Genomic DNA, 103,507 nt, shown 5'->3' on the forward strand with positions numbered 1-103,507 from the left:
GGCTGCGGCTGCGGCTGCGGCTGCGGCTGCGGCTGCGGCTGCGGCTGCGGAGCGTAATGCCGCGATCGCACTATTGACACCGCACCTGCCGAGGGTGTGTGATCTGTCCCGATAAATAGGAAACTTTCCTAACGAAGACGTTCCTCCCGCCGCCGCCCCGATCCCCCTCAAGCAGGAGGCCCCCGTGGCACGACGCTCGACGTTGAGCGCGCTGTTCGCCGGCACCGCGCTCGGCTGCGCACTGCTGACCCCCGTGACCGCGACCGCGGCGACCGGGGATTACGAGTCCGAGGACGCGACGCTGTCGGCGGCCAAGATCGCCACGAACCACTCCGGCTACTCCGGCAAGGGATTCGTGGACTTCGGCAACCTCGTCGGCAGCTACGCCGACTACTCGGTCAACGCGGCCCAGGCCGGCACGCACACGCTGACTTTCCGCTATGCCAACGGAACCGCCGACGACCGGCCGATGAAGCTCGTGGTCGACGGCGGCGACAAGGGCACGGTTTCCTTCCCTGGCACCGGTTCCTGGACGACGTGGAAGACCGTCACTGCGACCGTGCAGCTCACCGCGGGCATCAACCACGTGCGCACCGTGTCGGCGTCCGCGAACGGCGGGCCCAACACCGACAAGCTCACCGACAGCTTCTCCGCCCCGTCCGACACCGAGCCGCCGACGCCGCCGAAGAACTTCCAGGCGTCGAACATCCGGCCCACCGCGGCCGATTTCCGCTGGGACGCGGCGACGGACAACGTCGGCGTCACGCGGTACGAGATCAACCGAGGCGGCAACACGCTGAAGGTCGTGGACGGCAAGACCACCTCGGCGACCGTCGACCAGCTGACGCCGAACACGTCGTACGACATCTCGGTGATCGCCTACGACGCAGCGGGCAACCCGTCCCAGCCGAGCAACGTCGTCGGTGTGAAGACCCCGCCCAGCGACGACAAAACCCCGCCGAGCGTGCCCGGTTCGCTCAAGGCGACCGGCAGCACCTCGGACAGTATTTCGCTGTCCTGGAAGCCTTCCACCGACGACAGCGGCTCGATCGCGGGCTACGACGTGTACCAGGGCGGCACCGTCGTCTCGACCACGTCGCAGACTTCGGCGACAGTCACCGACCTCAAGCCGAACACGTCCTACACGTTCACCGTGAAGGCGCGTGACCCCAACGGAAACGCCTCCGCGGCGAGCAACTCGGTCACCGCGAAGACCGCCAGCGACAGCGGTACCGGCGGCGGAATCCCGTCGTACGACAAGGACATCGCGAAGGTCGACCTCGGCTGGGCGGTCGGATTCCTGCCGAACGGCAACGCCCTGGCAACCGAGCGAGACCGGTTCGAACTGCTGCAGATCACCCCGGACGGCAAGAAGAAAACACTCGGCAAGATCCCCGGCGTAGTCACCACGAACGGCGAGGGCGGGCTGCTCGGGCTGGCGATTTCGCCGCGGTGGAACACCGACCACGCGGTGTACCTGTACCACACGTCGTCCAGCGACAACCGGATCGTGAAGGTCACCTACGACGGCACCACGCTGTCGAAGACCACCACGCCGGTGCTGACCGGCATGTCGAAGAACCAGTACCACAACGGCGGCCGGATCGCGTTCGGCCCGGACGGGAAGCTGTACGCCACCGTCGGCGACGCGAAGGTCAAGGCCAACGCGCAGAACAAGAGCTCGCTCAACGGCAAGATCCTGCGGCTCAACCCGGACGGTTCCGCGCCGAGCGACAACCCGTTCTACGCCACCGGCGGCAACGCGCGCTACGTCTGGAGCTACGGGCACCGCAACCCGCAGGGGCTCGCCTGGGATTCGCACGGGCGGCTGTGGTCGTCGGAGTTCGGCGAAAGCAGCCAGGACGAGCTGAACCTGATCCAGAAGGGCGGCAACTACGGCTGGTCGGCCTGCGAGGGCACGATCGGCGACTGCAAGGGGACGATCGCGCCGAAGAAGACGTGGCCGACCTCGCAGGCCGGGCCGTCGGGCATCGAAATCGTGAACGACTGGATCTACGTCGCGGCGGTGACCGGCAAGCAGCTGTTCGCGACGCAGATCAAGGGCGACAGCATCGGCACCGTGTCAGCGGTGTTCTCCGGCCGCTGGGGCCGGCTGCGCTCGGTGACCAAGACGCCGGACGGGCACCTCTGGGTGACCTCGACGAACAACGACAAGCTCGGCGGCACGCCGGACACCATCGACAACGTGGTGGTGCAGCTCAAGTTCCCCGGCGCGGCGCTCGCCGGATAAAGCCGCGGCGGGGGTGACCGGAGCGGCGCCGGTCACCCCTGCCCGGGCACCCCCTTTATTTTTGGGGGTCGCGAGCGCCTTGTCAGCTGGCTCCGGCTAGCTGACAAGGCGCTCGATCTCTTCCACCCGCCGGACGAGTCGAGCCGAATTCACGTCGGACACCGTTGTCCGCGCCTTCTCTATGACGCCGCGCGCAGCGTCCAGTTCGCCCGCCCGCACGTACGACTCGGCGAGCCACGTCCGGTAGAGGGCTACCTCGCGGGCGTGCTCCGCGTCGTAAGCGTCGATGGCGGTAGCGAGCAGCGGCGCGGCACTAGATGGGTCGCCTAGTTCGATGAGGCAGCGGCCTGCCATAACGTCGATCTCATCCCGGGACATCCAGTAGACCCAGTGCGGTTCTTCGGTGTTCGGTGAACGTTCCTCGAACGCATCGTCGACCGCGTCAAGCGCTCGTTGAGCCGCCTCGTGGTCGCGCGATCTCGCACTCGCCCACGCCACGCGCTCCAGCAGCAACGCCCGAACGACCGGCGGGGCACCGCGGGCACCGGCCACCGCGCTCTTCGCCAAGAGAGCCGCATCGGCCGGGTTTCCCACGTTCGCCATCTGGTACGACAGCGTCGACAGCAGCTGCCCGGCGAGCGCGCGATCTCCAGCGTCGTGCGCTGCGGAGACCCCGTCGAGCTAGATCCGCTGGGCTTCCAGGTAGTTGCCTGCGTCGCTCGCAACCCACCCGGCTAGCTGTGCCAGCTCGCCGACGACGACTCGAAGGCGTCGCCCGACCGGATCGGCATAGCTGCCGCACTTCACCGCCTCTGCTGTGTCGGCCAGCTCCCGGCGCACCACGGGGATGAGGTCCCCGCCGCCTACCGTGTCGTCGAGGTAACGGAGTTCGATCACCCGACGCTCCAGCTCCCCGACCAGGCTCTCCCCGACACGCCGCCCCGCCTTCTGGTGAAGCGCGGCAGGCGTGTCCGCCACCAGCCACTCGTGAGCGACGCGGAGCGGGTCCTGAGGAGCCCCGTACAGCGACTCGACCGCGACGTTGAGCGCGCGGGAATAGGCGATGACGTGCTCGGGCTTGACCGTGCGCGTCCCGCCTTCGAGCTGGGAGAGGTACGGCTTGCTGTAGTGGGTCTTCGAGGCCATCGCCGACAGGCTGAGACCCGCTGCCGTGCGCGCCGAACGCAGGCGCTCGCCCAGTTCGCTCATGCCGATCTCCGCAGCTTGCAAACTCTTGCAAACGGCTGACCCGTTCACATCACAGCCCGTAACGCCGAGGCTACCTGAGAACGGGGGCAACACGCCGAGCTGATCTGGGGAGAAGGTGACAGGCAGTGGAAGCGTGGACGGTGCAGCGACGCCACGGGCCGCACACGACGGAACTCACGTTGCGGGTCCACTCCGACCCGATCGCGGCGAACGGCCAGACGGCGCACCGTTATTGGAAGCGGGAGCTGGCCGACCCGTCGGTGCGGTGGCTGATTCCGTGGTGCTCGGCCGACGCCCCGTATCCGGAGCGGCACGAGCGCGGCGAGATCGACCTGACCGGGTTCGCCGATGCCGACTGGTGCCCCGGCTGCACCGGGCTGGACGCGCGGTGACCGCGGCCACTCCTCACGGCCAGAGCCACGTCTACCGGCGTCGCTATTACGCCGACGACGAGAACGAGGTCAACCCCCTGTACCTGTTCGCCGACTGGCCACGCCGGGAACCGGGCTTCGCCCGTCCCGCCCCGCCGACCGATCCGGATACGGCTCGTCTGCAAACCCCGCCGGGCACCAGCCGCACCGGAAGATCACCGGTGCCGCGAATGCGGCGAGTCCTTCTAGTCCTGCGGCACATAGCCCAGACGCCGCGACGTTCCCCCGACGACGACACGGCACCGGGTGCGCCCCGACAGGCGGGAGCGCGCGGCGGCGGCCTTCCCCCATCCTCCGGAGGCCGCCGCCCGTCCAGGAAGAGACCGGCACGGGTGGACGACGCTGACACCGGCAAGCGCAACGCCGACATGCTCGCCGCGTGGCGGGCAGGCACTTCACTCACCCAGATCGCCCGCGAGCAAGGTGAAAATCCGGCCGCACGGCGGACAGAACGCCATCGAGATCTCACCCCCGCTGACTCCCCGATCCCGCAAATAACCCCGACCCGATGCCGCCCGGCCGTCGCACTTCGCCCGACGGCCGGGCTATCGGGCTGCCCACGTTTTCCACGACGGAATGAGGACAGCCAGATGGCGAAAGACCAGCCCCGTAACACCGCGGGCAAAAGCCCAACCAGCCAAGTATCGGGGAAGGACAACCGAACGACTTCGCCCACGGAAAATAACCGCAGCCCGCAACCCCGGGCAGTCCAACCCGACCCTCCCAACCCGAAGCGGAAGCAGTAGACGTGCCGAATCGTCGCGAACATCGCGAGGCACGCAGCTGCATGGCCTCCGGTCGGGCAGGAAACCTGGTCTACGGCTCGCCAGCAAGCCGTCCGCCGCGCCAGCCGACCGGACCGACACACCCCGGCGGCAGCTACCGGTCGACTCAGTTCAAGTGGCTTCCCGACCCGCCGCCGGGAGACGACGAGCCGGAGTAGCCTCAGGCCATGCGGACAGCTCGTGAGATGGACAGGCTGGCGACGGTGTTCCTCATCGGCGGCACCGACGCCCGCTTCTCCGCTACGGACCTCCGGCGCGATACTGGCCTGAGCAACGCGCACATACTCCCGCTGCTGCAAACGATGAAGCAACGGGGCTGGATCGCACAAGAGTGGCCCGAATCGGATCCGACTCGGGCGCGGTGCGTCTACGTCCTCACCGAGCACGGCCGGGAAGAACTCTCGGACGACTAGTCAGAACGGGATTCCGCCCTGCCACGCGTCCACCTCCCTCGGGCGCGAGGCAGGGCGGTTCCATGTCTGCGGGCCAGTCGCGGTCGAGCTTGGCGAGCAGCACGACCCGACCGGGCGGAGGGCGCACGGGCGAGGCTCACCAGCTCGTCATACCGGCGATCGGAGCAAGGGCCACATGGGGTGTCATGCGATGGAGGCTGCCGGAAGGGGGTGCCCGACTCGGAGCGGCGCCGGTCACCCCTGCCGCACCTTATTCTTTCACCAGTTCGTAGCAGCGGATGCGCGCCTTCGCGTCGAAGACGGGGACCGTGATCATGATTTCGTCCGCGCCGGTTTGCTTCGCCAACTCCGCGAGCCGCGCTTGGACCTGCTCCCGCTCCCCGTATGCCTGCGCCGCGCGGAAGTGTTCGAGCTGCGGTGCCATCTCCGGCGCGAACTCGTACCCGGCTGCCTCTTCCGGCGTGAGCATCGGCTGGTCTCCCCCGCCGCCGGTGAGCAGGTGGGATTTGAGGACGTTCATCGGGCCGGAGAGATACTCGGCCTCAGCCTCGGTGTCCGCGCAGATCGTCTCGACGCACAACAGCACGTACGGCGTGGAACGCCACTTCGACGGCTGGAACTTCTCCCGGTAACGCTCCAGCGAGGGCGCGGTGTTATCCGGGCGGATGTGATGCGCGAACGCGATCGGCAACCCGCGCTCGGCCGCCACCTCCGCGCCCGCCGGGCTGGAACTGAGCAGCCACGGCTCCGGCACGGTCACTCCGCCCGGGAGCACCTTGTCACTGCCGAGATACTTCAGAAGCTCGTCGACGTCCGCGTGATAGTCGGCTTCCTGGGCCGGCTCGGCTCCGCGGCGCAACGCCCGGATGATGTCCGGATCGAGCGCGCCAGGCCCGCGGCCCACGCCGAGATCGACCCGGCCGCCGTTGAGCGCGGACAAGGTGCCGAACTGCTCAGCCAACGCGAACGGCGCGTGATTCGGCGCGAGAACCCCGCCGGACCCGACCCGGATCCGGGACGTCACCGCGCCCGCGTGCGCCGCGAGCACCTGCGGGGAGGCACTGGCGATGGCCGGGGAACCGTGATGCTCGGCAAACCAGAGCCTGCGGTAGCCGAGTTCGTCGACCCTGCGCGCGACCGCGGAGAGCGGTTCGAGCGCCGCGGTGGCCGACTGCCCGGCCTCGACCAGCGCGAGTTCAAGTGCGGAGAGCGGCAGATCGATCATGCCCCCTACGGTAGCGAACGCGGCGGTGTGGCGGGGGTGATTTGTCCACTGTGGACGAAGTCTTTGACGGCGAGGCCCGGAGCCGGGAGCGGGTCGGTTGGCGGGGTGCGGACACAGCGCAGCGCGGAAAACGCAGTGCGGGGCGGTGGGTGCTGCGGAAGACGCAGCGGAACGTTCGCGGAGCAAGGGATGGCACAGGGCTTGGCCAGTGCGACGGGGTTCTTCGGCAGGCGCACCCTCGTGAGACTCCCGCCACCGCTCGCTGAACGCGACTCCTCGCCCAGCCTCGCAGTTGGCGTCTCGGCGGGCGCTTCTCCCGCTCAGCCGCCGCAGCTGGTCCCGGCGGGCCGCTGAGCTGCAGCGCTCCGCCGGGCAACCTGAATCGTCGTGAGTGTGCATACCGGTTAGAACCGGCACGAACACTCACTAGACTCCCGCCGCCGCTCGGCCATGCCCCTGCGAGACCGCTGCTGGCCCAGCGGCCGACTGGCAATCCACCGCGAAGGCATGAGGCAGGCCGCCCCTTCCCCGCGCAGGCCGCCCTTCCCACGCAAGCCGCCCCTTCCCGCGCAAGCCGCCCTTCCCGCGCAGGTCGCCGCGACCGGGCGAAGCGGGCTGCCCGCTGAGGACGCCGCAGACCGGGACAGGCCGGCCGCCTCTCCCGCACATCACCGCGGCGGGGCTCAGCAATACCCTGGCCAGAACCCCGCCGACAGCCGCGTCAGGCTTCTTCTTCCAGCATTTCCGGGGTGACCGCCGATTCGGTGTCCGGGATGCTCAGCTCCTTCGCCCGCTTGTCCGCCATCGCGAGCAAACGCCGGATCCGCCCGGCCACTGCGTCTTTCGTCATCTGCGGGTCGGACAGCTGGCCCAGTTCCTCAAGCGACGCCTGGCGGTTCGACAGGCGCAGGCGGCCGGCGGCGAGCAGGTGGTCCGGGGCGGTGTCGCCCAGGATCTCCAAGGCGCGTTCCACCCGGGCGGCGGCGGCGACGGCGGCGCGGGCCGAGCGGCGCAGGTTCGCGTCGTCGAAGTTGGCGAGGCGGTTGGCGGTCGCCCGCACTTCGCGGCGCATCCGGCGTTCTTCCCACTGCAGCACGCTCGTGTGCGCGCCCAGACGGGTCAGCAGGGCACCGATGGCGTCACCGTCTCGGACTACGACCCGGTCCGCGCCCCGTACCTCCCGGGACTTCGCCTGGATGCCCATCCGCCGGGCCGCGCCGACCAGGGCCAAGGCCGCTTCCGGACCGGGGCAGGTCACTTCCAGGGAGGACGAGCGGCCCGGTTCGGTCAGCGAGCCGTGGGCCAGGAAGGCGCCGCGCCAGGCTGCTTCGGCGTCGGCCACTCCGCCGGACACCACGGCGGCGGGCAGGCCTCGCACGGGGCGGCCGCGCTGGTCGATCAAGCCAGTCTGGCGCGCCAGGCCTTCGCCGTCCTTCACCACGCGCACGACGTACCGCGTCCCCTTGCGCAGGCCGCCGCTCGCGGTGATCACGTGCACGTCCGAATGATGTCCGTACAGCTCGTGGATCTCCTTGCGCAGCCGCCGCGCGACCGATCCCNACCGATCCCGTGTCCAGCTCCGCTTCGACCACCACCCGGCCGGCCACGATGTGCAGCCCGCCCGCGAAGCGAAGCAGCGACGCGACCTCCGCCCGGCGCGGCCCGATCTTCGTGATCTCGAGCCGGCTCAGTTCGTCTTTCACCGCGGCGGTCATCGCCATGTACTGCCCCTCCTGCCTTTCGCTGCGCGCCCGCCGTCACCCACAGTGCTCCCCGCCGAGGCCGAGTGCCTCTCGCATGCACTGGGCGAGCGCACCAGGATCATGCCGTCCCGCCACGACCGGGTCGGCCACCGCCCCCAGGCAGGCCCTGGCTCCGAGGCGTTCGGCCGCGCGGCGCAGGCTTGCCGGGTCAGGGACGGAATCACGGTCCGCGACGACGGCGTCGACCCGCAGCGCGGGCGCGTGCTCGAAGAGTACGTCCAGATGCCGCTCCGGGGAGAATCCGCCGGTTTCCCCCGGTTGGGGGACAAGATTCAGCACGACGACCTTCGTCGCCGTCGTGCGCACGAGCGCGTCGTGCAGATCCGGGACCAGCACGTGCGGCAGCACGCTGGTGAACCACGAGCCGGGGCCGAGGAACACGACGTCCGCCTCCAGCACCGCCTCGATCGCCTCCGCGCAGCCGCGCGGCGGGCGTTCCTGGCGTCCGGCCGGGTGCAGCGTGATGCGGTGCACCTGGCCGGGCGTGCTGGCGACCGCGACCTGGCCGCGGATGCGCCGGATCGCGTCCGGGTCCTCGCTGTCCAGGCCGCTGACCTCGCCCTCGATCTCCAGCGGCTCCGGCGACATCGGCAGCACCCGGCCGGAGATGCCCATCAGCCCGCTCGCCTCGTCGAGCGCGGCCACCGGGTCGCCGAGCACCTCGAACAGCCCGGCGAGCAGCAGGTTGCCGACCGCGTGCCCGGCGAGCGCGCCGTCGCCGCCGAAACGGTGCTGGAACACCTCCGCCCACAGCCGCCCGCCGTCCTCGGCGGCGAAGGCGGCGAAGGCCTGGCGCAGGTCGCCCGGCGGCAGCAGCCCCAATTCGCGGCGCAGCCTGCCGGACGACCCGCCGTCGTCGGCCACCGTCACCACCGCCGTGACGGCGCGGGTGATCCGCCGGAGCGCGGTCAGCGTCGCATGAAGCCCGTGTCCTCCGCCCAGCGCCACCGCGCGCACGTCACTCCCGGCCAAGATCCCGGTGCACCACCTTTACTGCCATGCCGTCCTCATTGGACAGTCGCTGGGCGAGTTCCTCGGAGATCGCGACGCTGCGGTGCTTGCCGCCGGTGCAGCCGACCGCGAGCGTCAGGTACCGCTTGCCCTCGCGCTTGTAGCCCGCGCCGATGAGCCGCAGCAGCTGGTGGTAGCGGTCGAGGAATTCCTCGGCGCCTTCCTGCGACAGCACGTAATTGCGCACCTCGCCGTCGAGGCCGGTGTGCTCGCGCAGCTCCGGGATCCAGAACGGGTTCGGCAGGAACCGCACGTCCATCACCAGGTCGGCGTCCATCGGCAAACCGTACTTGTAGCCGAAGGACAGCACGGTGACACGGGTCTGCGTGCTGGCCTCGGAACCGAACGCGTCCTCGATCTTCGCGCGCAGGTCGTGCACCGACAGCGCGGACGTGTCGAGCACCAGGTCGGCCTCCTCGCGCAGCGGCGAAAGCAGCTTGCGCTCGGCGGTGATGCCGTCGGCGAGCCTGCCGTCGCCCTGCATCGGGTGGCCGCGGCGGACCGATTCGAAGCGGCGCACCAGCACCGCGTCGGTAGCCTCCAGGAACAGCACGCGCGGCTTGTACCCGCGCGCGTCCAGGTCCTTGATGACCGAGGCCAGGTCGTCGGTGAACGCGCGGGAGCGCACGTCCATCACCACCGCCACCTTCGTGATCGCCCCCCGCGCCTGCGCGCCGAGCTCGACCATGGTGGCGATCAGCTCCGGCGGCAGGTTGTCGACCACGAACCAGCCGAGGTCCTCCAGGCATTTGGCCGCCGTGGAGCGGCCCGCGCCGGACAGGCCGGACACGACCGCGACCTCCATCCCGCTGCCCCGTTTTTCCTCTTCCGCACTCACGTCTGCGCTTCCTTCCCGATCACGACCCCTGGTCCCCTCCCGGCACTGCCTGCGGCGCGGCGCCGGTCTCCCCGGCCAGCGCCGCCACCACGGCCTCGGCAGTGCGCCTGCCGAAACCGGGCACCGCTTCGATTTCCTCGACCCGGGCCTGTTTGAGCTTCTTCACCGAGCCGAAGTGCTTGATCAGCGCGGTGCGCCGAGCCTGCCCGAGTCCGGGCACACTGTCCAATTCGGACGTCTGCATGCGCTTGGCGCGCTTTTCGCGGTGGTAGCGAATGGCGAACCGGTGCGCCTCGTCGCGCAGCCGCTGCAGCAGATACAGCGCGTCGGACGTGCGCGGGAGGATCATCGGGTCCGGTTCCGCCGGCAGCCACACCTCTTCGAGCCGCTTCGCGAGCCCGACGACGGCGATGTCGGTGATGCCCAGTTCGGCGAGCACGTCCGCGGCCGCGGTGGCCTGCGGGCCCGCGCCGTCGACGACCAGCAGGTTCGGCGGGTACGCGAACTTGCGCGGGCGGCCGGTCTCCGGGTCGATCCCGGCGCGCACCGGCCGGACTGCCTCCTCCCCTGCTTCCTCGACGGTCTCGTCAGCGGTTTCCGTTGTCTCAGCCGCGTTTTCGGCCGTTTCCTTGAGATAGCGGTGGAATCGCCGCCGCACGACCTCGGCGATGGACGCGACGTCGCCCTCGGTCGCCGCCTCCCGCAGCGCGAACTTGCGGTACTCGGACTTGCGCGGCAGCCCGTCCTCGAACACCACCAGCGACGCCACGACGTCGCTGCCCTGGATGTGGCTGATGTCGATGCATTCGATGCGCAGCGGCGCGCTGTCGAGCGCGAGGTAGTCCTGAAGCTCCTGCAGCGCCGCCGACCGCGCGGTGAGATCGCCCGCGCGGCGCAGTTTGTGCTGGGTGAACGCTTCCTTGGCGTTGCGCTCCACCGTTTCCGCGAGCGCCTTCTTGTCGCCGCGCTGCGCCACCCGCAGCCGCACCCGCGACCCGCGCAGGCCGGACAGCCACTCGGCGACCGCGTCGGCGTCGGCGGGCAGCTCCGGCACCAGCACCTCGCGCGGGACGACCGGACCGGCCTCGACGTCGTCGCGGCCCACGCGGTCGGATTCCTCGCCGTAGAACTGGGTGAGGAAGTGGTCGACCAGCGCCGGGACGTCCATTTCCTCGGCCTTGTCGATCACCCAGCCGCGCTGCCCGCGCACGCGCCCGCCGCGCACGTGGAACACCTGGACGGCGGCCTCCAGTTCGTCGTGCGCGAAGGCGACGAGATCGGCGTCCGTGCCGTCGCCGAAGACCACGGCTTGCTTCTCCATCGCACGTCGCAACGCGCCCAGATCGTCCCGCAGCCGTGCGGCTCGCTCGAACTCCAGCTCCTCGGAAGCGGCGGCCATCTCGCGTTCGAGCCGCTTCATCATCGCGTCCGTGCGGCCGGCGAGGAAGTCGCAGAAGTCCTCGACGATCGCCCGGTGCTCGTCCGCCGACACCCGGCCGACGCACGGAGCCGAGCACTTGTCGATGTAGCCGAGCAGGCACGGCCGCCCGATCTGCCCGTGCCTGCGGAAGACTCCGGCGGAACAGGTGCGAGCGGGGAAAACGCGCAGGAGAAGATCGAGCGTCTCGCGGATCGCCCACGCGTGCGCGTACGGCCCGAAGTAGCGGACGCCCTTCTTGCGCGCGCCGCGGTAGACGTGCAGCCGGGGGTACTCCTCGTTCATCGTGACCGCGAGGACCGGATAGCTCTTGTCGTCCCGGTAGCGGACGTTGAACCGCGGGTCGAATTCCTTGATCCAGTTGTACTCCAGCTGGAGCGCCTCGACCTCGGTCCCGACGACGGTCCATTCGACGCTCGCCGCGGTGGTGACCATCTGCCGCGTGCGCGGATGAAGGCCGGACAGGTCGGCGAAGTACGAGTTCAGCCTGCTGCGCAGGCTCTTCGCTTTGCCGACGTAGATGACCCGCTTGGCGTCGTCGCGGAACTTGTACACGCCAGGCGAGTCCGGGATGCTCCCCGGCTGAGGTCGGTAGGTGGTCGGATCAGCCACGTGCCCCACTGTATGGCGAGGGCCCGACAGTTTCGGTGAGACCCCTGGGCAGAGCCGCCTGCCGCCGATCCGAATGTTCAGGACGTTTCCGACGTTCGTCGGTTCCTGGCCGGTGAGTGCGCGATTACGTTCGGTTTTCCCGAGATCCCCTCCCCGAAGGAAACCCGCCATGCGTACCCGTTTCGCCGCCGCAGCCCTCACCGCTGCCGCGGCGCTCTCGTTCGCCGTTCCCAGCGCCGCCGCCGCGGCCGAACCGAGCATCATCGGCGGCAGCACCGCGCCGTCGGTCAGCTGGGGCGCGCAGGTCTACGTCAACACGCCCGGCCGTGACTTCCAGGGCTTCAACTGCTCCGGCACGGTCATCGCCCCGGACTGGGTGATGACCGCGGTGCACTGCCTCGACCAGGACAGCTCCGGCATGTTCGTCCGAGTCGGCACGAACACCCTCTACGGCGGCACCAAGATCGCCGTCGACCGCGAAGAGCAGTCCCCCAACGGCGACATCGCGCTGCTGCACCTCGCGCAGTCCACGTCGGCGGGCCCGATCTCGCTCGGCAGCTCCGACCCGTCCAACGGCAGCACCAACCAGCTCTACGGCTGGGGCCGCACCACGCCGAGCGGACCGCCCGCGTCGGCGCTGAAGGTGGCGAACGTCAAGGTGACCGGCCGGTCGACGGATGCCTACGGCGGCCGCGCGATCCAGAGCGTCGGCATCGACGGCTCAGCGTGGAAGGGCGACTCCGGCGGACCGGAACTGTCCGGCGGCGCGCAGGTCGGCGTCGCGTCGACGGTGCAGAACCAGAGCGGTTCGAACACCCGCGGCACCAACAACTACGCGAGCGTCGCTTCGAGCCGCTCGTGGATCCGGAGCACCGCGGGCGTGTGACGTTCCCGGTCCGGGCGGGTCGTTCGCGGACCCGCCCGGACCGCCGCGGAACCGCGCTGCCGTACCGTGGTTTGGCCCGCCCGCCGACCGCTCAGGGAGCGCACCCGCCATGTCTGTCCGCGTCGCCACCTGGAACGTCAACTCGATCGTTCCCCGCCTGCCCCGCGTGCTCGACTGGCTCGACAGCACCGCGCCGGACGTGCTGTGCCTGCAGGAACTCAAGAACACCACCGAAGCCTTCCCCGCCGAGGAGATCGCCGCGCGCGGGTACGAGATCGCGGCCTACGGGCTCGGCCGGTGGAACGGGGTCGCGATCCTTTCGAAAATCGGACTGGACGACGTGGTGCGCGGCCTGCCCGGCGAGCCCGGCTTCGACGGGCGGGCCGAAGCCCGTGCGATCGGCGCGACGTGCGGCGGGATCCGGATCTGGTCGGTGTACGTGCCGAACGGGCGCGAGCCGGAAAACCCGCACTACGCCTACAAACTGACGTGGCTGGAGAAGCTGCGCGTCCTGGTCGCCGAGGAGCTGGCGCGGGACCGGCCGTTCGCGGTGCTCGGCGATTTCAACGTGGCGCCCGCCGACGAAGACGTCTGGGACATCTCGGTGTTCGCCGATTCCACGCACGTCACCGAACCGGAACGGGCCGCGCTGAAGAAACTGCGCGACGAGGGGCTTTCGGACGTCTTCCCCCGCCCGCTGAAGTACGAGCACCCGTTCACCTACTGGGACTACCGCGGCGGAAACTTCCCCAACAACAGGGGAATGCGGATCGACCTGGTGTACGCGAACGACGCGTTCGCCAAGGCGGTCACGGATTCCTATGTGGACCGCAATGCCCGCAAGGGCAAGGGTCCCTCGGACCACGCGCCGATCGTGGTGGATCTGGAGCGCTGAGCGCGGGTCACGCGGGCGCGACGACATCGTCGGCCAGCGGAGCGACCGCGCCGACGATCGCGTCCACGGCGGGCTGCGGCACGCCCGCCGCGAGCAGCGCTTCGATCAGGTATTTCGCGACCAGGTCGAAGTGCCGCCGCTCGATGCCGCGGCCGCGATGGACCTCTTTCATCGTGCAACCGCGGTGCTCGTGCGGGCCGCCGAGCGCGGCGGCGAAGAACTCCACCTGCCCTTGAGCCGCGGCAGGCTCGTGCCGAGGAAGAACGGCGCGAGGTCCGGGCCCGCGAGGGGAGAAGTCGTCCACTGACGAGACCGTCCTCGCCGCCGATCTGCTCGTAAATGCGCGTCATGGCGCACCAGCGAAGCGGCACCGCATTTCGGCGCGTGTCGCGGCCGTCACCAGCGAGCTGGCAAGAACTTCACGCTCCGGTGGCGGCCCGGTGCAGCTTCCGCAGCGCGCGCACCGCGGTCACCGCGCGTTCGCGGTCCACCGCCTGCACCGCCATCACCGAGAAGTACTCGTCGTCCGGCAGTTCCAGCCGCGCCCACGAGGCACCGTCCGGGAAGCTGATCGACAGCACCTGATCCCAGGTGAACACCCGCCGCGCCAGCACGTTGCGGACCTCGATGCCGGTGGCGTCCGCGCGGACGCGGGCGTTGCCGAACAGCATCGTGCCCGCCGACAGCGCGACGCCGATGCCGATCATCGCGATCTGGTCCGACGCCTCGAACACGACGCCGGTGTGCGAGCTGCGCAGCAGGACCGCCACCACGACGAACGCCGCGAGCAGCGCCACCGCCAGCACGCTGCACATGACCAGCGCCCGGCGCGGCCGGATCACGAGGGTGGTCTGCTGCTCGGTCATCACGCTCACACGAATCCCCGCTCGGTCCACGGCTTGCCAAGGCCGCGCAGCACGTGCGCGGTGTCGAGCGCCGCCACAGCCGCCTCGTAGCCCTTGTCCTCCACGGAGCCGGGCATGCCGGAGCGGTCCAGCGCCTGCTGTTCGGTGTCGCAGGTCAAAACGCCGTTGCCGACCGGGGTGCTCTCGTCGAGCGCGACCCGGGTGAGGCCGGCGGTGACCGCGTCGCACACGTACTCGAAGTGCGGGGTGCCGCCGCGGATCACGACGCCCAGCGCGACGACCGCGTCGTGGTTGCGCGCGAGCGCCTGCGCCGCGACCGGAAGCTCCACCGCGCCCGCGACGCGGACGACCGTGGGCTCTTCCTCCAGCTCAGCGTCCTTCGCCGCGGCGAGCGCGCGCTCCAGCAGCACGTCGGTGATCTTCGCGTTCCACCGCGTCGCGACGACCGCCAGCCGCAGGGACTTGCAGTCGCGCAGGTCGAGCGCGGCTTCCGGCCGCCCCTCGCCGCTCATCGCGTGGTGTCCTCCTCGGTGCCCTGATCGGTCGCGCCGACCTGGTCGTAATGCTCCAGCTGGCTGAGGTCGTGCCCCATCCGGTCGCGCTTGGTGCGCAGGTACCGCAGGTTTTCCGGGTTCGGCGAGATCGGCAGCGCGACCCGGCCGGTGACGCGCAGGCCGTAGCCCTCAAGACCGACCCGCTTCGCCGGGTTGTTCGTGAGCAGCCGCATCGACCGGACGCCCAGGTCGCAGAGGATCTGCGCGCCGGTGCCGTAGTCGCGCGCGTCCGCCGGGACGCCCAGCGCCAGGTTCGCGTCGACGGTGTCCGCGCCCGCGTCCTGCAGCTGGTAGGCCTGCAGCTTGTGCAGCAGGCCGATGCCGCGGCCCTCGTGCCCGCGGATGTACAGCACGACCCCGCGGCCCTCGTCGGCCACCTTCTGCAGCGCGGCGTCCAGCTGCGGGCCGCAATCGCAGCGCAGCGAGCCGAAAACGTCGCCGGTGAGGCATTCGGAGTGCACCCGGACCAGGATGTCCTCGCCGTCGCCGACCTCGCCGTACACGAAGGCGACGTGCTCGATCCCGTCGAGCAGACTGTCGTACCCGACCGCGCGGAACTCGCCCGCGGACAGCGGGATCCGCGCCTCGGCGACCCGCTCCACCTGCTTCTCGGTGCGCCGCCGGTAAGCGATCAGATCCGCGATGGAGATCATCTTGAGGTCGTGGTCGGCGGCGAACACTTCCAGCTCGTCGCGGCGGGCCATGTCGCCCTCGTCCTTCTGCGACACGATCTCGCAGAGCACGCCCGCCGGGTGCAGCCCGGCCAGCCGGGCCAGGTCGATCGCCGCCTCGGTGTGGCCGGGACGGCGCAGCACGCCGCCCTCCTTGGCGCGCAACGGCACCACGTGCCCGGGGCGGCGGAAGTCCTTCGCGGTGGCTGCGGGGTCGGCCAGCAGCCGGATGGTGTGCGCCCGGTCCACCGCCGAGATGCCGGTGCTGATGCCCTCGGCCGCGTCCACGGTCACGCTGTAGGCGGTGCCGCGGGCGTCCTGGTTCGTGTGGAACATCGGCGGCAGGTCCAGCCGGTCCGCCTCGGACTCGGTCAACGGCACGCAGATGTAGCCCGAGGTGTAGCGCACCATGAAGGCGAGCAGCTCCGGCGTCGCCTTCTCGGCGGCGAAGATGAGGTCGCCCTCGTTCTCGCGGTCCTCGTCGTCGACGACGACCACCGCGCGCCCGGCGGCGATGTCCGCGATCGCGGCTTCGATGGCGTCGACGTCTACCACCGCGCCTGCCCCGCACGGGGTCCAACCGGTCTGCGGCTCGGCCGCCTTCGTCTCGCTCACGGGTGCTCCTTCGCTGCCGCCGCCGGGTGGATGTCACACATTGTGCGCGTTCGCCGCCACGTGTGGCGCAGTGAGCTTCTCCACGTACTTCGCGACGACGTCCACTTCGAGGTTCACGTGGTCGCCTTCTTCCCGCCTGCCGAGCGTCGTCGCTTCGAGCGTGGTGGGGATCAAAGCGACCGAAAACCGGTCCTCGGCGATGCTCGCGACGGTGAGCGAAACGCCGTCGACGGCGATCGAACCCTTCTCCACCACGTACCGCGACAAGGCCGGGGGCAGGGAGAACGTCGTCACCCCGCGCTCGTCGCGGGAGACGAAGACGCCGGTGCCGTCCACGTGGCCCTGCATGATGTGCCCGCCGAGCCGCCCGCCGGCCGGGGTCGCGCGTTCGAGGTTCACCGCGTCGCCGACGGCCACCTTCGCGAGGCTCGAACGCTGAAGTGTTTCGTTCACCACATCGACGGTGAACTCGCCGCCGGAGACCGTGACCACGGTCAGGCAGACGCCGCTGACCGCGATCGAATCGCCGTGGCCGGCGTCCGAGGTGACCAGCGGGCCGCGCACGGTGAGCCGAGCCGCGTCGGTGAGCTGCTCGACCGCGGTGACCTCGCCGACCTCTTCGACAATTCCCGTGAACACTGCTGCCTCCCTCGCCCGGCCACCGTCTTCGGTGGCCCCTCCATCCAACACCCGCCCGGCCCCGGGAGCTTCCCGGGCCGGAGCGTCAGCTGACGCGGACGCGGGCGGCCTGTTCGCGCAGGGCGGCGACGGCGCGGCCCGGGTCTTCGGCCCCGTAGACGGCCGAGCCCGCGACGAAGCAGTCGACGCCCGCTTCGGCGGCCTGTTCGATGGTGTCGGAGTTGATCCCGCCGTCGATCTCGACGATCAGCTTGAGGTGCCCGGTGTCGGCCAGCCGGCGCGCGGTGCGCACCTTCTCCAGCACGTCGGCGATGAACGACTGCCCGCCGAAGCCCGGTTCGACCGACATGACCAGCAGCGTGTCGTAGTGCTTCAGCGTTTCCAGATGCGGTTCGAGCGGCGTGCCCGGCTTGACCGACAGACCGGCCTTCGCGCCCGCGGCACGCAGGTTCTTCGCCAGCATGACCGGGTCCGCGGCGGCTTCCACGTGCACCGTGACGTTGTAGGCGCCGGCCTCGGCGTACCCGATCGCCCAGCGGTCCGGGTCGTCGATCATCAGGTGGCAGTCGATCGGGACGTCGGTGGACTTCAGCAGCGACTGGACCACCGGCAGGCCGAGGGTCAGGTTGGGCACGAAGTGCGCGTCCATGACGTCCACGTGCACCCAGTCGGCCCGGGTCGGCCCGGGGTGCGCGACGGCCGCGATCTCCTCGCCGAGCTTGGCGAAGTCGGCGGACAGGATGCTGGGTGCGATGAGAGGTGAAGCCACGATCCGAGTGTAGGAGGACCCGGTTCCCGGCTGTTCACCGGCCGTGACCGCACGGGAGTTCGCGTTCCGGACACCGGGTGCTCATCCGGATTCTCCGCGTCGAACACATCGGCGAGCACTAATGGGTCACTACCGGAAGTTCCGGACGAGAAGCACCCCGAGGAGAATCATGAGAACCGTCTTGGCAGGCCGCCGCAAGTGGCTGGCCGCGGGCGCGCTGGGCGTCGCGATGGTCGCCGCCGCCCCGGTCGCGATCGCCGCGCAGGGCAACCAGGACGACCAGGGCGCGCGCGCCGCTTCGGCCGGCGCGGGCGACCGCACGCAGGAGGTCCGCCAGGCGATCCAGGGCGGGCACGCGCGCAACGTCATCCTGTTCATCGGCGACGGCATGGGCCAGTCCGAGATCACCTCGGCGCGCAACTACGAGCGCGGCGCGGCGGGCCGGCTCGCGATGGACGAGTTCCCGCTGACCGGCGACTACACCACGTACGCGGTCGAGAAGGGCAACCCGGCGAAGCCGGACTACGTCACCGACTCCGCGGCGTCGGGCACGGGCTGGGCGACGGGCACGAAGACCTACAACGGCGCGATCTCCGTGGATGCCTACGGCAACCCGGTCCCGACTCTGCTCGAGCTCGCCAAGCGCGGCGGCCTGCGCACCGGCGACGTGACCACCGCCGAGGTCCAGGACGCGACCCCGGCGGTGCTCGGCGCGCACGTGGTCGACCGCGACTGCAAGGGCCCGGACGAGACGACCAAGAAGTGCGCGCAGAACGCCAAGGAGAACGGCGGCGCGGGCTCGATCTCCGAGCAGCTCGTGCAGACCCGCCCGGACGTGCTCCTCGGCGGCGGCGCGAAGTACTTCGCCCAGTTGGCGACCGCCGGGAAGTTCCAGGGCAAGCCGGTGCTGGAGCAGGCCAAGGCCGCCGGATACACGGTGGCCAGTACCGCCGACGACCTGGCCAAGGCCCGTCCCGGCCAGCCGCTGCTCGGCCTGTTCGCGCCGGGCAACCTGCCGGTGAACTGGACCGGCCCGGGGGCCAGGCAGGGCGGCACCGCGCCGACCCGCTGCGCTCCGAACCCGGCTCTGCCGAAAACGCAGCCGAAGCTGGTCGCGCAGACGCAGAAGGCGTTGCAGCTGCTGGAGGACCGGCGCAGCAACAAGGGGTTCTTCCTCCAGGTGGAGGGCGCGTCGATCGACAAACAGGACCACGCTGCCGACCCGTGCGGGCAGATCGGCGAGACGATCGACTTCGACGCCGCTGTCGCGGCTGGGCTCGCGTATGCGCGCAGCCACACCGACACGCTCGTCGTGGTGACCGCGGACCACGGGCACACCAGCCAGATCGTGTCCAACGACGCCAAGACGCCCGGGCAGACCGCCACGCTGATCACCAATGAGGGGGCGAACATGACCCTCAACTACGGGACCGCGCTGCCGGGTTCTTCGATGGAGCACACCGGGACGCAGGTCCGCATCGCGGCTTACGGGCCGCAGGCGGCGAACGTCGTCGGGCTGACCAACCAGACCGACCTGTTCGGCACGGTGAAGCGCGCTCTTCGCCTGCGCTGAGCCTGAAAGTCCGTGAGGGGAACTCTGCGGGACGCTGAGTCCCCCTCACGGCTGTTTACGCGGGCGAGGGCAGCAGATCGAGAGATTCCGACCAGGGGCGGCGCGGGTCGAGCCGGTGCAGCCGGACGCCGGCTTCGGTCAGGGTGTCCAGATGCCGCCGCCAGGCCGGATGGTGCTCCCGGGTCGGCTGGATCTGGTAGGCCAGCACGATGGTGATCCCTGGTGCGCCAAGGACATCGCCGAGCAGCGTGAGCGCCTGGTTGTCGGCGATCCCCAGCGCCAGCTTCGCCACCGAGTTCGCCGACGCGGGCGCGAAGAGGAACACCTTCGGGTCCGGATGCGGACGCGGTTCGCCGGGAAGCCGGGACGTGCTGCGCACCGGAAGGTCCGTGGTGGCTTCCAGCTCGCCCAGACCGCCGGTCGCTTTCAGCCAGCCCCACGCGGTCGGCGTGAGGGTGACGGCGAGCCGCCAGCCTCGGGCGACCGCGGGTTTCGCCAGCTCGTCGGTGAACCGGGTGTCCAGTCCGCCGCACGAGCTGGCGACCAAACCTAGATCTGTCACGGTTTGCGCAGCACCGCGCAGAACATCGCGTCGGTGCCGTGCCGGTGGGGCCACAGCTGGACGTACGGGCCGTCGCCGAGCTGCGGGACGCCGGGGAAGAACTCCCGGGCGTCGACGATCCCGGACTTGGTCCGGCGGGCGGTTTCGCCTACCACGCCTTCGGTTTCGGCCAGGTGCGGCGAGCACACGACGTAGGTGACGATGCCGCCCGGACGCACCAGGTCCAGCGCGGCCATCAGCAGTTGGCCTTGCAGCTTGGTGAGGTCCGCGACGTCCGACGGCTTGCGGCGCCACCGGGCCTCGGGGCGTCGGCGCAGTGCGCCAAGGCCGCTGCACGGCGCGTCGACCAGGATCCGGTCGTAACCCGGTTCGAGACCGGACTCGCGGCCGTCGGCGACGTGCACGGCGACCGGCAGGCCCTCGGTCGCGTTCTCGATCAGCCGGGCTCGGTGCGGGGCCTTCTCGACGGCGTCCACGTGCGCGCCGCTGATCTTGGCCAGCGCGCCGAGCAGGGCCGCTTTGCCGCCGGGGCCCGCGCACAGGTCCAGCCAGCGCTCGTCGGAGCCCTCCAACGGGGCCTTCGTGACGGCGATGGCGCACAGCTGGCTGCCTTCGTCCTGCACCGCGGCGAGGCGTTCGCGGATCGGTTCGGCATCGGCCGGGTCGCCCGCGCCCGCGGGCAGGTGGACGCCGTAGGGCGAGTACGGCGCGGGGTCGCCGCCGGTGACGGCGGCCAGTTCGCCGGCGCTGATCTCGCCGGGACGGGCGACCAGGTGCACCTCGGGGCGGGCGTCGTCCGCTTCGAGGGCGGCCTTCAGCTCAGCTCCCTTGTCCCCCAGTGCTTCCGCGAACGACCGGGCGACCCAGCGCGGGTGCGCGGTGCGGAGCGCGTACGCGCCGATCGGGTCGGCGGCCTCGTCCGGCGTCAGTTCGTCGAGCCACTGCGCTTCGTCCTTTGTGGACACCGCGCGCAGGATGGCGTTCGTGAACCCTGTTGCCCACGAACCGGCTTCGGCGCGCACGAGGTCCACAGTGGACCCGACAGCGGCGTGCTCCGGGATCCGGGTGCGCAGCAGCTGGTAGACGCCGAGCCGCAGCGCGTCGAGGACCACCGGGTCGGTCTTCTCGATCGGCCGGTCGGCGCACGCGGCGATCACCGCGTCGAGCAGGCCCTGCGCGCGGGCGGAACCGTAGGTCAGTTCGGTGGCCAGCGCGGCGTCGCGGCCGCTCACCCGGCGTTCCCGCAGCAGCTGCGGGAGGACGAGGTTGGCGTACGCGTCCTTCTCGCGGACAGCGCGCAGCACGTCGAACGCGACCTGGCGGGCCGGGTCGATCTCCGGCGGACGCCGCGGTCCCTGTTTGCGCGGAGCCGGACGGCCCCGCTGCGGCCGTGACGGCCGCCGTTCTCCACGCTCGTTCACTGGAGGCGCTCTCCTTCGTCGATCCTCGTGCCGCGCGCCCAGTCGGTGGCCGCCATCCGTTTCTTGCCCGCCGCCTGGACCTCGCCCAGCCGCACCGGTTTCGTCGCCGTGCCCACGAGCACGCGCTTGCGCTCGACCACCAGCTCGCCCGGCCGCGGACCGGGTTCGTCGAGCACGGTGACCGGCCCCAGCTTGAACCGCTCGCCGCGGAACTCCGCCCACGCGCCGGGATCCGGCGTCACCGAACGGATGTGCCGGTCGACCGCCGAAGCCGGGTCGGCGAACGACACGCGCGCGTCCTCGACGGTCACCTTCGGCGCGTAGCTCATGCCCTCGCCCGGCTGCTCGACCGCGCGGAGCGTGCCGTCCTCGATCCCGTCCACGGTGGACACCAGCAGGTGCGCCCCGGACTCGGCGAGCCTGCCCAGCAGCGCGCCGGACGTGTCGTCCGGCCCGATCGGCTCGGTCACCACGCCGAACACCGGCCCCGCGTCGAGTTCCTTCACGATCCGGAAGGTGGACGCGCCGGTCATCTCGTCCCCCGCCCGGATCGCCGCCTGCACCGGAGCCGCGCCGCGCCACGCGGGCAGCAGCGAGAAGTGCAGGTTGACCCAGCCGTGCACGGGGATGTCGAGCGCGGACTGCGGCAGCAACGCCCCGTACGCGACGACCGGGCAGACGTCCGGCGCCAGCTCGCGCAACCGGGCGAGAAACGCCGGATCGCCGGCGCGCGAGGGCGTGAGCACCTCGATGCCGTGCTCGTCGGCGAGCGTGCCCACCGGGGACCGCAGCACCTTGCGCCCGCGCCCGGCCTGGGCGTCCGGCCGCGTGACGACCGCGACGACCTCGTGCCGCTCGGACTCGATCAGCGCGCGCAACGACGGCACGGCAGGCTCCGGGGTGCCGGCGAAAACGATACGCATCACCGCGCCTCCGGAAGGGAAAAGGGGATTTCAGGCTGGTCGGACATCGGAAGCGAGTCTAGAAGACCCCCGCATCGGCGGCGCGGCGCGGGCAGCCCGCCGCGGCGGGCGCCAGGATCGGGTACATGACCACGCTGAAGGCGACCCTGCACGACGACCTGACGACCGCGATCAAAGCCAGGGACCAGCTGCGCTCGGCGACGCTGCGGCTGACCCTCTCGGCGATCGGCTACGAAGAAACCGCGGGCGACAGCGCTCGCGAACTCTCCGACGACGAGGTGCGGAAAATCATCACCCGAGAGGTGAAGAAACGCCGCGACGCCGCCGAGGCCTTCGAGAAGGCAGGCCGCGCGGAGTCCGCGGAACGCGAACGAGCCGAGGCAGAGGTCCTCACCGCGTACCTGCCCGCCCAGCTCTCGGACGACGAGCTGCGCACCCTGGTCACCGAGGCAGTGACGGAAACCGGCGCTTCCGGGATGGCCGGAATGGGCGCGGTGATGAAGGCTGTGCAGCCGAAGATCGCCGGCCGCGCCGAAGGCTCTCGCGTCGCCGCCGAGGTGAAACGCCAGCTCTCCGCCAGCTGACCCCCGCCCGCGGCCGTTCTTGGCCTGACCCTCCGGCCGCACCCGCCCGCTGTCCGTGAGGCCACCCTCATTGACTCTGATTCCCGCCGGGTTCCCCTCACGACCCTCCACCGGTCCGTGAGGGGAACCTTCACGGCCCGCCCGGTGCCCCCGCCGTGATGCGCCTCCATGCACCCAACGCCGCATCGGGGCGCTACCACGCACCGTCACCAGCCCGCTCCGCGCACGAGAACCCGCACACACCCCCTCGCACCCACCGCAACCGACGCACCCCACCATCGAGGCACCCAGCCCCTCCCCCGCACCCCGATCCGAAGCCNTTCGGGGTGCCCCACGCCAAGACCACGGCAATGTCGCCCCCAGGCGACGAGCCGACTCACCCCTCCCCAGGCCACCGCCGAGGCACCACGACCTGAGCCGCCCCCTGCCCCCGCCTCACCGGCTCGGCGGCGGCGACCCACCGCCCGCCCCGCAAATGCTCAACCCCGGTAGCGGCCCCGATCTCCGCGGGAGAAGCCGAAAACACCTGTCCCCGCCGCTGCAGATCCGCAGTCTCGGGCTGAGCCAAGAACCCGGCCTCGACATCGGCCTTGGCGGAATTCCGCTGAGAAGCCCGAGGCGCGGCAATCGCGTCCTCCAACGACAAGCCGCGATCAACCCGCCCCAAAACGACCTGCAGCACCGTCGTGATAATCGACGCGCCCCCAGGCGACCCGGCCGCGAAGAACGGCTTCCCGTGCCGCAGAACCACGGTGGGAGCCATCGACGACCGCGGCCGCTTCCCAGGCCCGGGCAGATTGGGATCCGGAACCCCGGGCGTGACCGGCACGAACGAAAAGTCGGTCAACTCGTTGTTGAGCAGGAATCCGCGCCCGGGAACAACGATCCCGCTGCCGCCCTCCTGCTCGATAGTCAGCGTGTAAGCGACGACATTCCCCCACCGGTCGGCCACAGTCAGGTGAGTGGTGTTCTCCCCCTCATACGGCGTGGGCGCACCGGTCGAACCCGCCGCGCACGGCTGCGGATGCCGAGGGTCGGCAGGCGCGACCGGACTGGTCGCGGCGTGATCCCGGGAGATCAAACAAGCCCGGCTGTCCGCGAACCCCTGGCTGAGCAACTCCCGGGCAGGCACGTCGACAAAAGCAGGATCCCCGATCCACCGATTCCGATCAGCGAACGCATACCGCGACGCCTCCAGGAAATACTGCAGATAATCAGCCTTGCTGGCCCCGCGAAGATCGTAATTCTCCAGAATATTCAAAGCCTCGCCAACAGTGAGCCCGCCGGACGAAGGAGCGGGCATCCCGTAAACATCCAGCCCCCGGTACTGCGTATGCGTAGGAGCCCGCTCAATCGCCCGGTAAGCGGCAAGATCAGCGACCGAGAGTTTCCCCGGCCGCACCTTCAGCGAAGAAGCCGGATCGACCGGCGGCCGCTGCACAGTCCGGGCGATATCCGCCCCGATCTCCCCTCGGTACAGCACATCGGTCCCCCGCCATGCCACCTGCCCGTAAGTAGCGGCCAGATCCGGATTCCGGAACACCGTCCCCGGGGCCGGCGGCTGTCCGCCGGGCAGGTACAACGACCGGGTAGCAGGAAACGCGGCGAACCGATCAGCGTTGTGCGCGACCTGATCATGGAATGTCTGGTCAACCACGAACCCCTCGTCCGCCAGCCGCGCCGCCGGAGCGATCGACTGCGCCAGCGAACGCGTCCCCCACTTGCGCAACGCGTCGCGCCAGGTAGCCGGAGTGCCGGGCACACCCACGCTCAACCCGCTGGTCACCGCGTCCGCGAACGGCAGCGGTTTGCCGTTCTCCACGAACAGGTTCTCGTCCGCGGTCTTGGGCGCGGTTTCGCGGCCGTCGAGCGTGTGGACCTTGCCGGTTTTCGCGTCGTAGTACACGAAGAACCCGCCCCCGCCGATGCCGGCCGAGAACGGGTCCGTGACGCCGAGTGCGGCCGCGACGGCGACCGCCGCGTCGACGGCGTTTCCGCCGCCGCGCAGCACCTGCGTGCCGATGGCCGTGGCGTCGGCGTCGATGCTCGACACCGCGCCGAGGTAGCCGGTCGCGACCGGCGATTTAGGAGTGGGAACGGCGGCCGAGGCGGTGGCCGCCCCGGCCGTGGACACCAGCGCGGCCGCGGAGAGCACCGCGAAGATTCGCTTTCCGGTCGTGGGCATGCGGGCGAGTCTGCCCCGCGGCGGAACCGGTGTCCACACTCACTTCGAGGCCGCCATCGCCACCGCGGTCAGGGTCGCCAGCCCGCCGACGCCCGCCGCCCCGACGACCAGTCCGGCGATCGCAGCGACCGAGGCGGCCAGCCGCACCGCCAGCCCGGCGATCCAGCGCAGCACCCGGACCACCGCGATCAGCACGACCAGAGCGAGCACGAGCACCGCCGCCGGCACGCCTTGCCCGCCGCTCTGCGCGGCGGCCAGCACGGTGGTCATGTCCGCGCCGCTATCCGCGGTTCGCGCAGGTTCTCCCGCCCGAATTCGCGCATGTTCTCGTACGCCCGCCTGCGCATCTCCTCGCGCGCCCGCACCCGCTTGCGTTCCGAACCCAGCCGCCATACCCACCGCCATCCGATCGCCGTCGCGACGACGGAGCCGGCGAGGGTCACCAGGAAGGCCTGTCCGACGAGACCGTGGAGCGATCCGAGGCTCAGCAACACCAGCAGCGCCCACACCTGAGCGACGGTGAACGGGACGACCAGAGCTGCCGCGTACACCCCCCGACGCCAGCGAACCGGCTGAGGAGCGGGAAGAAACGGTTCCATGACTGCCTCCCTCGGTGGTGTGCTTCCAGAAAACCCCGGCGGCACCGGGAAATCTGTGTCAGCTGACACGTTTCAGCGGGCGAGCCTGCGCAATTCCGCGAGCCGGTGAACGGTCACCTGGCCGCGCGCGGTGCTGATCACCCCCCGGCGGCGGAGTTCCCGCGTCACCCTTGCCCACGATTCGCGCGAAATCGCCGCTGTCATAGCGAGTTCCGCTTGCGTTCCGGGCACCGCGACTTCGATGTCCGTACCTCGCCGCACGCCGTGCTGCACCGCCAGCTGCATCAGCTGCGCGGCGACGCGGCGGGTGGTCGTCCCGCCGCCGATGTCCAGCCATTGCCGTCCGACGTCGCGCATCCGGTCGGCCAGGACTTGCAGCAGCGCCCAGGAAATCGCCGCCTCGCGCCGGCACAGCGCGACGAACCGCGCGGCCGGCACGACCAGGACGTCCAGTTCGTCGAGCGCTTGCACTGTCGCCGACCTCCGTCCGCCGTCGATCACGGCCAGTTCGCCGATCACCTCGCCCGCGCCGCGGACGCCGATCACGACCTCGCGCCCGTCCGGCGTCGCGTTGGTGATCCGGACGTGCCCGGCAAGGAGGAGAAGCACCACCGAGGCCCGCTCGCCTTCGCGGCAGAGGACGTCCCCGCGCCGGTAAGCCTTGCGGACGGACAGCTCTTCGAACTTCGCGCGGTCCGCGTCGCCCAGCGCCGGCCAGAACCCGATCGCTTCCACGGCGGTCCCCCTCCTCGTCGTCGGCCGGACCGGTCAGGCGATCAGTCCCGCTCCCGGCCGGACGGCGTCGGTGGTGCGGACCCAGCCGCGGGTCCGCTGCCCGCCGACGCGCACGTGGAAGGCGTGTGCGAAGGAGCTGCGGTCGATCCCGGCGTAGCCGTGCCGGACGACCGACCGGTGGATCGCGTTCGAGACGACGAGCGCGAGCGGCCCCGAGGAGCTGCGCAGCCTGCGTCTCAGGTCAGGGGCGTCGAGGAGACGGCAGGCGATGTCGATGTCCTCGCCGTACGGCCCGTGCGCGTCGTAGTGCACCTCGCCGGCGTGCACCGACACGCGCAGCCGGAAGGCCAGTTCGGGGTCCTGGTCGCCGTGCCGGGCGAGCAGTTCGGTCAGCGCGGGCACCACGCGGGCGAGCAGGACCGTCTTCGGTACCTCGTCGACGGGCCGGACGAGGCACAGCGCGCCGTCGCCCCGGTCCACGAACGGATCCCGGAACTGCTCGGTGATGCCGCCGGCCCGGAACGCCTCGTCGAGCAGGGCGAACAGGACCGAACGGAGCCCGGCCCGAGCCGGGTTCGTGCGGGTGGTCGACCCTTCGATGTCGACGACCACGATGGCTCGGTGTACTGGTGCCTGTACTGCTGAGGTGTCCATGACCGCCCCCCTATTTCAGGAAGCTACTGAAATCTAGTAGACTTTCACAGTAGCTACTATAAGGGTGGGCCCGTACTGAAACAATGGTGTCGCGCACCCGACATCCTCGGTTCAGGCGCGGGTCTAGTCCGCGATTGGCCACCCCTGAACGCTCGCTGACACTCGACCCCGGCCCGTCCGGCCATCCCGGCGTCCCGGGTGTAGAATCCCCGCCATTCACGCCTGACTGAACTTCACTGAAGGGTCTGAAGTCGTGTCTCAGCCCAACCCGGCGCTCGCCGCTCGCCTGCGTACCCTGCGCAAGGAGAGCTGGTCCGACGTGGTGCTCACCCAGAAGCAGCTCGCCGAGGCCTTCGGCGTGAGCACCGGCCTGCTGTCGTCGTGGGAGAACGTGGCGAAACCGGTGACGCCCCCGCCTCCGCGCCTTGAGGCGTACGCGACCTTCTTCGCCACCCGCCGTTCGGTGCAGGGCCCCAAACTCCACCTCCTCGGCATCGAGAACCTGACCGACGACGAGCACACCGTCCGCAAGGAGCTGCTCGTGGAGCTCCAGGCGCTGCGCGGCGACCTCGACGACCCGCCCGCCCAGCCGGTCTTCGCCCCGTCGAGCCTGTGGCACTTCCCGCCGAACCAGGACATCGTGATCGTCTGCGCGCAGCTGCCGGAGAAGTACCGGATCTCCTACACCGACCCGTCCAGCCCGGACTTCGTGAACCTCTACACCTACGCCGACCCGGACGCGCTGGTCGAGCTCTACGGCCACATCCGCGCGTGCAACCCGGCGAGCAACGTCACCTTCCGCACCACCGACCAGAACACGACGCTGTCGGCGGACGAGTACACCGCGCACCTGGTGCTGCTCGGCGGCGTCGACTGGAACCCGCAGACGCGCGCGCTGCTCGACCGGGTCGACGTGCCGGTCCGCCAGATCAGCCGCAAGGGCGACGAGGACCAGCTGGACAGCGGGTTCGAAGTGACCCGCCCGGACGGCACGTCCCAGATGTTCAGCGCCAAACTGCGCAACGGCGTCCTGCTTGAGGACGTCGCGCATTTTTACCACGGCGTCAGCCCGCTCAACCGCAAGCGCACCGTGACCGTGTGCAACGGAATGTACAGCCGCGGCACCCTCGGGGCCGTACGAGCGCTGACCGACCGCCGCTTCCGCGACCGCAACCAGGCCTACCTCGACCGGCGCTTCGCGGGCGCGGATTCCTTCAGCATCATCAGCCGGGTCCCGGTCTTCGACAACCAGGGGCTCACCCCTGACTGGACCCTGCCAGAAAACCGGCTGCACGAGTGGCCAGAATCGAGCCTCACATGACCGCGACCGTCGCAGCGCCGGCACAGCACACGACGCATCAGCGGCTGCTGCATCACGTCGCCGCCGAAGACGCGCCGCAGGCCAGGCTGGACGCGATCGTCGTGCCCAACGGCCGCCCCGCCGCCTATCTCAAGGACGCTTTCCGCGCCGCCCGCGAAGTCGACGCCACGCTTCTGCTGCTGTGCAGCAAGAACGCGCGCGCGACCGACGCGGTGCTCGCCGCGAAGCGCGCCGGGGTGCGAGTCCGCGCGATCGACACCGACGAGGCCGCCGGTCTCGGCGCCGTCCCGCCGTTCGCGACGAGCAAGCTGCTGCAGGCGAAGCGCCTGCTGCGCCGAACCGACACGAGCTTCAAGCGCAACCTCGGCGTGCTCGTCGCCGACCTGGCGGGCTGGCAGCGCATCCTGTTCCTCGACGACGACATCCGGCTGTACCCGCACAAGGACATCCCGCTTCCGCGGCCGAGCAACCTGCGCGCCGCCGCGGGCCTGCTCGACGAGTACGCGGCGGCGGGCCTCGCCAACATCGGCATGCCGGACAACTCCGTGGTGTGCCACGCCTACCGCGAGTCCGGCGGAAAACAGGACACGTTCGTCGGCGGCGGCGCGCTGGCGCTCGGGCGCGACGCGTTCTCCTCGTTCTTCCCGGACATCTACAACGAGGACTGGTTTTTCCTCCTCAGCGGAACCGGTTTGCGCGCCACTGCGGTCACCAGCTTCGCCTACCAGCACGACTACGACCCCTATCGCAACACCGTGCGCGCCCGGTCGGAGGAACTGGGCGACACGCTCGCCGAGGGCATCTACTGCCTGCTGGACAACGGTCGAGGCATCGCCGACGCGAACGCCGCGTACTGGGCGGACTTCCTGGAAAGCCGCCGGGCGTTCATCCGCACCACGCTGCGCCAGGTCCAGGACGCGCCATACCTGACCGGCGGGTACGAGGACCGGATGCGCGCGGCGCTGAAGGCCGCGCACGGCCGCAGCCTGCTGATCGAGCCGGACTTGTGCGTCCGGTACCTGCGCGCTTGGCAGCGGGACCGGGACACGTGGCAGACGCATCTGCTGTCGCTGCGCGCGCGGCACGCTTCGGCGGGCGATCCCGACGCCGCTTTCGACACGCTCGGGATCTCGGAGATCGTGCACAAGTCCTGAAGGTTCAGCGTTCGCCGCGGGTGCGGCCGGCGAGCGGCGCGGGACGGTCGTCCGGCAGCCGCTTCACCAGCACGTGGCAGCGCTCAGCTTCGGAAGTCGTGCGCCCGTCCGGCGAAACGCGCTCGGCGTAGCAGACGACCGTGCCGTGGCCCCAGTCGTGGTAGCCGAGGCGGCGGTACAGCCGGGCGGCGCGAGTGTTGTCCGTGCGGACCGCGAGCGCGCCCAGCGCGTGCCCGTGGCCGACCAGGTAGGCCTCGACCGCGCGCACGAGAGCCGCGCCGATGCCGCGGTTGCGCGCCTCCGGGGCCACTTCCAGGTGAGTCAGCAGAGGGACGCCCGGCAGGTGGCCGCGGATCGGCGGCTCCTCGGCGTCTTCGAGCCAGAGGTACACGTCGCCGACCGGCCGCGCGGAGCACCACGCGGCGAACAGGACGCCGAGCCCTTTCGCCTGCCGGGTGAACCGGTCCTCGAAAAACCCCTGGTCGCCGAGGACCTCCGCCAGCGCCGCGAGGTCCGCCTGCTCAGCCGGCCGGATCGAGACCTCGCCCATCAACGCCGACTCCTGTCCGCGGGACCGGGGCACGCGAGCGGCAGGCCCTGGCCGCGGTCCTGATCTTGGCCGCCCGGCCTCAAGAGTATGTGTGCGCCCGGGAGCCGCGAAGACGGCGAATGCCGCAGCGCGATCCGGCGAACGGAGCAACCGGCCGCCCCGCGCCGCCGCGCCCCTCCCCCGGTTTTCACGTTTCCCATACACCCCGGGACGAGCCGGTTCAAACGGAAACCGCGCAGTAGTGCGGAAAACCGCTTCTGTCGCGAGGTTCGGCGCGGGAATGAGCGGTCGGCTGGGCGGGGTTCAGCGGATCCAGTCGTGTTCGCGGGTGTGCGCGGCGGCGGAAGCCAGGTGCACGACCGCGTCCCGGCCGCACTGGGTCAGCGCGCTGCCGAACGTCCCCGTTCCTAGATCAGGTCCAGCGGATCCAGCTGCACCCGCACCGGCTCGACCGCTTTCCGGGCGTCCCGGCGGGCCACCGCGTCGCGCACCACCGTCGCCAGGGCGCGGCCGTCCGGGCGGGCCACCCGCACCAGCGCCCGTTCTCGTTCCGCGTTGCCCTCGTCGTCGTAATCGCCCAGCGGGACCGGACCCAGCACCTCGCCGCTGCCCGGCAGCGGAAGGTCGTCGAGCACGCTCGCCACCGCGGCCGGGCTGCCCTCGACGCTCGCCATCCGCATCGCGGGCGGGAAACCGAGTTCCCGGCGCTGGTCCAATTCCTGGCTCGCGTGCCAGGCCGGGTCCCAGCGCACCAGAGCCTGCACCACCGCCAGCCCGCCTTCCGCGCCGACGATCACCCGGCCCCCGCCCGACGCCGGGCGGACCAGCGAGCCTGCGGCCATCCAGCGGCGGAGAGTTTCTTCCGCGGCACGCAGATCCTGACGTCCCAGCAACGCCCAGCCGTCCAGCAGCAGCGCCGCGCCGTACCCGCCTTCGGCGACCGGCTCCGCGCCTGGCGTGCAGACCACCAGCGCCGGGCGACCCGGGACGGTCGCCAGCACTTCGGTCGCGCCGGAGGTCCGGACCGGAACCCCGGGGAAGGCCCGGCCCAGTTCTTCGGCGGTGCGTTTCGCGCCGACCACCACCGCCCGCAACCGGACGGAACCGCAAGCGGGGCAACGGAAAGCGGTCTCCGGGACACCGCACCACCGGCAGGCGGGCGGGCGCGGGGCGCCGTCCGCCGACCCGCCGGGCAACGCGAGCGGACCGGCGCAGCGACGGCAGTGGGCGGGCGTCCGGCAGTGGCCGCACGACAATCCGGGAACGTAACCGCGGCGCGGAACCTGGACCAAAGCCGGCAGTCCGGCGGCGAAAGCTTGGCGCGCGGCTTCGAACGCGACCGCGGGCAGCCGGGCGACCCGGGCGGCTTCGTCGCGCGCCACGTCGAAGTCCTCGCCGACCGGGGTCACCCGCGGGGCGGCGGCGCGGAGTTCGGCGCGACCGGCCTGGATCTGTTGCGCCCAGCCGGATTCCACCAGCAGCTGCGCCTCGGCGGTCCGGGCGAATCCGCCGGCCAGGAACGCCGATTTCGTGGCGTGGGCCCGATCCATCAGCACATCCCGCACGTGCGGGTACGGGGCATGCGGATCCAGGTGCAGATCGTCGCCGTCGTCCCAGACGACGAACAGACCGGGATCGGCGACGGGCGCGAACATCGCCGCGCGAGTGCCGACCACCACGCGGACCGCACCGCGCAGCACGGAAAGCCAGCGACGGTACCGTTCGGCCGGTCCCAGCCCGGCGATCAGCGCGGCGACGCCCTGCTCCCCCACCAGTTCGATGCACGCCTCGTGCACCCGGGTGAGGTCGCGGTGGTCCGGGACTACCAGGACCGCGCCTCGGCCTCGGGCGGCCGCGGTGGCGGCTGCTTCGGCCAGGCGGCGCGGCCAGTCCTCGCCGGGGAGTGCTTGCCAGACCGCGTTCGCTTGGCGGGATTCGGCGATCGCTTCCAGGAAGGCTTCGCCGTGGTGGTAGCGGGACCAGGCGGAGACGTCCGGCGCGTCCGGCGCGGGGGCCGGTGCCGCGGGTGGTTCGCCTTCTGCCTTCGCGTGCCTTGGGGGCAAGGCCAGGCGCAGGACGTCGGAGAGGGTTCCGGCGTACCGGTCGGCTACCGAGCGGCAGACGGCGTGCAGCGAGGGCGGGAGGACGGGCTCGCTTGAGGTGACGCGTTCCAGATAGGCGAGTTTTCGCTCGTACTCCGTCGTGTCGGTGCGTTCGATGAGGTAGCCGTCGACGAGCTGACCGGCGAAGCGCACCCGGACTCGGCAGCCGGGGACCGCGGATTCGTGCAGTTTTTCCGGGACCTGGTAGTCGAAGGTGCGGTCCAGGTGGGCCAGGGGAATGTCTACGGCGATCTTCGCGACCGGGAGTTCCGGGGCGGGGGTTTGCTGGCCTTTGCGGGAGCGGGCGGGTTTGCGGGGGGTCTTCTTCGCCGGGGTGGCCTTCGGCTCCGGGGTGGAGCGCGGAGGCTCCGGGAGGTCCCATAGGGGGGTGGGCTCGGAGCTGGTCACTGGAAGATCTCTACCAGACTGGTCCGACAGTCCTGTTGCCGAGGGAAGGGTGCGGCGAGGCCCGAGTGTGCTGACGGTTCCGGGATGCGGGACGGGCTGGCTGCCTCGACGCGTTGGGTCCGCTGGCTGCGGTTCTCGGCACCGTGCGGCCGGACGAGCCGCGAGAACAGGCCGTGAGGGTCCCCCTCACGAAACGACGGCGGGTCGTGAGGGGAACCCTGGGGGAATCAGAGTCAATGAGGGTGGCTCACGGACAGCGGGTCAGGCGCCTGCCAGCGAGCGCAGGGCGTCGGCGCGGGCGGTGCTTTCCCACGGGAGGTTCAGGTCGGGGCGGCCGAAGTGGCCGTACGCGGCGGTCGGGGCGTAGATCGGGCGCAGCAGGTCCAGGTCTCGGATGATCGCGGCGGGGCGCAGGTCGAAGACCTCGCTGATGGCCGACTGGATCTTGCTCGGATCGACCGTCTCGGTGCCGAACGTCTCGACGAACAGGCCCACCGGGGCGGCCTTGCCGATCGCGTACGCCACCTGCACCTCGACCCGTCCGGCCAGGCCCGCGGCGACCACGTTCTTGGCCACCCAGCGCATCGCGTACGCGGCCGAACGGTCCACCTTGGACGGGTCCTTGCCGGAGAACGCGCCGCCGCCGTGGCGGGCCATGCCGCCGTAGGTGTCGACGATGATTTTGCGGCCGGTGAGCCCGGCGTCGCCCATCGGGCCGCCGATCACGAAGCGGCCGGTCGGGTTCACCAGGAGACGGGTGCCGCCGGTGTCGAGGCCCAGTTCGGCCAGCTCCGGCTGCACGACGTGCTTGCGCACGTCGACCCCGAGCATCTGCTCCAGGTCGATCCCGTCCGCGTGCTGGGTGGAGACCACGACGGTGTCGAGCCGCACCGGCTGTTCGCCCGCGTACTCGATGGTGACCTGGGTCTTGCCGTCCGGGCGCAGGTACGGCAGCACGCCGTCCTTGCGGACCGCGGTCAGCCGGCGCGACAGGCGGTGCGCGAGCGCGATCGGGAGCGGCATCAGCTCGGGCGTGTCCGAGCAGGCGTAGCCGAACATCAGGCCCTGGTCGCCCGCGCCCTGGCGGTTGATCTCGTCCTCGTCCGATTCCACGCGCGATTCGTACGCGGTGTCGACGCCCTGCGCGATGTCCGGGGACTGCGAACCGATCGCCACGTTCACGCCGCAGGAGTTGCCGTCGAAGCCCTTGGCCGACGAGTCGTAGCCGATGCGCAGGATGACGTCCCGCACGATGGTGGGGATGTCCGCGTAGGCCTCGGTCGTCACCTCGCCCGCGACGTGCACCTGGCCCGTCGTGATCAGGGTCTCGACCGCGACCCGGCTGCGCGGGTCCTTGGTCAGCAGGCCGTCGAGGATCGAGTCGCTGATGGCGTCACAGATCTTGTCGGGGTGGCCTTCCGTCACGGATTCCGACGTGAACAGCCTTTTCGTGGACGCAGACACGACCTCGTCACTTCCCTCGGTCAAGCGATGGCGCCCCACCGGTATTTCAGGCGCTCCTGGCACAGCCCACCCTACCCAGCGGGCCTGTAGCTAGAGTCGACGTTCGATCAACGCTGTTACGGCATCCCACAATGTGGCCGCCAGCCGGGCTTTAGCGCCCTGCGAGATGACCTGCTCAGTGCCGTCCGAGGCGAGCAGCCAGCCCGCGTTGTCCTCGGTGCCGAAGGCTTTTCCGTCGCCGACCGCGTTGACCACGAGCAGATCCGCGCCCTTGCGGCGGAGCTTGGCGCGGGCGTGGTCGAGCACGCTGCCGTTCTCGTCGCCGGTTTCCGCGGCGAAACCCACCACGATCTGCCCGGAACGCCGTTCTCGCACCAGTTCGGCGAGGATGTCGGCGTTGCGGTCGAGCGTGAGGACCGGGTCCGGGCTGTCCTCGGACTTCTTGATCTTGTGGTCGGCCAGCGTCGCGGGCCGGAAATCCGCGACCGCGGCGGCCATCACGACGACATCCGCGTCCGCCGCGGCGGCGTGCACCGCTTTGCGCATCTCCTCCGCGGTGGACACGCGCTGCAGCGTCGCGCCGGCGGGGGACGGCAGTTCGTCGGTGTGCCCGGCGACCAGCGTCACCTCGGCGCCGCGCTGCGCGGCGACCCGGGCGAGCGCGAAGCCCTGTTTGCCGGACGAGCGGTTGCCCAGGAAGCGGACCGGGTCCAGCGGTTCGCGGGTGCCGCCCGCGGAAATCACCACGCGGAGGCCTTCGAGGTCCCGCGGCAACGCGCCAGGCTCGGCGAGCAGCAGCCGGGCCAGGTCGACGATCTCGGCCGGGTCGGCGAGCCGTCCCTTGCCGGTGTCGACGCCCGTGAGCCTGCCCGCGGCGGGTTCGGTGACGACCAGGCCGCGCGAGCGCAGCAGCGCCACGTTGTCGCGGGTGGCCGGGTGCTCCCACATCTCGGTGTGCATCGCCGGGAAGAACGCGACCGGGCACCGGGCGGTGAGCAGGGTGTTCGTCAGGAGGTCGTCGGCGAGCCCGTGCGCGGCCTTGGCCAGCAGGTTCGCGGTCGCCGGGACGACCAGCACGAGGTCGGCTTCTTTGCCGGCCCGCACGTGCTGCACCTCGGGCACCTCGGTGAAGACCCCGGTGTGCACCGGGTTCCCGGACAGTGCCTCGAAGGTCGCCGCGCCGACGAAGTTCAGCGCGGCCTCGGTGGGCACGACGCGGACGTCGTGCCCGGATTCGGTGAGGCCCCGCAGGACCTCGCACGCCTTGTAGGCGGCGATGCCGCCGCCCACGCCCAGGACGACCCTGGGCTTGGCGTCATTCACCCTCGGTGTGCTCAAGCAGCCCGCCGTGGATCTCGCGCAGCGCGATCGACAGCGGCTTCTCACGGGGGCCGGGCTCGACCAGCGGGCCCACGTACTCCAGCAGGCCCTCGCCCAGCTGCGCGTAGTAGTCGTTGATCTGCCGGGCCCGCTTGGCCGAGTAGATCACCAGCGCGTACTTCGAGGAGACCTTCTCAAGCAGGTCGTCGATCGGCGGGTTGGTGATGCCTTCGAGCTCTTCCAGCGTCGCCTGTTGCACAGTCACTCGTGGTGCTCCGTATCGTCACATCGTTCGGCGGCGGAATCGCCACCGCCGGCAATCAAGTCTAGCAACCGCCGCGCGGCGACCTCGACGTCGGCGTTCACGACCCGTTCGTCGAACTCCCCGGCCGCGGCCAGTTCGCGTTCCGCCTCGGCCAGCCGGGCGGCCACCGCGGCCTCGGTCTCGGTGCCCCGGCCGGTGAGCCTGCCGACCAGTTCTTCCCAGGACGGCGGCATCAGCATGACCAGCCGCGCCTCCGGCATCGCGGCCCGGACCTGGCGCGCGCCCTGCAGTTCGATCTCCAGCACCGCCGGACGGCCCTCCGCCAATGCCTGCTCGACCGGCTCGCGCGGCGTGCCGTACCGGTTGCCCGCGAACTCGGCCCACTCCAGCAGCCGGTTCCCGGCCACCATCCGGTCGAATTCGGCGGAATCCACGAAGTGGTAATGGTTTCCGTCGACCTCGCCCGGCCGCGGCGCCCGCGTCGTCACCGAAACGCTGAAGTACAGGTTCGGCTCGAGCAGGCGCAGCTGTCCCACCACACTCGACTTCCCGACGCCGGAAGGGCCGGAGACGACGGTGAGCCGGGGGCGGGAGAGATCTCCTGCCACCGGCTCACCGCCGCGGTCGGCGCCCCGGGTCACCGGGTAGTCCTGACCGACGCCGCTCACTCGCCGCTGAACTCGGCCAGCAGCGCCTTGCGCTGCCGGTCGCCGAGCCCGCGGAGCCTGCGGCTGGGGGCGATCTCCAGTCGTTCCATCGTCTGCTGGGCCCGGACCTTGCCGACGCCGGGGAGCGCCTCGAGCAAGGCCGAAACCTTCATCTTGCCGAGGACTTCGTTCTCCTCGGCCTGCTTCAGCACGTCGACCAGAGTGGTACCGCCCCGCTTCAGCCGCTCCTTCAGCTCAGCACGGATGCGGCGGGCGGCGGCGGCCTTCTCCAGCGCCGCAGCACGCTGTTCCTCTGTCAGCTGGGGAAGTGCCACGTTTTCCTCCGGTAGTTCTCACGTCTGGGTGGGTGACGCGACGGTACCCACCCCTGAGCAGGGGCCACAATGCGGGGGTGGCTGGTGGAGCGCGATTCCGGGGCCTGCTATTGGCCTTTTCCGCGCAGTCCCGCCAACCGGCCGTTCACCTCTTGGGCCGCACGGCGTAACGCCGCCGGGTCCGGGCCGTGGCGCAGCAGGTCGCGCGACGAGGCCGGGAGCAGGCCCGGGAGGCCTTCCCCGAAGACTGCCCGCAAATCCGCCTCAGTTGCCCCCTGCGCCCCGAAACCGGGCGCGAGCACCGGTCCGTTGAGCCGGCTCAGGTCGACCTCCCCAGGAGCCACAGTGGCCCCCACGACCACGCCGACGTCGCCGTACGGCTCAGCACCTGCGTTGTGGTCCGCCGCAGCGTCTACGACGCTCTGAGCGACCGTACGGCCGTCTTCGAGCCGCGCGCGCTGCAACGCGTCCGCTTCCGGGTTGGACGTGCGCGCGAGCACGAAGAGCCCGTTGCCCGCTTCGCGCGCCGCCGCGACAGCTGCGTCGAGCGCGCCGAAGCCGAGGTACGGCGACACCGTGGCCGCGTCTGCGGTGAAAGCCGCCTTCTCGGCCACGTACGCCGCCGTATAGGCCGCCATCGTCGAGCCGATGTCACCGCGCTTCACGTCCAGCAGGACGAGCGCCCCGGCGTCGTGGGCCACGTCTACGACGCGTTCGAGCACCGCCACCCCGGCGGACCCGAACGCCTCGAAGAACGCCGACTGCGGCTTCACGATCGCCGCCACCTCGCCCAGCGTCTCCGCGGCGCTGAGCGCGAAGCGTTCGAGCCCGCTCGCGTCGAGCGGCAGTCCCCACGCCTCGATCAGGCCCGGATGCGGGTCGATCCCGGCGCACAGCGACCCGCGCGCGGCCACCGCTCCGGCGAGCCGGGCCCCGAATCGGGCGGTCACGACGTCGCCTTCAGCGCCGCCTGGAGGTCCTGGAGGCTGCGCACGCCGATGTCGCCGCGGATCAGCGCTTCGATGCCGTGCACGGCCGCCGCGGCGCCCTGCACCGTGGTGACGCACGGAATGTCGCGCGACACCGCGGCAGTCCGGATTTCGTAACCGTCCACGCGCGGTCCGCTGTTTCCGTACGGCGTGTTGATCACCATGTCGACGTCGCCTGCGAGGATCACGTCGACGATGTTCGGCTCGCCCGCGCCCGGGTCCGGCTCGGAGTGCTTGCGCACCACCGAACAGGCGACTCCGTTGCGCCGCAACACTTCCGCGGTGCCGGAGGTGGCGAGGATCTCGAAGCCGAGATCGGCCAGCCGCTTCACCGGGAAGACCAGCGAACGCTTGTCGCGGTTGGCGACGGAGACGAATACCCGGCCCGAGGTGGGGAGGGATCCGTAGGCGCCGCTTTGCGATTTCGCGAATGCTTTCCCGAAGGAGGTGTCGACGCCCATGACTTCGCCGGTGGATTTCATTTCCGGGCCGAGCAGGGAGTCGACGCCGTGTCCTTCCGGCGTGCGGAACCGGTGGAACGGCAGGACGGCTTCCTTGACCGCGACCGGGGAATCGGCGGGCATCCGGCCGCCGTCGCCCTCGGCGGGCAGCACGCCCGAAGCGCGCAGGTCCTTGATCGTCGAGCCGGTCATCACCAGCGCGGCGGCCTTCGCGAGCGGGACCGCGGTGGCCTTGGAGACGAACGGGACGGTGCGGGAGGCGCGCGGGTTGGCTTCCAGGACGTAGAGCACGTCGTCCTTGAGCGCGTACTGCACGTTCAGCAGGCCGCGGACGCCGACGCCGCGGGCGATGGCCTCGGTGGAGCGGCGGACCGCGTCGAGGTCCTGCGCGCCGAGGGTGATCGGCGGCAGCGCGCAGGAGGAGTCGCCGGAGTGGATCCCGGCTTCCTCGATGTGCTCCATCACGCCGCCGAGGTAGAGGTCCTCGCCGTCGAACAGGGCGTCCACGTCGATCTCGATCGCGTCGTCGAGGAACCGGTCGACCAGCACCGGGTGCTCCGGGGTGACCTCGGTGGCGCGGCGGATGTAGCCGGCGAGGGACTCCTCGTCGTAGACGATCTCCATGCCGCGCCCGCCCAGCACGTAGGACGGGCGGACCAGGACCGGGTAGCCGATCTCGTCGGCGATCCGCTTAGCGCCCTCGAACGAGGTCGCCGTCCCGTACTTCGGCGCGGGCAGCCCGGCGGCGGTGAGGACCTCGCCGAACGCGCCGCGGTCCTCGGCCAGGTCGATCGCCTCCGGCGGCGTCCCGACCACCGGCACCCCGGCGTCGGCCAGCCGCTGCGCGAGCCCGAGCGGGGTCTGCCCGCCCAGTTGCACGATCACCCCGGCCACCGTGCCGGACTGCTGCTCGGCGTGCACGACCTCCAGCACGTCCTCGAACGACAGCGGCTCGAAGTACAGCCGGTCGCTGGTGTCGTAGTCCGTGGACACGGTTTCCGGGTTGCAGTTGACCATCACGGCCTCGAACCCGGCCTCGCGCAACGCGATCGCCGCGTGCACGCACGAGTAGTCGAACTCGATGCCCTGCCCGATCCGGTTCGGCCCCGACCCGAGGATCAGCACCTTCGGCTTGTCGCTCTGCGCGGCGACCTCGGAGGTCGCGGCGGGGTCGGTCTCGTAGGCCGAGTAGTGGTACGGGGTCTTCGCCGCGAACTCCGCCGCGCAGGTGTCGACCGTCTTGAACACCGGCCGCACCCCCAGCCGGTGCCGCAGCGCCCGCACGCCGTCCTCGCCCGCCAGTTCCGGCCGCAAAGCCGCGATCTGCCGGTCGGACAGGCCGGTGCGCTTCGCCCGCCGCAGCAGGTCGCCGTCGAGCACCGGGGCGTCGCGGACCTCCGCGCCGACCTCGCCGATCAGCGCGACCTGGTCGATGAACCACGGGTCGATCCCGGACGCCTCGTGCACCTGCTGGACGGTCGCGCCCAGCCGCAGCGCCAGTTCCACCTCGTAGAGGCGGCCTTCGTGCGGGGTGCGCAGCGAGTCCAAAGCGGACTCGGCGGTGGCGCCCTCGGGGTCGGGCAGCGTCCAGAACCCGGTCGCCTTCGTCTCGATCGACCGCATCGCCTTCCCCAGTGCTTCCGGGAAACTGCGGCCGAACGACATCGCCTCGCCCACCGACTTCATCGTCGTGGTCAGCGTCGGGTCCGCGCCGGGGAACTTCTCGAACGCGAACCGCGGCACCTTCACCACCACGTAGTCCAGCGCGGGCTCGAACGAGGCCGGGGTCTCGCCGGTGATGTCGTTGCGGATCTCGTCGAGGGTGTAGCCGATCGCCAGCTTCGCGGCGATCTTCGCGATCGGGAAACCCGTCGCCTTCGACGCCAGCGCGGACGAGCGGGACACGCGCGGGTTCATCTCGATCACGACCATCCGGCCGTCCTCGGGGTTGAACGCGAACTGGATGTTGCAGCCGCCGGTGTCCACGCCGACCTCGCGCAGCACCGCGATCCCGACGTCGCGCATCACCTGGTATTCGCGGTCGGTCAGCGTCATCGTCGGCGCCACGGTGACCGAGTCGCCGGTGTGCACGCCCATCGCGTCCACGTTCTCGATCGAGCACACGACCACCACGTTGTCGTGCTTGTCGCGCATCAGTTCGAGCTCGTACTCCTTCCAGCCGAGCACGCTCTCCTCGATCAGCACCTCCGTCACCGGGGACTCGGTGAGCCCCGTCGACGCCAGCCGCTCCAGGTCCTCGGGCGTGTGCGCCATGCCCGAGCCGAGGCCGCCCATGGTGAACGAGGGCCGGATGACCACCGGCAGACCGAGTTCCCCGACCGTCGCGCGGACCTCGTCCATGTCGTGGCACACCCGCGACCGCGGGACGTCCGCGCCGATCGTGCGCACGATGTCCTTGAACTTCTGCCGGTCCTCGCCGCGCTGGATGGCGTCGATGTCCGCGCCGATCAGCTCCACGCCGTACTTCTCCAGCACGCCGCGCTCGTGCAGCGCCACCGCGCAGTTCAGCGCGGTCTGCCCGCCCAGCGTCGCCAGGATCGCGTCCGGGCGCTCGGCGGCGATGACCTTTTCCACGAAGTCCGGCGTCACCGGCTCGATGTAGGTCGCGTCCGCGAACTCCGGATCCGTCATGATCGTCGCCGGATTCGAGTTCACCAGGGACACGCGCAGGCCCTCGCTGCGCAGCACCCGGCAGGCCTGCGTGCCCGAGTAGTCGAACTCGGCCGCCTGCCCGATCACGATCGGCCCGGAGCCGATCACCAGCACGTGCTGGATGTCCGTCCTCTTCGGCATCAGGCCTTCTTCTCCATCAACTCAACGAATTCGTCGAACAGCGGCGCGGCGTCGTGCGGACCCGCGGCCGCTTCGGGGTGGTACTGCACGGAAAACGCGGGCACGTCGAACGCGCGGACGCCCTCGACGGTGTCGTCGTTCGGGCAGTAGTGGCTGATCCGCGCGGCCCCGTAAGGGGAATCGAACCGCTGGCCCGGCTCGCCTTCGAGGGCGAAACCGTGGTTCTGCGCGGTGATCGCGACCCGCCCGGTCGCCACGTCGATCACCGGGATGTTGATCCCCCGGTGCCCGTACCGCATCTTGTAGGTGCCCAAACCCAGTGCCCGGCCCAGGATCTGGTTGCCGAAGCAGATCCCGAACAGCGGAATCCGTTGCTCCAGCACGGTTTTCGTCAGCGCCGTCGCGTGCGCGGTCGTCGCCGGGTCGCCCGGGCCGTTGGACAGGAACACCCCGTCCGGCTCCAGCGCCAGCAGTTCCTCCGCGCTCGTGCTCGACGGCAGGACGTGCACCTCGATGCCCCGCCGCGCCATCAGCCGCGGCGTGTTCGATTTGATCCCGAGGTCCAGCGCCGCGACGCGGAACCGCTTTTCCCCTTGCGCCGCAACGACATAAGGCTTGTCCGTGGAGACCCCGCCGGCGAGATCCGCGCCCTTCATCGGCGGGCTCGCCAGCACCTCCGCGACCATCTGCTCGTCGCTGCCCAGCGCGTCGCCGGAGAACACCCCGGCGCGCATCGCGCCCTGCTCGCGCAGGTGCCGCGTCAGCGTCCGGGTGTCCACCTCGGAAATCCCGACCACGCTCTGGCGCACCAGTTCCTCGTCCAGCGACCGCTTCGAGCGCCAGTTCGACGGAGTGCGCGCGGGATCGCGCACCACGTAACCGGAAACCCAGATCCGGGCCGATTCGTCGTCCTCGTCGTTCCAGCCGGTGTTGCCGATCTGCGGCGCCGTCTGCACCACGATCTGCCGGTGGTACGACGGATCGGTCAGCGTTTCCTGGTAACCCGTCATGCCGGTGCAGAACACCGCCTCGCCCAGGGTCCGCCCGCGCGCGCCGTACGCCGCGCCGCGGAACACCCGGCCGTCTTCGAGAACCAGGGCGGCGGGGCCGCGAGTGCCGGTGCTCACTGGGCACCTCCCTTGATGTCGTGATCGGAAAGTTCTTCGATCCAGTGCGGATAGTCGTCGAGGTCGTCGCCGCGGAATCCGGTGTCCAGCGCGACGTCGCCGAGCTGCCAGGTGATCACCAGCAGCACGTCGGTGCCGGTGACCTTCCCGGCGAGCCGCGAGTCGCGGCGGATCCCGGTGATCGAGGCGCGCGGGATCCAGAAGTCCGGCAGCCCGCCGCGTTCCACGGCCACCCCGTCCGGGTGCAGCCGCCAGACCGCGCCGGAGCGCGGGCCCGCGCCTCGCGTGACGACTCGGTCCTGCCAGTCGCCCGCGGTCGTGGTGCCCACGCACACGCCGGTCGATTCGAGCTGGAACTCGCCGGGCTCGGCCGGGATCTCCGGGAACGGGGCGATCCGCGCGCTCTGCGAACGCGCCTTGCGCCGCCAGCCGGCCCACATGCCCCACAGGCACAGCAGGAAGAACGCGACGATCCCCAGCGTCAGCAGCAACCGCTCCATCAGCAGATCTTCCCTTCGCGCGCAGTGATCCGCCCGCGCAGCAGAGTCGCCGTCACCACGCCGGGCAACCGCATTCCCTCGTACGGGGTGTTGGCCGCGATGCTGGCCAGGTCCGCCCCGCGCACGGTCCATTCGGCGTCCGGGTCGACCAGCGTCAGGTTCGCCGGTTCGCCCGCCTCGATCGGACGGCCGTGCCCGGCCAGGTTCCCGACCTCCGCGGGCCGCTCGCTCATCACGCGGGCGACGCCGCGCCAGTCGAGCAGGCCGGTCTTGACCATCGTCTCGACGACCACCGACAGCGCGGTCTGCAGGCCGAGCATGCCGGGCCGGGCCGCGGCCCATTCGGTGTCCTTGTCCTGCGTGGCGTGCGGCGCGTGGTCGGTGGCGACGCAGTCCACGACGCCCTCGGCCAGCGCGGCGCGCAGCTTCTCCGCGTCGCCGCCGGTGCGCAGCGGCGGGTTGACCTTGTTGACCGGGTCGTAGCTCTCCAGCCGGTCGTCGGTCAGCAGCAGGTGGTGCGGCGTGACCTCGGCCGACACCTTCGTGCCGCGTTCCTTCGCCCAGCGCAGGATGTCGACCGTGCCCGCGGTGGAGACGTGGCAGACGTGCAGCCGCGCGTTCGCGTGCAGCGCCAGCAGGCAGTCGCGCGCGACGATCGACTCCTCCGCCGACGCCGGCCAGCCCGGGTAGCCGAGCCGCGACGCCTGCTCACCCTCGTGCGCCTGCGCGCCGACGGTGAGCCGCGGTTCCTCGGCGTGCTGGGCGATCACTGCGTCGAGCGCGGTCGAGTACTCCAGCGCGCGGCGCATCAGCAGCGGGTCCGCGACGCACACGCCGTCGTCGGAGAAGACCCGCACCGCCGCGGTGCCCTTGGCCATCGTGCCCAGTTCGGCGAGCTTCTCGCCCTTGAGCCCGACGGTGACCGCGCCGACCGGGTGGACGTCGACCAGGCCGACCTCCTGCCCGCGCCGCCACACGTGGTCGGTGACGAGCGCGTTGTCGGCGACCGGATCGGTGTTGGCCATGGCGAACACGGCGGTGTAGCCGCCCAGCGCCGCGGCGGCGGACCCGGTGTCGACGGTCTCGGTGTCTTCGCGGCCCGGCTCGCGCAGGTGCGTGTGCAGGTCGACGAACCCGGGCAGCAGGACCTGGCCCTTGGCGTCGAGCACTTCGGCGCCCTCGGGAACGTTCACCGCGCCGATCGCGGCGATCACGCCGTCGGAGATCAGGACGTCCGCCGGCTCGCCCTCGCCGTACGGGCGGGCGCCCTTGATCACGATGCTCACGCGGCAGCTCCTTCACTGGCCAGCAGGTGGTAGAGGACCGCCATGCGCACGTGCACGCCGTTGCGGACCTGTTCGGTAATGGCCGAGGAGGGGGAATCCGCGACCGCGGAGGCGATCTCCATGCCGCGCAGCATCGGGCCGGGGTGCAGCACGACGGCGTGGTCCGGCAGCAGCGCCTGGCGGCGTTCGGAGAGCCCGTAGGAGATCGAATATTCTCGCGCGGAGGGGAAAAAGCTCTGCCCAGGGCCCCCGCCCGTCATGCGCTCCGCCTGGACGCGCAGCATCATCACCGCGTCGACCGCGGGCAGCTCGGCGTCGAGGTCGTGCGACACGCTGACCGGCAGCTTCTCCACGCCGACCGGCAGCAGCGTCGGCGGCGCGACGAGCACCACCTCCGCGCCGAGAGTGCTGAGCAGGTGGATGTTCGACCGCGCGACCCGGCTGTGCAGGACGTCGCCGACAATCGCGATCCGCCGGTCCTGCAGGGAACCGAGGCGTTCGCGCAGCGTCGCCGCGTCCAGCAGCGCCTGGGTGGGGTGCTCGTGCATGCCGTCGCCCGCGTTGACCACCGCGGTGCCCGGACCGGCGAGCCAGCCCGACAGCCGGTGCGCGGCCCCCGAGGCGGGGTGCCGGATGATCACGCAGTCGGCGCCCGCGGCAGCCAGCGTGAGCGCGGTGTCCCGCAGCGATTCGCCCTTGTTCACCGAGGAACTGGACGCCGAGACGTTGATCACGTCCGCGCTCATCCACTTCCCGGCGATCTCGAACGACACCCGGGTGCGCGTCGAGTTTTCGTAGAACAGCGTGATCACGGTGCGGCCGCGCAGCGTCGGCAGCTTCTTGACCTCGCGGCCGAGCAGCGTGTGCTTGAGCTCGTCGGCGGTGTCGAGCACGGCGGTCGCGGTGTCCGCGTCGAGCCCGTCGGTGGCGAGCAGGTGCTTCACCGGGTTTCTCCTTCCGGCGCGCGCAGCAGCACCGCGTCCCGGCCGTCGGTTTCCGACAGCAGCACGGAGACGCCTTCGGCGCGCGCGGTGGGCACGTTCTTGCCGACGTAGTCGGCGCGGATCGGCAGCTCGCGGTGGCCGCGGTCGACGAGCACCGCGAGCTGGACGGCACGCGGGCGGCCGTGGTCGCGCAGGGCGTCGAGGGCGGCGCGGATGGTGCGGCCGGAGAACAGGACGTCGTCGACGAGGATGACGACCCGGTTGTCGATCCCGCCCGGCGGCAGCTGCGTCTGTTCGAGCGCACGCGGCGGACGGCGGCGGAGATCGTCGCGGTAAAGGGTGACGTCGAGGGCGCCGTGCGGCGGCGCGGCCCCGGCGAACTCGCCGATCTTCCCGGCGAGGCGCGCGGCCAGCGGAGTGCCGCGGGTGGGGATGCCGAGCAGCACCGGGTACTGCTCCGGCGGACCGGCTCCGAGAGCGGTCTTCTCGATGACCTGGTGGGCCATCCTCGCGATCGTGCGCGCGACATCACCGGCGGACAGCAGCTCGCGCTCTCCCGCCGGCTCCGCCGCGCCACGCGGACGTGACGACAAGGCGGACCTCCTTCCCCGCCTCTCTGGACGGGTCCTTAAAGGACGTCGGCAACCGGCTGCTGCCGGAAACCGCACCGACAGTAGCAGGACCGGTCAATCAGTCTTCCGGGTGGTACGCGCACGGCCGCCACCTGCGCGGACCGACCTTCTGCTTGACCTGGTGACAACTATGCGTAACCATTACTCTGAGTATTCGACTCGAGGAGTCCCCGGCTCCGGTCCTCCCGGCCGGGCAGGGGCGATGAAACGGAGAACCACCAGATGGGCGATTACGCCAAGGCGCTCGGGGCCAAGCTCCGCGGGATCCGCCAGCAGCAAGGCCTGTCCCTGCACGGGGTCGAGCAGAAGTCCGGCGGCCGCTGGAAGGCCGTCGTGGTCGGCTCGTACGAGCGCGGCGACCGGGCGGTCACCGTCCAGAAGCTGGCCGAGCTGGCGGACTTCTACGGCGTGCCGGTGGTCGAACTGCTGCCGGAGGGCCGGGTCCCCTCGGGAGCCGAGCCCGCCACGAAGATCGTGATCAACCTGGAGCGGCTCCAGCAGCTCCCCGCGGAGAAGGTCGGCCCGCTCGCCCGGTACGCGGCCACGATCCAGAGCCAGCGCGGCGACTACAACGGCAAGGTGCTCTCCATCCGCACCGAGGACCTGCGCTCGCTCGCCATCATCTACGACATGACCCCCGGCGAGCTGACCGAGCAGCTCATCGACTGGGGCGTCCTCCCGCCGGAAGCCCGCCCGTCCAAAGAGGACTGAGCACTGATGGCGGCGACGGCCGTGCACGACGCGGCGGGCTTCCCGCACCCGGGGAACCGGGAACGCCCGCCGCGCTTCGGGCTCCAGCCGACGTTCTCCGCCGCCGCGTCCGGCCTCGGCCTCGGCCTCGGTTGATTCAGCTTGCCCGCGAGCGCCGACCTGCTTAGGTCCGCGGCGCTCGGCCCGGCCGACCTCGATTGATCCAGGGTGCCCGCGAGCGCCGACCGGCTTAGGTCCGCGGCGCTCGGCCGAACCAACCTCGATTGATCCAGGGTGCCCCCAACACCGACCGGCTTAGGTCCGCGGCGCTCGGCCGAACCAACCCCGATTGATCCAGGGTGCTCCCGGCCGATGACCTGCTGTTTTCCGCCGCGCGGCAAACCGGCGAGAACCGGCGGAATTCCTCGTGTCTGCCGCGCTGAGAGCCGGATTCCGGCGTGTTTCCCGTTCCAGGCCGCGGGGCCGGGCCTGCATCCTCGCCGCTTCCGGCCGCGACGCCGGGGCTGTTTCCTCGCCCCGCTCCACGCCGCTGGGGACCGCGTCCTCGTCCACGCCGGTTCCCGCTCCGGATTTCTGGTTTCCCGGCGAATTCCCTTGCCGTGCACCGGATTTTCCCGCTGGCCGGGTCCAGCTGGGGCGCTCCCCCGCGGGATGCTCACTCACCGCAGCGATACGGGAAGACCGCCGCTCCGAACTCACCTGATCGCCGCGCGACCGCCCGGGTCCGCCCGCCGAGAATGGCGCCCGCCGACCGGTTCTGATTCCGCTCGGTGATCAATTTTCTCCCGGACGCCCCTCGCGTCCGGCCGCCGCGGCCCGGCGGTGACCCGATCAGGCAGCGGCCATTCAGGTGGTGCTTTCCCCCAGCCGGGTGACCTCTGACTACCGAGCCGCCAAGGCTACAGGACCGCGCGCAGCCGGTCGGCGATCGTGCCGATACGGCCGAGCACGCCGTTGATGAACCGCGGCGAGTCGTCCGTCGAAAGTTCCTTCGCGAGGCCGACCGCTTCGTCGATCGCGACCGCGTCGGGGACGTCCGCCGACCACAGCATCTCGTACACGCCGACGCGCAGGACCGCCAAGTCGACCGGCGGCATCCGCTCAAGGGTCCAGCCCTGCGAGTGTTCCGCGAGAAGTTCGTCGATCCGCTCGCGGCGGGCCGTGACGCCCTCCACGACGGCGATCGTGTAGTCCGCGACCGGGTCGACCTCGACCGCGCCGACCCGATCGGCCAGCAGCGTAACCGGGTCGGCGGACCGCTGGGCGGCCTCGTACATCATCTCGACCGCGCGCCGGCGCGCTTGGCGCCTGCTGATCGCGCCGCCGCGGTTCGGGTGCGGGGGAAGCTTGTCCGCCATCAGCTGGAGACGCGGCCGAGGTAACGGCCGTCGCGGGTGTCGACCTTGATCTTCTCGCCGGTCGAGAGGAACAGCGGGACCTGGATCTCCGCGCCGGTCTCCAGCGTCGCCGGCTTGGTGCCGCCGGTGGAACGGTCGCCCTGGAGGCCCGGGTCGGTGTGCTGGACGACCAGTTCGACCGAGGTCGGCAGCTCGACGTACAGCGGCTCGCTCTCGTGCACCGCGACCTGGACCTCGGTGTTCTCGAGCATGTAGTTCGCGTTGTCGCCGACGGTCTCGGCGGGCACGGTGATCTGGTCGTAGGTGTCGCCGTCCATGAAGACGAAGTCCGCGCCGTCCTTGTACAGGTACGTCATGTTCCGGCGGTCCACCGTGGCCGTCTCGACCTTCGTGCCCGCGTTGAAGGTCTTGTCGACGACCTTCCCGGTCAGCACGTGCTTGAGCGTGGTGCGCACGAACGCACCGCCCTTGCCCGGCTTGACGTGCTGGAACGCGGTGACGCTCCACAGCTGGCCGTCCAGGTTGAGGACGAGTCCGTTCTTCAGGTCGTTGGTGGTGGCCACGAGTCTTCAGGTCTCCTGTGTTCGATCTCTTCGGCCGCGGCCGTCAGACGGCCACGAGGTCCTTGGTGCTCAGGGTGAGGAGTTCGGGTCCGGAGTCCCGCACGACGAGCGTGTCCTCGATGCGCACGCCACCGCGCCCCGCGAGGTACACGCCGGGCTCGACGGTGACCGCCATACCGGCGGACAGTGTACCGACGCCCGCCGCGGCGAGACTCGGTGCCTCATGCACTTCCAGCCCGACGCCGTGGCCGAGACCGTGCGCGAACTGCTCTCCGTACCCGGCGTCGGCGATCACCGAGCGGGCCGCGGCGTCCACTTCGGACACCACCGCGCCGGGCCGGACGGCCTCGGCGCCCGCCGCCTGCGCGCGGTGCACCAGGTCGTAGATCTCGCGCTGCCAGTCCGCGGGTTCGCCGAGGACGACCATGCGGGTCATGTCCGAGTGGTAGCCGTCGACCGTGGCGCCGAAGTCGAACTTCACGAAGTCGCCGCGGCTCAGCTCGGCTCCGGTCGGGCGGTGGTGCGGAATCGCCGAGCTCGGCCCGGCGGCGACGATGGATGCGAAGGAGATCCCGGCCGAACCGTGCTCCAGCATCCGGTTCTCCAGGTCGCGGGCCACTTCCAGCTCGGTCCGGCCCGGCCGTACTCCCCCGGCCTCGATCAGCGCGGCGAGCGCGCGGTCGGCGGCGGCGCACGCGGCGCGCAGCGCGGCGATCTCGACCTCGTCCTTGACCACCCGCAACTGCTCGACCAGCCCCGGCGTGCGGACCAGCTCGACCCGGTCGAAACGCACCTTGAGGTTCTCGTGCTCCTCGACGCTCACGTGCTGGCTCTCGAACCCGGCCCGGCCGTAGCCCTGCTCCGCCGCGTGCGCGGCGAGCGCCCGGGCGCTGGCACGGTCGAGCACGCGCTCCAGGTCGGGCACCTCCGCTTCCGACTGGGTCGTGTAGCGCCCGTCGGTGCAGAACAGGGTCTTCGCGTCGCCGCCCGCGTGCAGCAGCAGCGCGGCGTTCGACCCGGTGAACCCGGTCAGGTAGCGGATGTTGAGCAGATCGGTGACCAGCAGCGCGTCGACCCCGTTCTCGTGGAGCAGGGCGGCGAGCGCGGCGCGGCGGCGAGCGTGGATTTCCGGCACCCGGCCAGCTTAACCAGCGGCTTCCGGCCTCCTGTTCCAGCAGGGCTCCGGCGCGGCGAGGAGGACGGCCTACTGGCGGTTAACTTCGGCGCGCCTACACTCCGTCCATGCTGGGTGCCTGGTTGACGCGCGGGCTGGTCATGGCGGTCGTGCACGCCGCCGCGATGACGCTGCTCGCCAAGTGGTCCGTGTTCCACCCGACCGGCCAGACGCTGTTCACTTCGCTCACCATCGCCGTACTGGTCGGCCTGGCGGCGCTGTGGAGCGCGATCGACGGCTGGCGCGGCCTGCGCGACCGAGGGCGGGCCTGGTTCATCGCCTCCCTGGTCGCGGGCGTGTGCTCGGGCATCCTGTACGTGATCGGGCGGGCGGTCTTCGTCGACCAGACCGGGGTTTCCGAACTGGGTGCCGCGCTCACCGGCGGGGCGGCGTTCTCCGCGCTGCTGGTGCTGGTGCCCGCCGGGCTGGGGTTGTTCGTCGGCGGCCGGATCCGGCGTCCGGCGGAGGATTCCGACGCCGAGCCCGAGCCCGAGCCGGAGCCGGACGACGAGGACGAAGACGGCACCGGCAGCCGTTCCGGCGAACTCGAACTCCCGCCGAGCCCGGCCCCGCGAGCGGACAAGCCGAAACCGTCTCCGGTCAGCCGCCCAGCGGCAGACCGCGCGCGGCGCCGTCCCACTGTCGCGGGTCGATCTCCTGCACCCCGGAACCGTTGAGCGGCACGATCGTCGTGTCCGGCAGGCCGTAAAGCTGCCCGTCGAGGACCATGCCGTAGCCGCGGCCGTACGCGTGCACGACGGTCGCGCCCGAACGCAGGCGGGTTTTCACCGGCACCTCCGGCACCTGCGGCAACGGCCGGTTCACCAGTTCCCCGGCGAGCACCTCGGCGACTGAACGCCGGTCGATCCGGATCCGCTCGCCGCGGCGGTAGAGGTCGATCATGCGGTCCGGGGACGGCATCGCGACGCCGTCGAAGGTCGCCGTGCTGCGCGAGGGCGTGGAGCAGCCGCCCGCGCCTTTCACGTCCAGCCCGAAGTGCTTCAGCCCGGTCGGCGCGCCCGTCGGGCCGGTCTCGGTGGCGCGCACGACGTCCAGCGAAACCAGGTCGCACGGGTCGCCGACCGAGGTCGGCGCGTGCCCGTCCGGACGGCGGACGAGACCGGGGCCCTCCTTCCACGGGCCCGGGATCACGACCGGTTTGTAGGGCTGCATGGTGAAATCGCGGTCCCGGAAGGTGATCGTGGTGCCGTCGGCGGTTTCGTGGGCGATGGCGAAGGCGTCGAGCGCGCCGACCCACTCCAGATCCACGCTGAACGCGTCGACCACCGAACGCGTCCGCGGCGCGGCGGTGGTCGCGGTGGGCTCGAATCCCTTCTCCCCCAACGCTTCCACGCCCTCGCGGAACGCCGGGTCGTGCGCCCGGATCACGAACTGCCCCGCCCCGTTCCAGCCCGCCGCGCGGCCGGTGGTGTCGGTGAACATCAGGTAGTACCAGCCGTCGAGGAAGACCACCGAGGGCTGACCGGCACCGTAGACGTTGGCGCGGTGGGCGTCGTGGGACGCGCCGAGAATCGGTTTGCCGCCGTTCGAACGGGTCCAGTGGATGCCGTCCGGGCTGGTGGCCATGCCGATCGCGTTGCCGAGCGCGTGGTCGCCTGCCGCGCCGGTGTAGTACATGAAGTAGGTGCCGCCCACGCGCAGCACGGACGGGTCGCAGGTGTGCATGCCGTCGAAGTTCCCGGGCGCGCCGGACAGGACCGCCGGGGGCGCGCCGCCACCCGGCCCGGTGAAGGGTCCGTCGGCCGAGGGACCTTCGGCGTAGAGGATGTCGTCGCCCGGCGGCGGGGCGCTGCTGTACTGGCTGCACCACCAGATCCGGGTGCGGCCGTTCTCGGCCATCACGGTCGGGCCGTAGTTGTAGGACGCGTCCGCGGCCCCGGCCGCCACCACGCCGCGGCCTTGCCTGCCTGCCCCCGCGGCGAGCGCGACGTCCGCCGCCCGGGGCGGATCCTTCGGCGTTTGCGGCGCACCGCCCGCGATGCCGCCGTGCCCGCTGCCCTCGGCTTGCGGCTGGGCCGATGTCTGGCTGCACCCGGAAACGAGGGAACCGGCGATCAGCAGCGAGAGCAGCTGACGCACGGGTCGCCGACCCCCACGACGAAACGGGTGCATGATCGCCGAGTGTAGCGACAGCAGCACCGGATGGGTGAACCACGTCGCGCATCCGCCGGTCGGGCGGCGGGTTTGCCGGGGGCTTGCTTTTCGGCTGGTGCGCGGTGATCTTCCGCCGCGAGGCCCGGACCAGCGCCCGGCTGCCCGGCGCAGCGGCAGGCCGTGCCCGACCGCATCAAGCCCCGCGATCGCGCCGGTCGCGGTGTCGGAAAGCCTGCCGGAACCACACCGCGTCCGCCGCTGGACGAGAACGAGCGCGCGGCGATCCGGCACAACGCGAGCCCGTAACCGTCCACGCCGAGACCGGCTTCCCGGCCGCGGTGCCCGAAAGCCCGCCGCGCCGCCGGAACCACGCCGCGTCCGCCGCGAGACCAGAACGAGCGCGCGGCAATCCAGCACAATGCGAGCCCGTAACCATCCACGCCGAGACCGGCTTCCCGGTCGCGATACCCGAAAGCCCGCCGNNNAACCACCCCGCCACAGCGTCCGTGAGATCAGGACGAGCGCGCGGCAATCCAGCGCAATGCGAGCCCGTAACCGTCAACGCCGAGACCGGCGATCACCCCGGTCGCGATGTCGGAAAGCACGCTGTGGTGCCGGAATTCCTCCCGCTTGTGCACATTGCTGAGGTGCAGCTCGATCAGCGGCGCGGTGAGCTGGGCGGCGGCGTCGCGGACGGCGATCGAGTAGTGCGTCCACGCGCCGGCGTTCAGCACGACCGGGGTGCCCGCGTCGGCGGCCTCGTGCAGCCAGCCGACCAGTTCGCCCTCGTGGTCGGTTTGGCGCACCTCGACGTCGAGGCCCAGTTCCTGGCCGGTCGCGACGCACAGGTGCGCGAGGTCGTCGTGCGTGGTGGAGCCGTAGACGTCCGGCTCGCGTTTGCCAAGGCGGCCGAGGTTGGGGCCGTTGAACACGTAGACCTTCACAGCAGCACGCTCCCGCCGTTTTCCGGGGCCTCGGCCGCGATCGCCGAGTAGGCGGCGGCGAGCAGCGACGGGTCGGGGCCTTCCAGCCTGCCGGGTTTGGCCAGCCCGTCGAGAACGACGAAGCGCAGCACGCCGGAGCGGGTTTTCTTGTCGCCCTTCATGGTTTCCAGCAGCTGCGACAGCGCGTCCGGGTCGTAGGCGGTGGGCAGGCCGATCAGCTTGAGCACGGAGGCGTGCCGGTCGGCGGTGGCGTCGTCGAGACGTCCGGCGAGCCGGGCCAGTTCCGCCGCGAACACCAGGCCGACGCTGACCGCCGCGCCGTGGCGCCAGCGGTAGCGCTCGCGGCGTTCGATGGCGTGGCCGAGGGTGTGGCCGTAGTTGAGGATTTCGCGCAGGTCGGACTCGCGCAGGTCGGCCGCGACGACGTCGGCCTTCACCTGGATCGAGCGGCGGACGAGCTCGGCGAGGACGTCGCCCGCCGGGTCGAGCGCTTGCTCCGGGCCGGCCTCGATCAGTTCGAGGATGCGCGGGTCGGCGATGAAACCGGTCTTGACGATCTCGGCCATCCCGGCGACGAGTTCGTTGCGCGGCAACGATTCCAGCGTCACGAGGTCGACCAGGACGGCCGAGGGCTCGTGGAAGACGCCGACGAGGTTCTTGCCCGCCTCGGTGTTGATGCCGGTCTTCCCGCCGACCGCCGCGTCGACCATGCCCAGCAGCGTCGTCGGCACGTTCACCAGCCGGACGCCGCGCATCCAGGTGCCCGCGACGAACCCGGCGAGGTCGGTGACCGCCCCGCCGCCGAGCGCGACGACCACGCCGCGCCGGTCCAGCCCGATCCGGCCGAGCACCTCCCAGCAGAAGCTGGCGACCGAGAAGGCTTTGCCGTCCTCCGCGTCGGGAATCTCGACGCGGTGCGCGTCGAGCCCGGCCGCGGCCAGTTCGTCGCGAACGGCTTCGGCGGTGGCGGTGAGCGTCGGCGGGTGGATCAGCGCGACCTTCGACGCGTCGGCGAGTTGCTCGGTGAGTTCGCCGAGCAGGCCGCGCCCCACGAGCACGTCGTACGGCTGCGCGGTGGCGACCCGGATCCGGACGGGCGGGGTGGCGGACACGGTTCTCCTCACTGCTCCCGGACCCGGTGGTCCTGGGCTGGGTGGTGGCTCAGCGGCATCGGCTGCTCGCGGACGGGGTGACTGGTCTCCGGCAGAACCAGCGAAGCCGGGCAGCCGGTCCGGTCCGCCGCGGCGGACCGCGCTCGGCTCGGCGCGGCCAGCGGGGCAGGGCCGAACTGGCCGGGTCCGGGCCGGTGGCGGGTCACTGTTCGCGGACCCGATCGGGTTCGAGGGCGGCGACAGCGGCCGCGACGACCTCTTCGGGCGTGCGCTTGTCGGTCTCGATCTCGACGGTCGCCACCTCGCGGTACACCGGCAGCCGCTGGTCGAGCAGGGCTTTGAAGGTGGCGCGGGGATTGATGCCGGCGAGCAGCGGGCGGGCGCTGGACATCCCGGTGCGCTGCACGCCGGCGGCGAGTCCGACGTTCAGGAAAACCACCGCGTGGTCCTGGAGCCGGGCGCGGGTCCCGGGGGTGAGCGGGGCACCGCCGCCGAGGGAGAGGACGCCGTCGTGTTCGGCGAGGGCGATGGCGACCGCTTCCTCTTCGATCGCGCGGAACGCGGGTTCGCCGTCGTCGGCGAAGATGTCCGAGATGGCGCGTCCGGCGCGGGCGACGATGTCGTCGTCCGTGTCGCGGAAGGACACGCCGAGCGCGGCGGCCAGCAGCGGGCCGACCGTGCTCTTGCCCGAGCCCGGCGGTCCGATGACGACCGCGCGCGGGCTCACCAGCGCTCCTCGAGCGCCTTCAGGTACGACTGCGCGTTGCGCCGGGTCTCGGCCAGCGAGTCGCCGCCGAACTTCTCCAGCGCCGCGTCCGCGACGACCAGCGCCACGACCGACTCCAGCACCACACCCGCGCGCGGCACCGCGCACACGTCGGAACGCTGGTGGATCGCCACGGCGGGCTCGCCGGTCCGGACGTCCACTGTGGACAGTGCCTTGGGCACGGTCGAGATCGGCTTCATCGCGACGCGCACCCGCAGCGGCTCACCGTTGGTGATGCCGCCCTCAAGCCCGCCCGCGCGGTTCGACCGGCGCGTGACGCCGACCGGTCCGGCACCGCGGTCGATCTCGTCGTGCGCCTGGCTGCCCCAGCGACGGGCGGTGGTGAAGCCGTCGCCGACCTCGACGCCCTTCATCGCCTGCACGCCCATGAGCGCGCCGGCGAGCCGCGCGTCGAGACGACGGTCCCAGTGCACGTGCGAGCCGAGGCCCGGCGGCAGCCCGTAGACGATCACCTCGATCACGCCGCCGACGGTGTCGCCTGCCTTCCGCACCGCGTCGACCTCGGCGACCATCGCCTCGGTCCCCTCGGCCGAGAACGCGCGCACCGGGCTCTCGTCGATCGCCGCGAGGTCGCCCGGCCGCGGGAGCGGGCCGTCGGGAGCGTCGGCTCCGCCGATGGAGACGACGTGGCTCAGCACCTCGGCCCCGAGCAGCTGCCGCAGGAAATTCCGCGCGACCGTGCCGAGCGCGGTCCGCGAGGCCGTCTCGCGGGCGCTGGCGCGCTCCAGGACGGGGCGGGCCTCGTCGAAGCCGTACTTCTGCATGCCGGGCAGGTCGGCGTGCCCCGGACGGGGCCGGGTCAGCGGCTCGTTGCGGGCGAGCCCGGCGAGCTCGGCCTCGTCGACCGGATCGGCCGCCATGACCTTCTCCCACTTGGGCCACTCGGCGTTCTCGATCTGGACGGCGATCGGGCCGCCCTGGGTGATCCCGTGCCGGACCCCGCCGAGAAACTGGACCTGGTCGGTCTCGAAGCCCATCCGGGGGCTGCGGCCGAACCCGAGCCGGCGCCGCGCGAGCTGCGCGGAGAGGTCCGAGGTCGTCACCTCCACCCCGGCGGGCAGCCCTTCGAGCACAGCGGCGAGGGCGGGTCCGTGCGATTCTCCAGCGGTGATCCAGCGCAGCACCGGACAATCCTGTCACGGCGTGCCCGGAGGCCTGGCAGAGCCCCTGGCCTCAGACGATGCCCGTTCCAGCGGCTGGGAAGACGGCGCACGCCCAGGTGGCCAGAACCAAGCCTGGGCCGTAGGGGACGCGGAGGGGTCCGGCGCGGATCCGGGCGCGGCTCGGGCCGGTCGGCGATGCGGACGAGGCGGGCGTCGGCGGGGGAGCGGGGCCGGNGGTCGGTGCGAGAGCGGGGTCGGTCGGTGCGAGAGCGGGGTCGGTCGGTGCGGCACCGGGAGCGGGCGGCGCGGCGCCGGGCGGAGCGAGAGCAGGGCCGGGCGGCGCGGCACCGGCAGCGGGCGACGCGAGAGCGACAGCGGGCGGAGCGAGAGCAGGAGCGGGCGGCGCGGCACCGGCAGCAGACGGAGCGAGAACGGGAGCGGGCGGAGCGAGAGCGACAGCGGGAGTGGGCGGAGCGGAGGGGGCGGCAGCAGAAGAGTCAGTCAGCGTGGACGAAGCGGCTGTCGGCGTAGACGGTTGGGCGAGATCGGCCGCCAGGGGCGGGGAGTCGGATTGGCTCGGTGTGGGCTCGTGGAGTCCGCCTTCGGCTTCGGGGCGGAGCGACGATGCGACGGTCGGATCGGTGACGGGCGGAGGTGCCGGGGTGACGGATAAGGGCGGCGCGAGCGGCCGGGCAGGGGAGCCAGCCCGGCGGATCCGGCGCATCAGCCACATCGGCACGACAGCCGCGAGGCTCACCAGCGCCGCCAAAACCGCCGCCGCCGCTGGAGCCAGCCCGCCGACCGCGCCCAGGACAGCGCCGAAAGATCCGGCCAGTTTCACGTCACCGGGGCCGAGGCCGCCCGGCGACAACCGGTGGACGATCAGGTGCGTCCCGCCGAACAGCAGGCATCCCAGGAGAGCACCAACCCCCAACCGCCAGCCTCCGCCGCTGAGGGCGGCGAGGGTGAGAGTCAGGGCGACGGCGGGGTAAGCGGGCAGGGTGAGGACGTCCGGGAGGCGGCGGTGTCGGGCGTCGGCCAAGGCGAGGGGTGCGCCGAGCACCNCCGAGCACCGAAACCAGCCACGCCACGGGCAGCCACCAAGCCGGGAGCGCGCCCGCGTCGGCACGGCACGCGGCCACTGCGGCTGCCGCCAAGGCGGTGGTCATGCCGATCACCGCGGAGACCGGGGCGCCGGCTCTCTTCGTCATCACCAGCAGCACGGGGACCACCGCCCCGGCTGCGAGCACTGCTGTCAGAACCATGCGACCAGCCTGTCGCCACCGCCTGGACCAGGGCAAACAAATCACTGCGCGAGGGGACCCCTCGTGCGCGACACGCCGGAAGGTTCACCCGACGGAGGCAGAATCAGCCGCGCGAAGAAGCCGAAGACCCGGCAAGGAAAGCCCGCCGGTATCCCGTCGGGTTGACGCCGCGCAAGCGTTTGAACGCCGAGCTGAACCCGAACGCGTCCGCGTACCCCACCGCGCAGGCCACCTCGGCGATCGGCATCGACGGCTGTTCGGTCAGGAGGTCCGCGGCAAGGGTCATCCGCCATCGGGCCAGGTACGTCATCGGCGGCTCCCCCACCAGACCCGCGAAGCGTTTGGCCAAAGTGGACCGCGAAACGCCGGTCCGGGCGGCCAGCGCGACGACCGTCCACGGGGCTGCCGGATCCGCGTGCAGCTGGCGGAGAGCAGCGCCGACCACCGGGTCCCGCTGAGCCGCCCACCACGGCGGCGGGGTGCCGCCCGGGCGGTCGAACCAGTCGCGCAGCAGGCAGACCAGCATCCAGTCCAAAAGACGGTCCAGGACGATCTGCTGGCCCGGCGCGTCGACGGCCAGTTCGGCCGCCAGGTGATCCAGCACCGGGTCCTCCGCGTCCGAGGACGGCGGCCGGACCACCACCGGCAGCGCGTCCAGCAGCGCGGACATCCGGCCGCGGCTTCGCACCGGGTACGCGCCGACGATCAGGTTGGTTTCGCCGTGGAACGGGTCGTTCCAGCCCAGGTGGTGCTGGGCGCCGCCCTGGTCGGGAGTGGCGCAGAACTCGCCGCATTCGACGGGGACGGCGGTGGTGTCCAGGCGGTCCACGAAGGAGAACGGGCCGCGGACGAGGATGGTCTCGCGGGCGCGCAGCAGCTCGGGCGGATGGTCTTCCGGCACGATCCAGCCCTCGCCGCTCAGCAGGGTGCACAAGGTCAGCGGGGCGCTGTCCACGAAGCGCAGCGACCACGGCGCCGACAGGGCCGTGCAGCCGAACAGCGAGCCGTGCGCCCGGACCCCGCGGATCACATCGCTGAACGCGTCCACCCGCCCGAGGTTAGACGAATGGACAGGCAATCCGGCGTATCGCCTATGGGATCGTCCGGGAAAACCCGGTTGAATCGCAGTCATGAGCACCCTCACCGACCACGATCTCGAGTTCCTCCGCCGTCCTCTGNGTCCTCTGCACGGCTTCCTGACCGTCGCCGCCGGACCGCGTCCGCCGCAGCCCCGGCCGGTGTGGTTCGAGGCCACCGACGAGGGCACGATCCAGCTGTTCACGTCCCCGGACTCGGCCAGGATCCGCCAGCTGCGCGAGGATCCGCGCGCCTCGATCGTCGTCGCGGCGCCGGTCGGGGAACCGGAGCGCTGGGTGTCCGTCGCCGGACGCGTCACGATCGAAACCGACGGCGGGCACGACCTCGCCCGCAGGCTCGCCGGACGGTACTGGGACCTCAGCACTGCGGAAGGCGAAGCCGGCGCGAAAATCCTCCAAGACCTCCCCCAGGTCCGGGTCGTCATCCACCCGGAGAAGGTGCACCGCTACGCGTTCTGAGCCTGCCGGGCCCGCACCAGCAGCACCAGGCCGCAGATCACGCAGACCGCTTCGGTGATCACGCCCCAGTATTCGTACTGGCTGTTGAACTGGTCGTGCACGCCGTAGAAGCCCACCGTCACCGACAGCAGGTAGGCCAGCAGCGTCACACCGCCGAAACCCAGTGTGAGAAACGCCGGGAGCCAATGCCGCCAGGCGAGCAGGGCGATCGCGATCACCGCTCCGGCTGCGCCGTTCACCAGGAAGAGCGGCCCGACCACGGGGATGTCCGCGTAGCCGCTGCCCCAGTACAGAGAGAAGTGGATCGCCGCCGAGCCCGCCAGGCCCGCCGCGCCCAGCACTCGCATCCAGGTCGTCACCATGGGCGTCTCCTTCTGTGCGCAAAGCCGGATACGGACTACACGCACGGGCGACGGCGGCGGTTCACCGGCACCCTGGACGGTCGCGGTTCGTTGCATTGGACATGACTGCCGAACTTCACTCCCGCCGCTTCGTTCTCGCCTCCGGAGCGGCCGTCGCGGGGACCGCCGTCGCTCTCGCCGCCTGCGGAGGCGGATCCGAAAAAGCCGCGCCGAAACCGGGCGGGAAGGTGCTCGCATTGGCGGAAGTGCCGGTGGGCCAAGCGAAATCCGCGAAAACCCCGGACGGGCAGGAAGTGCTCGTGGCACAGCCGGCGAAGGGGACGGTCGCCTGTTTCAGCGCTGTCTGCACGCACCAGGGCTGCACGGTGAATCCGCCGGAGAACGGCCAGGCGAGCTGCCCGTGCCACGGTTCGGTGTTCGACGCGCTGACCGGCGAGGTGAAGAAGGGGCCGGCGAGCCAGCCGCTGTCCAAAGTGGCCGTGAAGATCGAGAACGGCGAGGTAGTCACAGCGTGACCGGAATCGCCCTTTGCGGACATTCGCTGTCCACAAAGGGCGTTCGGCTCAATCGTTCCAGGTGAACAACTCGTCGCCGGCCGCGACCGTGCGGCCGCCTTCGAGGCCGCCGAGGACGTCGGCGGACGCGTCGAGCCCGACGACCGGGACGATCGGCGAGTAGCCCTTGGCGGCGACCGCCTCCGGGTCCCAGCCCACGATCGGCTGGCCCGCCCGCACCTTCTCGCCCTTGACGACGTGCAGGGTGAACCCCTCGCCCTTTTCCTTGACCGTGTCGATGCCGAGGTGCACGAGCACCCCGCGGCCGTCCTCGGTGGCCACGACGTACGCGTGCGGGTGCAGCGTCACCACGGTCCCGTCGACCGGCGCGACCGCGTCGGCGCGGCCGCCGGACGGCCGCACCGCGATGCCCGGGCCCACCATCGCCTCGGCGAACACCGGGTCGGGCACCTCGGCGATCGCGACGACCTCGCCCGCGACCGGGCTCAGGATCGGCAGGCTCACATCAAGTCCTCGATGTCGCTGGCGATGGTGTCCGCCTCCGGGCCGACGATGACCTGGACCGCCGAGCCCATCTTCACGACGCCCATCGCGCCCGCCGACTTCAGCGCGGCTTCGTCCACCAAGGACATGTCCTCGATCTCGCACCGCAGCCGCGTGATGCAGCCCTCGATCTCGACCAGATTGTCCGCGCCGCCGAGCGCCGCGAGAATCTTTTCCGGCCTGTCATCCGCCATCGCGGCCTCCTCGTATCCCGTTGGTTTTCCACTCGGAACAGGTGCGCTCCGCCACCATTACTACGCCGTTTGCCACGTTGCCGAGCGAGCCCGGCCACGAACGGATAACGGTGGTTGACACCTGCTCGCGCTGCGGAGCATCCTGCCCCATCAGATCATTGGTCTAGACCGGAACGTACCAATCTTCCGGCCCGGACGCGAGCACCGGCCCCGGTGCGCGAGAGGCGAGGGAGGGGACACCGAGATGAGTGCGGCCGCGCACATTCCGCCGTCCGACCCCGCCGACCGCGTGGTCAACGGGCCGACCCCGAAGCACGCCCAGCTGCGGGAGATCCTGCGCCGGCTGGTGGAGCGCGAGCTCCCGCCTGGCTCGCCGATCCCGTCCGAGCGAGAGCTCGCGCAGCACTACGGCGTTTCGAGGCTCACCGTCCGCTCGGCGATCGGGAAGCTCGTCGAGGAAGGACTGCTGGCCCGGGTCAGGGGCAAGGGCACCTTCACCGCCGCCCGGCGGATGGAACTGCAGGTGTACCTGATGTCGTTCACCGACGACATGCGCCGGCGCGGGCTCACCCCGACCACCGAAGTGATCTCGACCTCGACCGAGGTCCCGCCGGTGACCTCGGCGCACGCGCTCGGCCTGTCCGAGGGCGTGCCCGCGCACCGGCTCGTGCGGCTGCGGCGCGCCGACGGCGTTCCGCTGGCCGTGGAACGCGGCTGGTACCACGCGGGCCGGACCCCCGGCCTGCTCGACCTCGACCTGACCCGTTCGCTGTACGCCCAGCTGGCCGACGCTTTCTCGCTCCGGCCGGACCAGGCGTACCAGACGGTGTGGGCCGAATCCGCGGACCGCGAAACGGCGCGCTTGCTCGGCATGCGCACCGGCAGTCCGCTCCTGGTGTTCCGCCGGGTTTCCAGCTCCGGCGGCGAACCGGTCGAGGACATGACGTCCTGGTACCGGGGCGACCACTACCAGGTGACCATGCAGCTGGACCGGAACACCCCGGGTTCCGGCGACCAACCCCACAATGGAGGTATCCGATGAGCGCCACCACCGCGGCTGGGGCCAGCGGGAAGAAGAAGGGCGGCGGCCTCGCGGGGCTGCAGCGCTTCGGCCGCAGCCTCATGCTGCCGATCGCGACCCTGCCCGCGGCCGGTCTGCTGAACCGGCTCGGCCAGGCCGACGTCCTCGGCAAGGACGGCCTCAACTGGGGCAAAGCCGCCGACGTGATCGGCGCGGCGGGCGGCAGCATCTTCAACTGGCTGCCGCTGATCTTCGCGATCGGCATCGCGGTCGGGTTCGCCCGCAAGGGCGACGGCTCGACCGCCGTCGCCGCGGTCATCGGCTGGGTCGTGTTCAACAACGTGATCCAGGTGATCGCCCCGATCAGCAGCCAGCAAGGCTACAAGCCGGCCTGGGAGAGCGCGCCCATCCACTGGCCCTACAGCGTGCTGACCGGCATCGTGTCCGGCATCGTGGCGGCGCTGCTGTGGCAGCGCTACCACCGGATCAAGCTGCCGTCCTGGCTGGCCTTCTTCGGCGGCCGCCGGTTCGTGCCGATCATCACCGCGCTCGCGATGCTCGTGCTCGGCGTCCTCTTCGGACTCGTCTTCAAGTACGTGGACGAGGCGATCACCTCGGCGGGCAAGGCCGTCATGGGTTCGCCGGTCCTCGGCGGCGGCGTCTACGGCCTGCTCAACCGCCTGCTGATCCCGGTCGGCCTGCACCAGCTGCTGAACGTGCCGGTGTGGTTCATCTTCGGCGGCGGCGACCTGAACAACTTCTTCGGCCACGTCCAGGGCTCCGGCGCGTTCATGACCGGGTTCTTCCCGATCATGATGTTCGCCCTCCCGGCCGCGGCGTTCGCGATCGTGCACACCGCCCGTCCCGGCCAGCGCAAGCTCGTCGGCAGCATCATGATCTCGGCCGCGCTCACCGCCTTCGTCACCGGCGTCACCGAGCCGATCGAGTTCGCGTTCATGTTCGTCGCGTGGCCGCTGTACATCTTCCACGCGATCATGACCGGCATCTCGCTCGCGGTCTGCAACGCGCTGGGCATCCACCTCGGCTTCTCGTTCTCCGGCGGCGCGATCGACTTCGCGCTGAACTCGTCGCTGGACACCGCGCACAAGGCGTGGCTGCTGATCCCGATCGGGCTCGTCCTGGCCGTGATCTACTACGTGGTGTTCCGCTTCGTGATCACCAAGTTCAACCTGCGCACGCCGGGCCGCGAGGACGACTCGATCGAGGGCGACCTCGAGCGCACGGCCGCGAAGTAACACCCGAGAAAACGCGAGAGAGGGAGACCATGCCGGAGAAACGCGTCACCGTGGCCAGCAAGGTGGGGCTGCACGCCCGCCCGGCCGCTCTGGTCGCCAAGGCGGCCGCGGCCCAGCCCGTGGCTGTGCAGATCGCCAAGGACGGCGGCGAACCGGTGGCCGCCGGCAGTGTCCTCAACCTGATGACCCTCGCCGCCGCGTACGGCGACGAGGTCGTCATCAGCGCCGAAGGCGACGGTGCCGAGGCGGCGGTCGAGGCCGTCGCCGAGCTGGTCGCCATCGATCTCGACGCTCAGTAGCGATACCGCTCCACGGGGAAACACGAACCGTGCGGGGTTCCGGGACTTCCGGGGCCCCGCACGGTTCGTCGCGTCAGGGCACTGCGGAACAGCCCGCGGGCGGGCCCTATTACGCTGGCGGGCATGGAGAGTCTGCGCCTGATCGACGAATGGCCAGTGGACAACGTCGCGGCCGGGGCGGTCTCCGCTTCCGGCGAGGTGCGCGGACGTCACGGCGACCCGGCCCGCCCGTTCCGGCTCGCGTCGGTCACCAAACTGCTCACCGCCTACTCCGCGCACATCGCGATCGAAGAGGGCGTCGTCGAACTGGACACGCCCGCCGGGCCGGAAGGCTCCACCGTCGCGCATCTGCTCGCGCACACCTCCGGACTCGCCTTCGACGCGCACAAGGCGATGGCCGAGCCGGGCACGCGCAGGCTGTACTCCAACGCCGGGTTCGAGGAACTCGCCGACGCGCTGGCCGAGCACTCCGGCATCGCGTTCGCCGAGTACCAGCGGGAAGCGCTTTTCGAACCGCTGGGCATGACGGCGACCCGGCTGGAGGGCTCCCCCGCCGCGGGCGCGGTGTCCACATTGGACGACCTGCTCCGGTTCGCCGCGGAACTGCAGGCGCCCAAGCTGCTCGCGCCGGAAACCCTGAACGCGGCCACGGAAATCGCGTTCCCCGGCCTGAACGGCGTACTGCCCGGCTTCGGGCATCAGAAGCCGAACGACTGGGGCCTCGGCTTCGAACTGCGCGACCACAAGAGCCCGCATTGGACGGGCGCGAACAGCTCGCCGCGCACGTTCGGCCACTTCGGGCAGTCCGGCACTTTCCTGTGGGTGGACCCGGAAGCGGGGCTCGCCTGCGTCGCGCTCGCCGACCGTTCGTTCGGGCCGTGGGCGGCGCAAGTGTGGCCGCCGTTCACCGACGCCGTGCTGGCGGAACTCTCCGCGTGAAAATCTGGTTGGCGCTGGCCGCGTTGCTGCTCGTCGCGAGTTGTTCCGCACCGGCTGCGCAAACCCCGGCACCGCAAGCATCGCCAGCGCCGGTCGCGCCGCTTCCGTTGGGCACCAACGGCGCCACGGCGCCCAAGCTCGACTGGAAACCGTGCCACGGCGGTTTCCAATGCGCGACCGCACCGGTTCCGCTGAGCTACCGCGAACCCGGCGGCGCGAAGCTGAATCTCTCGGTGATCCGCATGCCGGCCACCGATCCCGCGCACCGCGTCGGGTCGCTGGTGATCAATTTCGGCGGGCCGGGCACCGACGGCGTCGGCGAGCTGATGCGGTTCGGCCCGCGGTATCCGGACGAGCTGCGGGCCAAGTTCAACCTGGTGAGCTTCGATCCGCGCGGAATCGGCGGCAGTGCCCCGGTGCAGTGCCCGGGAACGCCGCCCGCCGCCGGTTCGCCGTTGCGGGACAGCGCCGCGTTCTGGACCGCCAGCGCGGCCGTCGGCAAGGCATGCGCGGCCGGCAGCGGCGCCGAGTTGCCGCATCTGTCGACCGCGAATGTCGCGCGGGACATGGATTTGCTCCGGCAGGCACTGGGCGAAAAGCAACTGAACTTCTATGGCTATTCCTACGGCACGTATCTCGGCGGCACCTACGCGAACCTGTTCCCCGGCAAGCTGCGCGCGATGGTCCTCGACGGAACGCTCGACCTCGTAGCGAACTCCACCGGACAGCCGGGTCAGCAGCACAAACCGGTGGACGTGCGCGCCGACGTCGCGACTGCCCAGCAGCAAGAACTCGAAGCCTTCTTCGCTGCCTGCGACGCGGCCGGGCCGGGTAAATGCGCATTCGCCGGCGGCGATCTGAAACAGAAATTCGCCGGGGTGTTCGCCCGGCTGACGCACGGCCCGGTCGGCGGCATGACGGTGGCGTCGCTGATGGAAACGATCGATCGGGCGCTGTATCAATCGTCCCGGTGGCCGCGGCTGGCGAAGACGCTCGCCGGGCTCGTGCCGCCGTCGCCGGTGTCCCCCGTGCCGGTGCTGGATCCGCGAGTGCCGACGCATTCGCCCGGATTCCTGGCGGTGCAGTGCCTGGACAGCGAACTCCCGCGGGACCCCGCCGCATACGCCGGACTCGCGGTCGCGGAGGCGAATCGGCAGCCGTATTTCGGGATCGCGCCAGTGTTTTCCATGGCGCAGTGCGTCGGCTGGCCCGCGCGGGACGCGGACCGGTATCTCGGTCCGTGGAACCGGCCCCGGCCGCATCCGATCCTGATCCTGGCCAACCGGAACGACCCGGTCACCCCGCTCGCCAACGCCCAGGCCACCGCGCGGGAACTCGGAGACGGCCACGTGGTCGTGGTGGACGGCGCCGGACACACGACGCTCGACGTGCCCAGTACGGCCGCTGCCGCGGCGATGGCACGCTATTTCGCGGAGCTGACCGTGCCTCCGGACGGGACGGTTTACCCGCCGGAGGTCCGGCCGTTCCCCTAGCCGTTCAGCACGTTGATCGGCTCGCCCGCTTGGAACGCGGCAATGTCCTCGACCGCGCCGCCGTAGAAAATCTCGTACGTTTCCCGGCTCACGTAACCGATGTGCGGCGTCAGGATCGCGTTGTCCAGCGTCCGCAGCGGATGCTGCGCGGGCAGCGGCTCCACGTCGTAGACGTCCAGTGCGGCCGCCGCGATCTTCTTGCCGCGCAACGCCTCCACCAGTGCCGATTCGTCGACAATCGGCCCGCGCGAAGTGTTCACCAGGAGCGCACTCGGCTTCATCGCGGCGAATTCGGCCGCACCGACCAATCCGCGAGTGCGCCCGGACAGGACCAAGTGGACCGACAGCACATCGGAGCGCGCGAACAAGTCCTCTTTGGACACTGCCGTGACGCCGTGCTCGGCCGCCCGCCCCGGAGTGAGATGCTGGCTCCACGCAATCGGTTTCATCCCGAACGCCTGGCCGATCCGGGCGACCTCGGCCCCCAGCCTGCCGAGCCCGAGCAGGCCGAGCGTCTTGTCCCGCAACGCCATCCCGAGACCGACCTGCCAGCCNCTGCCAGCCGCCCTCGCGCATCGAACGGAACTCCAGCGGCAGATTGCGCGCACCGGCCAGGATGAGCGCCCACGCGTGTTCGACCGTCGGCGCGGCGAGAGCGCCGGTCGCGGACACCACCACGCCGCGGCGCTTCGCCGCCTCCAGATCGATCGCCGCGTTCCGCCGGCCGGTGCTGACCAGCAGTTTCAACTCCGGCAGCCGGTCGAACACCGCGGCCGGGAACGGCGTGCGCTCGCGCATCGCGACCACGACNACCACGACGTCGAACCCGGCCAGCCGCGTCACGACCTCGTCCGGCCCGGCGAACGGCTCGCCGAACACCTCGATCTCCGCTCCGAGCGAGCCCCAGTCCGCGCACTGGAGGGCCACGTTCTGGTAGTCGTCGAGGATCGCGATCTTCATGCCGCCCACCGTACTCTGCCGATCGTTGCCGATCCGGCCACAGCCACGGCCTAACGACTTCGCAGCAATGGTGCGGTTCAGGCGTTGCGCGCCCGCTCGATGATCTCGTCGATCACCTCGTTCTTCGCGTCAGCGTAGTTCTGCACGTACTCCCAGACCTGCGCGGCGAGTTCGCGTTTCTTCGCCAGGTACAGCGCCAGTTCCTCCGGATGGCCGCGCAGCCGGTCGCGGAACAGCCGGTAGCGCTCGGTCTGGCCGTTGCCGGGCGAATGGACGTGCAGGTTGATGTTCGTGTCCGGGCCCTTGAACAGGCGGTGTTTCTCCCAGTCCGGCTCGCGGATCACCAGCCGGTAGCCCGCCGCTTCGAGGGCGGGGACGTACGCGTCTTCGTCGTCCGAATCGGGTACTTCGAGCAGAATGTCGACGATCGGTTTGGCGGCGAGCCCGGGCACCGAAGTGGACCCGACATGTTCGAGCACCAGCACGCGGTCCCCGAGCGCGGCGCGAATCCGCGCCGCCTCGCGTTCGTAGAGCCGCGGCCACTCCGGGTCGTACTCGGCGAGGGTGATGGTGGTGCTGTGTTTCGGTGCCTCGCCGACCCACGCCGCTTGGATTTCACTCTCGCTGAACTGTTGCCTGGTCACAGTGATTCCCTCGTTGCTGGCTGAAAAGCAGCCCGTCAGGATATCAGGCAATCGGCAGCGGCAGGATGTTTCCGCTCGCCTCGCACAGCGCCGCCCGCATTTCCGCGCGGGGCGCCGGGTGCCCGGTGAAGTGCTCCGCTTGCCCGAATGCCTGGTGCAGCAACATGTCGAGCCCGGTCGCGAGCCGTCCGCCGCAGCGGTCGACCGCTTCGGCCAGCGGCGTCGGCCACGGGTGGTAGATCACGTCGAGCACGCTGCCGATCCGGGCCAGCTCCGCGAGATGCGGCACGACCGCGTCCGGCGGCACCGTGTTGACCAGCACCGCCGTAGTGTCCGCCAGCTCCGCGAAGTCCGCTTCGGACCATCGCAGCACGTCCACGTCCAGGCTCGCGCGCTTCGCCGCGTCAACAGTTTCCACAGCCCTCGCTGGCTCCCGCACCACCAAACGCACCGTCGTGACGCCCAGCGCGGCTAATCCGACCACCGCGGCCGCAGCCGTCCCGCCCGCTCCGAGCACCACCGCCTGGTCGTTCGCGGAAGGCGAGTAACCACCGGCGTATCGCAGGGCTCCGGTTACCCCGTCGACGTCCGTGCAGTCGGCGAGCCAGCCGTCCGGACGGCGCACGAGCGTGTTCGCCGCGCCGACCGCCGCCGCGCGCGGGGTGACCTCGGCGGCGTGGTCGAGCGCGGCGCGTTTGCCGGGCATGGTGACCGAAAGGCCGACCCACTCCGGGCCGAGCCCGTCGACAAAACCAGGCAGCTCGGCGGCGTCGGTCTCGATCCGGTCGTAGGTCCAGCCGTCCAGGCCCAGCGCCGCGAACGCCGCGCGGTGCAGCACCGGCGACAGCGAATGCGCCACCGGCTTGCCCAGCACCGCCGCGCGGCGCGGCCGGTCAGATGACGCCACGCTGCTCGGCCAGCTGCTTGTTGGCGATGTGCTGGTCAAACGTCGGCGCGAAGCAGGAATGCCCGTCCTTCTCGCATTTCACGAAATACACCCAGTCGCCGGGGGTCGGGCTGACCGCGGCCTTGATCGCGTCCATGCTGGGCACCGCGATCGGCGTCGGCGGGAGACCGTAGTTGGCGTAGGTGTTGTACGGTCCCGCTTTCGCCCGGTCCTCGGGTTTGGTGAGCAGCGTCGGGCGGTCCAGCACGTAGTTGACCGTGGAGTCCAGCTGCAGCCTGATCTTCTGCGAGAGCCGGTTGTAGATCACTCGCGAAATCTTGCCGAAGTCCGGCTTGATCGCCTCGCGTTCGATGAGCGACGCGATGATCAGCGTCTCGTACGGCGATTTCCCCGGCCCGGTGTTCTGCGCGGTGAGCCCGGCCGCCTGGATCGCATCGGCCGACTGCTTCACCAGGTCGGTGATCAGCTCGGTCGCGCTCCAGCCGGGTTTCACGTCGTAGACGCCGGGCGCGATCAGGCCTTCGAGCCGTTTGTCCTTGCTCAGCGCCTTGCCCGCGTCGGCCAGCGCCCAGTCCGGCGCGCCGAGCGCCTTGAGGTCGGCGTCGGCGACCGTCTTGCGCAGCTGGTCGACCGGGATGCAGGTGCTCTTGCCGCTCAAGGTCGCGCACGACGCCTTCGACATCAGGCTGTACACGCCGGGAGTGACCTTGCCGTTGGGCTGCGTGATGTCGTCGAACTGCGTGTACGGCCGGATTTCCAGCCGCCCGACGCGCGCGGTCGGCGAGGTGATCAGGTCGACCGCCTCCTCGCCCGACATGTGCTGGCGCAGCAGGTAGTAGCCCTGCTGGATCTTGCTCAGCGCGGTGTTTTCCGCGCCCGCCTTCACAAACGCCCGGGAACTCGCGACCACGCCCGCGTCGGTGAGCTTCGCGCCGATCGCGGACGTCGTGTCGCCCTGTTCGACCTGCACGAGCGCGTCGCCTTCGCCGGAACCGTCGAAGTCCGCGTAGCCGAAGATCTTCTGGTAGCCGAACCAGGCCCCGCCGCTGAGCAGCACGAGCACGAGCACCGCGGCGATCCAGCCGATCGCGCGCTTGCGCTTCTTGCGAGGCTTCTTCGCGGGCGGCTCCTCGACCGGCGGCTCGGCCCCGTCTTCGGGGTAGCCGTCCTCGTCGTAACCGTCGTAGTCCTCGTCGTAGTCCTCGTACTCGCCGTATTCGTCGTACTCGTCCTCGAAGAGGCCGTCGATCGGCTGCTCGTCCGGGTGCTCCGGCTCGTGCGCCGCGGCGGGCACGGCGGGGATCACTTCGGTGGGCTGCTCGACCGGCTGCCGGCGCGGCGGCTGGCTGCGCGGGTCGCGCGGCATCGACGCGTCCGCGAAACGCGGGTCGCGCGGCATCGAGGACTCCGCGAACCGGGGATCCGGCGGCATGGAGCCCTCCGGCGGCGGAGCGGGAGCGCGCCGGGCCGGAGGGGGCGGCGGCATCTCCGGCGCCCGGCGACGGACAGGCGCGGCAGCTTCCCCCGGAGCGTCGGCGTCGTCCCGGCGACGGCGGCCGGACGGCGGCTCGATGTCCACGGGCGGAGGAATGTCCTCCCGACGGCGACGACGGCCGGCGGGCGGCTCGTTCGGCGGCGGCGCGTCTTCGAGACGACGACGGCCAGCCGGAGCGTCGGCCGGCGGCGCGTCGTCCCGGCGACGGCGTCGACCGGCTGGCGGCTCGACCTCCCCGGGCGGAACGTCGCCCACCGGCACGTCCTCGTCCGGAGTTATGCGGCGCGGCCGGGCTCGGGGCAGATCGTCGGCCGCGTGCGGCGGCAAGTCCCAGTTCTCCGTCGACCGCTTCGGCCGGCCCTGCGGCGCGACCGGACGGCGCCGCCGGGTCGGCGGAGTCTCAGCGGCCGGGCGCCGCGGCGGTTCGGCCGGAGGCATCGCGTCCGGTGCGGCGCGACGGGTCGGTTCGCCGGCCGGGCGGGGGGTTGCTTCGGGCGCGCGCCGGCGTCCTTCCGCCGCGGGCGGACGCTGAGGCGCGTCGCCGCGCGGACGTCGTCGTTCGCCAGGCGGCATGCCTTCCGGCGCCGCGCGGCGAGGAGGTGGTTCGTCTTCGGGCTCGCGTCGCCTGCGCCGGCCGCCCGGGGTGCCGGAACCCGCCGAGGGGCCCGGTACATCCGGGTTGTCGGGATTGCGCAGCCGACGGCGGCCGCCCGGGTCGCCGGGGTCGGTCATGAGTCGCCTTTCCGGGCACGGTGCGCGGCGGCGGCGTCGAGCCAGGCTTGCAGGATCTCGACTGCCGCTGCCTGGTCCACCACGGCGCGCTGCTTGCGGCCCTTGACCCCCCGCTGGGACAGCATTCGCGACGCGGTGACCGTCGTCAACCGCTCGTCTGCCAGTCGCACGGGCACGTCCCCCACGCGCCCGGCGAGCTTTTCCGCATACGCCAGCGCTGTGTCCGCGGCCGCGCCCTGCCGGTTCGCCAGCGTCCTCGGCAAGCCCACGATCACCTCGACCACCTCGTGTTCGGTGACGAGATCGGCAAGCCGGTCCAGATCGCTGTCGTCCTTCGCATCACGGGAGAGGGTAACGAGCGGGCTCGCGAGCACGGGGGCGGGATCGCTCAGCGCGACGCCCACCCGGACAGACCCGACATCGACCGCGAGCCGCCTGCCCCGTCCCGGATCGGACTCGCCGGGCCGATCCGGGCCTCTCCGGGGGTTAGCGGCCAAGGTCCGCGACCGCCGCGCGCAGCGCCGTCACGGCCTGCTCCGCGCCCGCCGGGTTGCTGCCGCCGCCCTGGGCCATGTCCGGCTTGCCGCCGCCGCGTCCGCCGATCGCCTCGGCGAACGACGGCACGAGCTTGCCCGCCGCGATTCCCTTGTCGCGCGCCGCCGAGGTCGTGGCGACCACGAAGGCCACCTTCTCCCCCGAAGGCGCGAACAGCGCGACGACCCCGGCGCGGTCGCCGAGGCGGCCGCGGATGTCGGAGGCGAGCGCGCGCAGGCCGTTGCCGTCGACGTCCGGCACGACCTCGGCCACCACCGAGACGCCGGAGACGTCCTGCGCCTTCTCCGTCAGCGCGCCGGCCGAGCCGAGCACCTGCTGCGTGCGCAGCTGCTCGATCTCCTTCTCGGCGTTCTTCAGCCGGGACAGGACGTCCTCGATCCGGCCGGGCAGTTCGTCCGAGGGCACCTTGAACGTGTTCGCCAGCTGCGAGACGAGCAGCTGCTCCTTGCGGACGTGCTTGAGCGCGTCCGGGCCGACCAGCGCCTCGACGCGGTGCACGCCGGAGCCGACCGACGCGTCCGACACCAGCTTGACCAGGCCCAGCTGGCCGATCCGGCCGACGTGCGTGCCGCCGCACAGCTCGCGCGAGTACTCGCCCATGTCGACGACCCGGACATCGTTGCCGTACTTCTCGCCGAAGAGCGCCACCGCGCCCAGTTCGAGGGCCTTGTCCTTGGTCGTGGTGTAGCTCCGCACCTCGACGTCGGTCTGCAGGTAGTCGTTCACTTCCTGCTCGACCTCGGTGAGGATGTCGGCCGACACCGCGCCCGGAGTGGTGAAGTCGAACCGCATCCGGCCCGGCGCGTTGAGCGAACCGGCCTGCGCCGCACGCTTGCCGTACGCGCCGCGGACGGCCGCGTGCACGAGGTGCGTGGCCGAGTGCGAGCGCTCGATCGAGAGCCGCCGGTTCGCGTCCACCGATCCGGTGAGCCGGGTGTCGATCCCGACCTCGCCCTGGGTGACCTCGACGCGGTGCACGAACAGGCCCGGCACGATCTTCTGCACGTCGAGCACCTTCAGCTCGACGCCGTCGCCGACCAGCACGCCGGTGTCGGCGATCTGCCCGCCGCTCTCGGCGTAGAACGGGGTGCGGTCGAGCACCAGCTCGGCTTTGCCGCCCGCGGCGACGCTGCGCACCGGCAGGCCGCCTTCGAGCAGGCCGACGACCTTCGCGTCCGCCTGGAGCTCGGTGTAGCCGAGGAACTCGGTTTCGCCGTGCTGCTCCAGCACCTTGCGGTACTCGGACAGGTCGCCGTGGCCGCTCTTGCGGGACGCCGCGTCCGCCTTGGCACGCTTGCGCTGCTCCTCCATGAGCGTGCGGAAGCCGTCCTCGTCGACGGTCAGGCCCTGTTCGGCCGCCATCTCCAGCGTCAGGTCGATCGGGAAGCCGTAGGTGTCGTGCAGCTGGAACGCCTTGTCGCCGGCGAGCACGTCGCCGCCGCCCTTCTTCGTCTCGGCCGCGGCCAGGTCGAAGATGCGCGAACCGCTGGTGAGGGTGGCGAGGAACGCCTCCTCCTCGACGCGCACGACCTCGGAGATCCGGTCGAAGCCGCTGACCAGCTCGGGATAGGTCGGGCCCATGGTCTGGCTGACGACCTTCGCGAACTCCTGCAGCACCGGCTCCTGCACGCCCAGCAGGCGGGTGGAGCGCACGATGCGGCGCAGCAGCCGGCGCAGCACGTAGCCGCGCCCGTCGTTGCCCGGAGTGACGCCGTCGCCGATCAGCAGCACGCCGGTGCGCGCGTGGTCGGCGATGACGCGGAAGCGCACGTCGTCGGCGTGGTTGGCGCCGTAGCGGCGGCCGGAGAACTCCTCGGCGCGGCCGATCACCGGGCGGACCAGGTCGGTCTCGTACACGTTCTCGACGCCCTGCAGGATCGTCGCGACGCGCTCGACGCCCATGCCGGTGTCGATGTTCTTCTTCGGCAGCTCGCCGATCGGCGGGTGGCCCAGCTTCGGGCTCTTCTCGCCGCGGACGTCCTGCATGAAGACGAGGTTCCAGATTTCGATGTAGCGGTCCTCGTCGGCGACCGGGCCGCCCTCGCGGCCGTACGCGGGGCCGCGGTCGTAGTAGATCTCCGAGCACGGGCCGCCGGGACCGGGCACGCCCATGTCCCAGTAGTTGTCCTTGCCGTCGCGGACCTGGATCCGCTCGCTGGGCAGGCCGGTGAGCTTGCGCCACAGCCCGGCCGCCTCGCTGTCCTTCTCGTAGACGGTCGCCCAGATCCGGTCCGGGTCGAGGCCGAAGCCGCCGTCGTCCTGCGACTTGGTGATCAGCTCCCAGGCGTTCTCGATCGCGCCTTCCTTGAAGTAGTCGCCGAACGAGAAGTTGCCCGCCATCTGGAAGAACGTGTTGTGCCGGGTGGTCTTGCCGACCTCGTCGATGTCCGGCGTGCGCACGCACTTCTGCACCGAGGTCGCGCGCGGGTAGGGCGGCGGGGCCTCGCCGAGGAAGTACGGTTTGAACTGGACCATGCCCGCGTTGACGAACAGCAGGTTCGGGTCGTCGAGGATCAGCGGGGCGCTCGGCACGCGCGTGTGGCCCCTGCTCTCGAAGTGGCGCAGGAAACGGTCGGTGATCTCGTGTGTGTCCACGGGTACGTCCTTGTGCTGAAGACCCGGCTTCGGCCGGGGAAAGGAAACGGGGGTCGGAGGCGGCGGAAGGCGCGCGGAGTTCAGCCCTCCGCCCGGCGAGCTCGCCGGGCGGGGCGACGTGCGGCGTGCCTGCCCGCGCCCGAAGGCGGCGCGACGGCGGCGGTCCGCTCCTCGACCATGTCGTGCAGCTCCTGTTCCCGTTCGTTCATCCCGGCGCGCACCTCGGCGCCGAACGAACCGACGGCGCCCGCGAGTTCCCGCACGGCGTCGCCCAAGTTCGATGCTAACCCGGCCGGCGTGGCCTGACGAGCGGTTTCGCTCGCCTTGCGGCTCAGCGCGACCCCGGCGACGACCCCGACCCCGAGCCAGAACAGCCGCTTCACTTCTTCCCCCGGCGGGCCGGGCGCTGCGCCTTGGCGGCCTTCGCTTCCTGCTTCTTGCGGCGCGCGCGGATGGCCTTGCTGATCCCGTACGACAGCGCGGCGGTCTTCACCAGCGGGCCGCCGAGCGTCGCGGTGAACACCGACGAGAGCGCCGACACGTTGCCGCTGACCGCCTGCGCGTTCGAGGTGATCCCGTCGACCCGCTCGAGCTGCGTGTTGACGTGCGTGATCGTCTCGTTGGCCCCGATCAGGATCGGGTCGCTGTTCTCGTGCGCCTTGCGGATCGCGATGGTGGCCTCGTCCAGCGTGCGGCCGAGCTTGAGCAGCGGGATCGCCAGCAGCAAGACCAGCAGTACGAAAGCTCCTGCGGCGATCAGCGCGGCGATCTGCCCTGCCGACACGGGCCCTCCTCGGGTGGTGCGGGGTCTTAGGTGGTGTGAGGTTACCGCCTGCGGCGCTTCTCGGCGGGGACCCCCCGCCGCAGTGCTCACCCAGCGCAGTCGCCGTCGCGGAAAACAGTTCGCGCCAGCCGTCTCCGGGCTGGTCTCCTCGGCCGATGGACTCCTCGAACGGACGCGGCCCGCTCCCCCGCGTGCTGGCCGGGCCGGGCGGCCCCGCCGCCGACGTGCTCGGCGGCCTTCCCTGCGCGGACCTGACCACGCTGCAGCTGGAAGTAGCCCGCCGCCGAGCCGCGAAACTGCGCGGACCGGACGTCCTGCGCCGCTACCGCGAGGACCGCTTCACCACCCCCGCGCCGCTGGCATTCGATGTCCTTCGCCGAGTCGAAGACGCCCTGCTTTCCGCCGCGCCAGCGGAATTCGATCGAGTGACGCTCTCCCCGGTGACGCCGCTGGGCGCCCACTCCACAGTGGCCGGACTGGCCCAGCACCGCGTCGTCCCGACTGGACGCGGCACGGAAGTCGCCGCCGACCCGGCGAACGGCCTCGCGCTGGAAGCCGCAGTCCGCCGCTCTGGTTCCACGCCGGTGCGCCTCGCCACCGTGCAACGCGTCGTCCGAGCCCAACCCCCGGCCCCCGGACTCTTCGCGCACTTCTCCCTCTTCGCCGCCATCACCGCCGGTCGCGACCGAGGCAGCCTGTCCTTCGAACGCGAACACCTGATTGAGCACGCGCGACTGCTCACCACCGCGGTGCGCGCCGCCGGCGCCCGCGCGGCAGGCTTCCAAATGACCACTTTGGACACCCGCTTCGCCGATTTCACCGCCTCGGTGCAGGAATCTTTGCCCGACGTAGCCGTCTCCGACGCGCCAGACCGCGCAGTCGGCCGCAATTACTACTCCGGCCTCTGCTTCACCGTCACCGCAGACTTCGGCAGCGGCCTGACCCCCGTCGGCGACGGCGGCTTCACCCCCTGGACCGCACGACTGCTCGGGAACGCGAAGGAACGTCTGCTCATTTCCGGCATCGGCGTAGACCGCGTCGCGTCTTTGCTCAACGCTTGACGATCCCCTCGTACACCGCCGCCATGTCGTCCTCGCCATGCCCCGCCTCGACCGCGGACTCCAGATGCGCCAACGCGGCCGCAGCCCCACCGACGTCGATCGCGTGCCCCGCGGCCTCGACGACAAGCCGCGCGTCCTTCGCCGCGAGCGACGCCGGGAAGCTGGCCGGATACTCGCCGGACAGCATCATGGGTCCCTTCGCTCGCGCGTAAGGCACGTCGAACCCGGTGCCGCTCATGACGTCGAAGAACAACTGCGGATCCACCCCGAGCACCCGGGCCAAGGCGAGACTCTCCCCCGTACCGTTGGTGAGCGCGAGAATCCACGCGTTCATCACCAGCTTGAGCCGCGTCGCCGTACCAGGTTCGGTGCCCAGCCAGCGAGTCCGGGAACCAATCGCGTCAAACACCTCCGCCGCACCGTCGTGCACGTTGTCCGGCCCAGCCGCGAGCACCTGCAGCTGCCCCTGTTCGGCAGGCCCCTTCGTCCCCATCACCGGGCAATCAACGAACGGCACCCCCGCCACAACGGACGCCTCAGCAAGCCGATCAACCCACTCGACCCCGACGGTACTGGTCTGCAACCAAATAGTCCCCGGTTCGAGCGAGAGCCCACGAAACACCTCGGCCACCGCCGGCCCGTCCGAGAGCATGGTGACCAGGAAGTCAGCCCCCTTCACCGCTTCGCCGGGCGCCTCGACGACGGTGACCCCTTCCGCAGCAAGCGGCTCAGCCTTGGCCCGAGTCCGGTTCCAGGCCCGCACGGTCACCCCGGCGCGAGCAAGATTGGCGGCCATCGGACGGCCCATGATCCCGGTACCGAGAAATGCGACTGTGGTCATCCAGCCATCGTGCCGCCAGCCGCGCAGGTCGGCAGGCTGACCACCGCCACCGTCCGTGAGGNGCTTACTTCGTGAGGGCCACCCTCATTGACTCTGATTCCCCAGGGTTCCCGTCACGACCCTCCACCGGCCCGTGAGGGTGAGGGCCCCTTCACGGACCGCCCGCCCGCCGCCGGGGATGCGCCCCAATCTGGCATTGGGTGCATCCCACGCACCAAACGCCACCTTGAGGCGCAAGCCCCCACCCAAACCGCAGCCAGCGCACCCGACGATCGAGGCACCCAGCCCTCCCCCGCAGCCGACACACCCGACGATCGAAGCACCCAGCCCCTCCCGCGCACCCGACACACCCAACAATCGAGGCACCCAGCCCTCCCCCGCACCCCGATACGAAGCCTCCCTGCGGTTCGGGGGTGCTTGTCAAGGCATCTTTCACGCCTTGACAAGCACCCCNCCCCGAACCGTCAGCACAATCAACCTTCGGGGTGCCCCACGCCAGCCCCAAAGGCGATGTCGCCCCCAGGCGACGAGCCAAACCTCACTCACTCAACACCGACCCGCTCGGCCACCAACTCCTCAAACCCAGGAAACTCCCCCGGCACCACAGCCCGCCCCGCCCCGCCCGAAGCCCCCGCGCCAGAACGCCGAACCCGAACAGTCACGTACCCCGCCTGCCCGTCGTGCCAATGCCGGACCCCAGCCGGAACCGTCAGCACATCCCCCGGCTCGCACAACACCGCGTGCACCTCGCGCCCCGCATGCAAATACCAAACCGCGGCCCCCCGCACGAAGAACCGATCCTCAACCCCGCCCCCACTGCGCTCCGCCAGCGAGGGCTCCCCAGCGACGACATCCGCCGCATAATCCCCCGCCCCGCCGACCAGAGAGTCGATCAACTCCCGATACCGAGCGAGCAAGTCACCATCGGCGTCGTCGTCAACCACGGGCCACCGGGCAAACCCAGCCCCCACCCGCCCCAGTTCGGCGACAATCGCCCCGGTGTCCTCAGTCCGCAGCAGCACATGCCCAGGCTGATCATCAGGCCAGACGGTCAACAACGTCATCGCCGCCCCCTCTCCTTGAACAGGAGCAACCCACCGCAGACCCGAATGTTCCCGGCTGAACACGAACCGCGAAGAAAGTGGCGGCCTTCACTCACCCCGCGCTGGCCGGAACACTCACCCCTGCCGTTCCCCGCGAATAGTCCGCCGCAACCGAGGCACCCGCTCAGCCAACGTCCGCTCCCCGCCACGCTGCGTAGGCTCGTAGTAATCCCGCCCCACCAGCTCATCCGGCGGATACTGCTGGGCCAGGACCCCCTCGGGCACGTTGTGCGGATACCGGTACCCCTCAGCGTTGCCCAGTTGCTTCGCCCCCGCGTAGTGCCCGTCCCGCAGATGCGGCGGCACAGTCCCGATGGCCCCCGACCGAACGTCGCTCAACGCCGTGTCGATCGCCGTGACCACAGCATTCGACTTGGGCGCGGTAGCCAGATGGATCGTCGCCTGCGCCAACGCGAGCCGCCCCTCCGGCATCCCGATGAACTGCACCGCGTGCGCCGCCGCGACCGCCGCCTGCAACGCCGTCGGATCCGCCAGCCCGACATCCTCGCTCGCGTGCACCACCAGCCGCCGCGCGAGGAACCGGGGATCCTCCCCCGCCTCGATCATCCGCGCCAGGTAATGCAACGCAGCGTCGACGTCCGACCCGCGAATCGACTTGATGAACGCGCTGATCACGTCGTAGTGCTGATCGCCGTCGCGGTCGTAGCGAACAGCCGCCTTGTCCACAGTGGACTCGACAACGGCCAGATCGATCGTCTTGTTCTCCGTAGCGGACGCGGCATCCGCGGCCGCCTCCAACGCCGTGAGCGCGCGACGCGCATCACCGCCAGCAAGCCGCACGAGGTGTGCCCGCGCATCATCAGTCAACGTGAGCTCGCCGCCGAGCCCGCGCTCGTCGGTCAGCGCACGCTCCAGCACAGCGACGATGTCGTCGTCGGTGAGCGGCCGCAGCTGCAGCACCAAGGACCGCGACAACAGCGGCGACACGACCGAGAACGACGGGTTCTCCGTGGTCGCCGCCACCAGCAGCACCGTGCGGTCCTCGACCGCGCCGAGCAGCGCGTCCTGCTGGGTCTTGGAGAACCGGTGCACCTCGTCGATGAACAGGACGGTGTTCTCGGTGTTGTACTGCCTGCGCCGCCGCGCCTCCTCGATGACGCCGCGCACCTCCTTGACCCCCGCCGACAGCGCGGACATCGCGACGAACCGGCGTCCGGTGGCGATCGACACCAGGTTCGCCAGCGTGGTCTTGCCGGTGCCGGGCGGGCCGTAGAGCAGCACGGAAGCCGGAGCGGCCCCCTCGACCAGCCGGCGCAGCGGAGCCCCTTCGCGCAGCAGGTGCTGCTGCCCGACCACCTCGTCGAGCGTGCGCGGCCGCATCCGGACCGCGAGCGGCGACGTCGCCGGGTCGGCCTGCGGTTCGGCCTGGTTCGCTCCGGAGGGTTCCGGCGGCGGCCCCACGTCGGGGTTCACCGTGAAGAGTTCGTCCTGTGCCACACCGACGACGGTATCCGACCACCCCGACAATCCCGCTCGCCCGGCCCCGCAGCGCCGCCGGAGGGCAGACTGGGGCGATGGTTTCCTCGGTCGCGGTGTTGTCCGACATCCACGGCGTGCTGCCCGCGCTCGACGCGGTCCTCGCCGAACCCGACGTCCAGGCTGCCGACCTGGTCGTCCTGTGCGGCGACCTCGCGGCCGGACCGCTGCCCCGGCAGACGCTCGACCGGCTGGTTTCGCTCGGAGATCGCGCAGTGTGGGTGCGCGGCAACGCCGATCGCGAACTCGTCACACTCGCTGGCGGCGGCTCCACCCAGATCCCGGACCCGATCGGCCCGTGGGCGGCGGCGCGGCTGCGGCCGGATCAGGTGGCGCTGCTCGACGGCTTGCCGTTGACGGTCACGCTCGAAATCGACGGGCTCGGTGAAGTGCTGTTCTGCCACGCCACTCCGCGCGACGACGAAGAGGTCGTCCTCGTGGACAGCCCGTTGTCGCGGTGGGCGGAGGTCTTGGACGGCGTCACGGCGGGGACGGTGGTGTGCGGGCATACCCACATGCCGTTCCTGCGCTTAGCCGACCGGTGCCGGATCGTGAACCCCGGCAGCGTCGGAATGCCTTATGGCACGACAGGTGCGCACTGGGCGCGGCTAGGTCCTGGCGTCGAGTTGCGGCGTACTGCTTACGACGCGGAGGCCGCGTGCCGGGAGTTGGCGGAGACGTCGGAGTATTCCGGAATTCAGGACTGGAGCGACTATTTCGTACGGAATCCGGCATCGGACGCGGAGGCGTTGCGGGTATTCAGCCCACGCGCTCGCGGAACGAGCGCCACATGATGACCGCGGCGTAGGGCAGGAACTCCCGGCCGCGCCGCCATAGCCAGGGCACGCCTTTGGCCACGAGCCAGCCGAAGTGGGCGGCTGCGCTTGGCTCGACTCCGCCGGAACAGGTGAGGCTCACCGGTCGCGGCACCTCGAAACCGGCGGCTGCGGCCAGGTTTGTGAAACCTTCGGCGAGCATGCGGTGGCCCAGTTCGGAGGGATGCAAGCGGTCGACGCTCCAGACGGTGAGGTCGTAGGCGCCGGGGAGGGTGTCCAGGTTCAGGCAGGCGATGCCTTCCGCTTCCACCACCCGGTCGATCGCCTCGTTCAGTTCCGTCACGCGGGCGCTCAGGGCTCGCTTCAGGGACGGCGGGAGGCGGAAGACCTTGCTGTGGTCGTGGAAACGTACTGGGAGGACTGTGGTTCCGATCGCGGTGAGTTCGCGGACGATGGCGGTGAGGTCCTCGGCGATGTTGTCCGCGTTGAAGTCTGGGCGGAGGGTGTCGTTCATGCCCACTACGACCAGGGCCATGTCCGGGCGGTGCGCGATCGTTTTCGGGAGTTGATCGGTCCGTACGCAGGACATGCGGGCGCCGGTGAAGGACGGGTTCAGGTAGCCGTCTTCGGCGATGCCCAGGGCTTCCGCGACCAAGGGGCCTACGCCGCGCCATCCGCCGCGGTTGGGGAGGGGGTCGCCTAGGCCTACTGCGGTGGAGTCGCCTAGGACTGCCAGGCGGGTTGCTCGCCGGGTCTGGGGTTGAGGCCGGGGGGCCGGGGCTGGTTCTGCGGGTGGGGTGACTCCGACGCTGATCACGGTCACGACGAAGACCATCCGGTATTGAGGCTCACCGCTGGTGATGGGGAGGTAACGCGGTATGGACGGAGGTGGGAACTTCCGGTACTCGGGGTCTGGGTTGGGGTGGTTTGGCTCGTCGCCTGGGGGCGACATCGCTTGCGGGTGGTTGCGTGGGGCACCCCGAAGCCCTGAGTGTGCTGACGGCTCGGGGGTGGGTGCCTCGATGGTGGGGTGCGTCGGCTGCGGTGGGTGCGAGGGGGTGTGCGCGGGTTCTCGTGCGCGGAGCGTGCTGGGCGTGGTGGCGGCGAGGACACGCCCAATGCCACATTGGGCCGCATCCCGGCGGCGGGTCGTGAGGGGAACCCTGAGGGAATCAGAGTCAATGAGGGTGGCCCTCGCCGACAGCGGGCGGGGCGACCGAGGGGTCAGCGGAAGGCTGGGTAGAAAGCCAGGTCGGCGTGCGGGCCCAGGCGGGCGGCCAGGGCGGCGGCGACTCTGGTGGAGTGTTCGGCGACCTCGGTCAGGCGCGAGTAGCCGGCGTGCCTTGCCAGTTCGCGCCACCACGTGACCAGGGCGGCCTCGCGGCTGACGGGGGTGGCGTGCCTGCTCAGGTTCAGGTGCGGGAGCAGGTCGCGGGTGATTTGCCAGACTTGCAGCATTTCGCTGATGGTGAGTTGCTTCGCCAGCTCGACGTCGTCCGCGAAGGAGGGCCAGACGTCGACGATTTCGGCTCGCCAGGCGGCGATCATCGCCTCGCTCATGCCTGCGGGGAGGGCCATCGCGCGCGGGTCCGACACGAACGGCAGCCGCAGGCAGGAGGCGTCGACCAGTGCTGTTCGGACCCGGCCGCGTTCGAAGTCCAGGAAGCGGACTCCGGAACCGGTGACCAGGTTGTTTTCCGGGGCCAGTTCGACGGGGCTGAAGGCGCGGAAGGCGGCCGACCGGGCTTGGGCGACGGCTTCGGCGATGCGTTCGCGCACCGCCTCGGGGACGGGCACGTCCAGCAGTTCGGAGGTGAGTTCTTCGACGTCGTCGGCCAGGCCCGCCAGACCGTCGTTGTCGGTTCGCACCGGGCCGCCCAGGCGGCGCAGCAGGGCGTTGAAGTCGGCTTCGCGGCTGGCGGTGCTCGCGTGCAGGCGGCCCAGCGAACGCGCCCAGGACAGGAGTGCGCGCTCCGCTGCCCGGGAGTCGCGGGCGGCCAATTTGTCTTGCAGGGTGGGTGCGCGGCCCAGATCCTCGATCACCAGCACGCGGTCGCCGCCGTCGTGGGCCAGGAGTTCCGGGCACATCCGCTCGTCCGGAGCCAGTGCGGTGAACAGCTGGTAGCTCACGGCTTCCTGGGCGAACGGGTCGACCCGGCCGGGTTCCGGCGGGTCCGGATAGTGCTTGACCACCAGGGTGCGCGGCAGTGCGAAGGAGGAAGACACGACCCGTGCCCGGACGACCGTCGCCGGGCCGCTTCCGGCGAGGTGTTCGGGCGAGACCAGCGCGATCGCGCTCCCGAACCGGCGCGTGAGCACCGCCTCGCCCGCCGCGACGGCCGCGGCGACGGCGAGTTCCCCGGCTTCCGCCCGGACTCCGGCGTCGCCGGCGGAGGAGGTGTCGACTGTCATTGTCACCGACCCTACTCGTGACTGAGCAACCATGACCACAACGTTCCGGGCGCCGGGACGCGCCCGGAATCACCCACGGGAAAGCGGACGCAGCAACACGGCGGAACGTTGCTTGCGTCGGCGAACTATCAGCACAATGGCCGCAGCAAGAACGATTCCGAAGAGGTTGACCAGCAGCTGCAGCACCGAAAAACCGGCCCGGTCCCAGCGCCCGGCGACGGCCGCGACCATCGCGTAACCGGCCGCGGGCACCGTCGTCACCGAAATGAACACGCCGACGAGCGCGGCCGATTTCGCCGACGTCATCGCGAGCATTCCGGCCGCCCCGGCGAGCAATGCCACCACGAACGACGCGGGTCCGACCTGGTACACGAAATCGACCTGATGGTTATTGACGATCGCGTGCGGATCGAAAAGCCCGGCCGAGCTGCCGAGCAGCACGCCGAGCAGCGTGATCGCCATCGAGACCGGGAAACCGACGGCCAGCGCGACCCCCGCCCGGCGCACCAGGTCCCAGCGGCGCAGCACCGCGCCGGCCGCGATCGCGGCGAGCGGGCCGAACTCCGGCCCGACCACCATCGCACCGACGATCGTGACCGACGAGTCGGTCAGCACGCCGACCGCGGCGAGCAGGCACGCGATGGCGAGGAACGCCTGGAACGTGGCGTTCCACCGCGATTCCTCGCCGGTGCGGCCGAGCAGCTCCTGCCACACGACCGCGTCTGCGCCTTCGCCGGGAGCGGCTTCCTCGGCCGCGTCGGCGGCATCGGAAAGCGCTGTGTCCAGCGATTCCATGGTGATGCCGCCGCTGTGGTCGAGATCGAGCGTGCACAAGGCGTCGACGATGTCGTCGGCCGCCTCCCGCGCGATGTCCGCCTCGACGAGGTCGCCCTCGGGCGAGACGGACGCCCCGCGGTGCACGATCAGGTGCGCCGCGCCCGGATGGGTGCGCAGCAGCTCCAGCGTCTCGTCAGTGCGCTCCGGCGGGCAGATCGCCCTGAGGTGCAGCACTAGACCGCCCCGCCCCGCCGGCCGCCCTCGACGGACACGCCGCGCGTGGCCACTACTTCTCCTGCGCGGCAGCCGGTTTGCTCTGCGGGACAGCCGGTTTCGCGTCGATCCCGGCTTCCTTGCGCTGCTGCGCGGTGATCGGCGCGGGCGCGGCGGTGAGCGGGTCGTAGCCGCCGCCGGTCTTCGGGAACGCGATCACGTCGCGCAGCGAGTCGGCCTTGGCCAGCAGCATCACGATGCGGTCCCAGCCGAACGCGATGCCGCCGTGCGGGGGCGCGCCGAACTGGAACGCCTCAAGCAGGAAGCCGAACTTCTCCTGCGCTTCCTCCTCGCCGAGGCCCATCAGCGCGAACACGCGCTTCTGGACGTCCTCGCGGTGGATACGGATCGAGCCGCCGCCGATCTCGTTGCCGTTGCAGACGAGGTCGTAGGCGTAGGCGAGCGCGTTGCCCGGGTCCTGCTCGAACTTGTCGATCCACTCCGGAGTCGGCGAGGTGAACGCGTGGTGCACAGCCGTCCACTTGCCGGAGCCGACCGCGACGTCGTCGCCGATGTCCTCGACCGGCGCGAACAGCGGCGCGTCCACGACCCACACGAACGACCAGGCGTCCTCGTCGATCAGGCCGAGCTTGCGGCCGATCTCGTCGCGCGCGGCGCCGAGCAGCGGCTGAGCGGCGGAAACCTTGCCCGCGGCGAAGAAAATGCAGTCGCCGGGCTTCGCGCCCGCGGCTTCCGCGACGTTCGCGCGCTCGGTCTCGGACAGGTTCTTGGCGACCGGGCCGCCGAGCGTGCCGTCCTCGTTGACCAGGACGTACGCCAGGCCCTTCGCGCCGCGCTGCTTCGCCCACTCCTGCCAGGCGTCGAGCTGACGGCGCGGCTGCGAGGCGCCGCCCGCCATGACGACCGCGCCGACGTACGGGGCCTGGAACACGCGGAACGGCGTGTCGGAGAAGAAGTCGGTGAGCTCGGTGATTTCGAGGTCGAAGCGCAGGTCCGGCTTGTCGGAGCCGTACTTCGCCATCGACTCGCGGTAGGTGATCCGCGGGATCGGGGTGGTGATCTCGTGGCCGATCAGCTTCCACAGCGCCTTCACGATGGCCTCGCCGACCGCGATGACGTCGTCCTGCTCGACGAAGCTCATCTCGATGTCGAGCTGCGTGAACTCGGGCTGGCGGTCCGCGCGGAAGTCCTCGTCGCGGTAACAGCGGGCGATCTGGAAGTAGCGTTCCATGCCGCCGACCATGAGCAGCTGCTTGAACAGCTGCGGCGACTGCGGGAGCGCGTACCAGGAACCCGGCTTGAGCCGCGCGGGCACGAGGAAGTCGCGGGCGCCTTCCGGGGTGGAGCGGGTCATCGTCGGCGTCTCGATCTCGACGAAGTCCTGCGCGTGCAGCACCTCGCGCGCGACGCGGCTGACCTCGCTGCGCAGCCGGATCGCGGCCGCCGGGCCGCTGCGGCGCAGGTCGAGGTAGCGGTACTTGAGCCGGACCTCCTCGCCGACGTCGACCCGGTCGTCGATCGGGAACGGCAGCGGAGCGGCCTCCGACAGCACGACGAGTTCGGTGGCCAGGACCTCGATCTCACCGGTGGGAATGTCCGGGTTCGCGTTGCCCTCGGGCCGCTGCGACACCTCGCCGACGACCTTCACGCAGAACTCCGACCGCAGCGCGTGCGCGCGCTCGGCCATCTCGCCCTCGCGGAACACGACCTGCGCGACGCCGCTGGCGTCCCGGAGATCGATGAAGATGACTCCGCCGTGATCGCGCCGCCGCGCCACCCAGCCGGTGAGGGTGACGGTCTGACCGGCCTGCCCGGCACGCAGAGTGCCGGCTTGATGAGTGCGGAGCACTGCGACTGCTCTCCCTAGGTCCACGAGATTCGGGTGCGGCGGGTGTGCGGGGTTGAGCCGAACACGCATTTCGCCGGATACAGAGGCTAACGAACTCGACGCCCGGGGGTGCGGGCAGGTTTGGGTCGGGGCGGTTCGGGCGGATGACGAGGGCGGGATTCGGCCCGGTGGGGATGCTGGGGCTGGGCGCGGTTCTGGTTGGCAGGCCAAGGCGAGAGGGTGAAGTTCCCTGGGCCTGGTGCCCGCTTGATCGGATGGCCCAGGTTGGCCGGAGCGGCAGCGCCGCGGGAGCGAGCCGGGCAGGCCCGGCCGGCGGCGAGACTCCCCGGGCCAGCAAGCCTTTGACCGGGAGGGCTCGGGTTCGCGGGCCGGCAGGGCTGCTTCGCGGGCCGGCAGGGCTGCTTCGCGGGGTGGCAGGGCTGCTTCGCGGGGTGGCAGGGCTGCNGGGCTGCTTCGCGGGGTGGCAGGGCTGCTTCGCGGGGTGGCAGGGCTGCTTCGCGGGGTGGCAGGGCTGCGAGGTCAGGGCTGGATGGCAGGCTCAAAGCGAGAGGCGAGGCTCCCTGGAACCAGCCTGCAATGGCACGGACAGCTCGGGTGTGCAGGCGTGCAGGCGCTTCGGGCATGCAGGCCGCTTCGAGCACGCAGGCGCTTCAGGCGCGCAGGCGTGCGGGCGCTTCAGGCGTGCGGGCGCTTCAGGCGCGCAGGCGTGCGGGCGCTTCAGGCGTGCGGGCGCCGGAGTGCCGAGCGAAACGCCAATACCGCCAATAGCAGGGGGCGGCGCAGGCTGGTCGGGACGCTGGCGCTGGAGTTCAGACGGGTGCGGACGGGACAGGTGAGCGGACTCGCCTGACGAGGCACGGATCGTGCGGTTCACCGCAATCCGCCGCCCAGGCCGGACCGGAGCATGCGGTTCACCGCAATCCGCGCCCAGGCCGGACCGGAGCATGCGGTTCACCGTGATCGGCGCCGCGGGCGAGACCCGCCACGCCGTTCACCGCGATCGGCGGGCGAGCCGCCCCGGGCCTGCCCGCCCGAAGCAGGGATCGTTCGGGCAGCCTTCCTCCCCGTCCTTGATCGCGGCGGAGGCTCCGTTCCACCAGGTCACGGCATTACCGGATATCCCGCACGCGGCGGGTCAGCTCTTCTTCGTCCGGCAGTGCGACCCGCAATCGATCGTCGAGACCGGCGTGTCACAGCAGCCGCAACTGTTCCGCCTCCTCCGCTCGTTGTTCCGGCACCTCAGGGCCCGTCTCCCCTGGCGGGTCCGGTTCCGTCCGGGTTTCCGAGTGCGCCCTGGGGGCCCGAGGGTCCAGACCGTGCCGCCGAAGCAACGGGCCTACCACTGTGGCCAGTCGTTCCCGGTAGCCGTGGTCGACGTAGCTTCCTCGGGCGTACAAGCGGCGGTAACGCGGTGCCAGCTCGGGATACTCGCGCTTCAGCCACGCGGCGAACCACTCCCGCGCGCCCGGCCGGAGGTGCAGCGGCAGGACCGTCACCCTGGTCGCCCCGGCTTCGGCGAGTTGGGCGAAGAGCGGGTCCAAAGCCTCGGGCGAATCGGTCAGGTACGGCAGCACCGGCGCGACCATCACCGAGCACGGCAGACCCGCGGCCGCGGCTTTGCGGATCAGGTCCAGGCGGGCACGCGGGGCCGGGGTGCCGGGTTCCAGGCGGCGTTGCAGGTCGCCGTCCAGCAACGCCAGCGACACTGCCAGGTGGACTGGGACGTCCTTGCCCACCGACTCCAGCAGGGGCAGGTCCCGGCTCAGCATGGTGCCTTTGGTGAGGATCGACAGCGGGGTGCCGGAGCCGGCGAGGGCGCGGATGATTCCGGGCATCAACCGATAGCGGCCTTCGACCCGCTGGTACGGGTCGGTGTTCGTGCCCATGGCGACCGGTTCTCGTCGCCAGCTCGGTCGTTTCACTTGTGCGGCCAGCACTTCCGGCGCGTTGACCTTGACCACGACCTGGGTGTCGAAGTCCCGGCCGGCGTCGAAATCCAGGTACGTGTGGGTGTTCCGGGCGAAGCAGTTGTGCGACACCATCCCGTCGGCGACGAAATCGCCGGTGCCCGTCGTGATGTCGAACAGCGGCAGCTCCAGCCCCATCGGCGCGACGCTCGTGACTGTGCGCCGGACGCCGCCGATCACAGTGCCGTCCAGGGAGCGTTTCCATTCGACGGCCGGGTCGACCAGGTGCAGAAACCGCAGCACTTCGCCGGTGCCGCCGGTGAGGCGGGCCTGCCTGCGGCCGGGGTGCTGGCGGTGGCCGACGGTGTCGTAGCTGAACGAGAACCGGTCCAGCGCGGCGAACAGCATGTCCACTACCTCGTTCTCGTCGTGCGCGATGGAGAGCGTGCCGCGCCGGTAGCCGCCCGCCAGGTCGAAGAGTCCGGCCAGGAAGCCGCGCGCCCAGTGGGCGTCCGGCTCGCGCGGGATCCGCATGAAGCCCACTGACGAACCGAAGTCCGGCAGGTACGCCAGTGCTCGTGCGGCGGCGTCCGGTTCCGCGGCGAAACCGCCCGAGCGCAGCATTCCGCACAGGTATCCGGCGCGGTAGCCGAGCGTGTCGTCCGGCGTGCGCGTGAACCGGCCGCCGCCGACCAGTTCGGTGCCGGGTTCCAGGTGCGGCCGTTGCGCGGTGCCGAGTTTGCTGCCGGTGACGTATTTCCAGCCGCGCGAGCTGAGGAACCGGTGGTCCGGTCCGGCGACGATCCGGGTGCCGTCGTCGAGCGTGACGCGGTACGCCGGGCGCACCGTGGTCCAGTGCGCGAGCACCTCGGTGGGCACGAGCCTGCGCGCGACGCCGTGTCCGCGCGTGCCCATGATCCGGTCGCCCGCGCGCAGCTCGGCGATCGGCTTCGCGCGGCCGTCCGCCATCAGCACCGGCGTGTCGCCTTCGAGGCAATACGTGCACGCGTGCGAACACCCGCGATACGGATTGACCGACCACCGGAACGGCACCGCGGACGATTCGGGCACCCGGTTCAGCACGGACCGGGCGCGCACCTCGTGAAAGGTGACGCCGCCGAACTCCGGCGCGCGCACCGAGCGCACCACATCCCCGAAGGCACCGAGACCGGGGAGTGCCGGCTCCTCCTTCCCCGCTCGCAACTGTTCCCAACGCACCTCTACAGTCGAACACACGTTCTAAAGCACTGTCAAACATATGTTCGAACACCCCTCGAACGAGCGAGGCGGAAGCTCAGCCGGCGAACCGCTCCAGCGCACGGATCTTGTTCGTCGCGTCGAGGGCCGCGACCTTGTACGCCTCGGACAGTGTCGGGTAGTTGAAGACCGCGTCCACCAGGTAGTCCACCGTCCCGCCGCAGCCCATCACCGCCTGGCCGATGTGGACGAGATCGGTCGCGCCGGTGCCGAAGACGTGCACTCCCAGCAACTTCCGGTCCGCCGTCGACACCAGCAGCTTCAACATCCCGTAGCTGTCCCCCGAAATCTGGCCGCGCGCCAGCTCCCGATAGCGCGCGATACCGACCTCGTAGGGCACCGAGGACGACGTCAGCTGCGCCTCGGTCGCGCCGACGTAAGAGATCTCCGGGATCGTGTAGATCCCGATCGGCTGCAACGCGCCGATGTCGTTCGCCGGTTCGCCGAACGCGTGGTACGCGGCGAGCCTGCCCTGGTCCATCGACGTCGCCGCGAGCGCCGGGAATCCGATCACGTCGCCGACCGCGTACACGTGCTCGACCGACGTCCGGTAGTGCTCGTCGACCTCCAGCCTGCCGCGCTTGTCCGCGTTGAGGCCCGCGTTCTCCAGCGCCAGCGCACCGGTCATGCCCTGCCGCCCGGCCGAGTACATCACCGCGTCCGCCGGGATCCGCTTGCCGCTGACCAGGGTCGTGACGGTGGCGTCGGCGGAGACCGCGACGTTCGCGACCTTCTCCCCGAACCGGAACGTGACGCCGAGGTCGCGCAGCTGGAACTTCAGCGATTCCACGATCTCCGGATCGCAGAAGTCGAGCATCTGGTCGCGCTGCTCGACCACCGTCACCCGGGAACCGAGCGCGGCGAACATCGACGCGTACTCGATCCCGATCACCCCCGCGCCCACCACGACCAGCGAAGACGGGATCGTCTCCATCGCCAGGATCTCGTCGGAGTCGAGCACGCGCGCGGCGTCGAAGTCGACGTGGTCCGGGCGCGCGGGACGGGTGCCGGTCGCGATCACGACGTGCTCGCCGGTGATGGTGCGCCGGTCGCCGCGGTGTTTGCCGTCGACCAGGACGGTGTGCGGATCGGCGAACGAACCGACGCCGCCGATCAGATCGATGTGGTTGCGCAGCAGCTGCGCGCGCACCACCTGCACCTCGCGCCCGATGACGTGCTGCGTGCGCGCCATCAGGTCCGCGATGGTGATGTCCTGTTTCACCCGGTAGCTCGCGCCGTACAGCTCGCGCTGGTTCATCCCGGTCAGATACAGCACGGCTTCGCGCAGCGTCTTGGACGGAATGGTGCCCGTGTTGACGCACACGCCGCCGACCATGTCGTGCCGGTCGACGACGGCGACTTTCTTCCCCAGTTTCGCCGCCGCGATGGCGGCTTTCTGCCCTCCCGGGCCCGAGCCGATGACGATGAGGTCGTACTCGTATTCGCTCACGGCCCCGAGCCTGCGCATCAGCGCCGGTCAGCGCAAGTCCTCACGAGCGCAAGGCGCCCCGCCGCCGGTGCAGATCGGTCACCGAGCCGAGCGCGGCGTCGAGTTCCTCGCGCAGCAACGCGGCCTGCTGCGCGGCGACGTCCTCCCCCAGCAACTCTGCGGCCCGCCCCCTTTCGAGCAGCTCCAGCGCCTCCCACGGCGACGACGCCAGCTGTCCGCACAGAGCGCCCGCGTCCGGCGGCGACAGCTGTTCTGCCAGGCCCGCGGTACCGGCGGCGATCAGCGCGGCGACGACGAGATGCGGCTGGGCGTCCGCGCCCGCGAAGCGGAACTCCAGCCGCGACGTCCCGCACAACCGGATCGAGGCCGTCCGGTCGTCCGGCCCCCACCGCAGTTCACGCGGCGAGAACGGAGCGGTGCGCAGCCGGACATAGCTGTTCCAGGTCGGAGCCCACACCGCGGACAACGCTCGCGCGTCCCGCAGCACTCCGGCCAGAAAAGCCCCCAGCGCGAGCGGAAACCCGGCTGGTCCGTCCGAAGCGGACAGGGACAGGTGAACGTGGCATGAATTCCCCTGACCGGGTTCCGGTGCGGCGAGGTAGTCGGCTCGCCCGCCGTGCCGGGCGGCCACCCGCCGGGTCACCATCTGCAGCAGCAACGCGTCATCGCAGGCCGCGAGCGCGTCGCGATGCCGCAGGACGACCTCGTACTGGCCCGGGTGACACTCCGCCCGCGCCGATTCCACGCCGAGACCGGCCGTCGCGGACCGCAGATCCGCCAGCAGCGGCGCGAGGCGTTCGGTGCCGCCGAGGGCATAGTCCACGCCATGACCGGTGAGCGGTTCCTCTGCCGAACTACGGAAAACCACCTCGTGCTCGATCCCGATCGACGGAACCAGCCCGTGCTCTTCCAGCCGCGCCAGCTGCGTCCGCACCACTGTCCGCGGCGCCAGCCCAGCCGGTTCGCCGGACGGGAGCTCCGCGTCCCCGACCACCGCCCACGTCTGGTCGCCGAGACGAAAAGCCGTCGCCGCGTCAAGCCGCACGCGCAGGTCGCCGAACCCGCCGAGATACGGCTTCAGCGCGTCGACCTCCGGCAGCGGCTCGCGCTCCGGCGTCCAGGCGAAGACGTAGCTGCACACGCCGTATCCGCTGTCCAGCACCTCGGCGGCGAACGGCGCGGCCAGCTCGACCGCCGCGAACCGCGCGTGCGGATCGGGCACCAAAAGCACCAGCCGAGCGCCGTCCTCGGCCAGCACTCGACGCAGCACCTCGGCCGCGGCCGAGCCCGCTTCGGCGCGCACGGCCAGCGACCGCGGCCCGACCGGACGGTCGAACGGGCTCACCAGGCACCGTCCGGATCGGGCGCGTGCAGCGGATTGGGCACGCGGCCCCAGCGAACGTCGAACTCGTCGTCGCGTTCCACCTTGTCGAAGCCCTGTCCGGCGAGATGCTCCCGGTTGAGCGTGACCCGCTCGACGTCCGGCGCGAACAACCGGCAGGCGTCGAATCGCTCGGCCACCTCGGAGTTTTCGTCGCGGTAGCGGCCGACGACCTCGCGCACCAGCGCCCAGAAGCCGCCGCGCGCCAGCCCGAGATCGTCCAGCAGGAGTTCCGCCCAGAACCGCAGCTGCCCGGAGAAAACCGAGCTGAACAGCGACTGCGCGAGCAGATGCGCGGGCCAGCGCAGCATGTCGGCGGCGGCGTCCGGCGGAAGGTCCGCGTAGCAGGGCAGTTCCTCGTCCAGCAGGTCGACGCCCTGCGCGAAGTCCTTGATCGCGATGCGCAGCGGGCGGCCGTCCGCGTCCACCACGAGCACGAGGTTCTGGCCGTGCGGGCAGAATCCGACGCCGTACTGGAGCAGCCAGTGCAGCAACGGGGTGAGCAGCAGGTCGAACAACCGCGACAACCACGCCTCCGCACCGCCGCCGGACTGCGTGATCAGCCTGGTCAGCACGGTCTCGCCAGCGGCATCGCGATACGGCAGCGCGGCGAACGAGATCGCCTGTTCCCCCTCGGCGAGCCGGGCGACGAGCGGCTCACGCCACAGCGCGCCGAGCGTTTCGTGGAACCGGTACGGCAGCTCCTCCAGCGAGCCGAACAGCGGATGCCGGATCGAAACGCTCGCGACCTCGCCGAGCAGCTCGAAGCGGTACTTCCCGGACAGCAGCGGGTCGGCCGCGTCGATCCCGCGCAGCCATTCGGTGACCGACGGCCCGGCGAGCGTCGCCGCGGAGTTCAGGCCGCGGTACACGAGCGTGTTTCGCACGGAGACAGCGGTTTTCACGTCGTGGCGGTCCGGCCGGGAGCGGTTGGCCAGCGTCCGGACTGTCTGATGTGGACGGTAGACGTCGCGGCTCTCCCCCAGTTCGGCCATCCGGCCGGTCGCCAGTTCGGCGGCGTACAGCGTGCCGATGATCTCGTCGGCCTGCCAAGGATGCACCGGCACCCAGACGTAGTCGGCGGGAGCGCCGAGCTGTGCCGTGCGGGCGGTGAACTCGGCGCGGGTCTGATCGTCCAGCTCGTCGCGCAGCAGGGTTTCCGCGTCGAGCCCGGCCACGCTGCGGAACTGTGCGAGATCGCGGTGCACGGCGTACCAGCGCAGCCGGATGTCCGCTCCGGATTCGGGTGCGTAACGGGCACGGTCGCGGGCGGAAAACCCGACGCGGCCCTTGTTGAGGACCAGCCGGGGGTGGCCGGTGAGATGACCGTCGGCGAGGTTGTAGTCCGTCGTGGACAGTGCGGCGGCGGTCGGTGCGCGGCGCAACCGGGTTGCCTCGTTGGCGACCGTCGAGGTCAGCTCGGCGAGGACGTCCGCCAATCGCAAGCCAGTGAGACCCAGCCGTTCGCGTGCGTCGACGACCAACGCGCGCGGATCGTCCGCCGGGGCTTCCACGCCGCCAGCGATCCGGATCGCGCTGCCGGGCCGCACTGTCCACGACTCGAACGCGCCTCGGCGTGCTTCGAAACGGTACGAAACGCCGTCGGGCAGGTCGAGTTGCCAGCCGCGGTGTCCGGCCCGCGTCGGTTCGCCGGGCTCCGGCACCAGCATCGCTTCGTAGGACAACTCGCCGAGCATTTTGTGCGTGACGAGCGAGCCCGCGGCCCGCCAAGCAGCGTCGTCGGTCAGGGTCACAGGTCCTCCGTCTGGTCGAGGCCGAACGTGGTGAACGCTGTCCGTCCGGGCAGGTCGTACACCGGTTTTCCGCATACCGCGTTGAGAATCGCCGCCGCCCGCCACGCACCGAGCCCGAGATCCGGCGCGCCGGGACCGTGCGTGTGCCGTTCCGCGTTCTGCACGAACAACGGACCCGGCACGTCGAGTTCGACCCGATAGCCGGCACCGATCACGAGCCGCCCCCGCGCATCGCGGCGGACCGCTTCGCCGAGTCCCCGCAGCAACGGCCCGGTCGGCGTTTCGGCATAGCCGGTGGCAGCCACCACGGCGGTCGTCCGGTGCGGCGCGGTCGTTCCTTGCTGGACATGCCGCAGCCCCAGCTCGATCCCGTCGCCGACCGTCGCGGACACCACCTCGACGCCCGGCGTCAGCGCCGCGCCCGGCCAGCCGCCGCCGATGCTCCGGCGGTACAGCTCGTCGTGGATCTCCGCCATCGTCTCGGCGTCGATCCCTTGGTACAGCTGCCATTGCGCCGGGAGAAGCTTGTCCCGGACCGCTTCGGGAAGGCCGTGGAAGTACGCGGTGTAGTCCGGAGTGAACTGCTCCAGGCCGAGCTTCGAGTACTCCATCGGCGCGAACGCGGGCGTCCGCGCGAGCCACCGCAGACCGTCCACAGCGGATCGCGCACGCAGCAGGTCGAGAAACACCTCAGCGCCCGACTGACCTGAGCCGACCACGGTCACCGAATCCGCAGCGATCAGCTCCGGCCGATGCGTGAGGTAGTCCGCGGAATGCAGCGCGAGCACATCGGACGCAGACACCAAGGGCCGCAACGGTTCCGGCACGTTCGGCTGAGTGCCGACGCCGAGCACGACCGCCGTCGCCAGCACCGGTTCCACACCATCGACGGTCAGCTCGAACGCCTCTTCACGGTCGATCCAGCGCAAGCCGGTGACCTCGTGCCCGAACCGGCACGACGGCAGCCTGGACGCGGCCCAGCGGCCGTAGTCGTCGTACTCGGCGCGCGGCGGATGGAACCGCTCAGCGAAGTAGAACGGCAGCAACCGGCCGCGTTCGCGCAGGTAGTTGAGGAACGAATGGCGGTTGGTCGGGTCGACGAGCGTCACCAGGTCGGCGAGGAACGGCACCTGCAGCGTCGCGCCGTCCAGGAGCAGCCCGGGGTGCCAGCGGAACTCGGGACGGGCGTCGAACAGCACCACCTCCAGCTGGTCGAGCGGATCCGCCAGCGCTGCCAGCGACAGGTTGAACGGCCCGATCCCGACCCCGGCGACGTCGTAGCGCCTCACGACGCGACCGGGCTTTCCCGGGTGACGCTCGTGCGCAGGTCAGCCGCGACCGCGGCCACCGCGTCGAGCAGCGCGCGGTAGTCGGCGGGTGTGGTGTGCGGGTGCAGAAGGGTGAGTTTGAGCCACAGCTGCGCCTCGCCGTCCGGTCCGGTCGGCAGCGCGCCGCGACCGATCACCGCGGTGCCGCCCTCCAGAAGCGTGCGGCGCACCTGCGCGACCAGGTCGTCTCCGGCCGTTCCCGGCAGTTCGTCGGCCGCCACCGGGCGGAAGACCACTGTGGACAGTTCAGGCGCGCCCCACGACCGCAGCGCCGGATGGTCTTCGACCAGCACGTGCACGCCGGAAGCGTTGGCACAACAGCGTTCCACGAGCGCACCAATCCCCGAAACGCCGAGCGCGCGCAGCGTGACCGCCATCCGGAACGCGTCCGGACGCCGGGACGTGCGCAGCGAACGGCCGAGCAAATCGGGCAGTCCCGCTTCGGTGTCGTCGTCGGCGTTGAGGTACTCGGCGCGGACGGTGAGCGCCTGCAGATCGGTCTCCCCGCGCGCGGCGAAGACGCCGGCGGCGACCGGTTGCCAGCCGAATTTGTGCAGGTCAAGCGCGACCGAATCGGCTAGCTCCAGCCCGGCGACGCGGGAGCGGAGGGTTTCGCTGCAGAGCGCGAGACCGCCGTACGCCGCGTCGACGTGCAGACGCGCTCCGGTCCGGCGGCAGATTTCGGCGATCTCCGGCAACGGGTCGATCCGGCCGGTGTTGGTGGTGCCTGCGGTGGCGACGACCACGGCCTGCGCACCAAGGGGCGCCAACGCCTCGGCCAAGGCGGACGGGACCATGCGGTCGTCCACGCACGGCACTACGACCGGCGCGGGCAGTCCGAGCAGCCATGCGGCGCGAGCGACACTGTGGTGCGAATTCGCTCCGCAAACCGGTCGTGTGACAGCGGATTCCCGGGCGAGCAGGAGGCCGAGGAGGTTGGATTCGGTGCCGCCGGAGGTGATGACGGCGTCCGGGCGGGTGGCGTCCGGGTAGCAGAGCCGGGCGATCCCGGTGGTGAACTCGCGCTCGATCTCGCTCGCGACCGGGGCCTGGTCCCAGGAGTCCATGGACGGGTTCAGCGCGGCGGCGACGACGTCAGCGGCCACGGAAAGGGCCAGCGGCGGGCAGTGCAGGTGCGCGGCGCACGCCGGATCGGCCGGATCGGCGGATCCGGCGGCGAGCAGGGCGGAAAGCTCTTCCAGGGCTTGTTCGGCGCCCACTCCGTGCCGAGGGAGCCCGTCGGCGGACTGGGTGCGGGCGAGGGTCGCCGCCACCGCGGCCGGGCCGCCCGCCGGGACCGGACCGCCGCGTTCGGCCGTGCCCGCCGCCATCCCGCGCAGCGCCGCCGGAAGCAGCTGGGCCAGCCGGTCCGCACCGCCGGAGCCACCCGCGAGCCACTCCGCCGAAGCGACACCGGACGAGGCCGTCGGCGCTGAGGGCGCATCCGCCATGGAGCCGCCTTTCTTAGGGTAACCTTGCCTTACCCTGAGCAACAATACGGACACCCACCGGCACGCCGCGAGCGGGGCCACATCCCGGCGAAACCGCAGGCCAGAGCGGATGCCCGCGCGAAAGACGGCCGGTGCTCCCCGTTACGGGGAGCACCGGCCGTTGCGAGGAAGGGGTCAGCGCGGCGGAGCGAGACCGCGCACCTGCTCGAAGACGTCGCCGCCGGTCGGCAGCACCGGCGTGGTCAGCCCGTTGTCCACATAGGACCGCACCTGCTCACGGCACGATTCGACGCGGCCGCCGCGGCCTCGGTGGGACACACGAAAATCCGGGCCGACGACCTCGTGTACCTTCGGCACGCCCGAAGCGGCGAGCCAGTTCGTGCTCGCTCCGTCTGTCTCTTCCGCAGCCAGCCGCAGCATGCCCGGCCGCAGCGCCGCCAGCATGATCGACGGCACCGGATCGGCCGCTCGCGCCAAGCGGAACTTGCTGACCGAGAACGTCTCGTACTCCCCGGTCACCTTCTCCCCCGCCAACGCCGAACGCAGGAACCGCACTGTGTCGCGGATGCGCCTGGCTTGAGCCAAGGGGTGGTTCCGACCGGACCGAAACGCGGGATCGCGTCGGCGTGCCGGCTCTAAGGCGATCCCGCCGCGACGGCGAAACTGGCACGATCAAAACACAGCCAGCGCGAGCGGCGCGTCGGCACTCCAGACGGCGGTGCACCCGAGATCCGGCAGCTGTTCGACGAGCGGGACGCCGGTGAGCGGGATCGTCAACCCCCAGCGGGACATCAGCGCTCCTTCCCGAGGGCGGCCAGTTCCCGGTGGATCCACTCGACCTGGGTGCGCATGAGGTTCTCCGCGACCTCCTCGGCCTGCGGCGTCATGTGCGTAGCGCCTGCGAGCGGCAGGAAGCCGTGCGCGCGGCCCTTCGCCAGCAACGCCGAGGAAAGCCGGAGCGCGTGCGCCGGGAAGACGTTGTCGTCGGCCAGGCCGTGCACGATCAGCAGCGCCCGCTCAAGCGAACCGGCACTCGCGATGAGCGAGTTGTGCTCGTAGCTTTCCGGTTCGTCGTCCGGCTTGCCGAGGTAACGCTCGGTGTAGTGGGTGTCGTACAGCGACCAGTCGGTGACCGGCGCGCCCGCGACCGCCGCGTGGAACACGTCCGGCCGCCGCAGCACGGCGAGCGCGGACAGGTAGCCGCCGTAGGACCAGCCGCGGATCGCGACCCGCTCCAGGTCCAGCTCGGGATACGCGGCGGCGGCCGCGTGCAGGGCGTCGACCTGGTCGGCCAGCGTGACGTCGGCGAGCTTGCCCGCGATCTCCTTCTCCCACGCGGGTCCGCGGCCGGGCGACCCGCGGCCGTCCGCGACCAGCACGGCGAAACCCTGGTCGGCGAGCCACTGCGGGGTCAGGAAAGCGTTGCGGCTCTGAAGAACCCGCTGCGCGTGCGGGCCGCCGTACGGGTCGAGCAGGACGGGCAGCTTGCCCTCGCCGGGCTCGTATCCTCGCGGCAGCACCAAAGCCGCGCGCAGCCGCCGTTCGCCGAGTGTGAGCCAGGTCAGGTTCGGCACGATCTCCGGGTCCACAGTGGACGATTCGATCAAACCCGCCTCGACGCCGTCTCGCAGCACGACCACTCGCGGCCCGCTGTGGTCGAGACTCCACGAGGAAAGCACCGTGAGAGCCGCACTGCCCGAACCGACGTGCACGCCGTCCGTTGTGGACAGTCGACGCACCGTGCCGCCTTCGGTGCGGTACAGGTGGATCTGCGTCGGGTCGTCGTCCGAAGCGGTGAAAAGGATTTCGTCGCCGACGTGCAGCACCATCCGCAGCTGCATGCCCGGCGGCGTGACCGGTTCGCCGTCCACCACGAGCCGGTGATCGCCGTCCGCCGCGCTTTCCACCATCAGCTTGCCGTCCGCGGTCCACGCGGGCACGCCCTGGAAGATCTCGACCCAGTGCTCGTCGGTCTCGGTGTGCACCTCGGCGACCGAACCGTCGGACGGGTCCAACGCGAGCACGGTCAGCCGCTTCTGGTCCCGCGGCTGCACGGCCAGCAGCGGCTGCCCGCCCGCCGACCAGTGCACGGTGACCAGGTACTCCCAGTCGCCTGGTGCCACGTCGACGCGGCTGCCGTCCAGGCTCAGCACAGCGAGCGACACCTCGGCGTTCGGCGAGCCCGCCGACGGGTACGCCACGACGTTGGCCGGCTGCTGCGGGTTCGCCGGGTCGCCGATCGTCCAGCGCGGCACCGGTCCGCGGTCCGCGCGCTCCACGATCACGCTGCGCCCGTCCGGCGCCCACCAGTAGCCGCGGGTGCGATCCATCTCCTCGCCCGCGATGAACTCCGCGAGACCCCAGGTGACGTCCTCGTCCTCCTCGCCGACGAGCACGCGGTCCTCTCCGGTCGACAGCTCGATCACGTGCAGCCGGCGCTCGCGCACGTACGCGACGTGCGTGCCGGTCGGATTCGGCCGCGGGTCGATCACGGAGCCGTCGACCAGGATGCGCGTCTCGCCGGTCGCCAGGTCGAGCGTGTACAGCTTGCCCGACAGCGTGAACGTGACGACGGTGAACGCGTCGTCGACGCCGAAGGCCACCACGCCGCCGCCGGTCTCCCGGGCCCGTTCGCGGCGCGCCCGCTCTTCCGGCGGCAGGTCCTCGTCGCCGGACACCAGCTCGGCGGCGTCGATCAGCTTCGTCTCCTCGCCGGTCGCGAGGTCGAACGACCACAGGCTGTGCCGCGGGTCGGTGCCGGTGGCGCTGCGCAGGAACAGCACCCGCGAACCGTCCGGGGCGACCCGGAACTGCTTGGGCGCGCCGAGCGTGAACCGCTGGGTGCGGGCCTGCTGGCGGAGGAACGGAACATCGTCGAGTGCGAAATCGGTCACGACCAGCACTCTTTCAGATGCTCAGCCGGACACGCCAACACCCTGCAGCGCGGCTCGCTGCTCTTCGACGTCATACGCGGGTTCCGGGAACTGCGGGTCCAGGTCGGTCAATGTCTCCACCAGCAGCTCGGCGACCGCCCAATTCCGGTACCACTTGCGGTCGGCGGGTACGACGTACCACGGAGCGTGCGCGGTCGACGTGCGCTTCAACACGTCGGCGTACGCCTTCTGGTACGCAGACCACTGCCGGCGCGCCTCGATGTCCGACGGGTCGAACTTCCAGCGCTTCTCCGGCCGGTCCAGCCGCGCGGTGAGCCGGCGGAGCTGCTCCTCCGGCGAGATGTGCAGGAACACCTTCACCACGGCAGTGCCGTTGTCGGTCAGCTCCTTCTCGAACGCGTTGATCTGCGTGTAGCGCTTCCGTCGCTCGGCCGCGGGAAGCTGGCCGAGCACGCGCGGCACGAGCACGTCCTCGTAATGCGAGCGGTCGAACACGCCCAGGTGGCCCGGCGACGGGAGCTTCTTGCGGATGCGCCACAGGAAGTCGTGCTTGAGCTCGGCGGCCGTCGGCTTCTTGAACCCGGCGTACTGCACACCCATCGGATTCACTAGGCCGAGCACGTGCCCGACGGTGCCGCCCTTGCCGGAGGTGTCCATACCCTGCAACACCAACAGCACGCTGCGGGTGCCGCCGCCGATGCCCTCCGCGTACAACGCTTCCTGCAACCCGGCGAGCCGTTCCCCGGCGGACTCGAGTTTCTTGCCGCCTTTCGCCTTCTTTTCCGGCCCCACGGGCGACGAAGCCGGGTCCGGCAGCTCGTCGCCCGCCCGGAGCGCGTCGCGGACCCGGTTTCCGTTCTGCTGCTTCTTCGCCATCCCGGGACGATAACCGGAGGGGCCGGCGAACCCGGGGACTTCTCCCCCCGGTCCGGCCGGGTGTCATCCGGTCGAGCGAGCGGCGCAGCGAATCGCCGGCAAGACCCCTCGATTGCGCAACGAACGACGGGGGAAAGCAACGTTTCCCGGCTGAACTCCCCGCGAACGGCCTCTAGCCTGAACGCATGACAGCGTCCGTCCAGCCTGCCGGCACCGCGCGTCCCACCTCCTCCGACGGCTTCATCGCGCTCGACGAGCAATGGAGCACGCACAACTACCATCCGCTGCCGGTCGTGATCGCCGAAGCCGAGGGCGCTTCGGTGACCGACGTGGCCGGCAAGTCCTATCTGGACTTCCTGGCCGGATACTCCGCGCTCAACTTCGGCCACCGCAACCCCGAGCTGATCGCCGCCGCGACCGAGCAGCTGGGCCGGGTCACGCTCACCTCCCGCGCGTTCCACCACGACCAGCTCGGCCTGTTCTGCCGCGAGCTGGCCGAGCTGACCGGCACCGAAATGGTGCTGCCGATGAACTCCGGGGCCGAAGCCGTGGAGTCCGCGGTGAAGGTCGCGCGCAAGTGGGCGTACCAGGTCAAGGGCGTTCCGGCGGGCACGGCGGAAATCGTGGTCGCGGCGTCGAACTTCCACGGCCGCACCACCACCATCGTCTCGTTCTCCGACGACGAAACCGCGCGCGCCGACTACGGCCCCTTCACGCCGGGCTTCGTCCAGGTGCCTTACGGCGACGCGGAAGCGTTGAAAGCAGCCATCACGCCGCGCACCGCCGCCGTGCTGATGGAGCCGATCCAGGGCGAGGCAGGCGTCGTCGTGCCGCCCGAAGGGTTCTTCGCCGCAGTGCGACGGCTGTGCGACGAGAACAACGTGCTGATGATCGCCGACGAAATCCAGTCCGGTCTCGCACGCACCGGCACAGTGCTGGCGCTGGAACACGAAGGCGTCCGCGCTGACCTGTACACGCTGGGCAAGGCCCTCGGCGGCGGCATCGTCCCGGTGTCCGCAGTGGTCGGCAGCCGTGCCGTTCTGGGCGTGCTGAAGCCGGGCGAACACGGTTCGACCTTCGGCGGCAACCCGTTGGCTTGCGCGGTCGGCCGCGCCGTGGTGCGGATGCTGCAGACCGGCGAGTACCAGAAGCGGTCCACCGAACTCGGCGCGCACCTGCACGAGCGGCTCGCGAAGCTGGTCGGCGACGGCGTGTCGGAGGTCCGCGGACGGGGTCTGTGGGCTGGCGTCGACATCGCGCCGGGCGGTCCGACCGGACGGGCGGCGTCCGAGGCTCTGGCCGGGTTGGGCTTGCTGTGCAAGGAAACGCACGACCGCACGCTGCGCGTCGCGCCGCCGCTGGTGATCACCGAAGCCGAACTGGACCGCGGCGTCGACGCGATCGCCCAGGTCGTACGCGGCTGACCTGCTCGGTGACCGCCGTTTTCCGGGCGGCGGTCACCGGGTGGGCAGCACCGCGACGGTCGACCCGTCCGGCGAAGCAGTCACCTCGATACCGCGACCGTACTCGTCCTCGACGGACGTGGTCAGGCTCCACGTTCCGTCGTTCTCCCTGAGTGCGACCGAAACCTTGTCGCGCGGGAAGCCGGGCATGCGCTCGTTCACCTTCGCGAGAATCGCGGGCAGCGCTTTCGGCGACAGGTTCGACACCGCGAACAGCGGCGCGCCCGGATCCGGCTGGATCGGCGAGGGCCGGTGTTCGACGAGACGTCCGCGATACCAGTCGTAGTCGTCCGAAGTGCCCGGACCTGGGCCGGGTACCTGGAACTCGACGTGGTCGGTCCGGATGATCGCCTCGTACGCTTCCTGGCGGCCGCTCAGCTTGGTCAGCAACTCGGCGACCTGCCGGAAACCGTTCTCCGTGAACGCGTCCGCAGTGAGCGCCGGCACGCCCTTCGCGTCCGCGACCAGCTGGCGGTCGCTGTCATTGGCCGACCGGACGGTCATCGTGATTCCGGCAGCCTCGCGGCGGATGCTCACGCGCGCGTCCGCCGGGTCTCCGCCGAAACTCGCGACGAGGCCGGGTATCGCGGCGAAGTTGACCTCGTTCGCGGAGAATTGCTTGTCGGGCTTGCCGGTACTGGTCGAGTCTCGTCTGACCGCGCCGCCGCGATAGCTGAGGTACGCGCCGGGAACGGTGGCGCGCACCTGGTCCGATTCCACCGTCAGGTCTTCGAAACGCTCGCTCTCCGCGGACAGTTTCGCCACGCCAGCACGCAAATCGTCCGCGGTGAACAAGTCCGGAGGGGAGAGCAGCTGGCCGAGAACGTCGGCACGGATCGGCACCAGCAGCGCCACCGCGACGACGACCGTGCTCACCACCGTCATCGCCAGCCGCCCGACGGCATTCCCCTGCCGCGCTTCGGGTTCCGGCGTGCGCTCCTCGCCAATGACCCCGGCCTGCCACGGCCGCTCAGTCCATTCCCGCGGCGGGTCGGCGTCCACCACGACCGTGCCGGGATACCGCGGACTGTGCTTGACCACGACGACCGTGCCCGGCTGATACGCCGCGGAACGCACCGGATGGATCAACTCCCGAGCCGTCGCCCGGTACGCGGTCTCGTTCGGTGGCGCGACGACCAGCTTCAATTCGGTCACGTAGGCGTCGTTGACCTGCGTTCCGGTCGTTTTCAGGCGTTCGATCTTGGCGAGCGCGCGGTCGCCGTGCCGCTGGACGAACCGCGTGCTCTGCGGGGACGCGGTCCCGTGCAGCGACCTGGCGATGCTGCCGAGGATCAGCGCCATGATGGTGAGGCTGATGCCGACCGACGCGGCCGCGACGTACCAGCCGTAATCGAGGACGAACCCGCCGACGACGCCCGCGATCGCGAGCCCGAGCGGCACCGCGTACACCAGCCGCAGGAACCGGATCAGCCGGAGCGCCGACGACCGCCGCGGTTCTGGTGAATTGAGCACAATGGGTGTTTACTGCACTCCGCGTGAAGACACCAGAGGTGACGCTCACACCGAGTTTCCGTTCAGGCCGAGGTCACCTCGACGCCGCTCAGCGCGTTGTTGTCCTGCCGCTGCCCGTCGCCGCTCGGCACGGCGGGTATGTCGTCGGCGCTGAGGCCGGACAGGTAGAGCCCGGCCTCGGCACCGGCTGCCGCGGACTGCCGTTTGCGGCGCGCCGTTTCGATCCTCGTCACCACGACCTGGCGGGCGCCGTCCGGCAGCCGCACCACGGCGTTCGCGCCGACCTGGACGGTGCCGTCGGTGACCGTGCCGGTGACCACGATTCCGCGCGTCGGGATCTGGTAGATCCCGGAGATCCGGAAGCGGAACGGGCCAGACGGGGTTTCGGCCGGACGGCGCGAGAACAGCGACATGGGACAAGCATCCCATCACGGCGGTTACCCGGCTCTCCCCGGCTGGCCGCCGCGGCCGGCCGGTCGTGTCCGGGAGAGGACCAGGTCGCGGAGAACTGCCGCCGCGGGTACCCGACAGCGATGCCGCCGCGCGGGTCCACGTCGGCCCCGGCGGACCCGTTGTGCCCGAACGCATTCGCACTGAGGAACGGATACCGCAACCCCTTCGCCGGAAATCCGAGCGCGTACTGACCCGCATCCCCCGTCACCAGGTCGCGGCCGGTGGAATGAAGCATCGCGAACTCACCGAACGTGCCGGGTTCGAGCAACGGCGGCCGTCCGTCCACACCGGACACCGCGGCCGCGTACAGCCCACGTGCGCTGCCATCCCCACCTGCGGAAACCTGCCCGAGCGCCCGCACCCGCCGGGTGTTGACGAACGCCACCTGATCCAGCGGCGGCGTCGAATCGAGCCCGTAGCCGGCCGCCCAGACTGTACGGGCTCGGAACGTAGGCCCGGGGAGGCGAGTTCCTCCGCGCTCGCCTCCCCGGGCAGCACCTCGCGGTACCGGCCTGCCCCGGGGCCGCCCGAGATACCGGTCCAAGCCGTACGGTTCCCTGATCCGCGTCTCGAAGTGCTCCTGCACCGACCGCCCGGTGTCCCGCCGGACCGCCGGACCGCCTCCGCGACGACGGAGAGCCCGGCGAATCCGCTGTAACCGCAAGCAGATCCCGGCCGCTGCCCAGCCAGCCGTCGCGCGATCACCCGATCGTCCGCAGCTTCTTCAGCGGACAGCCCGCCGTCTGCCCCGATCACGCCGGAACGATGGGTCAGCACGTCGCGCACGGTGGTTCCGCCCTTGCCCGCGGCGGCGAACTCCGACCACTGGCGCGCGACCAGCTCGTCCAGGTCCAGCACGAGCAACGCCACCACCAGCGTGGTCGCCCCCTTGGCCGAGGAATACATGCCGGTCAGCGTCTCCTCCGTGACTTCGCCCGCCCAGAGATCAACCACCGGCCGCCCAGGCACGCGGACCGCCAGCTGCACGCCCTCGCTCGCGAACTCCTCGTGGACCGCCTCGAAGCCATCCTCGACAGTCCCGTGGATTTCGATGTCCCCCGTTAGCCCGCCAATCAGTGTCGAAAAGGAGGACCCGCGCGCCGCCCTGAATGTGACTAGGCTTCGTCCCGTGACCGCCAGGCGGACTCTCGCCCTCTTCGCCGCGCTCTGCGCGCTCGCCACAGTCGTATTGGGACTGCTCGTCGCGCCCTACGCTCCCGGCACAGTGGACCGATGGGCCGAGAGGTCTGCCTCGACGCTGAGCCCGGGACTGCTGAACACGCTCGTGCTGCCCACCGAGCCGTACGTACTCATCCCGGCCGTCGTGGTCATCGCCGGAATCTGCCTCTATCGACGCAACCGACTGGACGCACTGCTTGCTGTGGCAGGCCCGTTCGTCGCCATCGCACTCAACAGCTGGGTGCTGAAACCCGCTTTCGACCGTTGGAAAGGGGGCACGCTCGTCTACCCGAGCGGCCACACCGTCAGCCTGGTAGCCGTGCTCGCCGTCGTAGTACTGCTGATCCGGTTCAAGGCAGTTGCTGTTGCGGTAGGCGCAGTGCTGGTCTGCTGCGCAGCCGTAGGCATGATCGGCCTCGGCTACCACTACCTGACCGATATTGCCGGCGGCGTCTGCTTCGCACCCGCAGTCGTCACCGCGATGCGGGCGGCGCTGTCACCGCGTCGCGCGCGAGAGCCGTCAACCGGCTGATAGCGCGCAGGTACTTCTTGCGGTAACCGCCGTTCAGCATCTCCTCGCCGAACAGCTCGGGCAGCGGCACGCCGGACACGACCACCGGAATCGCCCGGTCGTACAGCCGGTCCGCCAACGCGACCAGCCGAAGCCCGACCATCTGGTCCGG

95 protein-coding genes and 4 pseudogenes are annotated in these 103,507 nt (G+C 70.8%); 23 read left to right on the plus strand and 76 right to left on the minus strand.

From position 1 onward, the window contains the following. Positions 1–184: 184 nt before the first annotated feature. Entirely contained in the window at positions 185–2,251 is a 2,067-nt protein-coding gene (locus tag A4R44_RS11880) for a PQQ-dependent sugar dehydrogenase (protein ID WP_067579209.1), read from the plus strand. A gap of 96 nt (positions 2,252–2,347) precedes the next feature. Here the strand turns inward: A4R44_RS11880 and A4R44_RS50215 are convergent, their stop codons facing one another. Both A4R44_RS50215 and A4R44_RS50220 read right to left on the minus strand, forming a co-directional pair. Continuing rightward, positions 2,348–2,854 (minus strand): tol-pal system YbgF family protein, encoded by a 507-nt coding sequence (locus A4R44_RS50215; protein ID WP_232791576.1) that lies wholly within the window; start codon positions 2,852–2,854, stop codon positions 2,348–2,350. 78 nt (positions 2,855–2,932) lie between these two features. Next, positions 2,933–3,460 carry a helix-turn-helix domain-containing protein gene (locus A4R44_RS50220; protein ID WP_232791577.1) on the minus strand — a complete coding sequence of 176 codons (528 nt, stop codon included), beginning with the start codon at positions 3,458–3,460 and terminating at the stop codon, positions 2,933–2,935. 125 nt (positions 3,461–3,585) lie between these two features. Between A4R44_RS50220 and A4R44_RS11890 the strand changes: the two genes are divergently transcribed. Both A4R44_RS11890 and A4R44_RS11895 read left to right on the plus strand, forming a co-directional pair. Beyond that, on the plus strand, positions 3,586–3,852 hold the full coding sequence (locus A4R44_RS11890; RefSeq protein ID WP_067579211.1) for a hypothetical protein: 267 nt from the start codon (positions 3,586–3,588) through the stop codon (positions 3,850–3,852). A 991-nt stretch (positions 3,853–4,843) separates the two neighbouring features. Further along, the gene (locus tag A4R44_RS11895) at positions 4,844–5,089 is read left to right on the plus strand and encodes a helix-turn-helix transcriptional regulator (protein WP_095213288.1); all 246 of its coding nucleotides are present in this window, start codon (positions 4,844–4,846) and stop codon (positions 5,087–5,089) included. Between the two features lie 250 nt (positions 5,090–5,339). Here the strand turns inward: A4R44_RS11895 and A4R44_RS11900 are convergent, their stop codons facing one another. The 5 genes and pseudogenes from A4R44_RS11900 to uvrC form a co-directional block, all read right to left on the minus strand. Next, the gene (locus A4R44_RS11900) at positions 5,340–6,314 is read right to left on the minus strand and encodes an LLM class flavin-dependent oxidoreductase (RefSeq protein ID WP_067579215.1); all 975 of its coding nucleotides are present in this window, start codon (positions 6,312–6,314) and stop codon (positions 5,340–5,342) included. A 721-nt stretch (positions 6,315–7,035) separates the two neighbouring features. Continuing rightward, positions 7,036–8,035 (minus strand): annotated as a pseudogene (gene whiA / locus A4R44_RS11905) (DNA-binding protein WhiA). Between the two features lie 36 nt (positions 8,036–8,071). Continuing rightward, a complete protein-coding gene (gene yvcK / locus A4R44_RS11910; protein ID WP_067579216.1) occupies positions 8,072–9,034 on the minus strand; it encodes a uridine diphosphate-N-acetylglucosamine-binding protein YvcK in 963 nt (320 codons plus the stop codon). 1 nt (position 9,035) lies between these two features. After that, entirely contained in the window at positions 9,036–9,893 is an 858-nt protein-coding gene (gene rapZ, locus A4R44_RS11915) for an RNase adapter RapZ (protein ID WP_020658140.1), read from the minus strand. Between the two features lie 52 nt (positions 9,894–9,945). Further along, positions 9,946–11,976: an excinuclease ABC subunit UvrC gene (gene uvrC / locus A4R44_RS11920; RefSeq protein ID WP_093574336.1), complete on the minus strand. Its 2,031-nt coding sequence runs from the start codon at positions 11,974–11,976 to the stop codon at positions 9,946–9,948. A 169-nt stretch (positions 11,977–12,145) separates the two neighbouring features. Here uvrC and A4R44_RS11925 point away from each other — a divergent pair, with 169 nt between their 5' ends. Beyond that, on the plus strand, positions 12,146–12,862 hold the full coding sequence (locus A4R44_RS11925) for a trypsin-like serine protease (RefSeq protein WP_067579220.1): 717 nt from the start codon (positions 12,146–12,148) through the stop codon (positions 12,860–12,862). 109 nt (positions 12,863–12,971) lie between these two features. Next, positions 12,972–13,757, plus strand: coding sequence for an exodeoxyribonuclease III (locus A4R44_RS11930; protein WP_067579222.1), 786 nt, complete (start codon positions 12,972–12,974; stop codon positions 13,755–13,757). Positions 13,758–13,764: 7 nt separating this feature from the next. On the opposite strand, the gene A4R44_RS11935 is transcribed toward A4R44_RS11930, so the two are convergent. The 6 genes from A4R44_RS11935 to rpe form a co-directional block, all read right to left on the minus strand. Continuing rightward, the gene (locus tag A4R44_RS11935) at positions 13,765–14,061 is read right to left on the minus strand and encodes a group 1 truncated hemoglobin (RefSeq protein WP_232791578.1); all 297 of its coding nucleotides are present in this window, start codon (positions 14,059–14,061) and stop codon (positions 13,765–13,767) included. Positions 14,062–14,176: 115 nt separating this feature from the next. Beyond that, positions 14,177–14,623 carry a PH domain-containing protein gene (locus A4R44_RS11940; RefSeq protein WP_067580137.1) on the minus strand — a complete coding sequence of 149 codons (447 nt, stop codon included), beginning with the start codon at positions 14,621–14,623 and terminating at the stop codon, positions 14,177–14,179. 5 nt (positions 14,624–14,628) lie between these two features. Continuing rightward, positions 14,629–15,135 (minus strand): 6,7-dimethyl-8-ribityllumazine synthase, encoded by a 507-nt coding sequence (ribH, locus tag A4R44_RS11945; RefSeq protein ID WP_067579223.1) that lies wholly within the window; start codon positions 15,133–15,135, stop codon positions 14,629–14,631. After that, the gene (locus A4R44_RS11950; RefSeq protein ID WP_198545279.1) at positions 15,132–16,403 is read right to left on the minus strand and encodes a bifunctional 3,4-dihydroxy-2-butanone-4-phosphate synthase/GTP cyclohydrolase II; all 1,272 of its coding nucleotides are present in this window, start codon (positions 16,401–16,403) and stop codon (positions 15,132–15,134) included. The genes ribH and A4R44_RS11950 overlap by 4 nt, the downstream gene beginning before the upstream one ends. A 93-nt stretch (positions 16,404–16,496) precedes the next feature. Further along, entirely contained in the window at positions 16,497–17,102 is a 606-nt protein-coding gene (locus A4R44_RS11955; protein WP_067579227.1) for a riboflavin synthase, read from the minus strand. Positions 17,103–17,187: 85 nt separating this feature from the next. Further along, positions 17,188–17,874 carry a ribulose-phosphate 3-epimerase gene (rpe, locus tag A4R44_RS11960; RefSeq protein ID WP_093574338.1) on the minus strand — a complete coding sequence of 229 codons (687 nt, stop codon included), beginning with the start codon at positions 17,872–17,874 and terminating at the stop codon, positions 17,188–17,190. Between the two features lie 166 nt (positions 17,875–18,040). Here rpe and phoA point away from each other — a divergent pair, with 166 nt between their 5' ends. Further along, positions 18,041–19,444: an alkaline phosphatase gene (phoA, locus tag A4R44_RS11965; RefSeq protein WP_067579231.1), complete on the plus strand. Its 1,404-nt coding sequence runs from the start codon at positions 18,041–18,043 to the stop codon at positions 19,442–19,444. 55 nt (positions 19,445–19,499) lie between these two features. Here the strand turns inward: phoA and A4R44_RS11970 are convergent, their stop codons facing one another. The 3 genes from A4R44_RS11970 to fmt are packed head-to-tail and all read right to left on the minus strand — an operon-like array spanning position 19,500 to position 22,350. Beyond that, positions 19,500–20,006: a flavoprotein gene (locus A4R44_RS11970; protein WP_067579233.1), complete on the minus strand. Its 507-nt coding sequence runs from the start codon at positions 20,004–20,006 to the stop codon at positions 19,500–19,502. After that, the gene (locus A4R44_RS11975; RefSeq protein WP_093574340.1) at positions 20,003–21,427 is read right to left on the minus strand and encodes an RsmB/NOP family class I SAM-dependent RNA methyltransferase; all 1,425 of its coding nucleotides are present in this window, start codon (positions 21,425–21,427) and stop codon (positions 20,003–20,005) included. The genes A4R44_RS11970 and A4R44_RS11975 overlap by 4 nt, the downstream gene beginning before the upstream one ends. Beyond that, on the minus strand, positions 21,424–22,350 hold the full coding sequence (gene fmt / locus A4R44_RS11980; RefSeq protein WP_067579236.1) for a methionyl-tRNA formyltransferase: 927 nt from the start codon (positions 22,348–22,350) through the stop codon (positions 21,424–21,426). The genes A4R44_RS11975 and fmt overlap by 4 nt, the downstream gene beginning before the upstream one ends. A gap of 125 nt (positions 22,351–22,475) precedes the next feature. On the opposite strand from fmt, the gene A4R44_RS11985 reads away from it, so the two are divergent. Further along, entirely contained in the window at positions 22,476–22,934 is a 459-nt protein-coding gene (locus A4R44_RS11985; protein WP_067579238.1) for a GatB/YqeY domain-containing protein, read from the plus strand. Positions 22,935–23,310: 376 nt separating this feature from the next. Here the strand turns inward: A4R44_RS11985 and ggt are convergent, their stop codons facing one another. The 5 genes from ggt to A4R44_RS12010 form a co-directional block, all read right to left on the minus strand. Then, positions 23,311–25,119, minus strand: coding sequence for a gamma-glutamyltransferase (gene ggt, locus A4R44_RS11990; protein ID WP_067579240.1), 1,809 nt, complete (start codon positions 25,117–25,119; stop codon positions 23,311–23,313). 39 nt (positions 25,120–25,158) lie between these two features. After that, positions 25,159–25,389, minus strand: coding sequence for a hypothetical protein (locus tag A4R44_RS11995; protein ID WP_067579242.1), 231 nt, complete (start codon positions 25,387–25,389; stop codon positions 25,159–25,161). After that, positions 25,386–25,718 (minus strand): hypothetical protein, encoded by a 333-nt coding sequence (locus A4R44_RS12000; RefSeq protein ID WP_067579244.1) that lies wholly within the window; start codon positions 25,716–25,718, stop codon positions 25,386–25,388. Before A4R44_RS12000 ends, A4R44_RS11995 begins: the two co-directional genes overlap by 4 nt. A 72-nt stretch (positions 25,719–25,790) precedes the next feature. Further along, positions 25,791–26,453 (minus strand): Crp/Fnr family transcriptional regulator, encoded by a 663-nt coding sequence (locus tag A4R44_RS12005; protein ID WP_067579246.1) that lies wholly within the window; start codon positions 26,451–26,453, stop codon positions 25,791–25,793. A gap of 33 nt (positions 26,454–26,486) precedes the next feature. Then, complete coding sequence (locus A4R44_RS12010) at positions 26,487–27,107, minus strand: hypothetical protein (protein ID WP_067579248.1); 621 nt, start codon at positions 27,105–27,107, stop codon at positions 26,487–26,489. Between the two features lie 253 nt (positions 27,108–27,360). Here A4R44_RS12010 and A4R44_RS12015 point away from each other — a divergent pair, with 253 nt between their 5' ends. Then, the gene (locus tag A4R44_RS12015) at positions 27,361–28,428 is read left to right on the plus strand and encodes a helix-turn-helix domain-containing protein (RefSeq protein WP_067579250.1); all 1,068 of its coding nucleotides are present in this window, start codon (positions 27,361–27,363) and stop codon (positions 28,426–28,428) included. After that, positions 28,425–29,582 carry a hypothetical protein gene (locus A4R44_RS12020; RefSeq protein ID WP_067579252.1) on the plus strand — a complete coding sequence of 386 codons (1,158 nt, stop codon included), beginning with the start codon at positions 28,425–28,427 and terminating at the stop codon, positions 29,580–29,582. Before A4R44_RS12015 ends, A4R44_RS12020 begins: the two co-directional genes overlap by 4 nt. A gap of 4 nt (positions 29,583–29,586) precedes the next feature. Here A4R44_RS12020 and A4R44_RS12025 read toward each other — a convergent pair whose 3' ends face one another. From A4R44_RS12025 to pyrR, 14 genes are all read right to left on the minus strand, one after another. After that, complete coding sequence (locus A4R44_RS12025) at positions 29,587–30,132, minus strand: GNAT family N-acetyltransferase (protein WP_067579254.1); 546 nt, start codon at positions 30,130–30,132, stop codon at positions 29,587–29,589. Positions 30,133–30,539: 407 nt separating this feature from the next. Beyond that, the gene (locus A4R44_RS12030) at positions 30,540–32,642 is read right to left on the minus strand and encodes a primosomal protein N' (RefSeq protein WP_067579256.1); all 2,103 of its coding nucleotides are present in this window, start codon (positions 32,640–32,642) and stop codon (positions 30,540–30,542) included. A gap of 261 nt (positions 32,643–32,903) precedes the next feature. Beyond that, positions 32,904–34,106 (minus strand): methionine adenosyltransferase, encoded by a 1,203-nt coding sequence (gene metK, locus A4R44_RS12035; protein ID WP_067580141.1) that lies wholly within the window; start codon positions 34,104–34,106, stop codon positions 32,904–32,906. A gap of 90 nt (positions 34,107–34,196) precedes the next feature. After that, positions 34,197–35,429, minus strand: a complete 1,233-nt coding sequence (gene coaBC / locus A4R44_RS12040) for a bifunctional phosphopantothenoylcysteine decarboxylase/phosphopantothenate--cysteine ligase CoaBC (RefSeq protein WP_161269694.1) — start codon at positions 35,427–35,429, stop codon at positions 34,197–34,199. Further along, a complete protein-coding gene (gene rpoZ, locus A4R44_RS12045) occupies positions 35,422–35,691 on the minus strand; it encodes a DNA-directed RNA polymerase subunit omega (RefSeq protein WP_020658117.1) in 270 nt (89 codons plus the stop codon). The genes coaBC and rpoZ overlap by 8 nt, the downstream gene beginning before the upstream one ends. Further along, the gene (gmk, locus tag A4R44_RS12050; RefSeq protein WP_067579259.1) at positions 35,688–36,359 is read right to left on the minus strand and encodes a guanylate kinase; all 672 of its coding nucleotides are present in this window, start codon (positions 36,357–36,359) and stop codon (positions 35,688–35,690) included. Before gmk ends, rpoZ begins: the two co-directional genes overlap by 4 nt. Beyond that, entirely contained in the window at positions 36,356–36,673 is a 318-nt protein-coding gene (gene mihF / locus A4R44_RS12055; RefSeq protein ID WP_003096398.1) for an integration host factor, actinobacterial type, read from the minus strand. The genes gmk and mihF overlap by 4 nt, the downstream gene beginning before the upstream one ends. Positions 36,674–36,780: 107 nt before the next feature. Beyond that, positions 36,781–37,623 carry an orotidine-5'-phosphate decarboxylase gene (gene pyrF / locus A4R44_RS12060; protein WP_067579261.1) on the minus strand — a complete coding sequence of 281 codons (843 nt, stop codon included), beginning with the start codon at positions 37,621–37,623 and terminating at the stop codon, positions 36,781–36,783. Further along, the gene (carB, locus tag A4R44_RS12065; protein ID WP_067579263.1) at positions 37,620–40,937 is read right to left on the minus strand and encodes a carbamoyl-phosphate synthase large subunit; all 3,318 of its coding nucleotides are present in this window, start codon (positions 40,935–40,937) and stop codon (positions 37,620–37,622) included. Before carB ends, pyrF begins: the two co-directional genes overlap by 4 nt. Next, the gene (carA, locus tag A4R44_RS12070; RefSeq protein WP_067579265.1) at positions 40,937–42,064 is read right to left on the minus strand and encodes a glutamine-hydrolyzing carbamoyl-phosphate synthase small subunit; all 1,128 of its coding nucleotides are present in this window, start codon (positions 42,062–42,064) and stop codon (positions 40,937–40,939) included. The genes carB and carA overlap by 1 nt, the downstream gene beginning before the upstream one ends. Beyond that, positions 42,061–42,564, minus strand: a complete 504-nt coding sequence (locus A4R44_RS12075) for a transporter (RefSeq protein WP_067579267.1) — start codon at positions 42,562–42,564, stop codon at positions 42,061–42,063. Before A4R44_RS12075 ends, carA begins: the two co-directional genes overlap by 4 nt. Next, entirely contained in the window at positions 42,564–43,850 is a 1,287-nt protein-coding gene (locus A4R44_RS12080) for a dihydroorotase (RefSeq protein WP_067579269.1), read from the minus strand. The genes A4R44_RS12075 and A4R44_RS12080 overlap by 1 nt, the downstream gene beginning before the upstream one ends. Continuing rightward, the gene (locus A4R44_RS12085; RefSeq protein ID WP_067579271.1) at positions 43,847–44,794 is read right to left on the minus strand and encodes an aspartate carbamoyltransferase catalytic subunit; all 948 of its coding nucleotides are present in this window, start codon (positions 44,792–44,794) and stop codon (positions 43,847–43,849) included. The genes A4R44_RS12080 and A4R44_RS12085 overlap by 4 nt, the downstream gene beginning before the upstream one ends. Beyond that, on the minus strand, positions 44,791–45,387 hold the full coding sequence (pyrR, locus tag A4R44_RS12090; protein WP_067579273.1) for a bifunctional pyr operon transcriptional regulator/uracil phosphoribosyltransferase PyrR: 597 nt from the start codon (positions 45,385–45,387) through the stop codon (positions 44,791–44,793). Before pyrR ends, A4R44_RS12085 begins: the two co-directional genes overlap by 4 nt. A gap of 261 nt (positions 45,388–45,648) precedes the next feature. Between pyrR and A4R44_RS12095 the strand changes: the two genes are divergently transcribed. Further along, on the plus strand, positions 45,649–46,137 hold the full coding sequence (locus tag A4R44_RS12095; RefSeq protein ID WP_003096372.1) for a transcriptional regulator: 489 nt from the start codon (positions 45,649–45,651) through the stop codon (positions 46,135–46,137). Positions 46,138–46,143: 6 nt separating this feature from the next. Beyond that, positions 46,144–46,272 carry a hypothetical protein gene (locus A4R44_RS51705; protein WP_255366064.1) on the plus strand — a complete coding sequence of 43 codons (129 nt, stop codon included), beginning with the start codon at positions 46,144–46,146 and terminating at the stop codon, positions 46,270–46,272. A gap of 764 nt (positions 46,273–47,036) precedes the next feature. Here the strand turns inward: A4R44_RS51705 and nusB are convergent. From nusB to A4R44_RS12110, 3 genes are read right to left on the minus strand one after another with little or no spacing between them, the layout of a single operon-like run. Next, complete coding sequence (nusB, locus tag A4R44_RS12100; protein ID WP_067579275.1) at positions 47,037–47,495, minus strand: transcription antitermination factor NusB; 459 nt, start codon at positions 47,493–47,495, stop codon at positions 47,037–47,039. Further along, positions 47,495–48,058, minus strand: coding sequence for an elongation factor P (efp, locus tag A4R44_RS12105; protein WP_067579277.1), 564 nt, complete (start codon positions 48,056–48,058; stop codon positions 47,495–47,497). The genes nusB and efp overlap by 1 nt, the downstream gene beginning before the upstream one ends. Before the next feature lie 43 nt (positions 48,059–48,101). After that, positions 48,102–49,193, minus strand: coding sequence for a Xaa-Pro peptidase family protein (locus tag A4R44_RS12110; protein ID WP_067579279.1), 1,092 nt, complete (start codon positions 49,191–49,193; stop codon positions 48,102–48,104). 107 nt (positions 49,194–49,300) lie between these two features. On the opposite strand from A4R44_RS12110, the gene A4R44_RS12115 reads away from it, so the two are divergent. Next, entirely contained in the window at positions 49,301–49,909 is a 609-nt protein-coding gene (locus A4R44_RS12115) for a B-4DMT family transporter (protein WP_067579281.1), read from the plus strand. Here A4R44_RS12115 and A4R44_RS12120 read toward each other — a convergent pair. The 7 genes from A4R44_RS12120 to A4R44_RS12145 all read right to left on the minus strand — a co-directional run bounded on the left by A4R44_RS12120 (position 49,833) and on the right by A4R44_RS12145 (position 57,606). After that, positions 49,833–51,323 (minus strand): beta-xylosidase, encoded by a 1,491-nt coding sequence (locus tag A4R44_RS12120; protein WP_067580143.1) that lies wholly within the window; start codon positions 51,321–51,323, stop codon positions 49,833–49,835. The two genes, A4R44_RS12115 and A4R44_RS12120, sit on opposite strands and share 77 nt — an antisense overlap. Positions 51,324–51,859: 536 nt before the next feature. Continuing rightward, positions 51,860–52,291: a type II 3-dehydroquinate dehydratase gene (gene aroQ / locus A4R44_RS12125; RefSeq protein ID WP_067579283.1), complete on the minus strand. Its 432-nt coding sequence runs from the start codon at positions 52,289–52,291 to the stop codon at positions 51,860–51,862. Continuing rightward, positions 52,288–53,403 (minus strand): 3-dehydroquinate synthase, encoded by a 1,116-nt coding sequence (gene aroB / locus A4R44_RS12130; protein ID WP_067579285.1) that lies wholly within the window; start codon positions 53,401–53,403, stop codon positions 52,288–52,290. Before aroB ends, aroQ begins: the two co-directional genes overlap by 4 nt. A gap of 202 nt (positions 53,404–53,605) precedes the next feature. Then, a complete protein-coding gene (locus tag A4R44_RS12135) occupies positions 53,606–54,130 on the minus strand; it encodes a shikimate kinase (RefSeq protein WP_198545256.1) in 525 nt (174 codons plus the stop codon). Further along, positions 54,127–55,314 carry a chorismate synthase gene (aroC, locus tag A4R44_RS12140; protein ID WP_067579287.1) on the minus strand — a complete coding sequence of 396 codons (1,188 nt, stop codon included), beginning with the start codon at positions 55,312–55,314 and terminating at the stop codon, positions 54,127–54,129. The genes A4R44_RS12135 and aroC overlap by 4 nt, the downstream gene beginning before the upstream one ends. Positions 55,315–55,363: 49 nt before the next feature. Further along, on the minus strand, positions 55,364–56,422 hold the full coding sequence (locus tag A4R44_RS45505) for an A24 family peptidase (RefSeq protein ID WP_198545257.1): 1,059 nt from the start codon (positions 56,420–56,422) through the stop codon (positions 55,364–55,366). Between the two features lie 239 nt (positions 56,423–56,661). Further along, positions 56,662–57,606: an AraC family transcriptional regulator gene (locus A4R44_RS12145; RefSeq protein ID WP_067579289.1), complete on the minus strand. Its 945-nt coding sequence runs from the start codon at positions 57,604–57,606 to the stop codon at positions 56,662–56,664. An 82-nt stretch (positions 57,607–57,688) separates the two neighbouring features. Here A4R44_RS12145 and A4R44_RS12150 point away from each other — a divergent pair, with 82 nt between their 5' ends. Continuing rightward, entirely contained in the window at positions 57,689–58,114 is a 426-nt protein-coding gene (locus A4R44_RS12150; protein WP_067579291.1) for a pyridoxamine 5'-phosphate oxidase family protein, read from the plus strand. Here the strand turns inward: A4R44_RS12150 and A4R44_RS12155 are convergent. After that, positions 58,102–58,476 carry a hypothetical protein gene (locus A4R44_RS12155; protein WP_067579293.1) on the minus strand — a complete coding sequence of 125 codons (375 nt, stop codon included), beginning with the start codon at positions 58,474–58,476 and terminating at the stop codon, positions 58,102–58,104. The two genes, A4R44_RS12150 and A4R44_RS12155, sit on opposite strands and share 13 nt — an antisense overlap. A 101-nt stretch (positions 58,477–58,577) precedes the next feature. Here A4R44_RS12155 and A4R44_RS12160 point away from each other — a divergent pair, with 101 nt between their 5' ends. Beyond that, complete coding sequence (locus A4R44_RS12160; RefSeq protein WP_067579295.1) at positions 58,578–58,991, plus strand: Rieske (2Fe-2S) protein; 414 nt, start codon at positions 58,578–58,580, stop codon at positions 58,989–58,991. 48 nt (positions 58,992–59,039) lie between these two features. Here the strand turns inward: A4R44_RS12160 and A4R44_RS12165 are convergent, their stop codons facing one another. Next, positions 59,040–59,495, minus strand: coding sequence for a PTS glucose transporter subunit IIA (locus A4R44_RS12165; protein WP_067579297.1), 456 nt, complete (start codon positions 59,493–59,495; stop codon positions 59,040–59,042). Beyond that, complete coding sequence (locus tag A4R44_RS12170) at positions 59,492–59,728, minus strand: glucose PTS transporter subunit EIIB (protein WP_037818963.1); 237 nt, start codon at positions 59,726–59,728, stop codon at positions 59,492–59,494. The genes A4R44_RS12165 and A4R44_RS12170 overlap by 4 nt, the downstream gene beginning before the upstream one ends. A gap of 244 nt (positions 59,729–59,972) precedes the next feature. Between A4R44_RS12170 and A4R44_RS12175 the strand changes: the two genes are divergently transcribed. The 5 genes from A4R44_RS12175 to A4R44_RS12195 all read left to right on the plus strand — a co-directional run bounded on the left by A4R44_RS12175 (position 59,973) and on the right by A4R44_RS12195 (position 64,736). Then, positions 59,973–60,770 (plus strand): GntR family transcriptional regulator, encoded by a 798-nt coding sequence (locus tag A4R44_RS12175; protein ID WP_067579299.1) that lies wholly within the window; start codon positions 59,973–59,975, stop codon positions 60,768–60,770. Continuing rightward, complete coding sequence (locus tag A4R44_RS12180) at positions 60,767–62,005, plus strand: PTS transporter subunit EIIC (RefSeq protein ID WP_067579301.1); 1,239 nt, start codon at positions 60,767–60,769, stop codon at positions 62,003–62,005. The genes A4R44_RS12175 and A4R44_RS12180 overlap by 4 nt, the downstream gene beginning before the upstream one ends. Positions 62,006–62,034: 29 nt before the next feature. Then, entirely contained in the window at positions 62,035–62,304 is a 270-nt protein-coding gene (locus tag A4R44_RS12185; protein ID WP_067579303.1) for an HPr family phosphocarrier protein, read from the plus strand. Between the two features lie 123 nt (positions 62,305–62,427). Beyond that, the gene (locus A4R44_RS12190; RefSeq protein ID WP_067579305.1) at positions 62,428–63,243 is read left to right on the plus strand and encodes a serine hydrolase; all 816 of its coding nucleotides are present in this window, start codon (positions 62,428–62,430) and stop codon (positions 63,241–63,243) included. Continuing rightward, positions 63,240–64,736 (plus strand): alpha/beta hydrolase, encoded by a 1,497-nt coding sequence (locus tag A4R44_RS12195; protein WP_067579308.1) that lies wholly within the window; start codon positions 63,240–63,242, stop codon positions 64,734–64,736. Before A4R44_RS12190 ends, A4R44_RS12195 begins: the two co-directional genes overlap by 4 nt. Here the strand turns inward: A4R44_RS12195 and A4R44_RS12200 are convergent. From A4R44_RS12200 to A4R44_RS12235, 8 genes and pseudogenes are all read right to left on the minus strand, one after another. Continuing rightward, positions 64,733–65,696, minus strand: a pseudogene (locus tag A4R44_RS12200) (D-2-hydroxyacid dehydrogenase family protein). The gene A4R44_RS12195 and the pseudogene A4R44_RS12200 overlap by 4 nt on opposite strands. A gap of 80 nt (positions 65,697–65,776) precedes the next feature. After that, a pseudogene (locus A4R44_RS12205) lies at positions 65,777–66,340 on the minus strand (GrpB family protein); the annotation flags it as partial. A gap of 43 nt (positions 66,341–66,383) precedes the next feature. Continuing rightward, on the minus strand, positions 66,384–67,247 hold the full coding sequence (locus A4R44_RS12210) for a shikimate dehydrogenase (RefSeq protein ID WP_095213290.1): 864 nt from the start codon (positions 67,245–67,247) through the stop codon (positions 66,384–66,386). Next, a complete protein-coding gene (mltG, locus tag A4R44_RS45510) occupies positions 67,234–69,474 on the minus strand; it encodes an endolytic transglycosylase MltG (RefSeq protein WP_067579312.1) in 2,241 nt (746 codons plus the stop codon). The genes A4R44_RS12210 and mltG overlap by 14 nt, the downstream gene beginning before the upstream one ends. Beyond that, positions 69,471–69,971: a Holliday junction resolvase RuvX gene (gene ruvX, locus A4R44_RS12220; RefSeq protein ID WP_067579314.1), complete on the minus strand. Its 501-nt coding sequence runs from the start codon at positions 69,969–69,971 to the stop codon at positions 69,471–69,473. Before ruvX ends, mltG begins: the two co-directional genes overlap by 4 nt. Next, positions 69,961–72,624 carry an alanine--tRNA ligase gene (gene alaS, locus A4R44_RS12225; RefSeq protein ID WP_067579316.1) on the minus strand — a complete coding sequence of 888 codons (2,664 nt, stop codon included), beginning with the start codon at positions 72,622–72,624 and terminating at the stop codon, positions 69,961–69,963. Before alaS ends, ruvX begins: the two co-directional genes overlap by 11 nt. Before the next feature lie 80 nt (positions 72,625–72,704). Further along, positions 72,705–73,007, minus strand: a complete 303-nt coding sequence (locus tag A4R44_RS12230) for a hypothetical protein (protein WP_037362888.1) — start codon at positions 73,005–73,007, stop codon at positions 72,705–72,707. Next, on the minus strand, positions 73,004–73,408 hold the full coding sequence (locus tag A4R44_RS12235; RefSeq protein WP_067579318.1) for a DUF948 domain-containing protein: 405 nt from the start codon (positions 73,406–73,408) through the stop codon (positions 73,004–73,006). The genes A4R44_RS12230 and A4R44_RS12235 overlap by 4 nt, the downstream gene beginning before the upstream one ends. 155 nt (positions 73,409–73,563) lie before the next feature. Here A4R44_RS12235 and A4R44_RS12240 point away from each other — a divergent pair, with 155 nt between their 5' ends. Next, positions 73,564–74,469: a hypothetical protein gene (locus A4R44_RS12240; RefSeq protein ID WP_198545258.1), complete on the plus strand. Its 906-nt coding sequence runs from the start codon at positions 73,564–73,566 to the stop codon at positions 74,467–74,469. On the opposite strand, the gene A4R44_RS12245 is transcribed toward A4R44_RS12240, so the two are convergent. From A4R44_RS12245 to A4R44_RS12255, 3 genes are all read right to left on the minus strand, one after another. Continuing rightward, entirely contained in the window at positions 74,459–75,310 is an 852-nt protein-coding gene (locus tag A4R44_RS12245) for an NAD(P)-dependent oxidoreductase (RefSeq protein ID WP_067579323.1), read from the minus strand. The genes A4R44_RS12240 and A4R44_RS12245 overlap by 11 nt on opposite strands. A 542-nt stretch (positions 75,311–75,852) precedes the next feature. Next, the gene (locus A4R44_RS12250) at positions 75,853–76,374 is read right to left on the minus strand and encodes a hypothetical protein (RefSeq protein ID WP_067579325.1); all 522 of its coding nucleotides are present in this window, start codon (positions 76,372–76,374) and stop codon (positions 75,853–75,855) included. A 114-nt stretch (positions 76,375–76,488) separates the two neighbouring features. Beyond that, positions 76,489–77,871, minus strand: a complete 1,383-nt coding sequence (locus tag A4R44_RS12255) for a replication-associated recombination protein A (protein WP_067579327.1) — start codon at positions 77,869–77,871, stop codon at positions 76,489–76,491. A 77-nt stretch (positions 77,872–77,948) separates the two neighbouring features. On the opposite strand from A4R44_RS12255, the gene A4R44_RS12260 reads away from it, so the two are divergent. After that, positions 77,949–78,704: a metallophosphoesterase gene (locus A4R44_RS12260; RefSeq protein WP_067579329.1), complete on the plus strand. Its 756-nt coding sequence runs from the start codon at positions 77,949–77,951 to the stop codon at positions 78,702–78,704. Here the strand turns inward: A4R44_RS12260 and A4R44_RS12265 are convergent. From A4R44_RS12265 to A4R44_RS12325, 13 genes and pseudogenes are all read right to left on the minus strand, one after another. Continuing rightward, complete coding sequence (locus tag A4R44_RS12265) at positions 78,670–79,521, minus strand: SGNH/GDSL hydrolase family protein (RefSeq protein WP_067579331.1); 852 nt, start codon at positions 79,519–79,521, stop codon at positions 78,670–78,672. The genes A4R44_RS12260 and A4R44_RS12265 overlap by 35 nt on opposite strands. A gap of 389 nt (positions 79,522–79,910) precedes the next feature. Continuing rightward, positions 79,911–81,098 carry a phosphotransferase gene (locus tag A4R44_RS12270; protein WP_067579333.1) on the minus strand — a complete coding sequence of 396 codons (1,188 nt, stop codon included), beginning with the start codon at positions 81,096–81,098 and terminating at the stop codon, positions 79,911–79,913. A gap of 69 nt (positions 81,099–81,167) precedes the next feature. Further along, positions 81,168–82,109: a DUF389 domain-containing protein gene (locus A4R44_RS12275; RefSeq protein ID WP_067579335.1), complete on the minus strand. Its 942-nt coding sequence runs from the start codon at positions 82,107–82,109 to the stop codon at positions 81,168–81,170. A gap of 52 nt (positions 82,110–82,161) precedes the next feature. Beyond that, on the minus strand, positions 82,162–83,958 hold the full coding sequence (gene aspS, locus A4R44_RS12280; protein WP_067579336.1) for an aspartate--tRNA ligase: 1,797 nt from the start codon (positions 83,956–83,958) through the stop codon (positions 82,162–82,164). Between the two features lie 1,190 nt (positions 83,959–85,148). Further along, complete coding sequence (locus A4R44_RS12285) at positions 85,149–87,083, minus strand: intein-containing Rv2578c family radical SAM protein (RefSeq protein ID WP_198545259.1); 1,935 nt, start codon at positions 87,081–87,083, stop codon at positions 85,149–85,151. A gap of 76 nt (positions 87,084–87,159) precedes the next feature. Next, entirely contained in the window at positions 87,160–88,590 is a 1,431-nt protein-coding gene (sthA, locus tag A4R44_RS12290) for a Si-specific NAD(P)(+) transhydrogenase (protein ID WP_067579338.1), read from the minus strand. Between the two features lie 22 nt (positions 88,591–88,612). After that, on the minus strand, positions 88,613–89,917 hold the full coding sequence (locus A4R44_RS12295) for a glutamine synthetase (protein WP_067579340.1): 1,305 nt from the start codon (positions 89,915–89,917) through the stop codon (positions 88,613–88,615). Continuing rightward, on the minus strand, positions 89,914–91,707 hold the full coding sequence (locus A4R44_RS12300; RefSeq protein WP_067579342.1) for an IucA/IucC family siderophore biosynthesis protein: 1,794 nt from the start codon (positions 91,705–91,707) through the stop codon (positions 89,914–89,916). The genes A4R44_RS12295 and A4R44_RS12300 overlap by 4 nt, the downstream gene beginning before the upstream one ends. Continuing rightward, positions 91,704–92,996 carry a lysine N(6)-hydroxylase/L-ornithine N(5)-oxygenase family protein gene (locus A4R44_RS12305; protein ID WP_067579344.1) on the minus strand — a complete coding sequence of 431 codons (1,293 nt, stop codon included), beginning with the start codon at positions 92,994–92,996 and terminating at the stop codon, positions 91,704–91,706. Before A4R44_RS12305 ends, A4R44_RS12300 begins: the two co-directional genes overlap by 4 nt. Continuing rightward, positions 92,993–94,486 carry an aminotransferase class I/II-fold pyridoxal phosphate-dependent enzyme gene (locus A4R44_RS12310; RefSeq protein ID WP_067579346.1) on the minus strand — a complete coding sequence of 498 codons (1,494 nt, stop codon included), beginning with the start codon at positions 94,484–94,486 and terminating at the stop codon, positions 92,993–92,995. The genes A4R44_RS12305 and A4R44_RS12310 overlap by 4 nt, the downstream gene beginning before the upstream one ends. Positions 94,487–94,660: 174 nt before the next feature. Next, a pseudogene (locus tag A4R44_RS12315) lies at positions 94,661–95,278 on the minus strand (LLM class flavin-dependent oxidoreductase). Beyond that, complete coding sequence (locus A4R44_RS12320; RefSeq protein ID WP_067580152.1) at positions 95,278–97,380, minus strand: prolyl oligopeptidase family serine peptidase; 2,103 nt, start codon at positions 97,378–97,380, stop codon at positions 95,278–95,280. The pseudogene A4R44_RS12315 and the gene A4R44_RS12320 overlap by 1 nt, the downstream one beginning before the upstream one ends. 21 nt (positions 97,381–97,401) lie before the next feature. Next, complete coding sequence (locus A4R44_RS12325) at positions 97,402–98,256, minus strand: PPK2 family polyphosphate kinase (protein WP_067579348.1); 855 nt, start codon at positions 98,254–98,256, stop codon at positions 97,402–97,404. Between the two features lie 185 nt (positions 98,257–98,441). Between A4R44_RS12325 and rocD the strand changes: the two genes are divergently transcribed. Next, positions 98,442–99,680: an ornithine--oxo-acid transaminase gene (rocD, locus tag A4R44_RS12330; protein ID WP_067579350.1), complete on the plus strand. Its 1,239-nt coding sequence runs from the start codon at positions 98,442–98,444 to the stop codon at positions 99,678–99,680. 33 nt (positions 99,681–99,713) lie between these two features. On the opposite strand, the gene A4R44_RS12335 is transcribed toward rocD, so the two are convergent. The 3 genes from A4R44_RS12335 to A4R44_RS12345 form a co-directional block, all read right to left on the minus strand. After that, entirely contained in the window at positions 99,714–101,192 is a 1,479-nt protein-coding gene (locus A4R44_RS12335; RefSeq protein ID WP_067579352.1) for a hypothetical protein, read from the minus strand. A gap of 62 nt (positions 101,193–101,254) precedes the next feature. After that, positions 101,255–101,605 (minus strand): hypothetical protein, encoded by a 351-nt coding sequence (locus A4R44_RS12340; RefSeq protein WP_067579353.1) that lies wholly within the window; start codon positions 101,603–101,605, stop codon positions 101,255–101,257. A gap of 244 nt (positions 101,606–101,849) precedes the next feature. After that, on the minus strand, positions 101,850–102,827 hold the full coding sequence (locus A4R44_RS12345; RefSeq protein ID WP_067579355.1) for a serine hydrolase domain-containing protein: 978 nt from the start codon (positions 102,825–102,827) through the stop codon (positions 101,850–101,852). Here A4R44_RS12345 and A4R44_RS12350 point away from each other — a divergent pair. Next, positions 102,775–103,356 (plus strand): phosphatase PAP2 family protein, encoded by a 582-nt coding sequence (locus A4R44_RS12350; RefSeq protein WP_067579357.1) that lies wholly within the window; start codon positions 102,775–102,777, stop codon positions 103,354–103,356. The two genes, A4R44_RS12345 and A4R44_RS12350, sit on opposite strands and share 53 nt — an antisense overlap. Here the strand turns inward: A4R44_RS12350 and A4R44_RS50225 are convergent. Then, positions 103,298–103,507 (minus strand): cell division protein ZapE (locus tag A4R44_RS50225; RefSeq protein ID WP_232791580.1); only part of this gene is annotated, 210 nt, incomplete at its 5' end. The two genes, A4R44_RS12350 and A4R44_RS50225, sit on opposite strands and share 59 nt — an antisense overlap.

Source organism: Amycolatopsis sp. M39, assembly GCF_001651785.1.
In the GTDB taxonomy this organism is placed as follows: domain Bacteria; phylum Actinomycetota; class Actinomycetes; order Mycobacteriales; family Pseudonocardiaceae; genus Amycolatopsis; species Amycolatopsis rubida.

Excerpts from the sequence above, each read along its gene's own strand:
- A4R44_RS50215 (WP_232791576.1), bottom strand. The coding sequence starts at position 2,854 with ATGGCGAACGTGGGAAACCCGGCCGATGCGGCTCTCTTGGCGAAGAGC.
- A4R44_RS50220 (WP_232791577.1), bottom strand. The coding sequence starts at position 3,460 with ATGAGCGAACTGGGCGAGCGCCTGCGTTCGGCGCGCACGGCAGCGGGT.
- A4R44_RS11895 (WP_095213288.1), top strand. The coding sequence starts at position 4,844 with ATGCGGACAGCTCGTGAGATGGACAGGCTGGCGACGGTGTTCCTCATC.
- A4R44_RS11900 (WP_067579215.1), bottom strand. The coding sequence starts at position 6,314 with ATGATCGATCTGCCGCTCTCCGCACTTGAACTCGCGCTGGTCGAGGCC.
- rapZ (WP_020658140.1), bottom strand. The coding sequence starts at position 9,893 with ATGGAGGTCGCGGTCGTGTCCGGCCTGTCCGGCGCGGGCCGCTCCACG.
- A4R44_RS11925 (WP_067579220.1), top strand. The coding sequence starts at position 12,146 with ATGCGTACCCGTTTCGCCGCCGCAGCCCTCACCGCTGCCGCGGCGCTC.
- A4R44_RS11930 (WP_067579222.1), top strand. The coding sequence starts at position 12,972 with ATGTCTGTCCGCGTCGCCACCTGGAACGTCAACTCGATCGTTCCCCGC.
- A4R44_RS11940 (WP_067580137.1), bottom strand. The coding sequence starts at position 14,623 with ATGACCGAGCAGCAGACCACCCTCGTGATCCGGCCGCGCCGGGCGCTG.
- ribH (WP_067579223.1), bottom strand. The coding sequence starts at position 15,135 with ATGAGCGGCGAGGGGCGGCCGGAAGCCGCGCTCGACCTGCGCGACTGC.
- phoA (WP_067579231.1), top strand. The coding sequence starts at position 18,041 with ATGAGAACCGTCTTGGCAGGCCGCCGCAAGTGGCTGGCCGCGGGCGCG.
- fmt (WP_067579236.1), bottom strand. The coding sequence starts at position 22,350 with ATGCGTATCGTTTTCGCCGGCACCCCGGAGCCTGCCGTGCCGTCGTTG.
- A4R44_RS11985 (WP_067579238.1), top strand. The coding sequence starts at position 22,476 with ATGACCACGCTGAAGGCGACCCTGCACGACGACCTGACGACCGCGATC.
- ggt (WP_067579240.1), bottom strand. The coding sequence starts at position 25,119 with ATGCCCACGACCGGAAAGCGAATCTTCGCGGTGCTCTCCGCGGCCGCG.
- A4R44_RS11995 (WP_067579242.1), bottom strand. The coding sequence starts at position 25,389 with ATGACCACCGTGCTGGCCGCCGCGCAGAGCGGCGGGCAAGGCGTGCCG.
- A4R44_RS12000 (WP_067579244.1), bottom strand. The coding sequence starts at position 25,718 with ATGGAACCGTTTCTTCCCGCTCCTCAGCCGGTTCGCTGGCGTCGGGGG.
- A4R44_RS12010 (WP_067579248.1), bottom strand. The coding sequence starts at position 27,107 with ATGGACACCTCAGCAGTACAGGCACCAGTACACCGAGCCATCGTGGTC.
- A4R44_RS12020 (WP_067579252.1), top strand. The coding sequence starts at position 28,425 with ATGACCGCGACCGTCGCAGCGCCGGCACAGCACACGACGCATCAGCGG.
- A4R44_RS12025 (WP_067579254.1), bottom strand. The coding sequence starts at position 30,132 with ATGGGCGAGGTCTCGATCCGGCCGGCTGAGCAGGCGGACCTCGCGGCG.
- carB (WP_067579263.1), bottom strand. The coding sequence starts at position 40,937 with ATGCCGAAGAGGACGGACATCCAGCACGTGCTGGTGATCGGCTCCGGG.
- A4R44_RS12075 (WP_067579267.1), bottom strand. The coding sequence starts at position 42,564 with ATGGAGCGGTTGCTGCTGACGCTGGGGATCGTCGCGTTCTTCCTGCTG.
- A4R44_RS12095 (WP_003096372.1), top strand. The coding sequence starts at position 45,649 with ATGGGCGATTACGCCAAGGCGCTCGGGGCCAAGCTCCGCGGGATCCGC.
- A4R44_RS51705 (WP_255366064.1), top strand. The coding sequence starts at position 46,144 with ATGGCGGCGACGGCCGTGCACGACGCGGCGGGCTTCCCGCACCCGGGG.
- nusB (WP_067579275.1), bottom strand. The coding sequence starts at position 47,495 with ATGGCGGACAAGCTTCCCCCGCACCCGAACCGCGGCGGCGCGATCAGC.
- A4R44_RS12115 (WP_067579281.1), top strand. The coding sequence starts at position 49,301 with ATGCTGGGTGCCTGGTTGACGCGCGGGCTGGTCATGGCGGTCGTGCAC.
- A4R44_RS12155 (WP_067579293.1), bottom strand. The coding sequence starts at position 58,476 with ATGGTGACGACCTGGATGCGAGTGCTGGGCGCGGCGGGCCTGGCGGGC.
- A4R44_RS12160 (WP_067579295.1), top strand. The coding sequence starts at position 58,578 with ATGACTGCCGAACTTCACTCCCGCCGCTTCGTTCTCGCCTCCGGAGCG.
- A4R44_RS12170 (WP_037818963.1), bottom strand. The coding sequence starts at position 59,728 with ATGGCGGATGACAGGCCGGAAAAGATTCTCGCGGCGCTCGGCGGCGCG.
- A4R44_RS12175 (WP_067579299.1), top strand. The coding sequence starts at position 59,973 with ATGAGTGCGGCCGCGCACATTCCGCCGTCCGACCCCGCCGACCGCGTG.
- A4R44_RS12180 (WP_067579301.1), top strand. The coding sequence starts at position 60,767 with ATGAGCGCCACCACCGCGGCTGGGGCCAGCGGGAAGAAGAAGGGCGGC.
- A4R44_RS12185 (WP_067579303.1), top strand. The coding sequence starts at position 62,035 with ATGCCGGAGAAACGCGTCACCGTGGCCAGCAAGGTGGGGCTGCACGCC.
- A4R44_RS12190 (WP_067579305.1), top strand. The coding sequence starts at position 62,428 with ATGGAGAGTCTGCGCCTGATCGACGAATGGCCAGTGGACAACGTCGCG.
- mltG (WP_067579312.1), bottom strand. The coding sequence starts at position 69,474 with ATGACCGACCCCGGCGACCCGGGCGGCCGCCGTCGGCTGCGCAATCCC.
- A4R44_RS12240 (WP_198545258.1), top strand. The coding sequence starts at position 73,564 with ATGGACTCCTCGAACGGACGCGGCCCGCTCCCCCGCGTGCTGGCCGGG.
- A4R44_RS12245 (WP_067579323.1), bottom strand. The coding sequence starts at position 75,310 with ATGACCACAGTCGCATTTCTCGGTACCGGGATCATGGGCCGTCCGATG.
- A4R44_RS12250 (WP_067579325.1), bottom strand. The coding sequence starts at position 76,374 with ATGACGTTGTTGACCGTCTGGCCTGATGATCAGCCTGGGCATGTGCTG.
- A4R44_RS12260 (WP_067579329.1), top strand. The coding sequence starts at position 77,949 with ATGGTTTCCTCGGTCGCGGTGTTGTCCGACATCCACGGCGTGCTGCCC.
- A4R44_RS12265 (WP_067579331.1), bottom strand. The coding sequence starts at position 79,521 with ATGGTCTTCGTCGTGACCGTGATCAGCGTCGGAGTCACCCCACCCGCA.
- A4R44_RS12270 (WP_067579333.1), bottom strand. The coding sequence starts at position 81,098 with ATGACAGTCGACACCTCCTCCGCCGGCGACGCCGGAGTCCGGGCGGAA.
- sthA (WP_067579338.1), bottom strand. The coding sequence starts at position 88,590 with ATGCGCAGGCTCGGGGCCGTGAGCGAATACGAGTACGACCTCATCGTC.
- A4R44_RS12310 (WP_067579346.1), bottom strand. The coding sequence starts at position 94,486 with ATGGCGGATGCGCCCTCAGCGCCGACGGCCTCGTCCGGTGTCGCTTCG.
- A4R44_RS12325 (WP_067579348.1), bottom strand. The coding sequence starts at position 98,256 with ATGGCGAAGAAGCAGCAGAACGGAAACCGGGTCCGCGACGCGCTCCGG.
- rocD (WP_067579350.1), top strand. The coding sequence starts at position 98,442 with ATGACAGCGTCCGTCCAGCCTGCCGGCACCGCGCGTCCCACCTCCTCC.
- A4R44_RS12340 (WP_067579353.1), bottom strand. The coding sequence starts at position 101,605 with ATGTCGCTGTTCTCGCGCCGTCCGGCCGAAACCCCGTCTGGCCCGTTC.